Below are 104,120 nucleotides of genomic sequence, written 5' to 3' on the forward strand. Positions count from 1 at the left end.
CGTGTAGTCGGCACCCTTTCCGTAAAGGATCATATCGCCTTCGGCAATCAGTTCGTCGGCAGAAACGGGCGTATTATCATCGACGAGCGAACAATGCGAGGGAATATCCCTGATCTGTGCCGATTTGAGATAGATAAAGATGTTTTCGTTGAGATTCTCCGCATCGAACGATACGGTGACCTTCGACGCCGCACGGCGGACCCATGCATGGAGCGACACGCTCGGCCGGTCTATCGTCACCAATTGCGGCTTGCCTTTGCCGTAGGCCGTGGACGGCTCCTCGGTAAAATACCCCGACATCTGGCAGTTTTTCGTCACGTCCTCCCCGATCCACTTCAACGGGATAGCCCGAAAGCTCTTCTCGGAACGGATGGCCTCGTCGTCGCTCAGATCGCCCATATTGGCCACGGCATAGATACGATAACGCCCGAAAGGCACTTCGCAGGAGAACTCCGCATGTTTGGTTTCGCGCTCCGTCTTGCTCTCTGAACGCGGCACATCGGTCAGCGTCAGTTCGCCGCCGGAAAAATACCGGCATCCGGCCATCACGCCGTTCTCCAGATACCACACGACGAAGATATCGTCGATCTTTCCGATGGCATCGCCTTTGGCGCTGCGCGTCTTTCCGAGCGAAGCGTCCCTCAGCGGACGGAACATCGCACCGAACGTAACGACGCTTTCGCCTTGTCCCGGCGAAGCGCCGTCCGCCAGCGGATCGTCCGCACATGCAGACAACCCGAACAGCGCCATCCCCGCCCAAAATATATAGAGAATAGTTCGATTCATTTTCTGCGTATTATTCGCCTCAGATACCGAATCCCGGCTCCAAGAGCACCTCATCGTACGGGACGACATCCACCTGCCACTCCACCGCCCCATTCCCGTACCGGGGGATGCGGGCGTTGACAACCACATGCGTATTGCGCGGCAACTGCGGCAACGAAGGGAACGCTTTGCGCTGTTCGATGCCATTGATCGAAAGGCTCGTCGCATACGGCTCCGCAGACTTTCCCTCCAGCAGATAGATCGCCGGCAATTCCACCGTTTTTCCGTGCGGCAGTGCGATGCCGGCATCGGAAATTGCGTCGTCGGCATAAACGAACGTATAGTAATCGGCCGGTACGGCATCGTACTGCACGATCTCCCGGATGCCGTCCTCATTGTCCGCGTATACGGTCCCGTGAGGCAGATAATACTCCCTGCGGGCCATCCGGTCTATGGCAAGCCCGGTCAGTACGAGCTTCCGCTCACTCTGATTCGTAATCCGATAGGTGAACTTCACCGCCGCGCGCGTCACGAAGAGTTCGAAACTGCAATCCGTCGCCCCGACCTCGATCTCGTGGCTCTCGTTCATGGGCAGCGCTCCGGAGAGCTGCGACGAATCGCCCTCCAAGCGAATGACCAGCGAGGCCAGCACGTCCGCAGGGAACGAATCGCCCACCCCTATCGCCGTAAGATATTCCGATAGCTTTCCGCCGGCCGATACCGGCGTCCCGTCCATCGTCTCGACCATGGTATTGCCTTCGTTCACGAAGAGATAGACCCGTTTTTTCTCGCGGCCTACGACTTTGAACCGTTCCTGCCGGTCGTACACCAACGCCACGGAGGGTTTGACGAAGCGGTTGGCCTCTACCGTTCCATCGGGCCGGACGACGATGATGCGCAACGTCTGCATCTTCTCGTCGTCATTCGCCGGAGCCGCATCCGAAGAAACCCGCGACCGGGGGATGGCGATATCGGACAATGCGACGTTCAGATCGAGATTCACCAGAAACGGCTGCTCTTCGGCAGATACGTCCGCACTCCGCCTGCATCCCGACGCCAGAAGCGCAAGACACACCCATACGACAACATATACCGATCGTCCCATTCCGTAAATTGCTCGTTACATCTCCGCATCGTTGATCCGCACCACCCAATCGTTCACGACGATCCGCGTATCGATCCACGAACCGTCGGGCCGCAGGAAGAAGAAGAGCACGAAGTCGCACTCCCGATCCAGGTACTCCTGATCGTCCATGTCGTCGTAACGATCGCTGCGCAGCATAAGCAGGTATCGCTTCAACGGCATGTCCACGACCGCCCCGCCGTCGGAATGCCGACGAACGACGAGCCGCGGAGCGCTCTTGGTCATCAGCCGCGAGGTGCTCAGCTCGGCATAGGCCACTCCCACGGCCTCGGGAACGACATTGTCGCCCACGATCGTCACGCCGGTCTGCGCCTGCCCCGTCTTCCACGGCGTGTAGGTCACCGTGCCGGCGGAGAGAAGATCATTGTCGGAACCGAACAGCGTATTGTCGTCGGTAATCTCGAAATCGAAATCATCGGGCGACAGCGTCCCGCCGTTCTCCTGTTGAAGTACGATGCGGATATTGTTCGTGTTCTTCATCATCCTGACAGTGCCTTCCGCATAGAGATCGGCGGTCGAAAGCGCCAGCGTGCCCCAATAGAGACCGTGCAGCCGTTTCCGATCGGGATTCGACAGACAATCGGCCTCCATCCGCACCCGCAGGTCGGAAAAACACGCTCCCCGCACAGGCACAGACATCATCGAGAACGAACGCCGCCCGCAGGCAAGACCTCCGTAAGCCACGAATCGGTAGGTCCCCGCTTCAAGGTCGAGGGTCATCCGGTAGTTCTCGTCGCGCAACTCATCTCCCGTGACCGTCCGCGTCGCAACGTAGCGGTCTTCATCGTCGAAAACCAGCAGCGTCAGACAGTCCACCTCCCGGGGGAAAGCGTTGGCATACGCCATGTTGTAATCGTAGACGAAACGCAACGACACACCATGAGGACACGGTTGAAGGTCCTCGTAGATGTTCTCGCACGCAGGCAAAGCGGCAATCATCAGCGCGGCGCCGAGCGCCGCACCGATGAACCGTAAAACCGGATTTCGTCTTTCGGTCCGCATTTTCAGAATTCGATCTCGTTCACACGAACCACCCACGGCAACACCTCGACGGATACCGAGATATAGACATCGCCGGTCTCGTCGGGATCTTTGGGATCGACGGGATCGGGATCGTTCTCCGAGAGACGGGGATGTCCGAGACGGTTGATCTTCGTCACGGCGAGTTTGTAGACGTTGTTACGCACGACGGCGAACTCCATGTCTCCCATCACGCCTGCATTGTCGTTGTTGTCGTGACGGTTCCAGTAGAAATAGTAGCAGTAGTAGCCCCAGTCGCCGTCGTCCTCACTGGACTGGTAGAGCGTGATGCCGTTTTTGGTCGCGGCCTTTTTGAACAGTTGAAGTGCATCGTCCGTCTTTTCTTTGTCGTTCCACTCATGCCACAGATAGTTGGGACTATCCACATCCTGTCCTTCGCCTTCGTGGGCACCTTTGCCGAACACCGCTTCGTAGAAACTGTTGGTCGTAACGATCGTGCCGTCCTCCAACGTCGCAGCCTTCAATGCCGCCTTAGCCACATTGGGCCAACGCAGATAGAGATTGCCGCCGAACGTGTAGAGAATGGGATCGGTATTGGTGTTGTGACCGAGCTCCAGCGAGGCATCACTCATATCGTAGTCGAGCACTTTGGCCAGTGCTGCGATCTGCTCGTCGGTCGAGTTCCGCGCAGCATCCGTAGGCACCATCCGGCCTTTGAATACGACTCCCGTCGACAGGCCGGCGGTCATACGCTTGGTTTCGTTCACCGTATTCTCAGTCACATAACGCCAGATTTTGTACGATGTAGAGCCATCGCCCGTGTAATTGTCGTCCTCCTTATCCGTACCCAGCACCTCTGCGATCGACGAGGTGTACCACTGCTCGCGGGCTACCGGATCGATGACGCCGTCACCGCTCTCGGTGCCCACACGGAACAACGGGAAATTGTAAGCCGACAGACCCGGCGCTTTCGTAGCGTAGTCTACATCGACGACATAGTTGCCCGGCGTCGTTCCCCACGGAATCTCAGGACGGCAAACGCCGCCCTCTATGGAACCGGCATCGGTAACGCGGCGGAAATAGTAGAACTTGTTGCTCATGTTGACCAACGCCATGCGATTGAGCTCGATATCGACGATGTCGACGGGGTTCGTCGCATCGTCGGTCAGCTTCGCGGCAACCACATGATACTTATTACCGCCCAGCTCGCTGCCGTCGCGGAAGTCGAAGCGTGCCACCGAACGCTCGACACGCACGGGACCGTTGTTTTCGAGGCGGTCGCCGCTGGAAGTCGAAGAGTTGATCGAGAAATCGAGGGGCTTGGAAGCCGACGAATAGTCATCCCACTCTTTGAGCGTGCGGGGCAGCATCTTCGTGGCGATGGTGGCATTGGTCATCAGCATCGCGCCGGGAGCCCAGATTGACGTGTTCTTATTGTCGGTTTCCTTGTCGGTTTCCGACACCTCGCAAACCTTGTCGATCCACGACGTATCGCCGAGAGCGAAGCCGCTCTGACTGTCGTCCGAGGTTCTGAAACTCGTCAGCAGATCGTCGGTATAGTTGCAGATGACGAAGACGTTGACCCGCTGATCGGAGAGAGGATTGTTGTTATAATAAGCGGCCAGTGCGGTCTTCGAGAGTTTGGAGGTCGCCCTGACCGAAGTCTGCGACATTTCGAGACCGGTATCTACCGTACCGGAAGTGATGTAGCCGTTGTCGCTGGGACGGGCCAGTACGATAAGCATGCGATTGACCGTGTTCTCATGATCCTTGCCGATCTCGGTCTTACCGTCGCTTGCCGAAGAACCGTCTTCGGGATCGACGGTAGTGCTTCGCGTACCCTTGCCCGCAGTAGGCAGTGACACGGATACAGACACATAAACCTTGTCACCCGGATTAACCTCACTGCCGCCGCCGACAGTGTCCACAACGTCATCGTTGCTGCACCCCATTGCCATACCCACGGCGAAAAGGGCTGCTAAAAAATTGTTCAGAAGCTTCATTGCATATATGTATTAAGTGATCTATTTCGGTTCATTCGCCAACTCTCCGACCTGTCGCAAAGCCTCCTCCGCTTCAGCGATGCCGCGACCGCGGGCCTCCTCGAAGATTGCCGCCGCCGCATCGTACCTTTCCGACAGCGCCGCCAGCACGCCCCTGGCATAGAGCGCCTCGGCCCGATCGCCGGCTTTGGACAAATAGCGTTCCGCACGCTTCAAATCGCCGCGCATCATCGCCGTCGTGGCGGCATTGAGGTTGGCCGTCGGATCGTCGGGGAACATGCGCACGGCGATTTCGAACGTCTCGGCATACTCGTCACTGCCCGGCTCCATCTCCTGTGCGGCCATATACATCTCCTGCAAACTCAATTTCTGCGGCTGCGTCTTCAACAGACGCCGGATCTCGGCCACGTCGGTATAGGCGCGAACCTCGTACTTCACGGCATAGTCCGAATGACGCAACCCCGGGTAGACGTTTGCAAGCAGATAGGCGTATGCTTCGGGATAATTCTTTTTGATCCGCCACTCTTTCGCGTCGGGCGCCAGATCGCTGCGGATCACCGCAAGAATCGCCGTCCGGTCGGCAAGCCCCGATGTCTCGACAAAGCGTTCCAGGCCGGCCCAATCTTCCGGTTCGTAATCGGTTGTGAGCAGCGACTCGGGAAAATCGTATTGCCGCTGCACATACTCCCTGAGCGTCTGCGTACGCCCCTTCGCCAACCGTTCATTGTTGGCATACGTGCCTTCCGGCGAAGCGTAACCTTTGATCGTCACACCGATGATCTTAGTGTCGGCGTCGGCTTTGACGGCATCAATCGTGGCGAGAATCTTCCGCAACTCAACGGGGTTATTACGATAGGTGTCGTAGATTTCCGTGCGGTTGACCGGAAAATCAATGTTCGCGGAACCTTCCACCGTAAGGATTTTCGCCTCCGCTTCGGGACGGACATAGACCGGAACCGGAACAAAATACCGTTTCTCCGGTTCGAAACCGAGCGCCGTCAGCCGCTCATCGGCATCCGACAACGGAGCGCCACAGCAACCGCGCACCTGGCTCCTGGCGCTGAGCGTCGCCGTATTCATCCACGTTTCGTAAGGAATCACCGCCCGGTACTCGATCACCCCGATACACCCCTCACGGTAGAGTGTCGCATCGTCCGGCGTCAGGCCATTGCGCAAATGATGGTAATAGCGGTTACGGCCGGCGATCAGCACCGGCGGCAACGTTACAATCGCGTCACCCTGCGTCAGCGTCGGGGTCAGCAGCATCTCCAAATTGGTTTTAAGATCCAGCGCCGAAACATCGATGTCCATCGCTACGAACAACTTCTCGTCGGCACGCGACACGGCCAGATTCGATACAGTCACCCGACCGTCGAGGATCGGCTGCGCCTTCGTCGGCTGTTCCGCAAGCAAAAACGACAATCCGAAGAAAAGAATTTTCGAAATATTATTTGCCTTCATGACTGCATGAATTAAAAGGTATAGACCAGATTAACAGCCGCTTTGGTCGGCCCCACATAATGATGCGGCCGGTCTTCGGCGAGCTTTCGTCCGCATCTGGCGCACGGATAACTGTCGAATCGCGTATAGATCCATCCGACGCCCAACTCCGCTTCCAGATTCCAGTGCGTACCCAGAATCCATGCGTAGCCATAGGCGACGCCAGCACCGGTGAACCAGCCCTGATAGCGACGCTCCGAGATTTTCGAGAAATCGGTACCCAGAAACGAAATGCCGTTTTTCAGTCCACCTATATTATATTTACCGCCCAATATATGCATTCCCAGAAAATGTCCTGCAAATCGGTCGCAAAACCAATAGCGCGCTTCGGGCTGCACGAGCCAATGTTTCCACCTGCGTTCATGCGACAACGTCCAGCCGTTGTAGTTGCCCGACACGTCGAGTGTCCACCGCGGCGCCATTCCGACCTCCACGCCAAGGTTTACAGTGTAAAGAGCATCGTAAAGCAGATTGGTTTTAACCGCGACACGCTGCCCCTGTGCACAAACGCCGCAAAACGTCAGGCCCAGGAACAAGAGTCCTTTCATCAAATTTTTCATTTTCACAGCTGTTTCACATCCGATATTTCAATATAAACCTCTTTCATCACTCTTACGAATGAATTGAATCTTCGGCGGGAGTATATCGCAACCATGCCAGAATGCATTTATATACTCTGATATTTAGCCATACACCAAGCCGTCCCAAGTATTTCCCGGAACAATTCTCACTCTCGATAATCTGACGCTGATACTGGAAATACGAGTATGCTATGTATGGTTTCTTCCTAAGAAACCATATATGGCTGCACAAAAATATATTTTTTTGTTTAAAAGACCAAACAAAAAAAGCGCATTTTTCAAATAAAAAAATCCCCCCCCCTCGCAAAATCGCATATAGATCAACAACTTACACAACCATCCATATTTTTAGATTCTTCAAATAAATCTTTTATTCCGATGCCTCAGATCGGTCATTCTACGATGCACCAAAAAAGGATAATACCAAAATGTTTATCATAACATGGGCGTAGTATGCACCTATGGATAGATAATCGTTGCTTTAGTCGGAGCTGTGGTTTCTTAGGAAGAAATCATATTACCAACTCACCCCGCAGACGCTTTATAACCCCATCCCTCAGCACGATCGTCGGATTTTGGTACGGCAAACTAAAAAAATATGCCGCAAATATTTGCAGTTTTCAGAAAAAACGGTATCTTTGCACTCGCAATAACCGGAATGGTGCGTTAGTTCAGCTGGTTAGAATACGTGCCTGTCACGCACGGGGTCAGGGGTTCGAGTCCCCTACGCACCGCCAACCAACAGCAATCCCTGCTCCCCTATCGGAGCGGGGATTTTTTGTTATGCAACGGTTTTTACCCCTGCCGACTGAAACCTTCGACTGCAATTTTACGTATTGTACTATGATGAACTACGATTTCGATGAACTGATCCCGCGGCGGGGCACACACTCCGTGAAATGGGACGAACAGCCCGCACCGGACATACTGCCGATGTGGGTGGCAGATATGGATTTCAGGACGGCACCGGCTGTCATCGAGGCGCTTCGCCGCAGGGTCGAGCACGGTATTTTCGGCTATGCGAAGGTCCCGGAAAGCTACTATGCGGCAATCACGAGGTGGTTTTCCCGGCGCCACGGCTGGGCGCCGGAGCGCGAATGGATACATCCTGTGACCGGCGTGATCCCGGCCCTGGCGGCCATTCTCCGGGCACTGACCCGGCCGGGCGACAAAGTGCTGGTGCAGACTCCCGTCTACAACCATTTCTTCATCTCTGTCGCCAACAGCGGTTGTGAAGCCGCCGAATGTGAGCTGGTTTGCCGCGACAACACCTACACCATTGATTTCGAAGCCCTGGAACACACAGCAGCCGATCCGGACGTGAAGCTGATGCTGCTCTGCAACCCCCACAACCCCGCAGGGCGCGTCTGGACACCCGAAGAACTGCGGCGCATCGGAGAAATCTGCCTGCGCAACGACGTTTTCATCGTCGCCGACGAGATACACTGCGAACTCATCATGCCCGGCTTCCGCTATACGCCTTTCGCATCGCTTTCGGAGGAGTTTGCCCGGCACTCGGTCACCTGCACCTCCCCCAGCAAGGCTTTCAACCTCGCGGGATTGCAAGTCGCCAATATCTTCGCCGCGGATGGCTCGATCAGGGCGCGCATCGAGGAGGCGCTCGGCCGGAACGAAACGGGCGAGATCAGCCCCTTTGCCATCGACGCCCTCACGGCGGCTTACAACGAGGGGGCCGAATGGCTCGACGCGCTTAACGCCTATCTCCATGAAAACTACCTTTTCCTGCGGGACTACCTCACCCGGGAACTGCCCCGATACCCTGTGCTGCCCCTCGAGGGTACCTACCTGGCATGGATCGACTGCCGCGCCGCAGGCATGACCTCGGAGGCGCTTGCCGACCGGCTGCTCACGGAAGGACGTCTTTTCATCAACCCCGGGGCGATTTACGGCCCGGCAGGCGAAGGATTCATCCGTCTGAACATCGCCTGCCCGCGAACGCTGCTGATCGACGGCCTCGAACGACTGAAAAAAGCACTAACTCTATGATAATGAAAAGAACCGCACTTCTGCTGCTCCTCGCAGCCTGCTTTTCCATGCCGGTATTTGCCGGCGACGGCCCGCAGCCGATCAAACTGATCTCCTACAACCTGCGCAACAGCGGCGCCCGGGACGGCGACAACGCCTGGATGAAACGCCGCCATGCCACACCGCAGATGATCCGCCAGGAGGCACCCGACGTATTCGGCGTGCAGGAGGGACTGATCGACCAACTGCAATACATCGACACCGAATGTCCGCAGTACGCCCGCGTCGGCGTGGGACGCGACGACGGGTCCGAAGGCGGCGAAATCATGGCCGTTTACTACCTCCGCGACCGTTTCGAACTGGTGGACAGCGGCACGCTCTGGCTCAGCGAAACGCCCTCCGAAGTTTCGCGCGGCTGGGACGGCGCCTGCAACCGCACAATGACATGGGCCGAGTTGCGCGACAAGGCTTCGGGCAAGGAATTCTTCTATTTCAACACGCATCTCGACCACCGCGGCAAGATCGCCCGCGAAGAGTCGATAAAACTCATTGTCAACGAAATCCAGCGCATTGCGGGTCCGAAAGGCACGGCAGTTCTGGGCGGAGATTTCAACACTCCGGTCGACAGTCCGATCTTCAAACCACTGACCAAATACATGAAGTCAGTCCGCGACAAGGCTCCGGAAACGGACCACAAAGGGACCTTCAACGGATTCGGATCGGCTCCCGACACGATCGTGATCGACCACCTCTACTACCGGGGCAAGCTCAAATGCCTGACCTTCTCCACACTCGACGGCAACTACGGGGCACCTTTCATTTCGGACCACTACCCGATCGCCATGACCTTCACGCTGTAAGACAAAAAATCCCGGAGCGCCGAACTCCGGGATTTTTCATATCGTCCATACCCTACGCCTCAATCCCTGTGAGGGCTTTCAGCAGGTAGCCGATCAGGAAACTGATCCCCGCCACCGTAAAACTCAACACAGCCATTTCGGTAAACCGGCGACGGAAACTCTCGGCCCGCGCCACGGCATAATAGTAGTTGAACAGCGCAATAATCAGCAGCGCGGCGGCCAGCATGACGCCCAACGCCGCAAGGGCATTCGAAATCAGCACGAAAGGCATGACCAGCGCCACGACCGTCACAACATAAGCGATGCCGGTATAGATCGCCGCTTTGACCGGCCGCTTGCCGGGCTCCTTGTCCGATTTGGTCGACAAGTATTCCGACGAGGCCATCGAAAGGGCTGCCGCAATTCCCGTGATGCTGCCCGTCAGGGCGATCAGGCGCGAGTCTCCCAACGCCAGCGTGAAGCCCGCCAGCGCTCCCGTGAACTCCACCAGCGCGTCGTTCAGTCCCAGCACCACCGAACCCATGTAGGCCAGCCGCTCCTCATCGATCAGGCCGATCAACTCCTGTTCGTGACGCTCTTCGTCGCGGGCCATGCCGACAAAATCCTCCATATCGGGATAATTCGCATAGAGCCTGCCCGCATCCTTCTCGCCCAATTCCATCCGCCGCACGGCAAACGTCACGCCCAGCACACGCGCCAACAGCACGTAGAGCCAGGCTTTTCCCCGCGCGGGTCTCACGTCGCGTCCCGTGCGGGTCCGCAGCAGGGCGTAATGCCGTTTTTCATCCGCGGCAATGCGCAGCAGCACATCGCGGTTCGCAGGACCCTTCTCCACCTGCGAGAGTCTGCGATAGACTTCATAACTGGTCGCCTCGTCACGCTGGAGGGCCATCATGTTTTCCATTCTGATATCCATATATCGAATCATTTTACGGTCGCCGGCTGCGCAGGACAACCATCGTCACCGCCGCGACAATCAACAAAATACCTCCCGCCCCCTGCACCGTGAAGGGCTCGGCGAAGACGCATACACCGATCACCACGGCCGTCACCGGCTCCATAGCGCCGAAGATCGAGGTCAGCGTCGGCCCGATGCTTTTGATGGCCTGCACCAGCGCCATGTTCGACAGAGCGGTCGCGGGCAGGGCGATGCCGAGAATGCAGAGCCACGTACGGGGATCGGTCTCGAGACGGATGCCGCCCGTGAAGCACCCTCCGATGATGAAGAACAGCGCCCCGAAAGCCATCACATAACAGGTCAGCACCGTGGAATCGATCTCCACGGCCCGGCTCTTGCGCACGCCCACGATGTAGCCGCCATAGGCAACGACCGACACCACCGACGATACGATTCCCAGCGTCGTGTCCCCGCGCGTGAATCCGGCGTTGCCCTGCGAGAGCAGCACGGCCCCGACGATCGACAGGGCGATGGCAGCAAAGGTCCACACCGAACCGCGTTCGCGGAAGAAGCACATCATCACCAATGCCACGACCAGCGGATACATGAAATGGATCGTCGAGGCCATTCCGCTGGCGATATTCTGGTAGGCTATCACCAGGCTCAGCGACGTGGCGGCCCGGAAAATGCTCAGCAGGAACACCGTGCCCAGTTCGTGCCGGCCGAGGCGGAAGTTACACCCTGCCATCAGTCCGTAGGCGCCCAGACAGAGCGACGCCACGCCCCAGCGGTAAGTCAGCACCTCGAATGACGAATATCCCACGCCGATCAGCAGCAGGGTGAACAATGGAGCCAACCCGAAAGTCGACGACGAGAGAGCCGCCCAGAGAATTCCTTTGACGCGATTCATACGATTCCGTTTACGACCGCAAAAGTAAACAATATATCCGCATTCCGCACCGCCGGAGGGCAGAAAAGGGGCAGAAAAGCAGCCTCCGGGGCTGTTTTTGCACACAGCCTGCCCCGTACCGCCGGTGCACCCCGACGAAAATGTTTGGCAGAGCAGATTTTTATGTTACTTTTGTAGAATCAAATCCGCACACGCATGAAATGGTACGCCAAATTTCTCCCCGTCTATGAAAAGCCTTTCGCCGAAGCTCCCGCGGCAGCCGTCGCCGAGGTGCGCGCGAAACTGGCCGAACGGCAGTCGGACAAACCGCTGGTAACGGTCTCCGTCATCGCCTATAACGAGGAGCGGCGCCTGCTGGCGTGTCTCTGGTCGCTCGCCGAACAGCAATGCCGCTACCCGATGGAGATCATCGGCACCGACAACCTCTCGAAAGACCGCACGGCGGAGGTTTTCGAAGCCGTCGGCCTGCCGTGGAAGCGCGAGACGACACCCGGATGCGGGCATGCGCGGCTCTGCGGACTGGGCCGCGCCCGCGGCAAGTACCACATCAACATCGACGCCGACACGATGTACCCGCCGCGCTATGTCGAGACGATGGTCGACGCGCTGGAACGCCGGGACGTCGTGGCCGTCAGCTCGCTCTGGAGCTACATTCCCGACGCTTCGCACTCGGCTTTCGGACTCTGGTTCTACGAACTGGCCCGCGACACGCACCTGTGGCTCCAGTCGTTCAATCGGCCCGAACTGAGCGTCCGCGGACTGGTCTTCGCCTACAATACGGAGTTGGCCCGCAAGGTGGGCATCCGCACCGACATCATCCGCGGCGAGGACGGCTCGCTGGCCCTCGGGCTGAAACCCTACGGCCGCATCGCTTTCGTCCGCAAACGCCGGGCGCGCGCCGTGACGGGCTACGGCACGGTTTCGAAGGACGGGTCGCTGATGGACAGTTTCCGCGTGCGGGCCGTCAAAGCCCTGAAAGGTCTCGGCGGGATATTCTCCAAAAAATCGGAATACAAGGACGAAGAGGACAACCTGTTGAAATGAAAACTCCCGGCCGCATGGCCGGGAGTTTTCATTTCAGAAACGCTTGGTGTATCCGTGGCAATAGGGCTGCGTGCCCTTGCGGTCGTAATAATCCTGATGGTACTCCTCGGCAGGCCAGAAAGTCGTGGCCTGTGTAACCTCGGTCACGACATCGTAGCCCTTCGCGCGCAGTTCGGCAATCAGCTTTTCGGCCGTTTCGCGCTGAGCGGGCGTGGTGTAGAAAATTTCCGAACGGTACTGGTCACCGATATCGGGCCCCTGCCTGCCGACCTGCGTGGGGTCGTGAATCTCAAAAAACAACCGCGCCAGCTTCTCGTAGGAAACTTTCGCGGGATCGAACGTCACACGCACCGCTTCGGCATGCCCCGTGCGATGGCTGCACACCTCCTCATAGGTAGGATTCTCGGTATGGCCTCCGATATAACCGGACTCGACATCGAGCACCCCGGGCTCTTTCGAGAGCAGGTGCTCCACACCCCAGAAACAGCCTCCGGCGAAGATCGCCGTCTCGGTCTGCTCCTTTATGTCCGCAGGCACAAACTCCAGCGAAATGGAGTTGACACAGTGGCGCGTATTCTTGGGCGTGAATCCCTCGCCCGCAAAAACATGCCCCAGATGGGCTCCGCATTTGGCGCAGGTGATCTCCGTGCGCCGGCCGTCGGCATCCGGGGTCCGTTTCACGGCTCCGGGAATCTCGTCGTCGAAACTCGGCCAGCCGCATCCGGCGTCGAACTTGTCCGCCGAGCGGTACAACGGCGCCCCGCACTGGCGGCAGACGTAGGTCCCCGGCTCCTTGTGTTTGTAATAGCGGCCCGTGAAAGGCGCTTCAGTGCCCTTGTCGACGATCACCCGCTTCTCTTCCGGTGTCAACGGTTTCATATTCTGTGCATTTACGGCCCCGCACACGGCAAGGCAGATTATCAACCAAGTATTTCGCATACCGCCAAAAACCTCAAAAACTAAGCCATTCCGAAAACTTCGCCGCCTTTTAAAAACACTCGCCGAATCAGCGGCGTCTGATAGGCATAGGAGAAGAACTCGACGGATGACATAGGCTTCGTGATGAAGAAATTGGCGACTTTACCTAAAGTGATGCTTCCGTAGTCGCGGCTCAGCCCCATGGCATAGGCGCCGTTGAGCGTCGCGGCATTGATGGCCTCCGCAGGAGTCATCTTCATACGGATCGAGGCCAGCGAAACGACCATGCGCATATTGCCCGAGGGTGACGACCCGGGATTGTAGTCCGAAGCCAACGCCACGCCCAGCCCCGCACCGATCATCTCCCTGGCCGGGGGATAACTCATACCGAGAAAGAAAGCCGCACCGGGCAGCAGCGTCGGCATGGTCACCGCACCGTGCAGGGCCTCGATTTCCGCCGCGCCCATACGCTCGAGGTGGTCGACCGAAAGGGCGTCGTACTCCACTCCCACCTGCACACCGCCCGAGACGGCCAGTTCGTTGGCGTGAATCTTTCCCCGCAGGCCCAGCTTGCGCCCGACCCGGAGGATGCGGGCCGTCTCTTCGACGGTAAAAAATCCCTCATCGCAGAAAACATCGACGAAATCGGCCAGCCCTTCGGCCGCCACGGCCGGCAGCATCTCGTTGCAGATCAGGTCGACATACTCCCCCTGCCGGCCCCGGTAGGCCCGAGCCACGGCATGTGCCCCGAGGAACGTGGCGCGGACCTCCAGCGGCGACGTTTCGCGGATGCGGCGGATGACGCGCAACATCTTCAGCTCGTCCCCGGTCGAAAGCCCGTAGCCGCTTTTGATCTCCACGCACCCCGTACCCATCGCCGTAATTTCGCGCACACGCTCCATTGCCTGCGCATAGAGCTCATCTTCGGAGGTTTCGTGCAGCAGGTCGGCGGAATTGAGGATTCCCCCGCCCCGCCGGGCGATCTCCTCGTAGCTCAGGCCGTTGATCTTGTCCAGAAACTCCTGTTCACGGCTCCCGGCATAGACCAGGTGGGTATGCGAGTCGCAGAACGACGGAAAGAGCATGCCCTCTTCGGCATCAACCACCTGGTCGGCGGCGATCTCGCCCAGCTCGTCCATGCGCCCGTAAGCCGCAAAACGATCGTTGTCAACCAGCAGCCACGCATCGTCGAAGCATTCCAGCCGGTCCATCTCCGCACCGCAGACCCGGAGACGGCCCGTCGATTCGATGCCGACGATGCGGCCGATATTTTTCACCAGCAGCTTCATAGCGTATGCAGGAATTGGATCGAGGCTTCGATATGGGGATACATCACCTCGTCGTTGTCGATGAACGGCACCCGCTGCCGGTAGTCGGCCAACAAGCGTTCCAGCGCAGGCGACGTGCGTGCCGGGCGGCGGAACTCGATGGCCTGCGCAGCATTGAACAGTTCGATGGCCAGCACCCGTTCTGTGTTACAGACCACGCGCCAGAGCTTCGTCGCAGCGTTGGAACCCATGCTCACATGGTCCTCCTGCCCCTGCGACGAGGGGATCGAGTCGACCGACGCAGGCATGCAGAGTCCCTTGGACTGACTGACGATCGAGGCCGCAGTGTACTGCGGGATCATGAAGCCGCTGTTCAGTCCGGGATTCGCCACGAGGAATTTCGGCAGCTCGCGGGCTCCCGAAATCAACTTATAGGTGCGGCGTTCCGAAATATTGCCCAGCTCGGCCAGAGCTATGGCCAGAAAATCCATTGCGAGGGCGATCGGCTGGCCGTGGAAATTGCCCGCCGATACGACCATGTCCTCCTCGGGGAAAACCGTCGGATTGTCGGTCGTGGAGTTGATCTCGGTAGTCAGCACGCTCTCCACATAATCGATGGTGTCCTTCGAAGCCCCGTGCACCTGCGGCATGCAGCGGAACGAATAGGGGTCCTGCACATGCTTCTTTGCACGGGCGATCAGTTCGCTGCCCTCCAGCAAGCCGCGGATGGCGCGGGCCGTGGCCAATTGCCCCCGGTGGGCACGGATGAGATGCACCTCGTCGCAGAAAGGCTCGATACGCCCGTCGAAGGCGTCCAGCGCCAGCGCCCCGATCCTGTCGGCCCACTCGCTCAGCCGGCGGGCCCGGATCAGCGACCAGACACCGTAAGCACTCATGAACTGCGTGCCGTTCAGCAGGGCAAGTCCCTCTTTCGACTGCAGCCGGATCGGCTCCAGCCCCACCTCGGCCAATACGTCGGCCGCGGGGCGAACCTCGCCTTTATACTCCACCTCCCCGAGCCCCAGCAGCGGCAGGCTCATGTGGGCCAGCGGCGCAAGGTCGCCCGAAGCGCCCAGCGATCCCTGCTGGTAGACCACGGGCAGGATGTCGCGGTTGAAAAACTCCACGAGACGCTCGACCGTCGCCAGCTGCACGCCCGAATGGCCGTAGGAGAGCGACTGGATTTTCAGCAGCAGGATCAGCTTCACGATCTCCGAGGGCACGCGCTCTCCGGTGCCGCAGGCATGCGACATCACGAGGTTCTGCTGCAACCGCGACAGATCGTCGCGCCCCACCGAGATATCGCACAGCGACCCGAAACCGGTGGTGATGCCGTAGATCGGCCGCTCGGTGTTCTCCATCTTGCGGTCGAGGTACTCGCGGCAGCGGACAATGCGCTGCCGGGCATCGTCGCTCAGCGCGAGCAGCAGATGTCGTTCAATGATTTCGCGGACCCGGTCAATCGAAAGATGATCCGCTGTGATATGATGATGTTCCATTTGAAATAACCGTTTTTTAATCATTATCATTCAATGCATTGCGAATGACTTCATCGTCAGCGAAGCTGGGCAGCGTCACACGCAGTCCCGGCGTGCGCTCCATCTCGCGGCGAATGGCCTCGACGGCCCCCTCGTTGCGGGCCCAGCTGCGGCGGGCAATGCCGTTGTTGACATCCCACAGCAGCATTTCGCGGATATGGCGGTCGGACTCATCCGAACCGTCAATCACCATCCCGAAACCGCCGTTGATAACCTCGCCCCAGCCTACACCGCCGCCGTTGTGGATCGAGACCCACGTGGCGCCGCGGAAAGCATCGCCGATGACGTTCTGCACGGCCATGTCCGCCGTGAGGTTCGAACCGTCATAGATGTTCGAAGTCTCACGGTACGGCGAATCGGTGCCCGAAACGTCGTGATGGTCGCGTCCCAGCACCACGGGAGCCGTGATGCGCCCGTCGGCGATGGCCCGGTTGAACGCCTGCGCGATCTTCGTGCGGCCCTCGCAGTCGGCATAGAGAATGCGGGCCTGCGAACCCACGACGAGCTTGTTGCGCCCGGCCTCACGAATCCAATGGATGTTGTCGTCCAACTGGCCCCGGATATCGTCGGGTGCCGTCTTCCGGATCTCCTCCAGCACTTCGGCGGCCAGCCGGTCGGTCGTTTCGAGGTCCTCGGTGCGCCCCGAGGTGCAGACCCAGCGGAAAGGCCCGAACCCATAGTCGAAAAACATCGGCCCCATGATATCCTGCACATAGGAGGGATAGCGGAAGCGTCCGCCCTCGCCCGTCACCGCCGCCCCGGCCCGCGAGGCTTCCAGCAGGAAGGCATTGCCGTAGTCGAAGAAATACATCCCCCGGTCAGTCAGTTTGTTGATGGCATCCACCTGCCGCCGCAGCGACTCCTGCACACATTCGCGGAAACGCCCGGGCTCTTCGGCCATCATCTTGTTCGACGCCTCGTAGCTCAGCCCTACGGGATAGTAACCGCCCGCCCAGGGGTTGTGCAGCGAAGTTTGGTCCGAACCCAGATCGACCGGAATCTCTTCGGCGGCCAGCCGCTCCCAGAGGTCCACGACATTGCCCACATAGGCCAGCGACACGACCTCTTTCGCTTTGACAGCCTGACGAATACGAGGTATCAGCTCATCCAGCGCTTCATGCAGTTCGTCGACCCACCCCTGCTCGTAGCGCTTCCGCGCCGCTTTGGGGTTGATTTCGGCAACGACCGACACTACGCCCGAAATGTTGCCCGCCTTGGGCTGGGCGCCCGACATGCCGCCGAGACCCGACGTGACGAACAGCATCCCGCGGGTATCGGTGCGCCCCGCCGTGAAACGCTTGCGCGCGGCGTTCATCACCGTGATCGTCGTACCGTGGACGATACCCTGCGGACCGATATACATATACGACCCGGCGGTCATCTGTCCGTACTGCGACACCCCGAGGGCATTCATCCGCTCCCAGTCGTCAGGCGACGAGTAGTTGGGAATCACCATGCCGTTCGTCACCACCACACGCGGAGCATCGGGGCTCGACGGAAACAACCCCAGCGGGTGTCCCGAGTACATCACCAACGTCTGACGGTCGGTCATTTCCGACAAATACTGCATCGCCAGCCGGTACTGCGCCCAGTTCTGGAACACCGCACCGTTGCCTCCGTAGGTAATCAGTTCGTGGGGATGCTGGGCCACCCGCGGGTCGAGGTTATTCTGGATCATCAGCATGATGGCCGCAGCCTGCCGGCACCGGGCGGGATATTCGTCAATCGGCCGCGCATGCATCTCGTAATCGGGACGCAGGCGGTACATATAGATACGCCCGTAGCGGCGCAGTTCCTCGGCAAACTCTTTCGCCAACGCGGCGTGGTGTTTGGCGGGGAAGTAGCGCAGGGCATTTTTCAGGGCCAGCGCCCTCTCCTCCTCCGTGAGTATCTCCTTGCGCCTGGGGGCATGATTGACCTGTTTGTCGTAAGGTTTCGCAGCGGGAAGCCGGTCGGGAATACCTGCACGGATGTCGTTCTGGAATTCTTCGCGTGTCATATCATCCTATTTTCTGTTCGACAATTTTCAAAACCTCCGCTTCGAGGCGTTCGGCCTCGGCGGCCAGCGCATTCGCTTCGGCGACAAGCGCATCGGCTTTCACCCGGTCCTTCAGCCCCGCGGCGTTAATCTTCACATTGAGACAGGCTCCCAGCACGGCGCTGCGGGCCGCCAAAGCCCCCACACCTGCGTCGGAAACCGAATTGGGATTGCCCTCCGAAGCCATGGCGCGCACGATCGGGAAAACCCGCGACGCGGCCTTCATCGTCCGCAGGGGAACCTCCGTGGCATAGAGCGTCGCCTCCTGCAAAGCCGCGCTGCGGGCGGCTTTCTCCTCATCGGTGGACTTGGGCATCGCGAAGACCGCCATGATGCGGTTGAACGCCGCGGTGTCCTCGTCCACGAGGTGCAGAAGTTCGCTCAGCACCGACTGCCCCTGCTCGGCCCAGTCGGAAAACTCCTCCCAGCGGTCGTCCCACCCCGCCTTGTGCGACGAAAGGTTGGCGACCATCGTTCCGAGGGCCGCACCCAGCGCACCCATGTAGGCCGCGATCGAGCCGCCGCCCGGAGCGGGCGATTCGCTCGCCGTCTCCCCGGCGAACGCTTTACAGGTCATATCGATAAGGCGTTTTTCCTGAACTTCCGCTTTAAGCAGGTATTCGATGACTTTTTCGGCGGGATCGAAGGGTTTCAGATCGTCGAGCCCCATCGACTTCACGGCGATACGGACGATCTCCTCCTCCGAAATACCCGTAGAACGCCGCTGCTTCCTCAAAAAGTATTTGCCGGCCTCGATCAGCGCCCGCTTCGGGACCAGCCCCACGATCTCGGTGCCCGTGACACGCACACCACGGGCGTCGGCCTTGCGGCACACCTCGTCGAAAGCCACATGCAGGGGCGTTACGGCGATGTCGGTAATATTCATCGAAACCTGCGCAATGCCGTACTCCTCGATAAACCAGCCGATAGCTTTCGTGGCCTTCAGCGTGCCGGGCTGCATCAGGGGATTTCCGGCGGCGTCCTTCACCACCTTGCCCACGGGAGAGCCGCCCTCGCGGACGGGACGCCCCTTCTCGCGCACATCGAAGGCGATGGCGTTGGCGCGGCGCGTGGAGGTAGTGTTCAGGTTGAAATTCACGGCGATCAGGAAATCGCGGGCCCCGACGGCCGTGGCGCCTGTACGGGCGACACTCTCGTCAAAAGGCCGGGCCCCGAAATCGGGTGCGGACTCCCTGTGTGCCAGCTTCTCGGGCAGGGCCTCGTACTCTCCGGCACGGCAGACGGCGAGATTTTTCCGTTCGGGGGTAAAGGCGGCGGCCTCGTAACAGTAGGTCGGAATGCGCAGCTCGGCGACGATTCGTTCGGCCAACCCACGGGCCAGCGCGGCGCACTCCTCGAGCGTAACGCCGGCAATCGGGATCAGCGGCAATACGTCGGTGGCTCCCATACGGGGATGCGCGCCCTTGTGTCGGCGCATGTCGATCAGTTCGGCGGCACGCTTCACCCCTGCGAAAGCGGCCTCCACGACCGCTTCAGGGTCGCCGACGAAAGTGACGACCGTGCGGTTGGTCGCTTCGCCGGGGTCCACGTCCAGCAACTTCACGCCCCCGGACGCCTCGATGGCCGCGGTGATCTGTCCGATCACGTTCCTGTCGCGTCCCTCGCTGAAATTGGGGACGCACTCGATGATGCGATTTGTCATAAAATCATTGCTTTGGAGTTCTTATACTTCAAAGGTAACAAACATTCCGAATTTTTCCGATAAAACTGTAACAAAAAAGACCCGTTTCACCAAAAAACAGAAAGGGTCCGGTGCGATGCACCGGGCCCTTGGTTGCAGCCGGAAGAGACGTGTCCGCGTGGGACTACGGTCCGAAAGGGATCACCTGCCGATCGTCAGCACCACCCCGCCCGTGCACCAGAAACCCGGCAGGCGGAGGCCGCCGATGTCGCAGTAACGGGCGTCGGTGATATTCGTGGCATCGACATAGAGGCGGCAGATGCCTTTTTCCCACGACAGACGCCCGTCGAGCAGAAAATAGGGCTTGTAATCGCGCACCTCGCTGACGGAGGAGTCGCCAGGCCGGGGATAATCGGTATAACTGCCGTTGCGGTCGTAGACCGAACCGGTCAGCACCAGCGACATCCTTCGCAGGAAACACACCTCGACGGACAAGGCCGCTTTGTGGCGCATGAAATCCATGGCGCTCTTGGCCACGATATCCGCATTCCTGTCGGTCGTGATGTAGCCGTAAGAGAGCGCGGCACGACGCAGGAAGCCCTCCGGAGCGGCATAGCCGCCCGAAAGCTCGACGCCATAGGTATCGAGGCGGCTCGACTGCTCCGAATGCCATTTGCCGTCCATATCCTCGCGCCACACCCAATCGATGATGTCGCGTCCGGCCCGGTAGTAGACCTGCGCCGAAACATTCCAGCGACGCTTTAAGTAATCCGCTCCAAGACGATAGGTAACAGCATGTTCCGGCACTAAATCGAGGTTGTTGATCTGAGCCGGCGAGGTGTAGTAGAGGTCCGTGAAGGTCGGCAGGCGCATCGACTGCCACACTCCTGCCCCGACACGCAGCCCCTCGGCGGGCGTCCATCCGGCCGAGAGGCTCCACAAGGCCGAAGTGCCGTAGGGCGTAAGGCTGACACCCGCCGAAGCGGCCATGTCGAAACGTCGCCACGCCTTCGCATGCCGCAGCCAGAGATTGCCCGTATGGCGCGCCTTGGCGTGGGTGTAGTGCCCTTCGGGAACTGCGAGTTTTTCGCCCAGATTCGTGCTGTAAATGTGGTTGAAAGCCCAGTCGGCGCCCAGCGAGGTTTTACCCGCCGCCCAGTCGCAGTCGGCCCACGCCTTTGCACCCGCATTATCGGTGTTATGACGGTTCATCGGCGTACCGCGCGTCCAGTCGTAGCGGTCGAAGTTCTTGCGGTAACTCGCGGCAGTCCCCAGCGAGAAGCGCCCCGCAGATTTGATCCACCGCAGCGATGCCAGCGCCGTCGCGGTGTGTTCCCATTGATCGGGATTGTAAGCCGCATAGAAGCCGTTGGAGCCGAAATCGCGGTCCTGCCACCCGGCTTGCAGGTCGAAGAACCCGGCCCGGCCGCCGTCGCAGGTCACCCGCACGAAAGCATTGTAATTGGAGAAATCGGTGTTGTGCCGGTAGCCGTCGCTGCGACGGCAGGACGCCGCCCCGAGCACCGAAAAACGGCCCGAGGTCACCGCTCCCGAAAGGTTGGCACAGACATAGCCGTACTGGCCGCCCGAGCCTTCGAAGCGCAGATACGTGGGCCGCAAGGGCGCGGTGCGAATATTCACCGCCCCGGCATAGGCGCCGACGCCCGGCACGCCGTCGATCAGTTCGACGGACGAGATGCAATCGAGATCGACGGGCAGCGCGTGGGACTGGTGCCCGGTGCGGGCATCGGTAAAATCGATGCCGTTGAGAAGGACCATGGTCTGGTCGAAAGAGCCTCCCCGGATGAAGATGTCGGCCTGCGTCCCCTTGCCTCCGCGTTCGCGGACATCGACCGAAGGTGCGAGGCGCAGGGCGGCTTCCAGCGTATGGACAGGCGCCTGGGCCTGGGCTTTCCGGTCGAAAAGCGGGGTGTGCGACTGGGCGTTGCGCGCGGGAGCCGTCTGGCTCGCCGTGATGCCGACCTCCCGTATCCTCCATGTTTTGAGGACAGCGGCCGTATCGGCATTCTGCGCGGACGCACCTTGCGTCGCAAGCAGCAGGATCGACATCCCGGCAGAGAGAACCCCGATGGTCACGTAGCGGCGGAGACTCGCAAAGACCGACCAGCCCTTGCGGTTCCAGCGCTTGAAGCAGGGATACTGCTTTGCTTGGATGTTTTCCATGTGTTTGAAATTTGAGTTGATAAAAAACAACGGTCTGAACCGGGTCCGGCTGCAAGCCCCCGGGTTCAGACCGCAGGTATCAGATGCCTGTTTTGCAGGCGAATCTTAGTTGAACAGCGCCTCGACCGTCTCCACCACGTTCGCGGGATCGGGTTCGAGCGGGAAGACATGGCTCGGCTTGAGGTACCAGAGCTCCTTACCCTCCTTAAAATGCTCCTCGCCGCCGCCCGTGATGTTGAGCATGACGGTGGCGTCCTTTTCGATCCTCCCGGCGGCAACGGCGTTGATGAGCGATGCCGTGGCGACGCCAGCCGCCGAATAGATGTCGACGCCCTCGAGGTCGTGGAAGAGTTTCCGGGCCTTGCGGGCCATGGCGTTCGTAGCCACGAAGAAATCACCTCCGGTAGCCTTCAGCGCGTCGTAGAGTCCGCCGGCAATGGCATAGGGCGGACGGCGGTTCGACAGCACCTTCGCGTCGATGATCTCCGCGTCGCGGCGCGCCTTGTCGGCGTCGTAAGGCAGCATCTTGCGCGAATCGGCCCGCCAGGCGTCGTACATCGGAACGAACGGCGCGTTCTGCGACACCATGATCTTCATGGTGTTCGAGCCGAAGCGGCCGTCCTCGATCAGGCGCATGTTGGCCTCCCAGGCGGCAATGGCTCCCGTACCGCTGCCCACGGCCTGGAAATAGTAGTCGGGAATACGGCCGATGGTCGTCACGGCCGAGAGGACCGTGCAGGCCATTCCGTCGCGGCGTGCGATGTTCTTGGCCCCGCCTTCGGCATAGAAGCCCGGGCCTTTCAGCGCCAGGTCGCTCAGGTAGATGGCGTCGAAATAATCGCCCCCCTTATCGCACGAAATGAGCTTCACGCAAGGATTCAGCGGCTCGTCGAACCACAGCGCGTCGATATTGTCGAAGGGAACCGACAGCAGCAGTTTGATATTGTTGTCGGAGCAGACCTTGGCGAAAGCACGGGCCGTATTTCCTGCCGAGGCTACGACCAGCACACGCTGTTCGTCGGCAGCGGCACGACCGCAGACCGAGTAGGCCTCGGTCTCCTTGAACGAGCAGGTGGTCATCGTGGCCCCGATAGCCGGATAGTAACCGTTGAAGGTGATCCAGAGGTTTTTCAGTCCGAGATGCTCGGCCAGTCCCTTGCTCTTGTAGGTCACGGGAGCCGAGGAACCTTTGAGGATGCGCCGCACGGGCAGCCAGTCCGCAAAGCGGTAAAGGCCCCAGTCGGCGGGTTTCACGTCGAGCTGCTTGCTGGCATACCTGGCGCGGATGAGCGACGGCTCCTTGTACTGCGGGTCGGTGAGCATCCAACCGGTATCTTCGAATTGACGCCCCGTGGCGACGCACTCCAAAGTGTAAGGTGTAGGTGTAAAATCTTTCATTTATCGGTGTTTGTATTGTTTACGACATGCGGTTCCTGAAATCTTCGTAGCCGAACTCGCGGATGATGTCCGTGCGACCGTCGCGGCGCGCAATGACGATCGCGGGATGCTGAACGCCGTTGAACATCGTGGTTTTGACCATCGTGTAGTGGATCATGTCCTCGAAGACGATGCGCTCCCCCACTTTCAGGTCGTGGTCGAAAGCCCAGTCGCCGTAAAAATCGCCTGCAAGGCAGCTCGTGCCGCCCATGCGCCAGCGTTTCTCCCCATCGGCAGGATCGTGCGCCCCGACGATGGCCGGTTTGTAGGGCATTTCGAGGCAGTCGGGCATGTGGCAGGCAAACGACACGTCGAGCATGGCCGTATGCACCCCGCCGTTCTCGACGATATCCTCGACGGTCGATATCAGGTAGCCCGTGCGCCATGTGAAAGCGCTGCCGGGTTCGAGGATCAGCCGCAGGTGCGGATGCCGGGCTTTGAAATCTTTCAGAACGGCGATCAGTTCGTCGCAGTCGTACCACGAAGCGGTCATCAGGTGGCCGCCTCCCATATTGAGCCACTTTATTTGATCGAGGCAATGTCCGAAATGCCGCTCGACGGCTTCCAGCGCTTTTCGCAGATGTTCCGGGCGCGATTCGCAGAGAACGTGGAAATGCAGCCCCTCGACGCCCGCCGGAAGTCCTCCAAACGCCGCCAGCTGTTCGGCTGTGACGCCCAGCCGCGAGCCGGGTACGCACGGGTTGTAGAGGTCGGTCTCGACGGGCGAATACTGCGGATTGATCCGCAGGCCGCACGAAAGGCCGCTGATAAGCGCCCGCTGGCCGAAGCGTTCGAACTGGGAGACGGAATTGAAGGTGATATGATCGCTGCAACGCAGTATCTCGTCGATATTGCGGTCCGTGTAGGTCGGAGCGTAAGTGTGGGCGGGCTTTCCGAACTCCTCGAAGACGAGACGCGCTTCGGCTGCGGAACTCGCAGTCGCACCGTCGGAGTGCTGCGCCAGTTCGGGAAAGATGCTCCACATGGCGCATGCCTTCAGGGCCACAATAATTTCGGCGCCCGATTCCCGGCGCACGCGGTCGACAGTCGCCAGATTCCGGTCCAGCAGTTCCTCGTCGAGAACGTAGCACGGCGAAGGCATTTTCAGAAAGTCAATCATCGAATCGTTTTTAATAAAAACAGTTGCAAAAATAGCAAAAACCTCTTGAAAACCATGCTGCGCGGAATTGCTTTTCGGGAAAATACGCATTTATACTTAGCTTGACGCAGTGCCGGACTTTCGATCAGTGCGATACAGCGGTCATACATCATAAAAATCCCCGAACAGGAGTACTCTAGTACATCCCATTCGGGGATTTAAAGAATGCGGCAGGCGCCTCGCAGCAATCGGAACCTACACCTCCAGGTTCACATCGAACAACTCGTGCCACGGAAGCCCCTGCTCGCCCAGCTCGGCGAGGAACGGATCGGGATCGAACTCCTCGACGTTGAACACGCCGGCGCCGCGCCACAGCCCCTTGGCCCACATCGAGGCTCCCAAAGCTGCCGGGACGCCCGTCGTGAACGATACGGCCTGCGTGCCGGTCTGGCGAAACGCCTCCTCGTGGTCGCAGTTGTTATAAATATAGTACGTGCGCTCCTTGCCGTCCTTGACGCCCTTGATGCGGCAGCCGATCGAGGTCTGTCCGTGGTAGTTGGCGCCCAGCGACTTGGGATCGGGAAGCACCGCTTTGAGGAACTGGATGGGTACGATCTCGACGCCGTTGTAGATGATCGGGTCGATACGCGCCATACCGATATTTTGGATCACGCGCAGGTGCGTCAGGTACTCCTGCCCGAAGGTCATCCAAAAGCGCGCCCGGCGAATCGTGGGATAGTTTTTCACCAACGATTCCAACTCCTCGTGGTAGATGACATACGATTCGCGCTCACCGATGCCCGGATAATTGAGCGGCCGGTGAATCTCGTGCGGTTCGGTTACAACCCACTGCCCGTTCTCGTAGTAACGGCCTTTCTGAGTCACCTCGCGGATGTTGATCTCGGGGTTGAAGTTCGTGGCGAAAGCCATGCCGTGGTTGCCGGCGTTGCAATCGACAATGTCGAGGTAGTGAATCTCGTCGAAATGATGCTTGGCGGCATAGGCCGTGAAGATGGCCGTAACGCCCGGGTCGAAGCCGCAGCCGAGGATCGCCGTGAGACCTGCGGCTTTGAAGCGGTCCTGATAGGCCCACTGCCACGAGTACTCGAAATGCGCCTCGTCCTTGGGCTCGTAATTCGCCGTATCGAGGTAGTTGCAGCCGCACTCGAGGCAGGCGTCCATGATCGTGAGGTCCTGGTACGGCAGCGCGACGTTGACCACAATGTCGGGTCGGAACGAGCGGAAGAGTTCGCAGAGCTGCGGCACGTTGTCGGCATCGACCTCGGCGGTCTTCACCCGATTGCCGCCGATGGCGGCCGCCACGGCATCGCATTTGGATTTGGTGCGGCTGGCCAGCATCACATCCGTAAATACGGGATTGGCAGCGATCTTTTGGGTTACCACGGTTCCGACGCCTCCCGCACCGATAATCAGCGCTTTACACATAGAGTTATTTGATTTTTAAAGTTAATTTCGCGTTAACGCCTACAAAAATATCTTTTTATTTCGGCAAATCAAAATCAACGCCGTATTTTTCACGACCCGGCGAAGCGAAAAACAAAAAAGCAGGTTTTACACAAATTTTGCAGGTCAGGTGTTGCAAATTAAAAATAATTCCGTACATTTGCACCACCAAAACGGAAGCGATTCCTATTGGCACACGGAGATTCCGTAGCTCAGCTGGTAGAGCACAACACTTTTAATGTTGGGGTCCTGGGTTCGAGCCCCAGCGGGATCACAAAACGAGAAAACGAGGCACTTTTGTAAGTGCCTCGTTTTTTGTTGTATATCCGCAATCGAGGCTGTTGTTCAAACAGTTACCCCACTCCTCAAGTCCACATAAGTCTTCGTCCGGCAGGCGCCGGGAGGCGAAAAGCGACATTCAAAGCCGCTTATTCGTAACCAAAGTGTAACCACAGGCTCCGCAAAGTGTAACCTGTCCGCGAATGACTTCCGCGCGTCTTTCATTTGTCTTTATTTATTTGTTTATCAAAAAGTTGCAAGAACTAATTTTGTATAACCAAATAAGCAAAACAATGGGAAAAAGTACGTTCAACATCATTTATGTCATCCAGAAAGGCAAGGCGAAGGCCGACGGTTCGGCCCCGGTGGTCGCCCGAATCACGGTCAACGGCGAGAAAAGTCACTTTGCAACACGCATTTACGTCGACCCCGCCTGCTGGCTGCCGAAGGAGTACCGCACGACAGGTATGACGCGCGAAGAGCGGAAAGTCAACGAAGCCCTGGACGAACTGCGGGTGCTCATCAAACAACGGTACGACGAGATGCTCCGCCGCGCGGAGGCCATCACAGCCGGAAAACTCAAGAATGCCATCACGGGACTTGACGAAAAAGCGATGAAGCTGCTCGACCTGTGTGACCGGTTTATCGAAGATTACAAGGGGCTGGTAGAGGCCAAAGTGTACGGTCGGAAGACACTCACCCGCTACGTTTCAACCCGCAACCGTCTGTCGAAATTCATCACCGAACGATATCGTTTACAGGATATTCCGCTGTCTGACATCAACCCCAAGTTCGCCAAAGATTTCGATCTCTGGCTCCGCACCACAAAGCGGCTGGCCAACAACACATCGATGAAGTTTATCCGGCGTCTGAAGCCCATCTATCACATGGCGGTGACGAACGGCTGGGTGCAGAGCGACCCGCTGGCGCGGTGCGGATTCGGATGGAGAAGGTCGACCGTGGCTACCTTACGACCGAGAAGCTGAAGCGTCTTCAGGACAAGAAGTTCAGCAATAAACGGCTGGAGCTGATACGCGACCTGTTTCTGTTCTCCTGCTACACGGGTTCGGGTATGCCGATCTGAAACTCCTGTCATCGGACATGCTCCGCCGCTGGCCCAACGGGAATATGTGGATTGACACCGAGCGCATCAAAACCCACGTGGATGTGCACGTGAGGCTGTTGGATGTTCCGCTGATGCTGATCCGTAAATACGAGGGGCAGGCGAAAGACGGTCTGCTGTTCCCCGTCCCCTCGAACCAGAAAATCAACGAATACCTCAAGGAGGTCGCCACGCTCTGCGGAATCGACAAGGCCGTCACCTCGCACATGGCCCGTCATACCTTCGCCACGACCGTCACGTTGGCCAATGGCGTGCCCATCGAAACCGTCAGCAAAATGCTGGGGCATACCAATATTCGGACGACGCAGATTTATGCCCGCATCATCGACCAGAAAATCAACACCGACATGGAGATGCTGGCGCAGAAGCTCAACAATAAGATGAATCAAGTGGGGACAACAATCTAAAATTCAAAGCTATGGAATTGCAAATTATACAGGAGAAGATTTACGAGATACGCGGCGTGCGGGTGATGCTGGATTTTGATCTGGCAGAAATGTATCAGGTGGAAACAAAGGTGCTCAAGCAGTCTGTCCGCCGAAATATAGAGCGATTTGAAGGTGATGATTTTATGTTCGAATTAACAGCCGAAGAATATAACTCTCTGAAAGCCAGTTTGAGGTCACAAATTGTGACCTCAAACAAGGGAGGTGTCCGCTATATGCCTTTTGCATTTACAGAAATGGGCGTGGCGATGCTTTCGAGTGTTTTGCGCAGTGAGATTGCCATTCGGATCAACCGGGACATTATGCGTGCTTTTGTAGCCGTGCGTAACTATATTCTTGCGAAGGCATCGGATTCGGTTGAATTGGCCCTGCTTCGAGAGCGTGTTCTGAAATTAGAACAGACGACAACCGACGCGCTGGAGGGAGTCAATGATCTATCAGAAGATATGCGGCAGGAGATAGAAACAATATACGAGGCGATCGGGGCTTTGTCTGTCAAGTTGCCGAAAGCCGTCGGCACGCCTCGGAAGATAGGATTCAAATAGTCTTGACTTTAACTTAGCCGCAGAGAGATAAAAACAGTTGGCTACAAATTGTAGCCAACTGAAAAGACTGTTCGCCCACGACAAATAGCAAGTAACATTTGGCTGTGAACTGTACGAATAATTCATGCAATTGAGAACTACCATCTATCTGCGACAAAGTATCCGGTCTGTCGCAGAAACGACCTCTACCTTTACTGCAAAGCAAAAGGCAGGTGGCGGTATTTGGACTGAAATATTGAGCAGAGCTTCGCAGCAAATACAAGAGCGTCCTTTGGCGGGTTGAAATCGCTGAACGGGGCTACGAGGGTACTGCGGAGGAGATGTCGTTTGATGGCAACAACCCGCTTACCATTACATGGGAGAAGCGCGGGGATGAGTTCCATGTCCCGGTCAAGGCATCGGAGGCCACGATCAATATTCTGTGCCGCGAGAACTTTCATTACCTCTCGCTCTTTACCTCTGATCCCCGGCAGTTCCGGGTTTCTGTTTTCCGCAACCGCCAGCTCTATTGGCGGGGGGGGGTATGTGACGGCCGATCTCTACTCCGAGAATTTCACTGCACCGCCCTATCAGGTCAGCATCAAGGCCGTCGACGGATTCAATCTGCTGTCGAGCATTCCGTTACGCGATCTGATGGGCATCGGCATCACCGGGCATTGTTCGTTGTGGGCATTGCTCTCGGCCTGCATAGACCTGCTGGAGTTGGAGGTCGATGTAGCCGATTGGATGGACTTGTATGCCGAGGGAATGCGGGACGATCAATCCCCGCTCCGGCAGACCTATATCGACCTTGCACGGCTCTACTTCGTCTATGAGAATCCGACCTACCAGGATGTGTTGGAGCTTTGTCTGCGGCCGTTTGCGGGGCAGATTTTCCAGAGCAACGGAACGTTGCATATTCGTCGGGCGGTGTCGCTCTACCAGACCTCGCGTCCGATGAGTTTTTACCGGGTCGGTACAGAATATCCTATTGGCCGAATCATCACGGGAGGCGGTCTGCGGCTGGTGATCCATCCCGGAACACAGGTCGTGACCTCTGCCGCGCGGGAGCGCGTGGAGGATATGTGGGACGGTGATCTGCACGTGATGGGCGAATCGGTCATGGATATTGTTCCCGCCCTTCGGAAAGTCGAGGTTGGCGTCAAGAACAAGAGCTTAAGCAATCTGATCGACTACTTCGAATTTTACGATCTCGACTCCTAGGGTGATCCGCACACCTTCCTCTCCCTGCGCAATGCCACCGAGTTGTATTTCAGCGGCAATGACGACTATCAGAGCGAGGTGATCCGCACAAAGGGATTTCCGGTCGAGCAATGCAACTATCCGCCGACGCTGGAGTACAGCGTTCAATCCTACAGTAGTGAATGGAATGTTGGAGTAAGGCCGAATTCGGTCAACTCCGTTATAGTTACAATACGTTACGGCATCCGCATCGTTGGCGAGAAAGCGACATGGAGTCTTGCCGATACGGGAGGGTACAGGGAGAACATGAGATTGTAAGCGAGATCAAAGTTAATTCCGAGGAGAATAAGAAGATCGAAATGCAGGGCATTCCCTGCGACGGCAAGTGGCAGTTCTGGTTCCGGCAGACATTAAAAGGTAAAGTAACCTCGTATGGCAACGGCGGCCGCTCGTCCGGTTATCATGAGGGCTGTGCCTTTCGGAAGATGACGCTGACGATGGATGCCGACGACATCTACGACAAGGGTCTGAAATACGAGTCGCTGGTCAATCCGGCCAATAATGTCGACATGAGTGTCCAGCTCCCGATCTGCGACATCCCGGCCATCCCGAACGATCATCTGCTGTATGCGCTCTATTTTTTGAATGGGCAGAACAAACCTACACGCCTCTGGCATACCAAAGGCCGCACCGATTACGACACGCTGGTCGGTCATATCGTGCAGGGGGCACTGCGGTTCAAGCAGCTTCCCAGCCGCCGGATCACGGACGAGATCTTCACAGGCCAGCATGTGGATATGAATTCGATCATGTAGGACGAGAAGTTCCTGCATGCGGAGTTCTCGGTGAACTCCATTGAGCTGAACGCGCTGGACGACTCCTACAACAGCGAGCTGGTCGAGATGCCGGGGCTGATCCGCACGGAGTACCCGTCCGAAGGCGACGACTGCATCGTCGCGGCCGAGCTTTCGTTCACGGTCGCCGCGATTGTCCGCTGTCAGAATCTGCTGTTCCTGCTCTCACCGGATCGCCGGGTGTATGCCTTCGATGCGGCAACAAAGCGTGTGCGGGAGATTTATCGGTACAGCTTGTCCTTTGATATCTATCCGGCTGATAATGGATTTGCGATTGTCGACGGAGCTGCGCTCTATCTGTTAGACTTCCGGGGTACTGTCAAGCAAATGTACTACCTCGAAAAACCGAATAATGGCCTCTCGACCTATATGGACGGATATTTCTATGTTCTGAAAGAGAGCATCTACTATCCGATGGGGCCGCGCTCGACACGAGCCTCTGAACCCATTATATCCCATTATCTCTTTCGGCCGGAATTCAAATATGAGAATGAGAATCCATCACAAGGTTCTGGCAGCCGTGGATCGGGTGTCGGCGGGACAATCATGTCTGGAGATATTCTCCGGATGCTCCGCACGGAGAATGCCATCGTGGTAAACACCTCGAAGATGGCTTACCTGCATGACAAGCGATTCCACAAACCTTGCTATATGCAGGCTCTTGATGCGAGTTCTCGGATCGTGACCATTTCAGACAACTTTATCGGGCTGAATCTTGACGACCAGTTTCTTATCTACCGCCGTGACGCGATTACCGAGCGCACGTTGATCCACCGCGCAGGCCGCTGTACCGATTATGCAGACCACACCATGAGGAGTTCGCCCATTGCTATAACGATGGAATCTATGTGTGGAATATCCATAACAACTCCACTACGAAGGTGGAGAATATCGCGGGACTTGGGCAGACGATTCAGGGGCTGTTCTTCATCCTCGGCAACCTGTATATCGTGCGCGACAATACCATTTATAAATACATCCCATAGCCTATGGAAACAATCAGCATCATCCTGAATTTTCTGCTGGCCAGCGGCCTTGCCGGAAGGCTCCTGTTCTTTCGTTCGAAGCGGCGCAAGGAGGAGGCCGAGGCAGACTCGGCCGAGATCGACAACACAGAGAAGATCGTCAGCATGCAGTCGGAACACATCACACGGCTGGACGGCCGCGTCGAGAAGCTCGAAGAGAAGGTCGACAAGTTAGAGATCATCATCGAACACAAGGATGTCGAGATCGACCGCAATCACACCATCATCCGGCAGGCATACAAATGCCCGACACCCGCAGATCAATGTCCGGTGTTGATCAAACGCTCCAAAATGGACAAGGGCAGAAAGGAGGCGAAAAATGAGTAGAGGGCTCTCCAACTGCAATCCCGGCAATATCCGACAGTCAAAAACCCGCTATCAGGGCGAGGTCGTTCCGTCACGGGATAAGGCATTCAAACAGTTTCAGACGATGGCATGGGGCTACCGGGCCATGTTCGTGCTGTTAGATTCTTACTACCGGAATGGCTACACGACGATTCGCAAAATCATCGTCCGTTATGCCCCGCCCATCAAAAACCACACCGAGAACTACATCCGCTGGGTGTGCGAATGGTCGGGGATCGGGGCTGACACCCCGCTGAACCCACAGCGCGGGGAGTTGATGCTCCCTGTTGTCGCGGCGATGAGCCGTGTGGAGAACGGCATCCCGGCCGTGCTTGCAGATGTGCAGGCCGGATGGAATCTATACCTAACTCATAAACCCTAACCGCCATGTCACGCCGCATTGCCGATCTGTTGGTCAAGATCGGAGCAGACTCCTATGAATTCCAGCAAAAAGCCCAACAGGTCGAGAAGAGCCTCGACGGGCTGTCGAAGAAGGTCACCTCTGTCGGCAAGGAGCTGTCGCTCAAGTTGACAGCCCCGCTTGCGGCATTGGGCGGGGTGTCGCTCCATCTGGCCGATGTGCAGGCCAAAGTCGAGGCGAAGGTTCAGCAGGCATTGAAAACGACCAATAATGCCGTTGGACTCAACTTCAAACAGCTCACCGACTACGCCTCGCAGTTGCAAGGTAAGACGATCTTCGGCGATGAGAAGATCCTCAATGACTCGACGGCACGCCTGCTTTCCTTCACCAATATCACGGGTGAGAATTTCAAACGCACGCAAGCTCTCGCGCTCGATCTGGCGACCGTGCTGGAGATGGACTTGGGGTCTGCGTCGATGCAGTTGGGCAAAGCCTTGAGCGACCCGGCGACGAAGCTCTCTTCGCTGGCCAGAGCAGGTATTGTTTTCTCGGAGGAGCAGAAAAAGGTCATCAAGAAGATGGCCGAGACCGGGCAAATTGCCAAAGCGCAAGCGATGATCCTCGACGAGTTGGAGAAGAAGTTTGGCGGTCAGGCAGCAAAGGTCGGCCTCGGCCCGATCCAGCAGTTGAAAAATGCGTGGGGCGATTTTCTGGAGCAAATCGGCGCGGCGATCATGCCCTTTGCTGTGAAAGTTGCGGGTGCGCTCTCGACGGTTGTCGCGGCTTTGCAGTCGATGTCGCCCGAAATGAAGCGGGTGATTGTCATTGTGGCTGGCATAGTCGCCGCCATCGGCCCGCTTACGTTAGGTGTGGGCGGTATGATCCGGCTTCTGCCGCTGTTGGCGACGGGGCTTACGGCTCTGCTCTCTCCTGTGGGTTTGGTTGTCGCGGCCCTCATTGCATTGGGTGCGGCGTTCGCCTATGCCCGAATTCAGAAGCAGAAGATGGTCGACGATCTGGCCGAGAAAAAGTCACTCGAAGAACTGCAAGCGGAGCTTGATGCCAACACCGCAAAACAGCGGCAGATAAAAGACTGCACCACCAAATGGCGGGTTGTTCCGAATGCGATAACCGCAGGCTTCACCTTTCAGAAGCGACCTGACGAGGCTTCGCTCAAACCGCTGCGCAAGGAGCAGGAACTGCTCACGGCGGCCATTCAAAAGAAGCCGGAAGCTTTGGCGGCCGAGGCGCGGGCGCAAGAGGAGGCTAACCGCGTGACTGCGGAAGCAGACTGAGAAACTGATGCGGTCAATGACGGCCGCAACAGCAACAGTCCTCCGGGTTAATCGGCAAGCTCACGACGCAGATCGAAGCCCTCGAAAAGAAGAAACTCCTGCCCGATGCGACGATTGAGGATATTGCAGCCGCGAATGCCGAAATTGCACGGTTGAAGGTGCAGTTGACCGACCTGCAAAACATCATGCCGGAAAAGCTGAACCGCAAACCGCTGGATTCGATTATTCCGGCTGGCATGGAGATCAAGCTCCCGGAGTGGAAAATTAAAGCTCCGGATCTGAAGCCAATCGCCGCACAGATGCAGCTACAGATGAAGGCAATCCACGAATCGGTGCGGAATGGCATCTATGGCTGGGCCGACAACACCAGCTCATTCCTGTCCGAAAATCTGATGGGAACGGAGCAATTGGTGACCGACTATACCGAAGCATTAACCGCGAAAGGTTGGAAGTTCTCGGAGGCCCTCGACCATGTTTCGCAGACGATCCGGCAGGTGACGGAAGGTTTCCAAAACTCGGTCAATCAGTTTCTGACCGACGGCATCGCGGCCACGGCTGAGGCTCTGGGCCAGATGATTGCCGGAGATTTGGGATTCGACGGACTGCTCAAGGCCATTCTCAAGCAGTTCGCAAACTTCCTGAAGCAGATCGGTACGCAGTTGATTGAATTCGGCATCATGATTATCGCGTTCAAATCAGCTTTGAAGTCCGTGCTGTGGAATCCGCGGGCCGCTATCGCCATCGGCGCGGCGATGGTGCTGGCGGCTGGCGTGATGACCTCCCTTATATATAAAAATGCGGAGAAGAGCGTCCCAAAGCTGGCAAAGGGCGGGCTGGCCTATGGCCCGACCTATGCGATGGTCGGCGACAACCCCAATTCATCCGTCAACCCGGAGGTGATCGCACCGCTCTCGCGTCTGCAAGCCATTCTCCCCGCTGGCGATAGTTCGCAGAACTTACAAATAACCCTTGGCGGTCAACTGACTGCCAAGGGTCGGGATTTGGACTATATTCTCGGAAAAGAGAACTTTAAGATTGATGTGCTGGGTGGGTAGATCATAGATTATGTACTGGCCAAAGTGTTTCGATTTTAGTGTAATTATCCATTAGAAGAAATTTTTCTCGTCCAATAGCATCTTTTAATTCTTGTGGGAACTGAGCCATGTCTTTGTAATTTTCAAGCACTATGAATTCGATATCATTGTAGTCAAATGTTAAATCATGAGGTATTCGCCATTCTCGCTCATGAGTGTAATCACATAGTGGAAATGTAGTTTGTTCTTTTTGTTTTTGAGATGCATATTTTGGCCAGAACGGCGTCACAAAAGTCATTGCATTACCACTCCATTGTTGATGATCGAAATAATCTGCTCTGACATAATAAGCAGGGCCTCCACCTGCTACAATATATAAATTTCTTGTTAAATCCAATTCCATATGATGAGTATTGTTTAGTATGTTCAACTAAACTGGTCCAAGGACATTCTGTTAAGCATACGGCTTTTTTCCCAGACCAAGGAAGAACAGAAGCTATAATTTTTTTCTCTCGAAGAATATTCTCAAGTCTTTTTATAGCTGGAGTGCGCATATATTCATTGGTTGGATTGCCATCATTTTTATATCCTTTCGGGAATTTATTAGATGTAAAATGCGCTAAATAAAAAGAAACGTCAGGTCTGCTCATAATTTTTTCAAGTTTTATCAACGACATTGTTTCTATAAATGTAGCAATAATAAATTTACTTTCACTTAATATAAAAAAAGGATGAAAAATAACAAAAAGACCATTGTCCATTAGAGATAACTATGATTGACTTGGCGAAAATAAAATAGCCCTCGGCGGTCAGTTGACTGCCAAGGGTTAGATTTGATCTATATTCTGAAAAAAGAGAACTTTAGGATTGATGTGTTGGCTGGGCAATATTATTTTGTCAAAATTTCAGCCTCACCATATTTGCCGTTCTCGCTATATAAACCAAGTTTTCCATCACGTTGTATTATAAAATATTCACCGTGATTATTATCATAATCGATCCTGGTTTCTTCATCTATCAAACTTGATTTGACATCTTCAATAGATTCTCCTCCAGCGCTATATATAGTTTTCATTTTTTCAATTTGATTTGCATCTTTAAAATAAATCACCGTGAAGCCGAATTTCTCGGTACTCCATCGACCTATAATGGTCATATCAGCAAGATCCTCTTTATTATGCTCATCTTGTTCCTGTGTAAATCCCAGAATTGAAATTTCGAGGTCTGGATCAAAATGCGAAGTTGCCCAAGTGCCGGGAGTGTTTGGTAACTCGTAAAAAATATAAAATCTCTTTTGGCGAGGTTTGCTCTTAAAAACTTCATCTGCTAATGTTGCTAACTGCTCTACAGATAACTTTTCACTAATATTGATAACCAGTTGATTCTTATCTAATACAGGATTACTATTATCTTCAGCCACAGAATATGTAAAACTGTCAGGCAGCGGCTCTTTTTTATATTTCCCTTCGGCACATGATATAGCCAACATCATTAAGATGCTATACAATAATATTTTCAGTTGCATATTAAAAAAGTTAGGTGACATTATTTTGAATAAAGATAGTCATAATTTGGTTAAGTTCATCGCCAAGATTGAAAAACATATAGACTGGTCGAATGAAGATGGCAAACTTGCAGACCCCAAAACAGCCTAATAAGCAGCTAAGGCTATTTTTAGTCTATGATTCTCAGCAACGTGAATGCTAAGATCGATAAGCTTAATGCCTGATTTTACTCGTAGCATTAATATACTCCCGACACACACGGGCCACAATATCTCGGAGTGATCTCAATTTCGCAAGGCAGTTCTGATAATCCTTTTCATAGACCTTAAAGGTCGGCAGATTTCGGGAATACCGAAGATAATACAACAACTGACCATACCACATTCTATTGTTGTTCTGTGCCGGATTGAAGGACTCGGCCAAAAGCCATGAAAAATGGCGGACTCTGAAGTAGCTGTATTCGAGATGCGAGCATCGTATGACATCGCCATAAAATACAGATTCTATGGCCTTAAACAACATGTCTGCGGTGTAAAACAGATTTAAGGCGGCCATCCGGGGTTGGCCGTCCTTCCATGCAGACTCGGCTCTATTCAGAAAAACTTCGGCGAAGTCAGCGAAATACTCATAGGCCGCTTGGTGCAATGCCGGATTATACGGCTGCCGCTCTATGGGGTAATGGCATTTTTTATTATCATAGACAAGGATACCTTCGTTGCAAATTGAAATAAAAAAGCAGTTGCCTTTCGAACAGTTGCTTTTTAAGGACGACAGAGAACAGGAGTGCAGGAATATGTTTTCTTCTTTGCGATTTGGGCGGCAGAAAGCGGCGTCCAGAATTTCCGTGATTTTGAAGGTGTTGATCCAGCATTCCTGCTGGCTCACAAGCAGTAATTCGTATCCGCCCAAAACACTCCTCATAGATCCATTGGCGTATTTCCCGAACAATATGATAAGGTCAACCTCCGCATGCCTGCGGATGATTCCGACAATGCGCTTGAGCTCCTGCCGGTTGATTTCGGGGATATCGGCTATGGTGGTTCGTTCCGCCTGGTTCATGCTGGGGAGATTATTTAGATATTTTATTCTCGTACATGATTAATCGGCGGTTGCACACCAGACTGATGATCTTTTTCATTTTTTCGACATACGCGATATCTGTCGTGACGGTATGCGGCGAGACCGTGAAGTTGTAATCAAAGCGGGCGGCATCCAGATAGTTCCTCAACCGTGGAATTGTGCTCATTGCCGTGTATTGCCCGGAGTCGAACATGACCATCAAATCCGCCGAGAGTGTCCGCAGGCTGACATAAAGCTCCTCGATATTCTCACTGTCGGTTTCGAAGTGGTAAAATACGAAGAAGAGCGTTCTGAAATACAGCAGGGCGGCTTGTGCGCACAGAAAGGCGGCCCTGCGGAAATCGCAGGTGATGGTGGCCTCTCCCGCATTTTCCAACAGTTGATTGCCCAGTCCGTAGATATGCAAGAAATAATACAATGCATCGTTCCGCGCCGCGCCGAAGTCACAGCAGGTCTGCGTCGGAACTCGGTATCGTTTATGGCAGTACAGCACCGTGCCTTCCGTTTTGGCAAGATGGAAAACGGGCGAATGGGTGTGCGACGCGATGAATTTTTGGTGTAGATATAAGGGTTGATATAACCTATCCCGCGATGCTTGGGCGGCATTTTGAGTTTGAGATACCGCCTTGCCGCCTGCTCTCCGGTCAGGTGAATCTCATCGGTAATGATCAGCAGGTCGTAGGCGGCAATATCGCTGTGGGGAGTTCCTCCGGCAAGTGAGCCAAAGAGGATGACGGCTTCGGGGCGATAAACCGAACTTCGGAGGATGTCAACTATATGCTGAGCCTCCCGCGTATCATACAGAGTTGACTCTACTGTCTGCTGGCTTACGGCCGCTGGATTCATGACGATTTCGACCGACTGCTCCAGTCCCGTGTTATTTATATTTTCCATTTTTTTTCGATTAATTACAGGTAATACATATACGATCCTTGCTGTGGGCAAAGACACAAAAATCAGTAATAGAATGACTTGTAAAAAATGGTTAATCGGGAGGATGGGAGTAGACAGAGTCTGGATTGTTGCAGGGCAGGAACTGCCCGCATGCCGGCTCATGGCCAATCAGCATCGTGATGCCGATAAAATATTGCGTTCGCATAAAAATAAAAAAAGCGCAGCTGCGAACACAATATTTTGCTTTTGGAAGCTCAAAAAAGGTGTCACTCGCGGGCCGCTAAACCCCAATGACTCTGTACATACGTTAGTATGTACTTTTTTGAGAATCATCACAAAAGCTGTTTCTTATTATATTCGCACTGCAAACATAAGAAAATATTTCTTATATCCGCTTAATTATTCGACATTAATCGAATGATTCTCAATGCGAAAGATCACTTTGTAATGAATCTCAATCTATGTTTCGGAGTATTAGCAAATTGCCGTTCTGAATATCTTGTCGTCAACAAAGATATGAAGAATTTTTGAAAGCTGATTTTGCCCCAAAGAGACATTGTATCCGCTGTGATCGCCTGCGGCTGTCTATTTTCACAGCGACAAGTGAAATCAGATGGACGAAATTCGCATAAAAGACCTGCCGAGCGCGAAGGGGCAACTGGATAGATTCGATCAGTTCGAGTTTATTGTCGATATTCCGGCGGCCGAGGCGTCGCTGAAGGTGTCGGGAGCCGATATCAAAGGGGTAATGTCGCCCAAACAACATACTCACGCAGTTGCTGAGGTGACGGGGCTTGCGGGTGAGTTGGAGAAGAAGTTAGACCGAAAGGGCGGCACGGTTACGGGCGACCTTGCCGTAATGGGAACCGCCTATATGCGCAGTCTGCGGCTGGAGGAGTTTCTGGAGGTCCCTGAATTTCAATACAACCGCGTCGAAACCATTGTCGGCGACCGATGGTCGGCTCCGGGCGGCGGAATCGTTGAACGAGTATCCGACGACAAGCGGTCGCTGGTCGTCAAATTAGAGGAGGGCGAAATCGGGACGCTCCGCGAGAACGATCTCTGCATGGGTGTGTTCCTCAACGCGGCGATGGACGAGCCGGAAGGCAACACGGAAGATACGGACGACAGTTTCGACAATCGCACCTATGCGGGTTTTACGACCTGTTATTTCCGGCTGACGAAGTGTCTGGACCGGGCGCGGTACTCGGAATGGGAGTATGAACTGCGCGAGGGGTATCCCTGCCGTCCGCAGGCGGCGATGAGCATTGTGGCTTTTGGCAATACGACCGATAAGGCTCGACAGAGTTCGCACTACGAGACGCGCACCTATCAGCGATTTTTAGTGGGGATGGACTCATGGGAGATTGGCTTGGAAAATATCGCCACGCAGTTCGGACAGTTAGACAATCTGATTGCGCATGGCCTCAACATGAAGGGCTATTCGGCCTATCTGAAAAATATCTATCTGCAGGGCTATCTCTCCGACCGTCTGGGCGATAGCTGGTTCGACTCGGCTTCAGGCAATCTTCAGCTTTATAATCGAGCGACGGGTTGCGGATTGAGTTTCCGAGATGGTATCTTGCGGTTTGGCCGGATAAATCCGGCAAAGCCAGATGCGGGGACGGACTTGGAAGGTCTGCTCCGGAGCGTGGCCGATACGCTCGAAACGCTGTCGCGCATCAATTCGGATGAATATGTATCTCCCGTCAAAAAGTCGTTTCTGCGGGAACGGTTGCAGGATATTCGAATGGAATACGAGCAGCTTCGGGCGAATGCTCAGTTTTGCATCAGTACATTGGGAGTTCTCATGGTGAATGGGAAGATTCGAATGGTAAATGGTCGTCAGCGCAATGTTCGTGTATTGATTGGCGAGTGGACTCCTTACGAGGAGGCGTATCTGGCCACTGTCGCCGCATTGGAGAAATACACGCAGGTAGCCCCGGAGTTTATCCCCACGGGCGAAGATTTCGGCCGTATCGAAGCCTACTACGCGTCCCGGCGGCAGATTGCCGAGGTGCTCGACAAAGCGTCGAAGTCCGGCGGGAGTGAATTGGAGTACCTGAGGCAGAATTTCAAAGATATAACCACGAATTAGGCATCCTCTGGCGGTATCGATATCCACTCGTAGGTCATGCCGCCTTCGAGCAGCAACGGGAGGTGAGCCTTATGCAGTCCGATGGATTAGGCGAGCAGATCCTTTTTCAATCGCTCGTATGCCTCCGGCTTGAGTGTCGAGAGGTATTTGAACACTCCGGACATATTGCCGCCTTGATTGAAGAACATCTCGCCGTACTGCTGCGCCGAGACGGAGAGCGCGAGGTTGTCGCGGTGGACGGCAATCGGACTTTTGCCCTTGTAGCCGTTGGTCGAGAGGCCCTTCAGGTGGATCATGTCGTCAGCGGGGAGTATCTCGCCGCTATCCAGCCGGTAGAACAGTTCTTCGTTATCGGTCAGCACAGGCTCGACCTTCGCCGGATAGTAATATTTGAGCCTCAACGGGCGATATTGCTTATCCCGGTAGATCCGCGCATAGTCGTTTCCCCACAGCGAGCAGAAGATCATCAGAAAATGCATCAGGTCGAAGCGGGTGGAAAAGCTGTTCGGCGTTTGGAGTATCCCGCCCGAAGGGTGGCCCTTCTGTCGCTCCCGCCCATGATCGGTTGGCGGTACAGGTGGATCGGCAGAATGCCGACGGTTTCCGAGAGGATCCGCACGCAGGCCCAAACTGCGGTCAGCGCCAGCGAGGACTCCTGAGTGATGGCCGGGCTGCTGGTCTTGTCGGCAGTCAACGCTTTATTGACCGCGTTCTCAAACTCGTCGGAGAGTATCCGGCTCTCGTCCCGTGGTATCCTGTTTGTTCTTTCGGCAAACATAAGATGCGGATAAACTGTAGTCATGAGACAATATCCCTGTTTCAGATACGCTCCAGCGGCGTCATCTCAAAGTCGGTGTCCGAGGTCATGATCTCGAACTCTACCTTCTACAAGCTTTGGGAAACCCTCATAATTATCAAGCAGAAGCTACACTCATTCTTTTTGAACATAGCTGATAAATGATGTTTCTGCTTTACTTAAAAATCGTCAGATTTTGTGGATGTATTAGCAACTGTATGTCTATCTCCTACTATATTAACTCGTTAAGACTATCCTCAAATTCATTCATTTTTACTTGGCTATTAAAGAACGGCATCCCCCAAACAATATATTTTTGATCCTTCCAAAGTTGCTCTAATTGATGTTCTTCCTTTAATGAAAGCAAGAACTTTTCTTTCCATTCATCTCGTAGTATAAGATGCTGTCCTTTGGGCTCAATGAAGATTTGGTAATGAACTGCTTCTCCTGAATTATGATTTAGAAGAAATAAAACGAAATCGGGTTCTAAGGGTCTGCCATCTTCAAAATTGTATATTTTGAAGAATCTCTCGTTTCTCACAAGATATATTTCATCGTATTGGAGTTTGAGATTTTCATACACCTTATCGATGTATTTTATCAATAATTTTTCTTCGGATGTGCCAAAACAATCATCGAATACATACCAGTTTTTGCTGCTTAAATCCAAGTAATAGTTAGTCTCTGCCGGATTGATCATAGACCGGCCAAATTCTGCGTCACCGTTTTCATTCAGAGAAAAGTTTAAAACTTTATCCTTAATGCGGTCTTTGAGCATATACGGTTTAAACTCTTTACTTCCTTTAAACTCTATTCTATCTGAGGCTAATATTGGAGCAATCTCTTCCAATACTTTTATAGAAGCTTCTAATTTTTCCTCTTGTGATAGATTCTTAATTTGCTGCGGCAAACCAGAAATATCTAATTTGACTTTACCTAAATAATCATTAGAGGTAATAAATTCAGTAACAGAATTCAAGTTAGGCAGTAAGGTTTTGAGATTTGAAAATTGGTAAAACTCCAATCTATTCAGGGCTTTACGAATAATATTCTCTCCGAAATCTGCTAATTTGTATTCTTTCTCTTTCCTTTCTATCAGGGCCGCTTCAGTATCACTGAAAACCACACTTGATTTAGAGTAACCCGTTTTTAAATTAACTTTGTGCGTTTGCTCTATTATACTCGATTTGAGGCTGAAAATATCCTCACGATTATATTTCTTTTGCTCATTGAGAAAGATAAATCCTACCTTGTAGAAAGGTGTATCTTTAAACTCCGGCTTAAGTTTAAGGGGGCGCTCAATGGTTTGTTTTGCTTTGATACCGATTTCTACGAGCGCAGTATTTAACTCTTGAATATACTTAGGATTATATGCACTGTGATAATATAGTTCTTCGCAAATTCGCAGTTCGTTGGTAGTGTCATCATCGAATTTTCGACCAAAGTAAGGTTGGTCTTCGGTTATTTGAAAAGGACAATATCTTGCGCCTCGACCAATTAATTGAGCTTCGGCCATTGTCGTTTTCCCCGGCTTCCCGGCTTTTGCATCACGAGTATCGTATAAGCGGACAATATCAAACAGATTTAATACATCCCAGCCTTCATTCAGTTTATCTACCGCAAAAACGGCCCGGTACTCGTTGGACTCGTTTTCTAATGAGTTTACTGCTAATTGCTTTTGCTCACTTTCATCTTTGCTATTTACCGAAATCAATTTCTCTTCAGAAAAATCTTCTTTTAATTCGGTTATAAGATTATCTAAAGTAATATGATTGGCGTCTAAATATTGAAAGACTCTCTCGATTACTTCATCGGGCTTGGACTGTTTTATTTTTTCTAATTGAGAAACTTTCAGGTTTTTGATGCCATTTTTAAATTCCTCGAAAAACGACCGGCTTTCATTGATCGTTTTCGATTTGAAGAGAATAACCGGCTTGATGAGCTTTTTGTGTTTTTGGAATATCTTACGCCTATACTGGCTTAACAAGACCCCTTGCAAGGCCCTGTCAAATTGAGAGATATCGGCTTGGAGTACTTTTACTTCTTTGGAATAACCGTCTTTCCGGAATTGCTTTAATGGATAATCAAAAATTAGCTTGTCGTTGTATTTTTTGGCGATCTCCGGCAGCGCTAAATCGACGGTAGCGGTGAACTCTAATAAGATATTATCGCGATTCGCATTGAAAATGCGGTTCACGGTTCCTTCCCAGCTGATAATTTCTTCGGCCTCTTCAGCACTCAATTCCCCTTTCTTCGTTTCTGCATTGATATGGTGGGCTTCATCGGAAATGAGAACTATTTTTTTATCTTCAAAATCATCGTAAGTAAGACTGTTTTCTTTAGGGGTATTAAGTCTTGTATGAAGTCCTTGTATGGTAGAGAAAACAATATTAATATCGTCCTGATTAGCTGTCTGAAAGTTCTCTACTTCCTTTATGTTGATTTGTTTGTCGCCAATAGTTACCGTTTCAGAAAAGAGATATTTTGATGATCCGGTATTGAAAAAATTATCCTTGGTTTTTTCAATGATGTTGGTGCTATTCACGAAGAACAGAAAGTTACGGTAGCCTTGCTGGTATAAGTACACGATAAGCCCGGCCATGACAAGCGTTTTTCCGCTACCGGTGGCCATATGATAAAGCAACTGGGTGGGAACACCTCTGGGGCGGTCATGGTATTCGGTCCAAAAATAAACAAACCGGCCAAAAGCTTCCTGCTGGTATGGGCGTTGCCCGTAACCATTTTTCAAATTGGAATATATGTATCCGGGAACTCGATTCCTGTAAAAATCGGGCCCACCAAATTTCAATGCCGCACTGAGTGTGTCATTTAACGTCTGTAACATACTGTCATACTTCTTTAAGTACAGGAACAAGCGAGCTTAATTCTTGTAATTGAGCGATTGTGACATCCCATTTTGGATAATGTACTGGTCTGTTCTTTAAAATGGTCCCTTTTGCATGAAATTGGGCATTTTGCATGAACTCAATTTTGGTCATCCAACCAACAATATATAAAGTTCGTTTACCATTATTTGTTGTGTGCATTTTTGAAAAGACATAAATATCTGCAGGTCTTGGTATTTGCTCCTGTGTCACTTCGCATCGCCAATCGTCTTGGGGTATATAAAATACCTCTTGAGTTTTAACATCAATGACCTGATTATTGCAACCTGAAAAATCACCATGATCAGGAGTATTCCCAATCTCCTCGCCTAAATATTCTATTTCAATCTCATTTTGCCGACACCACTCCTTAAAAGCAAACTCCCCAATATATCCAATTGCTATCTTCTCTATTCGTTGTTTATCATCTAGACGTATGTCTCGCTTATATTCTGTTTTAATACGGATTTCAGCTCTTCTGTTCGCTTCAGCCCAGCTTTCTGCAGAACATGCCCATTTAAAAGCATTTACAAACGACGCCATTATTTTATAATTTGATTGTAAAAATTATGATTTTGCTTGATAGTTTCAGAGGTAAGGCCAAAATCCGTATCTGCGATTTCAGAATAATTAACATACAAATTATTCAAATCGAAACATTCCAATAGAAATTGATAACAATCTTCAAACGACACCTCATCAAATGCATTCTCAAATGCTTCTATATGTTTTCGCTCTATTCTATAACTTAGGAAAGACGAGTTTCTGAACATAGCGTATATTCGCCACAAATCCTCCTTTGTTTTGGCAGTGGTTAATGCCGATAATGCAAATTTCTTATTTTCCAATAATTCTATATAAACAAAAGAACTGCATTTTTTCAGCCTTTCTTTTGCAATATCTATCGTGTTATCCATTTGCTCGATCGTAATATATCTCCTACCCAGAGAAGATGCCACATATGCTGTACTTGCACTTCCTCCGAAAAAGTCCATCACGATGTCGTTCTCATTGGAAGTGGCTTTAATAATCCGTTCCAATAATTTAAATGGCTTTTCGGTATTGTATCCTGTTCTTTTTAAACCATCAACTTTGAACCGTGAAGTTACTGCAAACTCCCACCAATCTTCGGGAATTTTGCCTTTATTGGTGTACCCTTCACTGACATTTTTATTCATTTCCCCATTAAATCCACCGGAATGTACTTCAGATTCCACCCTAATATCATCGCTATTAAAAATCCAGCTATCACCCTTACCATACCAAAGTATATTATCATGTTTACGACTGAATTGTCGCATTCCTGGGGATCCAGGGCCTGTATAACACCATATAATCTCATTAATGAAATGTTCTCGACCAAAAATCTCATCCATTAATATTTTACAATAATGAGCTTCATTATGATCTAAATGGACAAATATAGAACCATCCGGCGCTAAGAGTTCTTTTGCGATCTCCAGGCGGTTTTTCATAAATGTCAACCATGTAGAATGGGTAAATTTGTCGTTATAGGAGAAAGTGTCGTTACCTGTATTGAAAGGAGGATCAACATAGATTAATCGAACTTTATTCGCATATACTTTTTTTAAACTATGCAACGCCAGCAAATTATTACCCCGAATTAATAGGTTATTCAATCCATTGAATGTGTTTATTTTCTCCGTCTTGTCTTTATTATAAAATTCAACATGTCCAATAGCTTTGGGCTGTAGAAGTCTATCTATCTGGTCTGGAGCCAATGTCTCGTTCCAAAATAATTCATCTCTTTTGGCATCCTCTTTAGTTTGCCCTCCTTCAAGAACACAATCTTTATAGGGCCATGCCAAGACCACTTCGTTGCCGCCGGAGATAAATTCATCGTCATCTAATAATCCAACCTTATTTTTGAAAGCAGTGTAACTGTCGGGTAAAAATGCTTTGTTGCTGACAAATTTTTGAAATCTAATCTTATCGAAAACTTGCACTTTGTTTACCTCTTGGAAGAAGTGTTTTTTTATGCTCGCATGGGAAAGCAGCATTCCTATTAATGTGGGATCGAGTTGTAATGCCAATTCGATAATCTTGTTCTTAAGTAACTTCCCTTCTACAACTAACCTTTCATCGTGCTTCAGTAGACTTGTCAATTCGGTCAAAAGATTTTGCATATATTTTTATTTTTTTAGTTCATAAATAACCATGGCCATCTGCATAAATTCCGACGTAATCGTTTTGCCATTTTATTTTTGTCTTTTAATAATTTCAAACTAAAAATATGTAGTTACCGCAAACTCAAACTGATCAATGAATATCTGCTTAAAGACTGATATGTTATTTTGCTCATAGAAAACCAGCATTGCTTTTTTGTATTCCACTGAGTCAATTGTACGAAAAGAGATTGGGCAGTAATAATTTGCCATAAGTTCGGCATTACTTACTATACGAGCCGTCCGCTTATTTCCATCGTTGAACGGCTGGATGTAAGATATCAACACAAGCAGCAGAAGAGCCTTTTCAAATATATCTTCGCGGCGATTCACCAGATCGCAAACATCATCCAATGCCTCTCGGATCTGAAATTCATTATCCAACGGCCGATAATTCGTACCTGTAATACCTATACGCCTGGTGCGGATGTTCCTGTCCGCATCTAAATCATGTATCAGTATGCCGTGTATGTTCTCAATTTTCGCTACGCTCAGCGGCTGGAGATAATTCGGATTCTCGATCAGATAATCCAATGCCTCTTTGTGGTTGAGAAGCATAGTGGCTTCTCCCAGCGACTTGCCGGATGCTGTTTCTTTCTCCAACAGCAATCGCTCTGTTTCCAGCAATGAATATGTGTTTCCTTCGATCTGCGAGGACTTCCAACTCAAATCCACCGCCAAACGTTCCATTTCCTTTTTATATTGCGCCGGGGTCAGTTTGGCCACATTTTCCCGAAACTGCTGTTGCAGCCCGATAAGTTTCTCATGCTCACGTTTGGTAAACAACGGGGCATCTTTCAGAATGCCGAGTAGCTCAAAATTAAAATGATCTATAATTTTACGCTGGTCAATCTCTTTTTTGAAATACATTTCAACGTCTATTGGCGCTAGCATATCATAGGTCGGCGAGACAAAATATCGTGTTCCTTTATTCTGCCCCTCGACTGAGAGCTTGTTATCTGCGACCAGTAAAGCGAGATCCCGTCGTAAGGTTGCCGGCGAAATATTCAGTCCAAGCCCTGTTATTATATCGGATGAAGATACTCCTGGATGCTCCCGAACATACTGAATAATACTGTCTGTTCTTCCGTTTTTCATGCTGATAAATTTTTATCGCTCACAAATATATGAAAGACTGTTTAAAGATCACCTCTTTTGAGCGATATTTTAGAAGTTTAATGAGCGATATTTTTATTGGCCAACCCTTTTGCTTCTTTTTCAGCCGCCTGTCCAGTACCTTTCTAAAGGAGTCAAATTCGGAGTACCGTCGACGGCCTGTTACCTGAATGTGGAAATTCTCCAGCCGTTCGTAAGCCTCCATCTGCGAGGGATACAGGTCTTGCATTTCGAAGTAGTAATCCGCGAAACCGTCAGCAGAGAGCAACTTCTGCATGGCCGGATCGATGTGGAGAATAGCCGACAGCTCCGACTCGATCTTCTCGCGCCGGGCCACCTTATGCGGGGCATCACATAGCCGCACCTTAGGCTATCTTTCCGTTTCCTCATTACAACAGTCTAAGCATTCCCCGGTCGTTGTACGGGTTGGATTCGTTTTTCGCCTGATCGGTCAGCCACTCACCGAGGACCATGATCGAGGCGACGATGCTGTCGATCTTCTGCATCGACTTGCGCTTGTCCAGTTTGATATTGCCTGCCGGATCGGTCTGCACCACCGTTGATGCCAGCATCCACCTCAATACCGGATTCCCGAAGTGTTCCAGTTCTCCGGTCAGCACAAGTGCCTCGAATTGTTTGGTCGGAGCCGACATCGAGCCGAACCCCTGCCCAAACGGAGAGAATTCCATCCCCTCGTTTTGCAGGTCTATGATCGTCTACGAGGCGTTCCAGCGGTCGTAAGAGATGGATTTCAGGTTGTAGCCGGCGGTTACGCGGAGGATATCAGCCTTCACGAAGTCATAATCCACCACGTTGCCGGGCGTGACGGTCACATACCCCTCGGCCACCCACTTGTCGTAATTGATATTTTCCTTCTTTACCTTCTCCAACGTCTTGTCTTCCGGAATCCAGAAGAACGGCAGGAGCTGGAAGCGGTCGTTTTCATGGAAGAGCAGCACGAATGCGGTCACATCGCCCACGTTCGACAGGTCGAGTCCACCCCAACAGTCACAACCCCGCAGGCTGACCGGATCCGTCTGGCCAACGCAACGCATCCATGCATCGTCGAATATCCATGTCAGTTCGGCATCCACCCACAGGTTGACGTTCTTAGTCATCACGTTGCGCACAGCCTCCGGACTTGCCCCTCCGCGTAACCAATTGCGTCACGGCAACGTCCATCGGCAAATCTGTTGTATAACCTGTGTGTGACCTGCGGTAATTTTGAGGGCATTAATTAGGGTATAAACGAAGAGGGATAATCCGCCAAAAGCCCCTGTAGCCCATATATAGCACGGATTTGGAGGTAAACCCCAGACGGATCACTTTTGATTCCAGCTGAATCACAAAAGATTCCAGCGGGATCACGGAAAGAAGCGGCAGTCACACGATTGCCGCTTTTTTTGTCTTTATACCCGGTTTGTACTATCTTTGCTTCAATTAACGGAAACGAACCATGGCAGACAACTATCTGGAACGGAAAATGGAGGAATACCGGGCCCGGACGACAGCGGGACAAGGCAGCCGCAGACCCCTGGCGACGCTCGGCCGACTGTTGCTGAAAAACCGCAGCCACCGCGGCTACGACGCGAATTTCATCGTCCGCGAGGACCAGCTCCGGCGCATCATCGCAGTAAATGCCAAAATCCCCTCGGCGCGGAATCAGCAGGTATTGCGGTTCCGTCCCGTATTGTCCGGCGAAGCGCAGAAAGTACTGGAGCACATCCGTCTCGGAGGGGCCCTGCCCCACCTGCACCTCCCCCTGCCGGGCACCGAGCCCAATGCCTTCATCATCATCTGTTCGACCGCAGCGGAAGACCGTTACGTCGACATCGACCTCGGCATATCGGCTCAGAGCATGCTGCTGCAGGCGGCGGAGATCGGGCTGAACGGCATCTGCATCGGAGCTTTCGACAAGGAGCGCATCCGGCAGGAGTTCGGGCTGGAATGGGAGCCGCTGCTGATCCTCGCCATCGGCCGGGGCATCGAAAAGATCGAACTGGTGCCGATCGGCGCAGACGGCGAACGCGCCTACTACCGTGAAAACGATACGCACTACGTCCCCAAGGTCCGCCCGGAGGATTTGACCATCAAATAATGGAAACGACCGACACGCTATACATTCGCAACATGGTGTGCGACCGTTGCCGGATGGTCGTGCGGGAGTTGTTCGCCGAGCTGGGAATCGAGCCCCTTTCGGTCGAACTGGGCGTGGTGCGCACCGCGGTTGCGGTGGAAGATGAACAGCGGAAGCGGCTGGACGCACGGCTGCGGGAATTGGGGTTCGAGCTCATCGACGAACCCCGGCAGCAGATCGTCGAACGGGTGAAAGCCGAAATAATCCGGCTGGTGCACCGCGACAACGGGGCCCTGCGGGTCAACCTCTCCGACCGGCTGACTGAAGCCACGCACCATGAATACAGCCAGATCAGCAAACTCTTCTCCGAAACGACCGGAACCACCGTCGAAAAATACTTCATCGCCCAGAAAATCGAGCGGGTGAAAGAGTTGCTGACCTACGGCGAGCTGTCGCTCGGCGAGATCGCCGACCTGATGAACTATTCGAGCGCCGCCCACCTCAGCGCGCAGTTCAAAAGCCTGACGGGAATGACCCCGACCCGCTTTCGGGAACAGGCCGCGGGGCATCGGAAACCCCTCGACAAAGTATAACGGCCAAATCTTGTAAATCTATTCCATAATTCTGTAACGGCCCTGCGGCCCCGCGGCGTTACCTTTGCAATGAAGCAAAAAGGTAACGGAACCATGGAAAATCACAGCATCAAACAGACCTTTCCGGTCGCCGGCATGAGTTGTGCGGCGTGCGCGGCGAAGGTGGACAAAGTCCTGAACCGTGTTCCGGGCGTAAGCCGGGCTGCGGTGAATTTCGCGGCGGCGACCGTTCTGGTGGAATACGACGCCGCGCAGTGCTCACCCGCCGCACTGCGGGAAGCCATGCGGCAGGCCGGGTACGACCTGATCGTCGGGGCCGGGGATGCCGCCCGGGAAGCGGAAAAGGCCGCCGGAGAACGCTACCGCACGCTGAAACGCCGCACGGCGTGGGCCATAGCCCTGTCGGTGCCGGTAGTCGTTGTGGGGATGTTCGGGATGGGGATGCCCTATGCCGACGAATTCATGTGGCTGCTGTCGACCCCGGTGGTATTCGTACTGGGGCGTGATTTTTTCATCAATGCCTGGCGGCAGCTCCGCCGCGGCTCGGCCAACATGGACATGCTGGTTGCCGGAAGCACCGGAGTAGCCTATCTTTTCAGCGTGGCGAACATGCTCTTTCCCGGATTCTGGGAAACCCGGGGCATTCATCCCCACGTCTATTTCGAGGCGGCGAGCGTCATCATCGCCTTCATCCTGCTGGGGCGCCTGCTCGAAGCCCGCGCCCGCGACCACACCTCGGAGGCCATCCGCAAACTGATGGGACTGCAACCCGCAACCGTGGTCCGTATCGGTGCGGACGGACAGCAGCACGAAACTGCGGTCGGCGAGATACGCCCCGGCGACCTGCTCCTCGCACGTCCGGGCGAACGGATCGCCGTAGACGGAACGGTAGCCGAGGGCAGTTCGTATGTCGACGAAAGCATGCTCACCGGAGAACCCGTCCCGGCGGCCAAAGGTCCCGGCGACGCGGTGTTCGCCGGAACCGTCAACCAACGGGGAAGTTTCCGCTTCACGGCCGCAAAGGTCGGCGGCGAGACCCTTTTGGCACAGATCATCCGGCTGGTGCAAGAGGCGCAGGGCAGCAAAGCCCCGGTGCAGAAGCTCGTGGACCGCATTGCGGGCATCTTCGTGCCCGTGATTATCGGCATCGCCCTCGTCGCGTTCGCGACATGGATGCTGTTCGATCCGGAGAACGGGTTCTCGCACGGCCTGCTGGCGTTGGTCACGGTGCTCATTATCGCCTGCCCCTGCGCCCTGGGGCTGGCGACGCCCACAGCCATCATGGCCGGAATCGGCAAAGGGGCCGAGAACGGCATCCTGATAAAAGATGCCGAGAGTCTTGAAACGGCCGTGAAAGTGGATGTCGTAGTATTGGACAAGACCGGGACGCTGACCGAAGGGCGCCCCGAGGTGACGGACCTCGTATGGGCCGGGGACGACGATTCGCACCGGAATATACTCTGCGCCCTCGAAAAACGCTCGGAGCACCCGCTGGCCGAGGCCGTCACCGCGCATCTCGGCGCATGCGCCCCGGTGGCAGTCGAAGGCTTCGAAAGCATCACCGGAAAAGGCGTAAGCGGCACAGTCGGCGGCGTCAGCTACTACGTCGGAAACGAAACCCTGATGCACGAACACGGCATCGCCATCGACGACAAGCTCCGCACGGCAGCAGAGCAAATGGACGGGGAGGCCAAGACCGTCATCCGGTTCGCCGACGGGGAGCGGGTGCTGGCCGTAGCGGGTATCACCGACCGGCTGAAAGAACATTCGGCGGAGGCTGTCCGGGAGTTGCGCGAACAGGGCATCGCGGTCTGGATGCTCACGGGCGACGGCGAGGCGGCGGCCCGCGAAACGGCCCGCAGGGCGGGCATCGACAACTCCCGCGCAGGGGTGCTCCCCCACCAAAAGGCCGAATTTATCGAAGCGCTTCAGGCCGAAGGCCATACGGTGGCCATGGCGGGCGACGGCATCAACGACAGCGCGGCGCTGGCCCGTGCCGACCTCGGGATCGCCATGGGGCGCGGCAGCGATATTGCGATGGAGGCGGCCCCGGTGACGATCATCTCGTCGGAGCTCACGAAGATCGCCGAGGCCATCCGCCTCTCGCGGCTCACGGTGCGCACCATTCGACAAAACCTCTTCTGGGCGTTCATCTACAACCTGATCGGCGTGCCCGTGGCCGCCGGTGCGCTCTACCCGCTGCTGGGGGTCCAGCTCGACCCCATGATCGCGGGGGCGGCAATGGCGATGAGCAGCGTCAGCGTGGTGGCCAACAGCCTGCGCCTGAAACGCGCGAAACTGCACAAGGAAAAAACCAATAAAAAACAACGGATTATGAAAAAGTACCAAGTGGAAGGCATGATGTGCAACCATTGCCGCATGCACGTAGAGAAAGCGCTCAACAGTCTCGAAGGCGTATCGGCGTCGGTGACGCTCGATCCGCCGGCGGCCGAGGTCCGGTTCACGGGCCGCACGTACTCCGACGAGGAGTTGCAGCGGGCTGTCGCCGAAGCCGGCGACTACCGATTGAGGGCCCTGTAAGGCACTTCCGGAAACAAACGATGGCGCAAAGGTGCGGAAATCCCGAAATTATCCGTATCTTCGCGCCATCACCAATAATTACTGCGATGAGAATACAACAATAAACGGGTCGGGTTCAGTCAGACCGACGCCGTATCCGCTCGGAACGAAACATCGGTTTAACCGGTCTTCACGCAAGACCCCCATTTATTGTGTATCTATGCATATCATCGTCAGTGATCTCTCCTATCACTATACCAACCGGCAGTCGCTTTTCGAAGCGATCCGATTTTCCGTGCCGCCGGGCGGAAAGGCAGCCGTCGTCGGCAACAACGGAACGGGAAAATCCACGCTCCTGAAACTGCTCGCGGGCGAACTCACACCCGCGTCGGGCAGCGTCGCCTGCGCCGCACGCCCCTATTATGTCCCCCAACAGCCCGATCTGGCCGGATTGAGCGTCGCCGGGGCGCTGGGCGTCGCCGAAAAACGTGCGGCCCTGCACGCCATCTGCGCCGGAAGCACCGACCCGGCCCATTACGACGCCCTGGGCGACGATTGGGACATCGAATCGAAATGCCGTGCGGCGCTCGACGGCTGGGGACTGCATCACGTCGGTCCGGATAGCCCGGCCGACGCCCTGAGCGGCGGGGAGAAAACCAAGCTCCTGTTGGCGGGAGCGACGCTCTGCCAGCCCGAGATACTCCTGCTGGACGAGCCGACCAACCACCTCGACGAGGCGGGGCGGCGGCAGCTCTACGCCTTCGTCCGCGACACGCGGGCTACCGTAGTGGTCGTGAGCCACGACATCACGCTTTTGAACCTGCTGGAAACGATCTACGAACTCTCGCCGCTGGGACTGAAACGCTACGGCGGAAATTACGATTTCTACCGTCAGCAGAAACAAATCGAACGGCAGGCCCTCGAACAACACCTCGACGCCGCGCAGAGTGCTCTGAAACTGGCCCGCAGGCGGGCGCAGGAGGTCCGCGAACGGCAGGAAAAACGGGTTGCGCAAGGCGAGAAAAATAAGGACCAGGCGCCGCGCATTCTGCGCAAGGGACTGAAGGACAGCGGCGAGCGGACAGCCTCGCGGCTCCGGGACCAACACGCCGAGATCATCGGCCGCGACCGCGAAAAGATCGCCGGACTGCGCGCCATGCAGCAGCGCGAATGCCTGTTGCGAATAGATTTCGACGATGCACAGCTCCACGACGGCAAGCTGCTGGCGGAGTTCCGGGGCGTCAATTTCGCCTACCCCGGAGGCACGCCGCTCTGGGAAGGACCACTCGACGCGACGATTCGCAGCGGGGAACGCATCCGCCTGCGGGGCGGCAACGGAACGGGCAAAACCACCCTCGTAAAACTGCTGACCGGGGAGTTGAAACCCACCGAGGGAGAAATCCGCCGGAACGGGTTTTCCTATGTCTGTCTCGATCAGGAATACAGCCGCCTCGACACTCCGGCGACCGTGCTGGAAGCCGCGCAGGCGTGCAACCGCAACCATCTGGAAGATCACGAACTGAAAATGCGGCTCCACCGGGCGCTGTTTCCCGCGGAGACGTGGGACAAGGCGTGCGACACGCTCAGCGGCGGCGAACGGATGCGGCTGAGCCTCTGCTGCCTGATGATCGAGAACCACGTGCCGGACCTCTTCATCCTCGACGAGCCGACGAACAACCTCGACCTGCAGAGCCTCGGCATCCTGACCGACACGATCCGCAGCTACCGGGGCACGGTGCTGCTGATCTCCCACGACAGCCGTTTCGCCGAGGAGGTCGGCATCACGAGGACGATCGCGCTGTAAACGACACGGGGCCGGTCATGCCGGCCCCGGTCGTCTTATGCGGAGATGGATTTCGGACGTTTCAGGTGCACCCGCACGGAGTTCACGAAAGCTCCGCCAAGGCCCTCGTCGTAGACGATCCGGTGTTTCCAGCGGTTAGCCCACCAGCGGCGGGTTTTGAACCACATGTTAGGCAGCAGTCCGGTCGGCTTCGGGACCGAAAATTCGGGTGAGAGAATCTCGTTCAGCACCCGCTCCTTCAGTTTCGGATCGACGGTAAACGGCGGAAGCAGGGAAGGATCGAGCCCCAGGTCTTCGACACAGATGGCATTAAGACACCCCAGGAAACGGTCCATATTCGCCTCGCGGGCCAGCGCATAAAGCTCCTCCCAGCCGATCTTACCGGCATTGCGTTCGATGAAGACATACCAGTCCAGCACGTGCCGGAGCCCGATGTTGACGGCGGCGAAATGCACCGCGGCATGGCGCAGCAGGAACAGCGCGTTGAAGGGCCCCGAAGGCAGTCCGACCGGCACGCCCCCGAGTTCGACGGACTCCCCGGGCTGCGCCGCGAAGCGTTTGAGCGGCTGTTCGATCCGACGATTGGAACTATGGGTCTCGTTGTTGACGAGATCGTAATGGTTTTCGACCATAATGCCGTCGAAAAGAAAGGTCGTATGGTGCTCCTTGTCCTCGTCGATCCGCAGGCCCAGCTCGCGGGCAACGACCCGGTCGGCCTCGGGCTGACGCCCGTACAACCAGATGTCGATGTCCCCGAACGGACGGTGCGACGGAACGGGATAGGAAAGGCTCAGTCCGTAACCTTTGAGGAGCATCATCGGAAAGCCGTGTTTGTGGTAGAATGCCGCGAGGCGCGTGACGGCCGCCTCGTGACGGCGGTAGCGTTTCTCGATCTGCTCGACGTTGAAAGCCCACTCCAGCAGCAATGCCCGCGGCGGACGCAGCTCGCCGGGCAACATCTGCAATCCATCCCAAGCCACCGCCAAGACGCCCTGCACCGACGAGCGGCGGTAAATCTCGCCCCAGCATGCTTCGTCGCATCGTGCGAAAAGCGCCGTATCTTCCATCTTCCCGTGCAGCGTCGCCCGCAGCAGGGCGAACAAGCCGTTGGTCGCCGTATTCTTCATAGTCAAAATAAATTGTTGGTAAAGATAGCGATACTTTACAAAAAATCAGGCCCGGGATACCGGAAATTCGCAAAAAAGCCGTACCTTCGACTGAAATTTCCCCGTGCGGAAACCGCAGGGAGGTATCAACACACAACGATATGAAAGGCATTGTCTTGGCGGGAGGCTCGGGAACGCGCCTCTATCCGATAACCAAAGGGGTCAGCAAACAACTGCTCCCTATTTATGACAAACCGATGGTCTATTACCCGCTGTCGGCGCTGATGCTCGCCGGCATCCGCGACATACTCGTCATCTCGACCCCCGCCGACCTGCCGGCTTTCCGCCGCCTGCTGGGCGACGGCTCGGATTACGGCGTACGGTTCTCCTATGCCGAACAGCCCTCGCCCGACGGACTGGCGCAGGCGTTCCTGATCGGCGAGGAGTTCATCGGCGGCGACTCGGTATGTCTGGTGCTGGGCGACAACATCTTCCACGGCTCGGGCTTCACGGGAATGCTCCGGGAAGCCGTGCGGACGGCTGAAGAAGAACAGAAAGCGACGATCTTCGGCTACCGCGTCGAGGACCCCGAGCGTTACGGCGTGGCGGAATTCGACGCCGCAGGCAACTGCCTCTCGATCGAGGAGAAGCCCGCGCATCCGAAATCCAATTACGCCGTCGTGGGTCTCTATTTCTACCCCAACAAAGTGGTCCGGGTGGCCAAATCGATCAAACCCTCGGCACGCGGCGAACTGGAGATCACTTCGGTAAACCAGGCGTTCCTCGGCGACGGGGAGTTGAAAGTGCAGACCCTTCAACGGGGTTTCGCATGGCTCGATACGGGCACGCACGACTCGCTGGCCGAAGCCTCGATCTTCGTGGAGGTGATCGAGAAGCGTCAGGGACTCAAAATCGCCTGCCTCGAAGGCATCGCCTACCGCAACGGCTGGATCACGGCCGGCAAGGTCCGCGAACTGGCTGCGCCGATGCTTAAAAACCAGTACGGGCAATACCTGCTCAAACTCATCGACGAACACAAATGAAAATATACCGAACCGACATCGAAGGGGTGCTGATCCTCGAACCCGACCTGTTCGGCGACGCCCGGGGCTATTTCTTCGAGAGCTTCTCCCGGCAGCGTTTCGAAGAGGCCGCAGGCGCGGTGGACTTCGTGCAGGACAACGAATCGAAATCCCGCTACGGCGTAGTCCGGGGGCTTCATTTCCAGCGCGGAGAAGCCGCGCAGGCCAAGCTGGTGCGCGTAGTCTCGGGCACGGTGCTCGACGTGGCGGTAGACATCCGCCGCGGATCGCCCACCTTCGGGCGGCACGTCGCCGCGGAGCTCTCGGGCGAGAACCACCGCCAACTGTTCATCCCCCGCGGATTCGCCCACGGATTCGCCGTGCTGAGCGACGAAGCCGTGTTCCAGTACAAATGCGACAACTACTATGCCCCCGCGAGCGAGGACGGCATCGCCTGGGACGACCCCGCGCTGGGTATCGACTGGCGGCTTCCGGCCGACGCCGTCGTGCTCTCGGAGAAGGACCGCCGCCGTCCGACGCTGGCCGAAGCCGGAAAACTGTTTGAATACCGAAAACCATGAACATATTAGTAACGGGCGCCAACGGACAGTTGGGCTGCGAAATGCAGCGTTTGGGCGCCGTATCGCCCAACAATTACATCTTCACCGACGTGGCGGAACTCGACGTCACCGACGCCGTGGCCGTCCTCCGGGCCGCGGAGCAGACCCGCGCCGAAGCGATCGTCAACTGCGCGGCCTACACCAATGTGGAGCGCGCCGAGGAGGACGAGGCGACGGCCGACCGCCTGAACCGCCTCGCCCCTGCGAACCTCGCGGCGGCGGCAGCCGCCACGGGAGCCACGCTGATCCACATTTCGACCGACTACGTCTTCGACGGAACAGCCCACACACCCTACACCGAGCAGGCCCCGACAGCGCCGCTGGGCGTCTACGGACGCACGAAGCTCGCCGGGGAACAGGCCGTCGAGGCATCGGGATGCAGTTACCTGATCCTGCGCACGGCATGGCTCTATTCGGCATTCGGGAACAATTTTCTGAAAACGATGCTGCGGCTGACGGCCGAACGGGAGTCGCTGAACGTGGTCTTCGACCAGATCGGAACTCCGACCTATGCCGGGGACCTCGCGCTGGGGATCTTCTCGGTGATCGAGGGCCAACAGTTCCGCGGCCACGAGGGGCTTTACCACTTCTCGAACGAGGGCGTCTCGTCCTGGTACGACTTCGCCGTGGAGATCGCCGCGGCGGCCGGGCACGACAAATGCCGCATCGAGCCGTGCCACACGGCCGAATATCCGTCCAAGGCCCCCCGCCCGGCCTATTCGGTCCTCGACAAGAGCAAATTCAAAACGACGTTCGGCATCGAAATTCCCCACTGGCGGGAGTCGATGCTCTACTGTCTGAAAACAATGCAAGCATGAAACGCACCATCCTCATAACCGGCGGCGCCGGATTCATCGGCTCGCACGTCGTGCGGCTGTTCGTCACGAAATACCCCGACTACCGGATCGTCAACCTCGACCTGCTGACCTATGCGGGCAACCTCGCCAACCTCCGCGACATCGAGAACGCCCCCAACTACACCTTCGTCCGGGGCGACATCTGCGACTACGACGCCATGCGCGCGCTGTTCGCGGAATACGCCGTCGACGGGGTGATCCACCTCGCGGCCGAGAGCCACGTGGACCGCTCGATCCGCGATCCGTTCACCTTCGCGCGCACCAACGTCATGGGGACGCTCACGCTCCTGCAGGCCGCGAAGGAGGTCTGGGGAGGCGCCTGGGAGGGCAAACGGTTCTACCACATCTCGACCGACGAGGTGTATGGAGCTCTGCCGCTCGGCGGCGGACTCTTCACCGAGACCACGCGCTACGATCCCCACAGCCCCTATTCGGCGTCGAAGGCGTCGTCGGACCATTTCGTAAGGGCTTTTCACGACACCTACGGGCTTCCCGCTGTGGTCACCAACTGTTCGAACAACTACGGGCCCTACCAATTTCCCGAGAAGCTCATCCCGCTGTTCATCAACAACATCCGTCACAACAAGCCGCTGCCGGTCTACGGCCGGGGCGAAAACGTCCGCGACTGGCTCTATGTCGAGGACCATGCCCGGGCCATCGACACGATCTTCCACCGGGGCCGCGACGGCGAGACCTACAACATCGGGGGATTCAACGAATGGCGCAACATCGACCTCATACGGGTTGTCATCCGGGTCACCGACCGCCTGCTGGGGCGTCCCGAGGGGACTTCGGAGAAGCTCATCACCTACGTCACCGACCGTGCGGGACACGACCTGCGCTACGCCATCGACTCGCGCAAGCTCAAAGAAGAACTCGGATGGGAACCCTCGCTGCAGTTCGAGGAGGGCATCGAAAAGACCGTCCGCTGGTATCTCGACAACCAGCCGTGGATGGACAATATCACCTCCGGGGAATACGAAAAATATTACGAAGAGATGTACCGGCTTTAGAAGCCGGATTTAGGGGCGACGGTGGCTTCGGAACGCTTTCCATCCTCTTCTGCGCCGTTCCTGTCATTGCGAAGCATCGCAGATGCCGTGGCAATCCGATCGGGAATCGAGACGCTGCAGATCCAGCGTGGATTGCCGCGTCGGACATGCGTCCTCCTCGCAATGACACGACTTATCGGACCCGCCCCGGCCCGGTTTTAACGTTCACCTCTCCTGCTGATTTCGGCGAACGCCGCCCGCACATAGGCCGCCAGGTCGGCGGGTGCGAGTTTGAGCTGCAGGCCGCGGACCCCGGCGCTGATATAAATAAAGGGGTGTTCGGAAGCCGATGCGTGGATATAGGTCGGAAAGGCTTTCTTCATGCCGATCGGCGAACAGCCTCCGCGGATGTAGCCCGTGACGGGCAGCAGCTCCTTCATCGGAATCAGGTCGACCTTCTTGTTGCCCGAGACTTTCGCCGCGGCTTTCAGATCGACCTCGTGGTCGCCCGGCACGACGCAGACGAAACAGCCCGTGCGGTCGCCTCTCAGCACGAGGGTTTTGAAGACGCAGGCGATCTCCTCGCCCAGTTGTTCGGCGACGTGCGTGGCAGCGAGGTGCTCCTCGTCCACCTGATAAGGTATCAGTTCATAGGCGATCTTCGCACGGTCGAGCAACCGCGCGGCATTTGTCTTTTCAACCTTCCCGTGTGCCATATTGTTCCTTTTATCGGCTAATTTGCCGCAAAGGTAATTCAAATTACCCGAATGTGTACATTTTTGCTACATTTGCCGCGGTATGACGCAAAGGACGATTATCACGTTTCTGCTCGGAATTCTCTGGGCGGCAGGAGCCTCGGCACAGACCACACGTGTCCGCGGGCAGGTGACCGACGCCGCCGACGGAAAGCCGCTGCAATTCGTCAGCGTCGTATTCCCCGGCACCACGACGGGCATCATCACCGACGAACAGGGCATTTACGCCCTCGAGACCCGCGACACGGTCAGCCGCGTGCAGGCCTCGATGGTCGGTTACGCCACGCAAACCCGCCCGGTGACACCCGGGACCTTCAATCACGTGGATTTCGCCCTCGAAACCGTGGAGTTCGGCATCGGACAGGTGGTCATCACTCCCGGCGAGAATCCCGCGCATCCGATCCTCGACGGCGTGATCCGCAACAAGCCGCAGAACGACCCCGACCGGTACGATACGTACAGTTGCCGCACCTATACCAAAATGGAACTCGACCTGACGAACATCAGGCCGCAGTTCCGAAGCAAGCGTCTGCAACGCAATTTCGGTTTCGTATTCGATTACGTCGACACCTCGGCGCTCACGGGACAGGCCTACCTGCCGGCGATGATTTCCGAATCGACGGCCGACCTCTACCGCAGCCGCCGTCCGGAGTTCAAACGCGAGGTGATCCGCGCCAGCCGCGTCTCGGGCGTCGAGGACAGCTTCGCCGTGGCCCAGTTCACGGGCGGCATGCACGGCGACGTGAATTTCTACGACAATTTCATCGACATCTTCAACGTGCGCTTCGCCAGCCCGCTGGCCGACGGAGGCCGCGCCTTCTACAACTATTTCCTGGTGGACAGCATCACGCTCGGAGGCCGCAAGACCTACAAGATCCGCTTCCACCCCAAACGCCTCACAACCCCGGTACTCGACGGCGAAGTCAACATCGACTCGGCGACCTACGCCCTGCAGTCGGCGTCGGCGCGCATGCCCAAAGGCGTCAACGTCAACTGGATCAAACACATGATGCTCGAGAACGAAAACCGACAGACCGACGACGGCTGCTGGTTCCGCAGCCGCGACCGCGTGTCGGCGGAGTTCTCCATCTCGGAGGCCGACTCGTCGAAACTCACCTCGTTCATCGGCACGCGCGAGGTGGCTTACAGCGACGTGCGGATCGGCGAACCGATCCCCGATGAAGTTCTGCGCATGGACAACAACGTCGTGGTCCGCGACGAACAGCCCGCCCGGCACGACGAAGCCTACTGGGAACGGATACGCCCCTACGCACTGAGCGAAAAGGAGAAGGGCATCTATTCGATGGTCGACTCGGTGCAGCACGTGCCCTTGTACCGCAACATCTACACGTTCATCAACACGGTGATCGTCGGCTACTGGAACACGAAATACATCGGCATCGGTCCCTACTACAAACTCGCCAGCTTCAACAAGCTCGAGGGTTTCCGCATGCAGTTGGGAGGGCGCACGACCACCAACGTCAGCCGCACGGTGCGCATCGGGGGCTACGTAGCCTACGGCACGCGCGACGAGGACGTGAAAGGCGGCGGAAGCATCGAACTGGCCTTCAACCGCCGGCTGACGCGCAAGCTGACCCTCTCGGCCCGGCACGACGTGATGCAGCTTGGCGCCGGACAGAACGCCCTCACGGAGAGCAATATCCTCTCGTCGATCCTCTCGCGCGGCGACCAGCGGCTCTCGATGGTCAACCGCGGCGAAGCGGTCTACGAGCACGAGTGGTGCCACGGCGTGAGCTCGTTTGCCGGCGCGCGCATGCAGCGCATCTTCGCCAACCGCTATGTCCCGATGCTGAGGCCCGACGGCACGCCGGTCAACTCGGTATCGGACGCCGCGGTAAGCGTCGGCCTGCGCCTCTCGAAAAACGAAACGGTCTACCGCATGCCTTTCGACAAACAGTCGATGGGCTCGGTCTACCCCATTCTGACGCTCGGATTCACGGCAGGCATTCCCGATGCGCTGTCGGGCAGTCACGAATACTACCGCCTCGACGCCGGCATCCGCTACCGGCCAGAACTGCCGCCGCTGGGCTATTCGGACATCACGGTGCAGGGCGGCCGCGTCTTCGGCAAGGTCCCTTACCTGCTGCTGAAACTCCACGAGGGCAACGGCACCTATTTTTACGATCCCTACGCCTTTTCGTGCATGAATTTCTACGAGTTCGCCTCGGACGCCTGGGTGGCGTGGTTCTGGGAGCACCATTTCAACGGCATCCTGCTGGGACGCCTGCCACTCATCAAAAAGCTCAAATGGCGCGAGGTGTTGGTCTGCAAAGGGGTCTGGGGCACGCTGTCGAGAGAGAACAACGGCTCGCTGGCCGGGACGCAGGCCGACCTGCTGTTCCCCGTGGGCATGACCTCCGTATCGGACCCTTACGTCGAAATGGGATTCGGCGTGGAGAACATCTTCAAACTCTTCCGTGTGGACTGCATCTGGCGGCTCACCCACCGCGCCCCCACGCCCGGGCAGGAGGTGCAGAATTTCGCCGTCAACCTCAGCCTGCGGCTCAAATTCTGAACCGCAGCCAATCCGATTTTGGAACCGTCAGGCTTTTTTTCTACCTTTGCGTTGCCAAAACAAAAACAACGATGAAAAAAGCAGCCCTGTTCGATATGGACGGTACGCTGGTGGACAACTCCCCGGTGCATGTCCGTGCCTTTGAGATATTCTGCGCCCGTTACGGCGTCACCGACTGGAAAGCGAAACTCGCCGACAGTTTCGGCATGGGCAACGACGACATCATGCGTGCAGTCATGCCCGCAGAGATCATTCGCGAAAAGGGCCTCGCGGCGCTTGCCGAGGAGAAGGAGGCCATCTACCGCGAAATCTACGCCCCCGACATCCATCCCGTCGAAGGACTCGTCGAACTGCTCGAACGGCTCCGCGCAGCGGGTGTCCGTTGTGCCGTGGGTTCGTCGGGCTGCAAGGCCAACGTCGATTTCGTGCTCGAAAAGTGCGCCATCAGCCCCTATTTCGACGCGAAGGTCTCGGGCGACATGGTCACGCGCTGCAAACCCGACCCGGAAATCTATCTCACAGCGGCCGCCGCGCTGGGCATCGTCCCTGCCGACTGCGTGGTCTTCGAGGACGCCAAGGCCGGCTTCGAATCGGCCAAACGGGCGGGTGCGGGCCGTATCGTGGCCCTGACGACCACCCTGCCGCGCGAGGCGCTGGAGCGCGAAACCCCTGCCGACGTAATCGTCAACAACTTCGCCGAACTGACCGACCTCGGCGCCCTGCTGGCTTAGTGCACCATGTTCAAAGGAATCGCCACCATTCTGCTGCTCGTCGTTTCCAACGCCTTCATGACGCTGGCGTGGTACGGACATATCGCCTTCAAATCCAAGCTCGAACGCTTCGGGATTCTCGCCATCGTCCTGCTGAGCTGGGGCATCGCACTGTTTGAATACTGTTTCCAGGTCCCGGCCAACCGCATCGGAAGCGCCGAATTCGGCGGTCCGTTCTCGATCTGGGAGCTGAAAGTGATCCAGGAGGTCGTGTCGCTCTCGGTCTTCACCGTCTTCGCACTGGTCTTCATGAAATCCGACACCCTGCGCTGGAACCACCTCGCAGGGTTCCTATGCCTGATCCTGGCCGTCTATTTCATTTTCCGCAAATAGCGCCAGTTCTTCGGCCTTCCCGCCGCGGATTAGCGGCAGGGCCCGGCGGATCGTCTCCGCAGGCCACTCCCACCATTTTATCGCAAGCAGGCTTTCGACCGTCGCCGGGTCGAAGCGGTATTTGATGACCCTGGCCGGAACGCCTCCAACGATGGCATAGGGTGGCACGTCGCGCGTCACGACGGCCCGCGAAGCCACAATAGCCCCGTCACCGATCGTAACGCCCGCCATCACAACCGCTTCGTAACCGATCCACACGTCGTTGCCGACGACGATGTCGCCCCGGTTGTCCCACGCCGAAGCCACCTCCGACTTGTCGATGCCCCACTCCTCGCCCCAGAAAATCGGGAACGGATAGGTGGACAGCGAATCGAGCGTATGGTTGGCGCTGTTGAACAGGAACCGCGCGCCGCAGGCCAGCGAGCAGAATTTCCCGATGACCAGCCGGTCGCCGTTCACCGGATAGTGATACAGCACGTTGTTGCGTTCGAAATCGACGGGATCGGCCGCGAAATCGTTGTAGATCGTCCACTCCCCCACCTCGATATTCGGATCGCTGACGACCTCTTTCAGATAGACCGTCTGCCGGTCCCCCTCGCGGGGATATATCTTATTTTTCATCTCTTTTCAATTCTATGTTGGGTAAAAAGCCCGTGATAACGCCCAGCAGGGGCAGCAGCGTGCTGACCCGGAAAATAAATTCGATGCTCGTCCGGTCGGCCAGCCACCCGAAGAAGGCCGAGCCGAGGCCGCCCAGTCCGAACATCAACCCGAAGAAGACCCCGGCGATCATGCCGACCTTGCCGGGCATCAGGTCGGTGGCATAGACCAGAATGGCCGAGAAGGCCGACGAGATGACCAGTCCGATGATGACGGCCAGCACGATGGTCCCGGTCAGGCCGGCATAGGGAAGCATCAGCGTGAAGGGCGCCGCACCGAGGATCGAGCCCCAGATCACGTATTTACGTCCGATGCGGTCGCCGACCGGCCCGCCGATGAAGGTCCCCGCCGCCGAAGCCGCGAGGAAAGCGAAAAGCGCATACTGCGCTCCCTGCACCGACATCGAGAATTTGTCCATCAGGAAAAAGGTGAAATAGTTGGTCATCGAGGCGATGTAGAAATACTTCGAGAAGACCAGCACGCCCAGGATAATGAGCGCATTCCGAATTTTACGTTTCGAGAGTCCGGGTCCCGTGGTATCCGCCGCAACGGCGGGCCTGCGGGCCGCCAAAGCCAGTTGCCGTTTGTACCAGTTCCCGATCTTTACGAGGATGAAGATGGCCAGCAGCGCGGCCAGTGCGAACCAACCGATCGAAGCCTGCCCGAACGGAATCACGATCAGCGCGGCCAACAGGGGCCCCATGGCGCTTCCGGCATTGCCGCCGACCTGAAAGATCGACTGCGCCAGCCCTTTGCGACCTCCCGAGGCGAGCTGGGCCACGCGCGAGGATTCGGGATGGAAGACCGACGAACCGCAGCCGATCAGTCCGACCGACACCAGAATCAGGGCGAAGCCGGGAGCGGCGGCGAGCGCAAGCAGTCCGCACAGCGTGAAACACATCCCCGCGGCCAGCGAATAGGGCCGCGGATGGAGATCGGCCAGCCGCCCGGCGACAGGCTGCAGAAGCGACGAGGTTAGTTGGAAAACCAGTGTGATGAGGCCGATCTGGGCAAACGTGAAGCCAAATTTCTCCTTAAGGAGCGGGTAGACCGCCGGAATGACGGACTGCATCATGTCATTGAGCAGATGGGTGGCGCAGACCATCAGCAGGATCGGATAGACCGTCCTGCCCGCCCGGTTCATTTCCCGCGGTCTTTTCTCCATATCTGATACGAATTCACGAAGTTCTGCCAGACAATATACGCCGTGGGGGCGATCGACGAAATGGGGTTCAGGAACGACTGCGCCATCCACACCGCCAGCACCGTATTTTTCTGCCCGAGCGACTGCCCGCCTGCGGCGGGATCGCCGTAACGGCGGCCCAGCATGCGCCCCACTTTGAATTGTACGAGACATATCACCAGCGCGGCGAACGCCAGCCACAGCTCCGTGGAGAGCGACGCGTCGTGCAGGTCGATGATGAAGGCCGTCGTGCGGCCGATAATCACCAACAGCGACGCCAGCCACATGTAGAACGAAATCTGACTGTGATCCCCGACCCACTGCGCCGCCTTCGGAAATACGAAGCGGCAGAACTGCGCCGCAGCGAAAGGCATCACCAGCAACGGCGCGATGCGGGCCAAAATCTGCGTGAAAGTGCACATCCCGGTTCCCGTGAAGGTGAGGATCACCGGGGCCAGCAGGGCGATCGCCATGTTGCACAGCAGGCTGTAAGTGGCCATCGTGGCGACATTGGCTCCCAACATGCCGCCGATCACCACCGCAGCCATCGCCACGGGAGCCAGCACGCAGATCATCGCCCCCTGCGCCACGATGTCGTTCAGGGGCAGCAGCAGGAGGTAGACCCCGATACAGACCACTGCCTGAAACAGCAACAGCCAGACATGCAGCATCGAGGGCTTCATCTGCCTGGGTTTCACGCGGCAAAAGGTGACGAAGAGCATCAGGAAGATCAGCGTCGGGGTGATCATCTGGTGCGTCCACGCTTCGAGCGCCGAGATCGGACGGCACAGCAACGCCCCGACCACCATGGCCGCCGGCATGGCGACTGTCTTCACATTGCGGTGCAGGTGTTCCAGCAGGCGCATCTTACGACAGCAACTCCTTCACCTTAGCCGAAATATCCTTGCCGTCGGCGCGGCCCGCGAGCTTCTTCGAAGCCACACCCATCACTTTGCCCATCTCCTTCATCGACGTGGCGCCGACTTCGGCGATCACGGCTTTCACCTCGGCGGTCAGTTCCTCCGGGGTCAGCTGTTTGGGCAGAAACTCCTGGTAAACGGCTACCTGAGCCAACTCCTCCGAAGCCAGGTCCGCACGGTTCTGCTCGGTGAAGATCGCCGCCGAATCGGCGCCCTGCTTGGCGAGTTTCGAGATGATTTTCAGCACGTCGGCATCGGGCAGTTCGGCGATCTCCGGACCTGCGGTCTTGGCTTCGATGATATATTTCTTGGCATTGCGCAGTGCGCTCAGGCGCACCGTATCCTTGGCCTTCATGGCCTCCATGATCCCTTTCGAAATCTGCTGTTCCAGCGACATAACACTCTAATTTTAAGTTAACTATACCGTTTATTTAATATTTTCATTCAATAAGAATCGCAGGGCGTCGCGCATCATCCGGTCGCGCTCCGTGTGGCTGAGGATCGACTCGAACGGAAATCCCACGACGAAGGTCCTCCCTTCGGCCTCGCAGGCCACACCCGCCGTGCGGCCGCTCTCGACGTAACGCATCACGGCAAAAGCCCCCTCGCCCACGGGTTTCAGCGCATCGGGCGACTCGACAATGTAGCGGTCGGGCCGGTATTCGTCGTTGAAGCGGTATTCGCCGCGCGAAAAGTCCTTGTGTGCCGTCATGACCCGCACCCGCCCGCGCTCGGCGGCCCGCCCGGTGTCGAGCGCACAGTGCAGGACCTCTTCGGCAAATGCGCGCCCCGCATCCGGAGCCTCCTCCGCCCAAAGGTCCGAAACCACATAGGCCCCCGAAGCGAACAGCGCTCCCCCGTCGGCCAGATAACGCCGCAGGGCGCTCTGCAATTCGGGCGAGAAGGTGGCAAACGCCGGCTCCTGCACCCCGCGGCCGATCGTCGTCGTGCGCTGCTTGCCGAGGATCAGGTCAACGGCCGGATATTGTTCGAGCGCCGCCTCGCCACGCTCCACGGCCTTCAGCGAAGCCGAACAGAAGGAGTACCCCGCCGCCGCCACGGAACGCCCGTGCAGGGCCGGATAGTCGAATGTGTTGCCGCCGATCACGTCGGTCTCGAAATCGCACCCGCAGGCCCCGAGAGCGATGCTGTCCACATTGCAGCGGGCCTGCGCCAAATCGAAGACATGCTGGGCCCCGACGAACGAGATGTCCTGACGGTCGGGAACCCCGCCGTCGATCTCCATGCGGAAGCCCGCGAGCGAATCGCTGCGCTCGCTCAGCGGGGCACTCACACGGTCGAATCCGTTGACGATTAGCACACGGCCCTTTTCGTCCGCCACGCGGCATGCCGAGAGCGTTTCGCTCGGGAAGCTCTCACCGCCCTCGTTCACAGCCGTCACCCGGTAACTGTAAATATGGCCCGGCTTCTGCTCGACGATCAGATAGGGTTTGTCGACCGGACGGCCGTTGTCGAACCCTCCTTCGTCCACACGCGTATAGACCACATAACCCGTCGGCGCAGCGCTCTTTTCCAGCGGGTCCATCACCGGACTCCACGACAGCGCGACGTTGTCGGCCGCCGTAAATTCTGCGGAGAACGCCTCGACGGGCAACGGCTGCACCACATAAGGTAATCCGTATTGCGAACTGATATACTGCAAGATGCCTTTATAGACGGCGCGGCTCACGAGGAATTTGAAACGCGGGTCGCTGCCCAGACGCATGTCGGCGAAATTCTGGTGCGAGAGCAGCTCCAGCAGCATTGTCGGAACGCCCGGCACCCGTGCTTCGTAATAGGCGCGGTTCCACAGCCCGCGGCGCTGCCAGCCGGGTTCGAACGTGCGGCGGATGTCCTCGACGACCTGCGTCTGCACAAGGTCCGTGAGGTCACGCGAACGGTAGCGGTCGGTGCCGCCTACGAATTTACCCCCGTTTTCGCGGGTGTAGCAGATGCCCAGCGTCCCGACGATCCCGTCGCCGTCGCGGACGCCCGCATCCGAGTGAAACGCCAGCGCCATGTCGACAGGTATGCCCAGCCCTACGGAGTCGGGCAGACGCTCCGAACCGCCCATCAGAGCGTTGACCCAATGTGCGCGCGACATATAGTCGTCCTTGTAATCGTCGGTATTGTTCTTCGGCGTGTAGACTTTCTCGGGAAAACCCGCCCACTGGAGCCAGTAGCGCGCGCCCTCGCAGAAGCGGGGATAGCCGCTGGTCTCCTCGATATACTCCGTGTCGGGCCGCCGGAGCGAGTCGCAGGGCGTGCGGGCGATGTTGCCGTAACCGCCGCCGATCTTTACGGCATCGGCCGAAACGATGCGTCCTGCCGTGCGCGAACGGTTCGAAAGGGTCACGATCTCCTGACGCCCCGGAGCAAGGGTGAAGCGCCCCAGATAAATCCACGTGCCGCCGCCCATCGTCTGGTTGACGGCATATTCCGTCTCGCCGCCGAGGTGGTGCACCGTATAATGCGCATCGTCAGCGCTTTCGGGCGTCGATTCGTAACTCACATAGACCGCATATTCACCCTGTTCGGGAATGTCGGCCCGCCAGACGGCACGGTCCGTCGCATCGCCCGCCACAGTCCGCGTGCGGCGCGTCGTACCCTCACGGAAAGGGTTTTCCCCCGTATGATAGACTTGCCGCAGGTGTGCGAAACCCGGACCGCCGAGTTCCCAACTCCCCGTCTCGGCATACTGCCCTGCGGCGTCGTTGTCGGCCAGCACCTCGAATTTCTGCACGTCGCGTTCGCGCGGCAGCATCACGCAGGCCCCGGCGTTTTCGAGCATCGGGACCAGGTATGGCAGCACGTAACTCTGCGTGTAGAGGTCCTCGCAGGTCTGCCACAGCATCGAACGCTGCCATTTCCAACGGTTTTCGGTCTGGTCGAAATAGCGTCCGTGGCTCTGCCAAAGGGCGATATGACGTCCCGAAAGTCCTTTCGACGGGGTCGCGGCAGCCGAGAGCCGTGCGACCAGCGGCCGCTCGGAGCGGTTGGTGAACGGCACGATCTGCCGTTTTGCAATCTGCTTCTTCAGCTGTGCGGCGTTGCGGTGGGCCAGCGGCACCAGTTCGCCGATCTCGCGCCGGTCGGTATAGAGCTCGATGCGGGCCTTGCGGAACTCCTGCGGCAGCAGTGCGCGCACCGAGTCACGCAAAGCCCGCACGTTGTCCTCGCGGAAAGGATAATAGGACAGCCCGATCGTGGCGTAAATCTGCACCCGGCTGCGCGAAGCCTTTATGGCCTCGATCCGCACGGTGGTCGGCTCGGCTTTCTGGTAGCCTCCCGTGATCTCGCGGGAGACGATGCGCGACAGCGTCCGGGCGATCTCGGTACGAGTGGCCGTACCGACCTCGGCGGCGGATAGCCCACCTAAAGTAAAAATTGAAACAAGCAGGTATAAAATTCTATTTTTCATGTCGTTCAGCAAGTATTAACATCCCGAGCATCGTAAACGCGGCATTATAAATCAACAACTCGAATCCGATCCGGTAGTCCCATGCCTCGCGGGCCCACCACTGCACCAGCGCACTCAGCACGGGAGCCGCGACGGCGATAAACGGAATCCAGCGGTCACGGACCTTGCGGCGCGTGAGCATGCCGAAAGCAAACATGCCCAAAATCGGACCGTAAGTATAGCTGGCGACCTTATAGACCAGGTTGATGACGCTGTCGTCGGCCCAGTATTCGAAAGCCAGGATCACGGCGGCCATGCCCAGCGCCATCAGGATATGAACCCCTTTGCGGAGGCGCGTAAGACGCTCCTCGCCGTAGCGTTTCGTGCCCTCGAGGATATCGACCGTGAAGGAGGTCGTCAGGGCTGTGAGGGCCGACCCGGCAGCTGAATAAGTGCTCGAGATAAGTCCCACAACAAACAGGATTCCAACAACAAGCGGAAGTCCCCCATCGACAGCGACCAGCGAAAAGACCTGATCGCTCTTGGCGGGAGGCGTCATGCCGCTGCGCTCCATGTAGAGGTATAACAGCACGCCCAGCACCAGAAAGAGGAAGATGACGAAAATCTGGCTTACTGCCGTCAGCACAATATTCTTCTGCGAGTCGCGCGGCGTGGCGCAACTCAGGTTGCGCTGCATCATATCCTGATCGAGCCCTGTCATGGCGACCAGCAGGACGATGCCCGCGGCGAACATCTTCCAGAAATAGCGGTCCGAAGCGGGATCGTCGAAGAAAAAGATCTGCGACATCGGCGAGGCGGAGACCTCACGGGCCGTATCGGCGAACGAGAGGCCAAGGCCCTGCATGATGAAGACGATCGACAGCAGGAGGCTCGCCACGAGACAGACGGTTTTGAGCGTATCGGTCCAGATCAGCGACTTCACGCCGCCCTGCTGGGTATAGAGCCACACGAAAAACATCGTTATCAGGGCATTGGCCCAGAACGGAATGCCATAATGCGAAAAGACCAGCAGTTGCATCACGGCGCAGACGACATAGACCCGCAGCGCAGCCCCCAACATCTTCGAAATGAAGAAAAACCACGCCCCGGTGCGGTGCGAGGCGACACCGAAGCGGTCATCGAGGTATTCGTAGAGCGAAACCACCCGCAGGCGGTAGAACGTGGGAATCAGCACGAAAGCCACGATGAGCTGCCCCACCGTGAAGCCCGCTACCATCTGCATATAGGAGAACGAATCGACGGCGACGGAGCCCGGGACGGAGATGAACGTGACGCCCGACATCGCGGCGCCGATCATGGCGAAAGCCGCCATATACCACGGTGTACGGCGGTTGCCGGTAAAGAACCCGGCGTTGTCGGCACGGCGGCCCGAAGCCCACGCGACGGCGAACAGGACGGCTATATAGCCCAAGACGGTGGCAATGACGGCTGCGGGTGTCATGATTACGGATTTAGACAACAAAGATAGAAAAAAGAACGGACGGTGCCAAAACCGAAATGCGCCCAATCCGCCAAAACAGACCCGATCCTAAAAAGCCGTTACTCCGGAACGGCAAAAGGTCGTATATTTTATTGAAAAATTGAAAAAAAGCCCTATTTTTGCTTTCAATATCCTAACATAAATTCTGACAGATATGGCTTTTTTTAAAGAATTCAAAGAGTTTGCCCTCAAAGGCAACGTGATGGACATGGCCGTCGGCGTCATCATCGGCGGCGCGTTCGGCAAGATCGTATCGTCGCTCGTGAACGACATCCTCATGCCCCCGATCGGCGCACTGCTCGGAAACACCGACTTTTCGCAGCTTCGCATCGACATCTCGAAGGTGCGCGACATCACGTCGAGCGCCGTGCAGTCCGTGGAAGGCATGGTAACCAAAGGCGACGCCGCGCAGGCTGCAGCCGCCGCAGAGCCGATCTACTGGAACTACGGCGCATTCATCCAGCAATGTGTGGATTTTACGATCCTGGCACTCTGCGTGTTCCTGATGGTCAAACTGATGAACCGCCTGATGAAGAAGAAAGAGGAGGCTCCGGCGCCCGCTCCCGAACCGCCCGCACCGACTAAGGAGGAACTGCTGCTTACGGAAATCCGCGACCTGCTCAAAGAGCAGAAAAAATAGGCGCAAGGCTCAACCCTGCGGCGATCCGGCTCCCTCGGGGAGCCGGATTTTTTCGGTACATTCGGGCTCATTCAAAATCAAATGAAACACAAAATCGAAAGAAAATATTGTTTTACGGCGGGAATTTATTATTTTTGCGAAACACAAACCCTTAAAAACGAAACCCAACCATGAACAGGGAACTCAGAACGGCAGGGCTCGGCCTGCTGGCAGTTGCCGCCGCGGGATGCACTCCGAAGCAGGAGACGCGCCCCAACATCATCCTGATACTGGCCGACGACATGGGCGCCGAATGTCTCGGATGCTACGGAGGCACCAGTTACAGGACACCGCATCTCGATGCGCTGGCCGAACGGGCCATCCGTTACGAAAACATGCACGCGACACCGCTCAGCACTCCGTCGCGCGTGCAGTTGATGACGGGTGTTTACAACGACCGCAACTACGTCAATTTCGGTTACATGAACGACGACGAGCACACGTTCGCCCATCTGGCCCGACAGGCCGGCTATTCGACGGCCGTGGTGGGAAAATGGCAGCTCGGACGGTCGCGCGAGATGGTCGGCAAACTCGGATTCGACGAGTGGTGCCTCACCCAGCTGCAAATCTACAAGGAACTGGCCGGAGAGCGGGCGACGGACCGTTACGCATTCTCCTACGTCGACGACAACGGCCATTACGAATTCAGCTACTATGCGCCGGACGATTTCCAGCGTTACGCCTTCGAATACATCGACCGGCAGACCGAAGCCGGCAAACCCTTCCTGCTCTACTATCCCACCCCGCTGGTACATACGCCGCACGTCGCCACGCCCGATTCGGAGTGCTGGACCGACGATCCGGACACACGGTTCAGGAAAGACACCCGCCATTTTCCGGATATGGTCGCCTATCTCGACAAGCAGGTCGGACAGTTGGTGGCGAAACTCGAAGAACGCGGCATCTGGGACAATACGATCCTGATTTTCGTCGGCGACAACGGCACCTGTCACATCATCACGTCGCAAACGGAAGACGGACGGCAAATAGCGGGCGGAAAGGGCTCTCCGACGGTTTACGGAACGCATGTCCCCCTGCTGATCGCATGGGGCGACAAGTACCGCGGAGGACGGGTCAGCGACCGTCTGGTGGACCTGACGGACTTCATGCCGACGATAGCCGACGCCATGGGGATCGAGATTCCCGAGGAGTGGGGCGCGGAAGGCATATCGCTCTACCCGGAGCTCTGCGGGCAGGAGCCGCTCGAAAGGGAGTTCTCGCTGTTGCACTTCAACCCGCTGTGGCCCCATATGGCCTATCCGCGGGCTGCACGGTGCGCCTACGACAAGGAGTACAAATATTACTGGGACGGAAGGTTCTACCACTACGCCGAAGACCCGCTGGAAGAGCATCCCCTCGACATTGCAGCCTGCCCGCCCGAGGTGCAGGCCCTCCACGCACGGCTGAAAGCCCGGGTCGACGAACTGCCGGGATGGTATCCGGACAAGCCCGGGGCGCCGCGCCACGGCGACTACAAGAGTTTCTACGACGCCAAACCGAAGCAGTGACGCAAAAAGTCCGGCCTACTGGTCGGACTTTTTGTCCGGGGCATATTCCTGCAAAACGTAGGTCGTGAAGATCGGGAAGAACATCATGCCCAGCGACGGCAGCAGCACGCAGAAGACCTTGCCAATGGCCGTGACGGGGAAGATCTCGGCACCGACGGTCGTGACGTTCATCCACGCCCACCAGAGCGCATTGCCGAAGCCGTGGAGCTTGGGGTTGACAAGCACCTCGTAGTCATAGAAGACGAGGCCCGAGATATAGGTAAAGACCACCACGGTGAAAATATAGGCGACGAACACCCGCCGTATCTTGTTGCCGCGGACCAGCCACCGCACGATGATAACCATGGCCAGGAAAGCCCGCAGCAGCGGAACGAGTCCCACAAGGATGGCCCAGTCGTGGGTCATGTGCACACCGCTCCACGCGAGGATGTTCAGGTAGGGAACCGACAGGAGCAGAAACAGCAAATTGCGTCGAAAAAAGCGGGCACGGTGTTCGGCAGCGGTCCAGCGAACGAAGAAATCGCACAGGAAGACAAGGCAGACAATGAACTGAATGGTCAGGTAAGTGCCCGACATATGGACATGGTCGCCGGCGATGATCTCCCACGAAATGGCAGCGAGGAGCACCAGGCCTGCGGCGACTTTGACGGCGCCGAGCGTATTGGCAAGGTCAGCGCGGGCGGTATCGGTAAGGAACATACGTTTGTAATTTTCACGCAGTAGGTTCAAAATCAATGCCACAGCCCCTCTCGATGAATTTTTCCAGCGATTTTTTGCCCAAAGATTTTGCACGATTAAAAATTTCTATTACCTTTGCACTCGCTTTCAGCAATGGCGGGTTAGCTCAGCTGGTTAGAGCGCATGATTCATAATCATGAGGTCCCGAGTTCAAGTCTCGGACCCGCTACGAAAGGGGTCGATATCGAAAGATATCGGCCCTTTTTGCATTCATGACATAAAACATCGTATATTTGACACTTGTATAACCCGATACAGCCACGACAATGAAAACAATCGGAAAAGTCTGCTTGGGTGCAGCCGCAGGGCTCGCACTGGCGGGATGCTCGCAGGGATTCAGCGCTGCCGAACGGGAAACGATCCGCTCCGGCGGGGAGGGTATCATGCGCGTCCTGACGGTTGACGACCGCAGCGACTCGCTGACGCTGCGCCGCAAATCGGCCCCGATGGTCGAGGGCATGGAGCGTGCGGACGACTACGAAACGCTCCGCCGCCGGATGCTCGCCACGGTACAGGACCCGGAGAACACCGGTGTAGGAATAGCCGCCCCGCAGGTGGGAATCCTGCGGCGGATGATCGCCGTACAGCGGTTCGACAAGCCGGGAGAACCTTTCGAAATCTACCTGAACCCGAAGATCGTCGAATACTCCGCGGAAACAGCCCCGGGACGCGAGGGATGCCTCTCGATCCCCGACCGTTCCGGCGAGGTGAAGCGCGCGCAGCGGATCACGCTGCGCTACCGCGACGAACAGTTCGCCGAGCGGCTGGAACGCATCAGCGGCTTCACGGCCGTCATTTTCCAGCACGAGATCGACCACCTCGACGGCATTCTCTACACCGACCGGATGGAGAGAGAACTCCGTCAGGAGGAATAGCGCCGGCTCAGATCAGTTCGCGGAGGTGTTTGAGGTTGCTCTTGGCCGTGGCGACAACCTCGTCGGTACGGCCCGAGAGGATCAGTTTGGTCATGGCCAGCGCAAAGCCCTTCATCTGCCCGAATTCCACCTTCGGAGGCATTACCAGCGCATTGGGATCGGTCTGGACACTCACGAGGACCGGCCCCGGGGTGTCGAAAGCCTTCAACAGCGTAGCTTCCGCCTGCGCAGGATCGTCGACCGAAAATCCCGTGATGCCCATGGCCCGGGCGATGGCTTCGAAGTCGGGATTGCACATATCGGTTTGACAATCGGGAAGCCCCGCAACCTCCATTTCGAGCTTCACCATACCCAGCGAACGGTTGTTGAAGACCACGATCTTCACCGGCAGCCGATATTCCACGATCGTCGCCAGATCGCCCAACAGCATCGAAAGACCGCCGTCGCCGCACAGCGCCACGACCTCCTGTCCGGGACGTGCCAGAGCCGCGCCGATAGCCATCGGAAGGGCATTGGCCATCGAGCCGTGGTTGAACGACCCGAGCATCCGGCGACGTCCCGTGGCGTGGAGATAACGGGCGCCCCAGACACAGCACATGCCCGTATCGACCGTAAAGATCGCGTCGTCGGAAGCCAGCCGGTCGATCAGCGTCGCCACATATTCGGGCGCGAGGTTGCCCACACTTCCCGGCTTCGAAGCTACGGCGACCATGTCGTCGCACAGTTCCCGGTATATTTTAAGCTGACGGTCGAGGAACGACCGGTCGGTGTGCTCCTTCAACATCGGGAGCAATGCCTGCAGGGTGTCTTTCACATCTCCGGCCAGCCCCAGCTCGACGCGGGCCCGGCGACCGATACGCTCGGGACGGATGTCCACCTGCGCAATGCGGCACTCCTGCGGCAGGAACGACTCATAGGGAAAATCGGTGCCCAGCAGGATCAGCAGGTCCGATTCGTGCATGCTGCCATAAGCCGACGGAAGCCCCAGCAAGCCCGTCATGCCGATTTCAAAGGGATTGTCGTACTGCACCTCCATCTTGGATTTGAAACTGTAAGCCACGGGGGCTTTCAGCAGGCTTGCCAACTGCACTACCTCGTCGTGGGCCTCGCGGGCGCCGATGCCGCAGAAGAGCGTGATACGCTCGGCCGAGGCGATCATCCCGGCCAACTGGCGGAGCTCGCCGTCCTGCGGGCGGAAAATGCTGTGCGACGGCAACGGACCCGGAGCCCCGGGACTCTCGGCACAGGGACACGCGGCCACGTCGCCCGGAAGCCCTATCACGGCGACCTCGCGTTTGTGAAGGGCGTGCTGCAGGGCGGCAGGCAGCATCCGTGCGAACTGTACGGGCGTAACGGCCATCTGATTATAACCGCTGCAATCGTCGAAAAGGCGGATCGGACTGGTCTCCTGGAAATAGCCCGTGCCGAATTGGTCCGAAGGGCAGGTCGAGGCGATGGCCAGCACGGAGCAATTGCTCCGGTGGGCGTCGTAAAGTCCGTTTATCAGGTGTACGTGTCCCGGGCCGCTGCTGCCCGCGCAGCAGGCGAGTCCGTTGAGTTCGGCTTCGGCGGCGGCCGCAAAGGCCCCGCTCTCTTCGTGTCGCATGTGTATCCACCGGACGGTTCCGGCACGGCGCACGGCATCGTTGACTTCGTTCAGGCTGTCGCCCGTAACCGCATAAATGTGGCGGATACCCGCGCTGCAGATCGTTTCGACCAGCTGGTCGGCTACTTTCTTTCCCATAATATTTGGATTTTCAAATGTTTGCATCACCCCCGGAAGCGTCCAAGATCAATACCAAAGTTACCGAAAAAAAGTTCCGCCCGCAACGCGTTCGGGCGCTGCGGACGGAAAAGTACGCGGAAAGAATGTTACTGACTATTCGATCTCTATCAGGACGGCGTCGGTGGCGACCGTCTCGCCCGGAGCGACGAGAATCTGTTTTACCTTACCGGCAAAATCGGTCGCAATGGCATTCTCCATCTTCATCGCCTCGAGGATCAGGACCTCCTGTCCGGCTTTCACCTCATCCCCTATCTGAACCTTGATCTCAATCACACGGCCCGGCAGCGGAGCCGTCACGGTGTTACCCGTGATCGAGACCTTCGCCTCTTCGGTGTGCTTCTCCTCGGCTTTGACGACGGGTTCGGCGGGTTTCGAAGCCTCATAGGCCTTCACTTTCATGTCGGTGAGGAACGTCTTGGCCACGAGCGGGAACAATTCGAGCAGCAGCACCTCCTTCTCGTTGGCCGCGAGCTTCACGCCGCCGGCCTCGGGCAGTTCGGGATTGGGCTGCATCTGGTATTTCGAGGTGTCGTAGGGAGTCTCCTCGCGGACACCGCAAATCTTAAAACGGAATTCGGGATCGATCTTCACCGGCGTCTTGCCATACTCGCCCTTGACCAGTCCCACGAACTGCGACGACTTGTTGGTGTACATCGGACGTCCGGCCTTCTCGTCGAGGGCGCAGTTGACGGCCTGGGCACCCACGATCTGCGAGGTCGGGGTCACCAGCGGCGGCAGGCCCGCGGCCAGGCGCACCGTCGGAATCAGCTCCATGGCGCGGGGCAGAATCTCCTCGGCCTTGAGCTGTTTGAGCTGGGCGACCATGTTCGAATACATGCCTCCGGGGATTTCAGCCTTCTGGACCAGCTCGTTGGGAGCCGGGAAGCCGAAATAGGCTTCGATCCTGCGGCAGGCGTCGAGCGTGGCATCCTCGTCGTCACGCTGGGCGGCGGCAATGGCCTTGTCGAACAGCGCGTCGATCTCGTCGGGCAGCGTGTCGGTCAGCGGATTGAATGCTTTGGGTTCGGGTTTCTCGACACCGAACACCGACTGATTGAGCTCCTTGCGGATATCGCGCAGCTGGGTGTTGATCTTGGCGACGGCCTCCATGTTGACACCCGTCTCGATGCCCAGTTTCTTGCAGAAAACGTGGATCAGCTCGATGGCCGGAGCACCGGTGCCTTCAGCGAAATACCAGCAGTTTGTATCCACGACATCGACCCCGGCGATAATGGCCGAGAGCACCGAGGCCAGTCCGTAACCCGGCGTGCAGTGGGTGTGGAAATCGACGGGAATCGAAAGGTTCTTTTTAAACAGCCGCACGAGCGTGGCGACACGGCGCGGCGGGATGAGTCCCGACATATCTTTAATGGTAATCATGTCGGCGCCCAGCGCGGCCATCTGCTTGGCCTTGTCGAGGAAATAAGCGTCGGTGAAGACCGGCTTGGGATTCGACTTGCCCGTCAATTTGGCCCAAAAGCCCAACTCGGGATATTTCGGATCGACGGTGTAGCAGACCGCGCAATCGGCGATGCCGCCGTACTGTTTGACGTATTTCACGGTCGACTTCACGTTGTCCACATCGTTCAGAGCGTCGAAGATACGCATGATTCCCAAACCGCTCTGGATCGAATTGCGGCAGAAGCCGTCGATGATTTCGTCCGTATAGGGCGAGTAGCCGAACAGGTTGCGGCCCCGCGAAAGCGCCGTAAGTTTCGAGACATTGCCCACCGCCTTGTAGATCGTTTCGAGACGCGTCCAGGGGTTCTCGTTGAGGTAACGCATCACCGAGTCGGGCACAGCGCCTCCCCAGACCTCCATCGCATAGAAGTTGGCATCTTTGTAGAACGGCAGGCAGCGGTCGATCTGCTCCTGGTTCATACGCGTTGCAAAGGACGACTGCTGGCCGTCGCGCAACGTAAGGTCTCTGATTTTGAGATTTCTCGCCATTTTTGTACTATTGATTTAAGGGTTCTTTGGCACAAATCTATTGTTATTTCAATAACAAAGGTAATAAACCCTTATGAATATACAACTATTTTCCGGGAAATTTTCAGCGAAATCGACACGTTTGCTTACTTATTGTGACGAAAAGTCCGGAAAACCGCCTCAGTGTTCCGAACCGTCGTCCGGAACGAACAGTTCGCGGTCGGGTTTGCCGTCGAGATACCTGCGTTTGAAAAGGTTGACGCAGAAGACGAACATCGCCAGCATCAGCGGCCCGAAGATGACGCCCATGAACCCGAAAAGCGACAAGCCGATAAAAACCCCGAAGATGGTGATGAGCGGATGCGTGTCGGCCATCTTCTTCTGCATGACCATACGCACGAGGTTGTCTACCTGCGTAATCACCAGCCCGCCGTACATCGCCAACCCGATCCCCTGCCCCCAGTCACCGTCGAGCCCCATATAAACGGCGAGCGGCAGCCACACGAGAGCAGTGCCTACGATCGGAAGGATTGTCGAAAAACAGGTCAGCACACCCCAGAACAACGGTGCGGAGACCCCGAAAACCAGGTAGCCGACATAGGCTACGATGCCCTGAGAGACGGCCAGCAACGGAATGACGATGGCGTTCGAACGGACGATCATGTGGATTTCGCGCATCACGTTGCGCGCCATGCGGCGGTTGAAAGGCAGGAGCTCCCGGCAGTAGGTCTCCATGCGCAGGCCGCCGATGAGCATGAAATAGAGCACGAACAACAGCACGACGATATTGACGCCGAAGTCGAAAAGGCCGCCGACGATCCACTGCCCCATCCGGGGAATGAAGGCCATAAGCGACTGGACGTTGCTCTTCTGGAGCATGTCGTAGCCCGTCTTTTCGCGGATCAGCCCGGCAACGTGTTTCACGGGCGTCAGAATCGAGTCGGGATCGAGCGCGGCGCCCTGGATTTTGTCGACGACCATCCAGACAATCAAACTGATCGGGATCAGGAAGAACAGCACGGCCTCGCCCAGCAGCAGCGAGGCGGCGAGGCTCCGTCTCCACCGCCGCCGCTCGCACAGGAACCACATCTGCCGACGCAGCAGCACGTAGATCGTGACGGCTCCCAGCAGACCTCCCAGAAAGGGCGTCAGCTCGACGAAGATCGTCACGCCCAGCCCCACGATCAGGACGAAAAGCGAGTAATGCCAATATTTCTCACGGGTCGAAAGCATACCCCGCCCCAGCGCAAGTAACGTGCCGCAGGCTTCCGAAGCCGATTCTGCAAATTGTTGAAATATTGCAAAATAAAAACGCATGTTCTGTTGCGGCTCAAAAATATTTGATTTATATTTGCGTCGTGGAAATTATGGTTGGCATTGTCCATATATCGGCTCATCGTAAATCCGGGTACCATCGGAACATGGTTCCCTTTTGGCGAAAGCGGAGGTATATGCAAGAATAGAAATACGAGGGATATTCCTGTGAAAGGGAATGTCCCTCATGCTTTTACAATATAGTTAAATTCCGGGTCCCGCAATGGAAACGAGCGAAACAGAATTACCTTTGCGATGAACAAAAAATGCATATTTTAACCCAATTTTTCAATTAAATTTCTAAGTGTATGAAGAAACTTTTTCTACTCATGCTCACGATTTTCGCCTATTGCGCAGTGAATGCGCAGGTGACGACGTCGGGAATGAACGGTACGGTAGTCGACCAGAACGGACAGCCGCTCGTCGGCGCCACGGTCATTGCCGTCCACACCCCTTCGGGTACGCAGTACGGTGCCGTGACCGACAAGAACGGTAACTACAACCTGCAAGGCCTGCGCACGGGCGGTCCGTATTCGGTGACCTTCTCGTTCGTAGGCTACCAGTCGGTCGAGTTCCCGGGACTGATGCTGTCGCTGGGCCAGACCCTCAAACGCGACGCGTTCTTAAAGGACAGCCAGGAGCTCGAGGCCGTGGTCATCAAAGCCGACGGCCGGAACAGCTCGATGAATGTCAACCGTGCGGGTGCCATCACCAGCATCTCCAACGAGCAGATCGAGCTGATGCCTACGGTGAACCGCAGCATGAACGACATCATGAAACTCACGCCGCAGGCTTCGTCTACCACGTCGGGTCTGGCTATCGGCGGCGGTAACTACCGTCAGTCGTATGTGACGGTCGACGGTGCCGCGTTCAACAACATGTTCGGTATCGGCGGCAACCTTCCCGCAGGCGGCTCGCCCATCTCGCTCGACGCTCTGGAACAGGTTTCGGTATCGGTAACCCCCTTCGACGTACGCCAGAGCGGCTTCACGGGCGGTGCCATCAACGCCGTCACCAAGTCGGGTACCAACGACCTGAAAGTATCGGCATACCTCTATTCCAAGAGCGACCAGCTCCAGGGCGACAAGTACGACGGAGGCAAACTGTCGCTGAGCGAAATGCGTGACAACACGCTCGGATTCAGCATCGGCGCCCCGATCATCAAAAACAAGCTCTTCGTCTTCGCCAACTTCGAGCGCGAATGGAACACCACCCCGGGCACGTCGCGTCTGGCGCGCACCAGCGACAGCCAGGATTTCGGCGGCAACACACAGTACAACCGTCCGACAACCACAAAACTCGACGAGATGAGCAAGTTCCTGATCGACACCTACGGCTATAACCCCGGTGCTTATCAGGACTATTCGGTAAAGACGCCCGGCTACAAGCTTATGGCCCGTGTGGACTGGAACATCAACCGCAACCACGCGCTCAACGTACGCTTCAGCCGAACCCAAAACAAATATTCGGCGGCCCCGTCGTCGTCGATCTCACCGTTCGAAGCCGGAAAAGTATACGACAAGGATACCTATGGTCGTCTCTCGAACTACGCCATGTATTTCGAAAACTCGCGCTACTACCAGGAGCAGAACTTCACGTCGGTAGCCGCCGAACTGAACTCGCGTTTCCTCGACAGCCGTCTGACCAACACGCTGCGTTACACCTACTCGCATCAGTATGAGCCGCGCAGTTATGACGGCGGCATCTTCCCGACGGTGGACATTCTGGAACCCGCTCTCATCTCCGACAACAAGAGCGTCAGCGCCTTGTACGCTTCGTTCGGTCTCGATCCCTTCACCGAAGGTAACCTGCGTGAAGTATCGACGCATATCGTGACCGATGAGATCGGCTACACGATCGGTAAAAACCGACTGGTGGCAGGTCTGCAGTTCGAGCACAATTTCACAACCAATGGATACCAGCAGGGCGGCGCAGGTTATTATGTTTACGAAAGTTGGGACGATTTCAAAAACAACAAAAAACCGCTGGCGTTCCGTATTGCCCACGGCAACAACGACGGGCTGGAGCAAGCATATCCTTCGTTCACCCACATGCAGTACTCGATTTACCTGCAGGATGAGATCAGTTTCAGTGACCGTTTCAAGGCAACCGTCGGTGTGCGTTTCGAAGTTCCGGTCTATCCGTCGATCGCAGACAACGAGAACAAGGAGTTCACGGAGAAGTTCGCCGACTACGGCGGCTACAAGACCTCTGACATGCCCAAGGCACGTCTGTCGGTAGCTCCCCGCGTGGGTTTCAACTGGGACATGACCGGCGAGCGCAAGTATATCCTCCGCGGTGGTACGGGAATTTTCACCGGCCGCCTGCCGTTCGTATGGCTCGTATCGGTTGCCGGAAATAGTAACTGCATCCAAAACGGTCTGACGCTTTACAAAAGCGATGTCGGTGAAAACGGGATGCCTTCGTTCCACACCAACGTCAGCGACATGCTGAAAGACGTATATGGCGGAGCCTATCAGAAGCAAGACCTGCCGGCCAACGCATCGCCGACCATCCTGGACAAAAAACTCAAGATGCCTTCGACTTGGAAGAGTTCGCTGGCGCTGGACCTGAAACTGCCGGGCGATGTCAACCTCAATATCGAGGGTATCTACAACAAGGATATAAATTCCGTGACCGTGAAAAAACTCGGCATGGTCGAGAAAGAGGGCGGCATCCAGCTTCCGGGCGAACCTGAGGCACGTACGTATTGGGTAAGCCAAGGTATCAAGAACAGCGAGCCGAAGCCCAAAGATATCAACCCCTATTTGATCACCAACACAGACGATGTAGACGGTTACTATGCTTCGATCTCGGCACAGGTGTCGAAAACCTGGGGCTTCGGTCTTTCGGTGATGGCTGCCTACACCTATTCGAGCGCCAAGAACGTGATCGACGGTATCGGCGACCAGGTAACCTCGGCATTCAGCACCAACACGTTCAACAAGAATGGTTCGAACGTGCCCGAAACCGGTTTTGCATCCTACGTATCGCCCCATCGTATCCTCCTCAATGTAGGTTACCGCCTTGCCAACAAAAACGGCGCCTCGAATTTCGGTCTCTACTACGAGGCAAGTCAACTCGGTTACATCGGCAACTACTCCTACTCACGCTACTCTTACACGATGTATGTGCAGAGCGGCAACTACCAGAATGCCGTAACGAACGATCGCGGCGCTGTGAATCTGCTCTACATCCCGACCCGCTCGGAACTCGACGGCATGCCGTTTACGTCAGACGAGAACAAAGAGGCGTTCTGGAACTTTATCCAGAAGGACAGCTATCTTTCCGACCACGTCGGTGAATACTCCAAGCGTGGAGGGGCTGTGATGCCGTGGTATCACACGCTGAATTTCCGCTTCTCGCAGGATTTCTATGTCAACGTCAAAGGCAAGCGCAACACGATCTCCCTCGGCCTCGATGTCACCAACCTGGCCAATATGCTCAACCGCAACTGGGGTAACATCAAGCGCATGAACACCAGTTCGATCCTGGCATGGGACGGCACCAATTACACATTCACCGCACCCAAATGGTCGAAATACGCCAGCACGGTATCGACCTGGTCGGCGATGTTCAGCATCCGCTACACCTTCAACTAATCCTTCGGGATCGTATAATATAAGGAGGGCAGGTTTTCACCTGCCCTCCTTTATTTATAGATTAAATTACAGCAACCGGCTCCGCAGGGCGTCGCACGCGGCCTCGGGATCGCGGTGATCGAAAACGAAACCGTGGATGCCGAGAGCGGCAGCGGCCTCGATATTGGCTTCGCGGTCGTCGATGAACAGCGTTTCCGATGGCGTCAGGCCATAGCGTTCGAGCAGGATTTCGTAGATGCGCGGTTCGGGCTTCACGGTGTGCTCCTCGCATGAAACGACCTCACCGTCGAAAAGCCCGTAGACGGGGAAACGGCGCAGGAAGTCAATGAACTCGCGCGACATGTTCGAAAGCACATAGAGCTTATACCCCGCCGCTTTCAGGTCGCCGATGAGCCGTTCGGTGGGTTTCACGGGTTCCTGCAGGTCGATGGCCAACTGGAGGATGGCGGAGCAGGCCTCCACGGACCGTCCGGTCATTTCGCTGACGGTGACGGTCACCTCGTCCAGCGTCGAGGTGCCGCGGTCGTACTCCTCCCAGAAGAACGGCATCCGCGGGGCGCGGAGGAAGCTGAAAAATTCGATCAGTTCGGGAGTACACTTGCTTTTATCGCGGGCGAACAGCACGCCGCCCAGGTCGAAAACGATGTTTTTCATGCCGTAAAGATACGAAAAAACCGGATGAGCGCAAAAACCGATCAAAACGCTTCGGTAAAACGTTCCGGCCAAGAAAAATGTCGTTGCGACGCCGAAAACAATTAAAATCCCGGTTGGTGCGGGATTTGCAGGGGCTCCGGAAAACCTTATCGCTATGAATCACGGTATAAGCATTCTTTTCCGGGCCATCCCGCTCGCAATGGCCGCCTTCTGTTTCGCATACGGAGCCTATATCTTCTCGGCCGGGACCGATACGGCGCGTCTCACGGCAGGTCCCGTGGTTTTCTACCTCGGGGCGATCTGCATCGCGCTCTACTGCACCGCGGCGACGATCATCCGGCAGATCATCGGCACCTACACCGCCGCCGCGAAGTACCTCTTCCCGGCAATCGGCTATACATTCGCCGTGCTGACGCTCGTCAGCGGCGCCTTCATCATCTCGTCGCAGTGGACCGGGGCGCTGGTCACCGGACACGTCGTCTGCGGACTGGGACTCATCACGACCTGCGTGGCCACGGCGGCCACCTCGTCGACCCGTTTCAGCCTGATCCCTAAAAACTCCGCCGACGACACCTTTTCGATAAACCCTGCGGGATTCACCCGGGCACAGTCGTCGCTGCTGATCTTCATCGTCTCGGCCGTCGCCGTCGTCGCCTGGATCTGGTGCATCCTGCTCTACGTGTTCGGAACGCTCCCGGCACACATCGTCGCAGGCAGCGTGATGTTCGGCATCGCCTGCGTCTGCACGTCGCTCATCGCGCTGGTCGCCAGCATCGCCCGGCAGGCCCGCGGCAGCTATACGATGACCGAAAAGCGCAAATGGATGAGTCTCGTGCTGACGATGGGCGCGCTGGCCTTCGTGCTGGGACTGATCCTGATCTTCGTCTTCTGGGGTGAGACGATCAATTTCGTGGGATTCGTGCTGATCGGACTGGCGCTGATCTGCTGGAGCATTTCGAGCAAGGTGATCCTGCTGGCAAAGATCTGGCATGCCGATTTCCCGCTGGCCAACCGCATCCCGATCATCCCCGTACTGACGGCCCTGACGTGTCTTTTCCTCGCGGCGTTCCTCTACGAAGGGGCTTTCTTCCACGCTAAATTTTTCGTCCCGGCGCGCGTACTGTCGGGCTTCGGAGCCATCTGCTTCACGCTCTACTCCATCGTCTCGATCCTCGAGAGCGGAGCCGGCAAAAAAGCATAGCCCGACATAATAACATAACGGCCAAGAAGTTAAAGCCTAACAGCCGGCATCTTTTCACGATGCCGGCTGCTTTTTTACGATTTTGTCACAGGAAAGTATTCCGTCTTTGTGAAAAACTTTCTTATCTTTGAACCGCAGGCCGGCGCACGGCACGCTCGCAAACCCGAACAAACGCCCATGAAATTCACTTTCGGCAGACAGCAAAACGACAGCGAATTGATCTCCGCGATCATTCGGGGCGATGTCGGCGCCTATGAACAGCTCTTCGTGCGCTACTACCCCACGCTCCTGCATTTCATTCGCGGCATGCTCAAAGACGACCACATGTCCGAGGACATCGCCCAGAATATCTTTATGAAGCTCTGGATACACCGCGAAAAGCTCGACAGCACGCAGTCGGTCAAAAACTACCTGTTCGTACTGGCCAAGCACGAAATATACAACATTTTCAAAGCCAAGCGCACCACCATGCTCTCGCTGCTGCCCCAGCTCAGCGACCGCGACGTAGCGGACCGCGGGGCCTCGGCCGAAGAGCAGTACAATTACATGGAACTGAACGCGCTGCTGATGCAGGGCATCTCGAAAATGCCGCCCCAGCGGCAGCTGATTTTCCGCATGAGCCGTTACGAGCACCTCTCCAACCGCGAGATCGCCGAACGGCTGGGGCTCTCGGTACGCACCGTCGACAAGCACATCGAACTGGCGCTGAAAGACCTCCACAGCACCCTCTGTTGATTTTTCCGTTTTTTTTCGATTTTTTTGCAGTTCCGGTTACGCAATCGGGACCGTTCGGTTGTTCTTTATACAGCAGGATGACCGGAGGAAGGCTCCGCATCCGGCGGCGAACAGAGAAAAAGGACCTATGACCAAGTTAAACGAATATTTCGACAATGAACTCTCCGCGCAGGAGCAGCTCGAAGTCCAGATGTGGCTCGCCGAACACGGGGATAACCCGGATTCGGAGGCACAATTGGCCGAGCTTTTCGACAGCCTGCACGTTGACGACGACGCAGCGGCCCGTGCGGCTTTCGGACACGTCGCCCACCGGCTCGGGATCGCCGGAGGACAGCAGTCCGCACCCTCGCGCCGTGCGCATATCGTCACCTGGAGCCAGCGTATCGCCGCTGTGCTCGTCGTTCCGCTCCTGTGCGCCGTCTGGCTTCTCTACGCCGACCGCAAGCCGGAGGTGGAATGGCTCGAGCAACAGATTCCGTACGGTGAAACTGCCTCCCTGACACTCCCCGACGGCACGCAGCTACACCTGAACTCCGGCAGCCGCATCACCTATCCGTCGGCTTTCACGGGCAAAGAGCGCCGCATCTTCGTCGAGGGCGAACTGTTCGCCGACGTGGCGAAAAATCCCCGCCAACCTTTCGTCATCCAGTCGGGCGAAGTCGGCATCCGCGTTCTGGGAACCCGGTTCAACTTCAAATCCTACGCGAATACCGACTGTATCGAGGTGCTGCTGGTCGAAGGCTCCGTCCGGTTCGACATCAACACGCAAACGCGCAAACAACAGTTGATGATGAAGCCCGGCGACATGGTGCAGTACGACCGCGCCACGGGTGACATCGACTTCACGACGTTCCAGCCCGAACATTTCAAATCCTTCGCCGACGACCGGGCCATCCATTTCTTCAACCTGCGCATGCGCGACATCGCCTCGGACCTCGAACGGCTGTTCGGCACGCACATCGTCATCCTCGACGAAGCGCTCGCCCAGGCCCGCTATTTCGCCTATTTCACCAACAACGAAAATCTGGACCAGATACTTTCAGCCATCAATTCCGATCACAAAATGCAAATCCTGCGCCGCGACGGAGTCATCTACCTCTCGTCGAACCGATCCCGTTGAATTTCTTTCCCCGAAAACAAACCTGACACATAAACCCGAAATGCCTATGAGAGACTGACCGACCCTCCCACCGCTTTCCTTTTTCTGTTCCTTTTCTGTGACCCGCCCGGATGCCACTGACCCCGGCATGCCCGCCTTTAACTCGAACCTAAAATAAACCTATCATGGGAAACGACTACAATCGTCGGGGAACTCGCTTTGCGAGACTCCTCTACCTGGTTATTCTCTGTATGTTACTCAGCCCTGCCGCGGTGTTCGCCCAGGCGAAGAGAATCAACCTCGAATTGAAGAACGTAACCGTTCAGGAGGCCATAGCCACGCTGAACCGTACGGAAAATTACTCCATCATCGTCAGTTCGGACGAGGTGGACCTCACCAAACGCATCTCCGTTTCGGCCAAAAACGCCACCATCCGCGAAGTCCTCGACCAGGTATTCGCCGGGCAGGAGGTGACCTGCACCATCGACGGACACCGCATCTCCGTCACCAAAAAACAACCCGCGGCAGCGTCCAAACCGACTGCCGCACCGAACTCCGTGCACGGACGGGTGACCGATGTCAAAGGACAGCCGATCATCGCCGCCACGGTGGCCGTCGAGGGCACCCAGAAAGGTACGCTGACGGGTGTGGACGGCGATTTCGAACTGACGGACATAAAGTTCCCCGCCAGGCTCAACGTATCCTACCTGGGTTATATCTCCCAGATCGTAGAGGTTAAGGGGGGGGGAAATTCACCGCTTGAGATCGTCCTGAAAGAGTCGGACAACCTGATGGACGAGGTGGTCGTCGTGGGCTACGGCACGCAGCGGCGGGCCAACCTCTCGGGCGCCGTGGCGACCATCAGCGGCAAGGATCTCAACGCCCGTCCGGTGGTCTCGGCCGCCAACGCCCTGCAGGGCGCCGACCCTTCGGTGAACATCACCTTCGGAACGGGTTCTCCCGAATCGTCCTACGCCATCAACATCCGCGGCTCGATCTCGCTCAACAGCGGTTCGCCGCTCGTGCTGGCCGACGGCGTGGAGGTGAGCCTCAGCCAGATCAACCCCAACGACATCGAATCGGTGTCGGTGCTCAAAGACGCCTCGTCGTGCGCCATCTACGGCGCCAAGGCGTCGGCCGGCGTGGTGCTCATCACCACCAAGGCGGGCAAGAAGGGCGACCGTGCGCGCGTCTCCTACAACGGCCGCTTCGGCTGGGCCAGCAACACCACCTCGACCGATTTCATCGACACGGGTTACGACCACGTGCGCATCGTCAACCAGTTCATGAACGACTCGTCGGACGGCACGATGAACATCTTCCGCTACACTGAGGAGAACGGCGGCCTGCAAAAGCTCTACGACCGCCGCAACGACCGCACGGAGCATCCCGACCGTCCGTGGGTCGAGGTGGGCGACGACGGCAAGTACTACTATTACGGCAATTTCGACTGGTACGGCTATTTCTACAACCGCGTGCGTTCGCAGCAGGAGCACAACCTCTCGCTCTCGGGCGGAACCGACAAGGTGACCTACTACGCCAGCGGCCGCTTCTACCAGCAGTACGGCATGTTCAACATCAACAAGGACAAGTACACCGACTACGCCTTCCGCACCAAGGTTTCGGCCCAGATGACCCCGTGGCTGAAATACTCGAACAACATCAGCTTCGACACCTCGGGCTACAAATACGGCGGCCACTCCGACTACGAGGGTACGATCAACGCCCTGCAATCGAACATCTGCGCCGCATTCGTCCCCTACAACCCCGACGGCTCGATCGTGCAGTACGTCAACCAGCTGGGCAAGAACTCCCCGATCGGCGCCGGACGCGGCGGGCAGATGACTGCCGACCGTTCGAAGAACTCGAAGGAGAACCGCTACCTGACGCTCTCGAACCAATTCGACATCACGATCGCCAAGAAACTCGTACTGACGGCGGCCTATGACTACCGCCAGCGCGACCGGCTCTACAAATACCGCAACAACACGTTCGAATACTCGCGTCAGGAGGGTGTCATGGAGACCTTCACCTCGGGATCGGTCGAGAACTCCTACCGCGAAGTGCACTACGGCTACAAGGGCCACAACGTCAACATCTACGGCACCTACGAGAACTCGTGGGGCGGCCACCACTTCAAAGCCACCGCCGGCGGCCAGTACGAGGATTACCGCTCCACGTCGCTCGACGTGAAGCAGACCGACCTGTCGAGCGACAACATCGACTCGTTCACCGTGGCGACGGGTCCCATCACCCTCTCGCAGTCGATCTCGGCCTACCGCACGCTGGGATTCTTCGGCCGCGTGAACTACGACTACGAGGGGCGTTACATCTTCGAGGCGAGCGCCCGCGGCGACGGTTCGTCACGCTTCGAGCCCGACCACCGCTGGGGATTCTTCCCCTCGGCATCGGCCGCATGGCGCATCAGCGAGGAGTCGTTCTTCGAACCCGTGCGGGACGTGATGAACAACCTCAAACTGCGGCTCTCGGTGGGCAGCCTGGGCAACCAGCAGGTCTCCAACTACGCCTACATTGAGCAGATCAGCACCGACAACCAGATGAGCTACACCTTCGACGGACTGGAAAAGGCCTATTACGCCAACGTCTCCGACCCGCTGTCGTCGGGGCTCACGTGGGAGACCGTGACCACCTACGATGTGGGCCTCGACATGGGCCTGCTGAACGGCCGGCTCAATTTCACGGGCGACTACTACATCCGCGACACGAAGGACATGCTCACCACCTCGCTCACCCTGCCCGACGTCTTCGGCGCCAAGACCCCGAAGGCCAACTGCGCCAACCTGCGCACCAAAGGCTGGGAGATCACCCTGAGCTGGCAGGACGAGTTCCAACTGGCCGGCAGCCCCTTCTCCTACAACATATCGGCCTCGGTGGGCGACTACATCACCAAGATCACCAAATACCACAACCCCGACCGGCTAATCTCGGACCACTACGTAGGCAAGACGCTGGGTGAAATCTGGGGTTATCACGTCGAAGGGCTGTTCAAGACCGACCGCGAAGCCGCCGAATACCAGGCCACGATCGACGACAAGGCGGTCAACAACCGCGTATACCAGTGCAAGGGCCCCGCCGGCAACTACCTGCGCGCGGGCGACGTGCGCTTCGCCGATCTCGACGGCGACAACGTCATCTCCGAAGGTTCGGGCACGGTGGACGATCCGGGCGACAAGCGCATCATCGGCAACTCGCTGCCGCGTTACAACTACTCGTTCCGCGTGGGATTCAACTGGATGGGCTTCGACGTGTCGGCCTTCTTCCAGGGCATCGGACGCCGCGACTGGTATCCGGCCGCCGGACAAGCATCCTACGATTTCTGGGGCCCCTACGCGTTCCCGCCCACCTCGTTCATCCACAAGGATTTCTATGCGGACTGCTGGTCGGAGGACAACCGCAACGCCTACTTTCCCCGTCCGCGCGGCTACAACGCCTATGCGGGAGGCTCGCTGGGCGAGAAAAACGACCGCTACCTCCAGAACCTCGCCTACCTGCGCCTGAAAAACCTCACGATCGGTTACACCGTGCCGCAGAAACTCACGCGCAAGATCGGCATCGACCGCGCCCGCGTCTATTTCTCGGGCGAAAACCTCTGCTACTGGTCGCCGCTGAAAAGGCACAACAAGACCATCGACCCCGAGCTGGCCGGATCGGGCAGCACGAACAAAGCCGATTCCGGAACGGGATACGCCTATCCCAAGACCCTCTCGGTAGGCGTCGACATCAGCTTCTAACGCATAAAGAGAACGACAGATGAAAACACTGCACAAAATATTGGCAACCCTGCTGCTGGGCGCCGCCTGCTCGGGCTGCGACCTGACCCTCATACCCGAAGATACGGTCACTCCGCAAACCTACTTCCAGTCGGAAGTGGACCTCCGCCTGTGGACCAATCAGTTCTACACGCTGCTCGACTCCCCCGACAGCGCCTCGGGGCTCAACGCCGACGACATGGTGGACAAGAGCATGGGCGACGTGATCTCGGGAACCCGCATGGCCTCCGACGAGAGCGGCTGGACCTGGACCTCCCTGCGCAAAATCAACTACTACCTGCAAAATTCCCACAACTGCACCGACGAGGCAGCCCGCACCAAATACGACGGCGTGGCCTACTTCTTCCGCGCCTATTTCTACTACGTGAAGGTGCGCCGCTACGGCGACGTGCCCTGGTACGACACGGTGATCGGCTCCGCAGAGGAGGACCTGCTGAAAAAGCCCCGCGAGGACCGCGGCGTCATCATGGACCACGTGATGTCCGATCTCGACGACGCGATCGACATGCTCCCGCGCGACAAGGACGTAGCCCGCGTGACCCGCTGGGCGGCGCTGGCCTTCAAATCGCGCGCCGCACTCTACGAAGGCACGTGGCGTAAGTACCGCGGCCTGCCCGACGCCGACAAATACCTCCAGCAGGCGGCCGACGCCGCAGCGACATTCATCGCCGAGAGCGGGTACTCGCTCTACAAGGAGGGAGCGGAGCCTTACCGCGACCTCTTTTGCAGCGACGACGCCAAACAGAACGAGGTCATCCTCGCCCGTCTCTACAATTTCGAAGGGCTGAACCTTTCCCACAGCGTACAGTTCAACATCCGCAATGCGGCGGCTGGTTTCACCCGCCGTTTCATGAACCACTACCTGATGGCCGACGGCTCGCGTTTCACCGAAAAGACAGGACACGAAACGATGTTCTACACCGAGGAGACCGCAGGCCGCGATCCGCGCATGGCGCAGACCGTACTCTGCCCGGGATACGTCGCCAAGGGCGAAAGTTCGGCCACGCCGAACGACATGACCTCGATGACGGGTTACGAGCCGATCAAATTCGTCTCGACGGCCGCCCACAGCGGCGCCTCGAAAGGCACGGCGGACTGGCCGCTGCTGCGCACGGCGGAGGTCTATCTCAACTATGCCGAAGCCAAGGCCGAGCTGGGTACGCTGACGCAGGACGACCTGACCGTTTCGATCGACAAGATCCGTGAACGCGCCGGCATGGGCGGACTCGACATGGAGGCCGCCAACGCCGATCCCGATCCGTTCCTCCTGGCCTGCTACCCCAATGTCACGAAGAGCGCCAACACGGGCGTGATCCTCGAAATCCGCCGCGAGCGCACCGTGGAGATGGTCATGGAAGGCCTGCGCATGTGGGACATGTTCCGCTGGAAGGAGGGTGCGCAGATGGTCAACGAGACGGCACCCTACTACGGCATCTATTTCCCCGGTCCGGGTCTTTACGACATGGACGGCGACGGCAAAAACGATCTGGAACTCTACGCCGCGCAGCAGACCAGCACCCCGGCCGACGGGCTGACGGTGCTGAAAATCGGTTCGGACATCGTCCTCTCCGAAGCCGCCGACAACCGCGGCTACGTCGTGGCATGGAGCGCCCTGAAATACACCTGGAACGAAGAACGCGACTACCTGTGGCCCATTCCGGCCGACCAGCGCGTACTGACGGGCGGCCTGCTGACCCAGAATCCCGGATGGACCGACAGCACCAATTTCGACTGATGCTTACTGCAACCCGATAAAAACAAACGGCAATGAAACGAACCATGATAACAACGCTTTTGGCATCGGTCCTCCTCTTCGCGGGCGGGTGCAGCGACAACTTCGACGACTCCGCGCTGTGGAAAGGCGTCGACGAGATATACAACCAACTCACCGAACTCGAAAAACAGGCCGACGAACTCAACGGCCAGGTGCGGCTGCTCGCGTCCGTCGTCAACGGCGGGGTCATAACCTCGATCACGCAGGACGCCGAGGGTAACGATGTCGTCCGCTTCAAAGGCGCCGACAACGTCGAACACAGCGTCACCGTCGCCACGAAGGACGACGTGACCACGGCGCCGATCCTCGGCACGAAGGAGGATGGCGGCGTGCTCTACTGGACGACCACCGCCGGAGGCAAAACCGACTTTCTGAAAGACACCGACGGGGCCAAAATACCCGTCGCCGGACGTACGCCCGAAGTGGCCGTCGACAAGGAGGGCTACTGGACCGTCAACGGCCGGCGGCTGACCGACGCGGCGGGCAGCCCGCTGAAAGCCGAAGGCAAGGAGCGATCGCTCATCACGGGCATCTCGCGCGATGCCAACGGCAACGCCGTCTTCACGCTGGGCGACGGCTCGACGGTGTCGGCTCCGGTCTTCGACGCCTTCAACATCGTCCTCAAAGTCGGCGACACCGTACTCGGGGACGAATACGTCGTCGAGGACGCCTCGCAGCCGCTCACGATCGGCTACGAAATCACGGGCGAGAAGGCCGGCGAAACGATCCTCAGAATCATGCGCGCCGAAAAGCTCACGGCCACGGCCGACACCGCCGCCGGAACCATCGCCGTCGCCTTCGGCAATGCGTTCGAGGAGGGCAGCTTCGCCGTGATGCTCTGCGACACGGAGGAGAACGTTCTGATCCGCGTCGTGCGCCTCGCGGCCAAAAGCGCGAAGCCCGAATACTACGGCATCAAAACCGCCGAGGATCTGCGCAAATTCGCCGAGGCCGTCAATTCCGGACGCAGTTACGACCGCTACCGCGACGAGAGCGGCGACGTGGTGCTGCTGGGCGACATCGACATGACGGGCACGACGGAATGGACGCCGATCGGCACGGCTGAAAATCCCTTCACGGGCAAATTCGACGGCAAAGGTTATGCCCTCAAAAACATCGACTGGACGGCCGACGCCGCGAAATCGACGGCACACGGCCTGTTCGGCGTGCTGAACCGGGCCACCGTCCGGAACCTCACGGTCGGCGCTGCGGGCGACAAGCTCACCGTCCGGGGAACTGCCGGAGCCGGTACGGCCGTAGCGGGTGTGGCGGCGTTCGCCACGGAATCGGTGATCGAAAGCGTGACCAACAACGTCTCGATCTCGTTCGAGGCCGAAGACCCCGCCGGAACGCTGGTCATGCTCGCGGGAATCGCCGGGCAGATGACCGGAACGACCATCGGCGGCACCTCCGCCGCGGTGAAGTGCGCCAACAACGGCGACATCACCACGGGTCCCATCGCCAACACCGCCAACGGCGGTACGGGCATGCAGGTCGGAGGCATCTGCGCCTACATCAAATCGGCGGAGAACAACCTCATCGGCTACTGCACCAACAACGGACGGGTGAACGCACCTTCGGGACGCGGCGGCGGACTGGCCGGAACCTTCGAGAAGGGAACCATCGCCAACTCGCTGAACAACGGGCTCGTCGAGGACGATGCCGCCGGGCAGTACGCCGGGCAGAAGGACAAATACGGCATCAAACGCATGGGCGGTCTGGTCGGCGGTTCGACCACGACGGGCTGCGTCATCGAGAACTGCAACAACCTCGGCAACGTCATCACCCATCTGGGATGCCGCACGGGCGGTTTCTCGGGCCACAACCTCGGCACGATCCGCAACTGCAAGAACACCGGAGCCATTATCGGCAACGTGACCGTCGACGGCACCAACCTGCACGGTCCCGGCTGGGCCTGCGGCTACAACCAGAGCGCATCGCTCATCAAAGGCTGCATCGGAAACGGCTTCGTCGGCGACTACGACACCTACAAGGACGCTCCGACGACGGCCCCCGCGGCCATGCACACCACGGCCGTCTGCCACAAGCAGTCGAACTACGACACCGAGGAGAACACCGTGGACTGGTCGCTGCCGGCCTACTACGACTGGGAACTCAAACAGAGCGTCCAGCTTCACCCGGGCGTAAAATACACCTACTACGAATTCACCAACCTGCCGCGCAAGATGCACGTGCTGGAACTCGACCTGACGAACGACGCCGTGGAGATCTCGACCTCGATGGCCGACGACATCGTGCCCAACCCCAACGGTAACAACAACAGCAACAACGGCAAGAACATCCGCGAAACCCTCTCGGAGAACTGCGCCCGCAAGCGTGCCGAAGGACAGGAGATCCTCGCCGGCTTCAACACCGGGTTCTTCAACTCGCACGACGGATTCCCCCGCGGCCTGCACATCGAGGAGGGACGCCCCGACTTCGTCAACAACAAGACCGTGCGCACGTCGCTGACCAACCATGCCAACGCCTTCACCGTCTTCAAAGACCGCACGGCAAGCTGCGGCAAGAAGGTCTTCACGGGCAAGATCGAGGTCGGCGGCGCCGAGTACGAATACTACTCGATCAACGACACGATCCTGCGCCAGGGCAGCGTCTCGCAGGAGGCCAACCTCTACACCGCACGTTACAAGAAGACACCCCACCCCGGAACCCCGTCGCTGACCAACCCGCTGCTCAAAAAAGCGCTCTACGTCGTTGCGAAGAACACCTCGGGGAACCCCATGACGGTCAACGACGGCTGGTTCGAAGCCACCGTGACACGCATCGACGACGGCCGCACGACGCCGCTCGCCGAAGCTCCCTACCTCACGACTCTCGACGAATGGGCCGTGCAGCTCACCGGAGCCACCGCCGAAGCGTTCGCCGCGAAACTCTCCGTGGGTTCGACGCTCCGCATCCGCGCCGACGTGGCGGTGGACGGCGTTACGAAACCCATCGTCACGCAGAACTCGACGATGTACCACCTGCTGGCCGACGGCGTGGACAAGAACCTCTCCTCGTCGGTCTACGACCCGATGACCTATGTGGGTGTGGACCAGGCCGGAACGAAAGTCCACTTCTTCGTCATCGACGGCCGTCAGGACTGGGTTTCGATGGGCGTGAAGTTCTACGAAATGGTCCGCATCGCCCAGAAATTCGGCTGCTGGAACGTAACCCGTTTCGACGGCGGCGGCTCGACGACCCTGTGGCTCTACACCGACGGTGCGGGCAAGGTGGTCAACAAGCCCTCCGACTCGAAAGGCGAACGCAGCTGCATGAACTATATGCATGTGCGGATCAAACAGTAACCCTTAAACCGAGAGAACAATGAGAAAGTTATTGAACATCATACTGCTTACCGCCGGTTTCGTCCTCCTCTGGGGATGCGACGAGTACGACGACGGGGAGCTGCGGAAAAACATCGACGCCATCGAGCAGGAGCTTACGGCGGCCGAAAAGCGCGTCGCGGAACTCAACGACGAGATGAACTCGCTCACGGCGCTCGTCAACAGCAGCTTCATCTCCTACCTCAAACAGGACGACAAAGGCAATTACGTCGTCTGCTACCGCAATCACGGCGGCGAGACGAAGACCGTCACCCTCGCCACGCAGAACGACGTGGTGACCGCCCCGATCGTCGGGGCCGGGGAGTTCTCCGACGGAAAACTCTACTGGCGCACGACCGCGGACAACGGCGAGACCTATGAATGGCTACTGGACACCGCGGGCGAGATGATGCCCGTGGGCGGCGTGCCCCCCACAATGGGCATCGACGCCGAGGGTTTCTGGACGGTCAACGGCGAACGGTTCACAGGCAAGGACGGCAAACCCGTGCTGGCCGACGACGTGAGCAACACGCTGTTCCAAAAGGTCGAGACCGACGAGGAGAGCGGCAGGGTCCGCTTCACGCTCGCCGACGGCAGTTCGTTCGAAATTCCGGTTTTCGAGGCCCTGAGCATTACGTTCGACGCCGCCCCCGTGACGGCCATCCCCGACCGTTCGGCTCCGGCTTACATCAAATACACCGTGTCGGGCACCGAAGCCGAAGAGGCGTATGTGGACTACTTCACGGCCTGGAACGTGACGGTCGAAATCGACAAGTACACCCGCACGATCTCGGTGAAACTGGACGAGGGAGCCGAAGAGGGCAACACGGTTATCCTGGTTTCGGCAGGGGGCAACACCGTGCTCAAACCCCTCTTCTTCACCTACGGAACGGCCCAGATCGCACCCCCGACGTGGGACCCGCAGTTCGGAACCGGAACCGAGGTGGCGCTCGAAGGCGAATTCACGGAGTTCGACATCAAAGTGTCGGCCGACATCGCATACGACGTAACGATCGCCGAGGAGTGCCGGTCGTGGCTCAAACCCGCCCCTGCGACGCGCGCACCGATGGTCACCACGACCCACTCGTTCGTGGCCGACTACTATGAGAACGACAGCGGCGCCGATCGCAAGGGTTCGATCACCTTCTCGAACCGTCCCTACGGCGTAACCGTAACGCTCGGCGTGCGCCAGTCGCCCGTCATTCCCGACACTCCGACCGACCCGGGCATCGCAACGGGCGCCGACCTGGTGGCATTCGCCAAAGCGGTCAACGCGGGCGGCAGCACGAGCCGCTGGGAGAACGCCTCGGGCGAAGTGGTGCTGCTCAACGACATCGACCTGTCGGGACTTCCCGAATGGACTCCGATCGGAGCGGGCAAAGCCACGGGAACGCCCTCGTACAATACGCTGGTCAACCCGTTCACGGGCGTATTCAACGGCCAGGGCTTCACGATCAGCGGCATTCAGTGGACCTTCGACGCCGAAAGCGAGGCGACCCACCTCCACGGTCTGTTCGGTGCGCTGAAGGGCGCCACGGTCAAGAACCTCAAGCTGGGCGCCGCGGGCGACCAAATCACCGTCACGGGCGCCAGTCCGAACGTCGTGGCCGTCGGCGCGCTGACAGGATATGCCGAAGGTTCGACGATCACCAACGTCACCAACTACGTCTCGGTGATCCTCACGGGCGACAACCCCGACGCGACGCTGATGATGCTCGCCGGCATTGCCGGATGCGCCAAATCCACGGTCATCGGCGGCGAAACGAAGGCCGACGCCGTCATCAACAACGGCGACGTGAAGACCGGCCGCATCACCAACACGGCCAACGGCGGTACGGGCATGAACGTCGGCGGAATCTGCGCCTTCACGCTCGGCGGAGGCATCAAGATCAACTACTGCACCAACAACGGCGAAGTGAGCGCCCCGACGGGACGCGGCGGCGGACTGGTCGGCACGCTGGGCGGCCCGACGAGCGAAGAGAGCGGCACGGCGGTCAGCAACTCGGTCAACAACGGCACGGTGCAGGACGACGCCGTGGGCCAGTACGGCGGCAGCAAGGACTACTACAACTACAAGCGCATGGGCGGTCTGGTGGGCGGAACGGTGACGAACAACAACCTCCGCATCGAGTACTGCACCAACAACGGCAACGTTTTCTCGCAACTGGGATGCCGCACGGGCGGTTTCGTGGGCCACAACCAGGCCACGATCGTCGGCTGCGTGAACAAGGGCACGATCCTGGCCAACATCACCTACGACGCCGGAGCGCCGCAGCACGGTCCCGGATGGGCCTGCGGTTACAGCGCCAAAGGGCTCGTGACGCAGTGCGCCAAGGGCGGCCGTGTCGGCGAATGGGATGCACACAAGGAAAATCCGAGCGGCGCTCCCGAAGCCACGAACGACAACGCCCTGTGTTACCGCAACAGCGAATACTTCGATCCGTCGCAGAACTACTAACGCTTAATCCAGACATTCATGAAACGATTCCTATATTTCTTGCTTCTGACGGCGGCAACCCTCGCCGCCGGATGCGGCGACTACGACGATTCGGAACTCGGCGGCCGCCTCGACGGCATCAGGGAGCGCATCGCAAAGCTCCAGAGCCGCATCACGTCGCTCAACGACCAGCTCGCCGACCTGAGCGAGCTGACCTCTGGCAACGTCATCACCGCAATGACGCAGGACTCCGAAGGCAACTACGTCATTACCTACAAGGACAACAAGAACGAGGAGAAGAGCGTCGTGCTGGCCACCGTCGACCAGATGCTCAACGTTCCGCTGCTGGGCGTGGAGCCCGATCCGGACAGCGGCCTCTACTACTGGACGGTGACGGCCGACGGCCAGACCGCCCCGCTGCTGGACAAATCCGGCGAACGGGTTCCCGTGAGCGGCCACACCCCCGTGGTGTCGGTCGACGAACAGGGCTGCTGGACCGTCAACGGCGAGCGGCTGAACGACGCCGCAGGGCGTCCGATCGAGGCCAACGACGGCGAAAGCTGTCTGTTCCAGGGCATCGCCCGCGACGCCAACGGCAACCTGTCGCTGACGCTCGGCAACGGGGAGGTCGTCACGCTGCCCATTCAGCAGGTGCTCAACCTCACGCTCTCGACGGCGATCAATACCACGGTGGTCGATGCGTCCGCCCCGATGACGGTCAAATACACGCTGCACGGCGAACATGCCGCCGACGCGCTGGTCGGCATCGCCGCAGCCGAGGGCATCGAAGCCGCGCTCGACAAGGAACAGCAGCAGATCGTCGTCACGTTCCCGGCCGGATTCAGCGCGGGACACCTGATCGCAGTGGCCTACGACATGCTGGAACACACGGTGCTGCGCCCGGTCTTCTTCGCAAAGGCTACGAGCGACCGCATCGAGATCCGGACGGCCGCCGAACTGGTGCAGTTCGCCGCCGACGTCAACGCCGGCACGGGCGCACAACAGATGAACGCCGTACTGATGAACGACATCGACCTGAAGGACGTCGCCCGGTGGACGCCTATCGGTGACGCGACCTTCACGCTGGCCAGCAACGTACTCACGATCAGCGAAGAATGCTATCCCTTCACAGGCCGATTCGACGGGCAGGGCCACACGATCAGCAATTTCAGGATGGTGTGCGACAACGCAACCCCCAACCGCGCCTGGGGACTCTTCGGCGCGCTGGGCGCCGGAGCCGTCGTCGAAAACCTCGTCTTCGACGCCTCCTGCTCGCTGGAAGTCACGGCCTCGAAAGCCACCGACTGCGGCATTCTGGCCGGACTGGTCTACGACGCCACCGTACGCAACGTCACCAACGAAGCCCCGATGTCGTTCAACGGCTCGGCAGGCAACGTCCGGATGACGATGGGCATGATCGGACTCGCGTTCGCCAACGAAGGGGCCGAGATCGACCGCCTGACCAACGAGGCCGACCTCACAGCCGAAAGCGGCGGCAACACCAACAACAACGCAAACGGCGTGCAGATCGGCGGCATCTGCGGATTCAGCAGCAACCTCGCCGGCTCTACCAATGCCGTCGCATTCACCGGTTGCGTCAACCGCGGCAACCTCACCACCAAGGCCGCCCGAGCTTCGGGCATCGTCGCGGCAGCCAACCGCTACACCCATCTGACCGACTGCACCAACTACGGCAACAATTTCAACGAGTTCGCCACCGCAGGCGGCGCCCGCATCGGTGCCATCACCTGCATCACAGGACAGGGATGCAGACTCACCGGAGTCGTAAATCACGGCGATGTGATCTGCAAGAACGAAGGGGGCTGCGGCAGCATCGTCTGCCTGGTGAATCATGCCGACAATGAGTTCGTAGAGTGCGAGAACTACGGCCGCGTCATTTCCGACCGCGAGAACAACAAATACAAGGGCAGTTTCTTCGGGCAGTGCAACATGGCCGCCAAGTTCCGCGACTGCATCGCTCAGGGCGACGTGGGAACCTACAATAACGGCAATTACGTTATGGTCGGAATCAATGCCGACAACTACATGGACTACCTCGGGGCCCATAACACCGCGGCAGTCAACGTCACGCGGGAGAACATCCTCTACTACCCCGCCGGGTCGACCACTCCCGCCGAAGCGACTTTCAGCGTCGCTCCCGGATCGGTCGAACTGAACGCCCTGGGAACCAACGCCGCCGTCGTAAGCCTCTCGGCCGCCGACTACGACTGGACCGTAAGCACGGGCGGCAGCGAATGGGTGAAGATCACCGACCTGAACGACATGCCGCTCACAGCGGGCACGAAAAGCCCTTACGTCCAGCAAATCCGCATCACGGCCGACATGAACCCCCAAACCGAGCCGCGTCCCGCGACGGTCACCTTCACCTCCACGGACCAGACGCAGACGGCGACCGTTTCGGTCATGCAGGAAGCGGCGGGCCCGGCGTTCCCCAGCCAGTGGATCTTCTCGGCCTCGACCGTCGGACAGTACAACTCCTCGTGGAGCGCTTCGAACATGCTTCCGTCGACCTCGGGCAGCTCGGGTTACATCTCCGTCGTGCGCGGCGACGCCAATGCCGGACGGGAGTTCACCCGCACGGTCAGCTCCTACAAACCCTCCGTTTCGACGATGGTCGAGGGAGACTACTGGCTCTATACGCTGCCCGTAAAGCGGCTCGAAGCCGGCACGGCCGTGGAGTTCGACGCCACGATGGCCGGCGAAGCCAATTCGCCCAAATACTTCATCGTGGAGTATCTCGACGGAGGTGTCTGGAAGAGCGTCGAAGAGGACCTGCTCACCGCACCCGAGGACCCCTCGATCCGTTATTCCTACAAGTGCTCGGGCGTGGCCACAGGAACCAACTATCAGCACGCCAGCGTCATGCAGACCATCCGCTTCACCGACCCCGTCGAGGGTGCGGTGCAGATCCGCTGCCGCGCCGTAGGACGTTACACCTGCGCGGGAGGCACGCAGAACATCTCGGCGAGCAGTTCGGCGAGCCTGCTGCCGCCCTATGGGTTCTCAGGCTCCTATGTCCAGAACCTCGGCACGGCGGTCCCGGGCGACACGAAAAAGGTGCTCTGCCTCGGCAACTCGTTCTCCTATTACAGCAACCCGGCGTGGATGCTCAAAGAGATCGCCTGGAACGAAGGCCACTATCTCAATATTAAGGGTCATTTCAAAGGCTCGCAGAATTTCGGGCAACACCTGGGGCTGTCGTTCTCGACCGACGCCATCGACATCGGAGGCTACGACTACGCCTTCATCCAGGACCAGAGCCAAAATCCCGCGACCTACGGACGCGACGGCACGGCCTCGATCGCGGCCAACTGCACGGCGCTGGCGGACAAAATCCGGGCGAAATCGGCCTCCTGCAAAGTCATCCTCGAACAAACCTGGACCTTCTCAGCCGGCACTTACGGCGGATTCACCGACTTCGCAACCTTCGAAAGCTACAACGCCGCGGGCGCACGCGCCATGGCCGAAGCCGCCGGAACGTGGGTATCACCGATCGGCGTGGCGTTCCGTATCGTGCGCGAAGGCTCTTCGGGCATCAACCTCTACCACACCGACAACAAACACCAGTCGGTCTACGGCGCCTACCTGAAAGCCTGCGTCAACTACCTCGTGCTCTACGGGGAGGCGTTCGGCAGCTCGCCCGCCGACTGCGGCATCGAGGCCCCGAAAGCCGCCTACCTGCGCAGCGTCGCCGAACAGGTCGTACTGGGACATGAAAACGAATACCTAATCCAACGATAACCGATGATACGAACAATCAACAAACTGCTGATCCTCGCAGCGGCGGCTCTCTCGGGAGCCGCCTGCGGGGAGCAGGCCGGCGCGCCGGCTGCTGCGGACCGTGCTGCCGCCATCGTCGCCGAGATTCACAACCCCGCATCGAAAAAGGTGCTGGTCGCCTCGCACCGCGGCGACTGGCGCAACTACCCCGAAAACTCGATCCCGGCCATCGAATCGGTGATCCGCATGGGGGTCGACATCATGGAGCTGGACCTCAAACTGACCAAAGACAGCGTGCTGGTGCTCTGCCACGACCACACCATCGACCGCACCACCAACGGCAAAGGCCGCGTCCGCGACATCACTTACGACTCGATACGCCGCTGCAAGTTGCGCCGGGCCCACAACGTCATCACCGACAGCCTGCGGATGCCGACGCTGCGCGAAGCGCTGGAAGCCTGCAAGGACCGCATCGTGGTGAACGTCGACCAGGGTTACGAATACTACGACCTGGTACTGGCCGTCACCGAGGAACTGGGCGTCACGGAACAGATACTCATCAAAGGCAAGCGTGCGCCCGGAGTCGTGGCCGCGAAGTTCGCCGAACACCCCCGCAACATGATGTACATGCCCATCATCGACATCCTCAAACCCCAGGGCAAAGCGCTCTTCGCCGAATACCGCGAGGAAGGCATCGTGCCGCTGGCCTATGAAATCTGCTGGGACCGCCCGGCGCCCGAGGTCGAAACCTGCATGCGGGAGGTTGTCGCCGGCGGCTCGAAGCTGTGGGTCAACTCGCTCTGGGCGTCGCTCTGCGGCGGACTGGACGACGACAGGGCTTTCGAAGGCAACCCCGCCGCCGTCTACGGAAAACTCGTCGACATGGGCGCCACCATGATCCAGACCGACCGTCCCGAACTGCTGATCTCCTACCTCCGTGCGCGCGGACTGCACGATTAACCCCAAACAAATACCGACATGAAAAAATTACTGCTGCTGTTGCTGTGCGCCGGATTCCTCCACACCGGGCCCGTCTTCGGGTGGGGGCGCGAGGGGCATGAAACCATCGCCAAGATCGCCGAGCGCAACCTGACGAAGAAAGCGAAAAAACGCATCGAAAAATACCTCGGGGGACACTCCGTCGTCTATTACGCCAAGTGGATGGACGAATACCGCAAGACCCCCGAATACGCCTTCACCGACGGCTGGCACACGGCGCCCGTCGATGCCGGACTCCGCTATGCCGACGAGCTGCTGAACCCGAAACGGGGCAACGCCGTCTACGGACTGGAACTGGCCGTCGAAAACCTGAAAAACTACCGCAGCCTCACCGATTCGGCCGTAGCCGTCAACCTCAAATACGTCATTCACCTGGTGGGCGACATGCACTGTCCGGCGCACATCAAATACACAACCCACGATATGAAATACGACGTGCTGTTCGAGGACAAATACCACAAGCCGCACAAATTCTACGTCCACAGCGTTTGGGACAACGAGATCATCACCACCACACGCATCTGGTCCGTCAGCGAATGGGCCGATGAACTCGACCGGGTTTCGAAGGCCGAACGGCAGGCCATCGCCGCCGGAACGCCCCGCGACTGGCTGCACGATGCTGCCGTATGCTGCGAGGTGCAGTTCGAATGGGCGAAACCCGACCAGCAGTTGGGGCAGGATTTCCTGAACAAGGCGCTGCCGCTGGTCGAAAGCCAGATCCAAAAGGCCGGATACCGGCTCGCCCGCATATTGAACGATCTTTTCGATTAAACGACGACGAATCCGAACCCCATGAGCCGCCTCACCGATTTCTACCGCATCAGCCCTCCCGCCCCCGGGCGCGAGATGGACGACGACGCCCGCTCGAAGTACTACCGTCGTCTGCGCCTGCAGGCCTTCGTCGCCGCAACGCTCGGATACAGCCTCTACTACGTCTGCCGCACGAGTCTCAACGTCATGAAGAAGCCCATCCT

Annotated in this window: 81 protein-coding genes, 3 tRNA genes and 2 pseudogenes (1 of these 86 only partly in view); 45 read left to right on the forward strand and 41 right to left on the reverse strand. The window is 57.3% G+C overall.

What is annotated here, in order from left to right; all coding sequences use genetic code 11:
- The 6 genes in view from BLU78_RS02060 to BLU78_RS02085 are tightly spaced (at most 21 nt apart) and all read right to left on the reverse strand, a layout consistent with a single transcriptional unit that may run on beyond the window.
- Nucleotides 1-786: the 5' portion of a DUF4906 domain-containing protein gene (locus BLU78_RS02060; RefSeq protein WP_231290727.1), read on the reverse strand. 2,049 nt of this gene lie to the left of the window's left edge; the window shows 786 of its 2,835 coding nt (coding positions 1-786); its start codon is at nt 784-786; its stop codon lies off the left edge, out of view.
- A 19-nt stretch (nt 787-805) separates the two neighbouring features.
- On the reverse strand, nt 806-1,870 hold the full coding sequence (locus tag BLU78_RS02065; RefSeq protein WP_026020603.1) for a hypothetical protein: 1,065 nt from the start codon (nt 1,868-1,870) through the stop codon (nt 806-808).
- Nucleotides 1,871-1,885: 15 nt separating this feature from the next.
- Complete coding sequence (locus BLU78_RS02070) at nt 1,886-2,911, reverse strand: FimB/Mfa2 family fimbrial subunit (RefSeq protein WP_010259826.1); 1,026 nt, start codon at nt 2,909-2,911, stop codon at nt 1,886-1,888.
- Nucleotides 2,912-2,913: 2 nt separating this feature from the next.
- Nucleotides 2,914-4,893, reverse strand: coding sequence for an Mfa1 family fimbria major subunit (locus BLU78_RS02075; protein ID WP_010259829.1), 1,980 nt, complete (start codon nt 4,891-4,893; stop codon nt 2,914-2,916).
- 21 nt (nt 4,894-4,914) lie between these two features.
- The gene (locus BLU78_RS02080; RefSeq protein WP_010259832.1) at nt 4,915-6,354 is read right to left on the reverse strand and encodes a DUF3868 domain-containing protein; all 1,440 of its coding nucleotides are present in this window, start codon (nt 6,352-6,354) and stop codon (nt 4,915-4,917) included.
- An 11-nt stretch (nt 6,355-6,365) separates the two neighbouring features.
- Nucleotides 6,366-6,953 carry a DUF3575 domain-containing protein gene (locus BLU78_RS02085; RefSeq protein ID WP_010259835.1) on the reverse strand — a complete coding sequence of 196 codons (588 nt, stop codon included), beginning with the start codon at nt 6,951-6,953 and terminating at the stop codon, nt 6,366-6,368.
- A 681-nt stretch (nt 6,954-7,634) separates the two neighbouring features.
- Between BLU78_RS02085 and BLU78_RS02090 the strand changes: the two genes are divergently transcribed.
- From BLU78_RS02090 to BLU78_RS02100, 3 genes are all read left to right on the forward strand, one after another.
- Nucleotides 7,635-7,711, forward strand: a tRNA-Asp gene (locus tag BLU78_RS02090).
- 106 nt (nt 7,712-7,817) lie between these two features.
- On the forward strand, nt 7,818-8,981 hold the full coding sequence (locus BLU78_RS02095) for a MalY/PatB family protein (protein WP_010259853.1): 1,164 nt from the start codon (nt 7,818-7,820) through the stop codon (nt 8,979-8,981).
- A gap of 2 nt (nt 8,982-8,983) precedes the next feature.
- On the forward strand, nt 8,984-9,820 hold the full coding sequence (locus tag BLU78_RS02100; RefSeq protein ID WP_026020606.1) for an endonuclease/exonuclease/phosphatase family protein: 837 nt from the start codon (nt 8,984-8,986) through the stop codon (nt 9,818-9,820).
- A 52-nt stretch (nt 9,821-9,872) separates the two neighbouring features.
- On the opposite strand, the gene BLU78_RS02105 is transcribed toward BLU78_RS02100, so the two are convergent.
- Together BLU78_RS02105 and BLU78_RS02110 are read right to left on the reverse strand one after the other, a co-directional pair.
- Nucleotides 9,873-10,736, reverse strand: coding sequence for a VIT1/CCC1 transporter family protein (locus BLU78_RS02105; RefSeq protein ID WP_026020607.1), 864 nt, complete (start codon nt 10,734-10,736; stop codon nt 9,873-9,875).
- 13 nt (nt 10,737-10,749) lie between these two features.
- A complete protein-coding gene (locus BLU78_RS02110) occupies nt 10,750-11,628 on the reverse strand; it encodes a DMT family transporter (RefSeq protein ID WP_010259861.1) in 879 nt (292 codons plus the stop codon).
- Nucleotides 11,629-11,823: 195 nt separating this feature from the next.
- Here BLU78_RS02110 and BLU78_RS02115 point away from each other — a divergent pair, with 195 nt between their 5' ends.
- Complete coding sequence (locus BLU78_RS02115; RefSeq protein WP_010259864.1) at nt 11,824-12,672, forward strand: glycosyltransferase family 2 protein; 849 nt, start codon at nt 11,824-11,826, stop codon at nt 12,670-12,672.
- A 33-nt stretch (nt 12,673-12,705) separates the two neighbouring features.
- Here BLU78_RS02115 and BLU78_RS02120 read toward each other — a convergent pair whose 3' ends face one another.
- From BLU78_RS02120 to BLU78_RS02160, 9 genes are all read right to left on the reverse strand, one after another.
- Entirely contained in the window at nt 12,706-13,551 is an 846-nt protein-coding gene (locus tag BLU78_RS02120; RefSeq protein WP_010259865.1) for a bifunctional methionine sulfoxide reductase B/A protein, read from the reverse strand.
- An 80-nt stretch (nt 13,552-13,631) separates the two neighbouring features.
- A complete protein-coding gene (gene hutI / locus BLU78_RS02125; RefSeq protein WP_010259867.1) occupies nt 13,632-14,879 on the reverse strand; it encodes an imidazolonepropionase in 1,248 nt (415 codons plus the stop codon).
- On the reverse strand, nt 14,876-16,357 hold the full coding sequence (gene hutH / locus BLU78_RS02130; protein ID WP_010259868.1) for a histidine ammonia-lyase: 1,482 nt from the start codon (nt 16,355-16,357) through the stop codon (nt 14,876-14,878). Before hutH ends, hutI begins: the two co-directional genes overlap by 4 nt.
- Nucleotides 16,358-16,373: 16 nt before the next feature.
- Complete coding sequence (locus BLU78_RS02135; protein ID WP_010259869.1) at nt 16,374-18,395, reverse strand: urocanate hydratase; 2,022 nt, start codon at nt 18,393-18,395, stop codon at nt 16,374-16,376.
- Nucleotide 18,396: 1 nt separating this feature from the next.
- Nucleotides 18,397-20,097 carry a glutamate formimidoyltransferase gene (ftcD, locus tag BLU78_RS02140; RefSeq protein ID WP_010259870.1) on the reverse strand — a complete coding sequence of 567 codons (1,701 nt, stop codon included), beginning with the start codon at nt 20,095-20,097 and terminating at the stop codon, nt 18,397-18,399.
- A gap of 180 nt (nt 20,098-20,277) precedes the next feature.
- Nucleotides 20,278-22,260, reverse strand: a complete 1,983-nt coding sequence (locus BLU78_RS02145) for a TonB-dependent receptor (protein WP_010259871.1) — start codon at nt 22,258-22,260, stop codon at nt 20,278-20,280.
- Nucleotides 22,261-22,365: 105 nt separating this feature from the next.
- Nucleotides 22,366-23,658 (reverse strand): cysteate synthase, encoded by a 1,293-nt coding sequence (locus tag BLU78_RS02150; RefSeq protein ID WP_026020608.1) that lies wholly within the window; start codon nt 23,656-23,658, stop codon nt 22,366-22,368.
- 19 nt (nt 23,659-23,677) lie between these two features.
- On the reverse strand, nt 23,678-24,817 hold the full coding sequence (nspC, locus tag BLU78_RS02155; protein WP_010259874.1) for a carboxynorspermidine decarboxylase: 1,140 nt from the start codon (nt 24,815-24,817) through the stop codon (nt 23,678-23,680).
- 234 nt (nt 24,818-25,051) lie between these two features.
- Nucleotides 25,052-26,242, reverse strand: coding sequence for a saccharopine dehydrogenase family protein (locus tag BLU78_RS02160; protein WP_010259875.1), 1,191 nt, complete (start codon nt 26,240-26,242; stop codon nt 25,052-25,054).
- A gap of 219 nt (nt 26,243-26,461) precedes the next feature.
- Here BLU78_RS02160 and BLU78_RS02165 point away from each other — a divergent pair.
- The 12 genes from BLU78_RS02165 (at nt 26,462) to BLU78_RS02225 (ending at nt 34,770) form a co-directional block, all read left to right on the forward strand.
- Nucleotides 26,462-26,534, forward strand: a tRNA-Lys gene (locus BLU78_RS02165).
- Between the two features lie 298 nt (nt 26,535-26,832).
- A complete protein-coding gene (locus tag BLU78_RS02170) occupies nt 26,833-27,525 on the forward strand; it encodes a phage integrase SAM-like domain and Arm DNA-binding domain-containing protein (protein ID WP_010259877.1) in 693 nt (230 codons plus the stop codon).
- Nucleotides 27,483-27,623 (forward strand): integrase, encoded by a 141-nt coding sequence (locus BLU78_RS02175; RefSeq protein ID WP_010259879.1) that lies wholly within the window; start codon nt 27,483-27,485, stop codon nt 27,621-27,623. The genes BLU78_RS02170 and BLU78_RS02175 overlap by 43 nt, the downstream gene beginning before the upstream one ends.
- Before the next feature lie 17 nt (nt 27,624-27,640).
- Entirely contained in the window at nt 27,641-28,069 is a 429-nt protein-coding gene (locus tag BLU78_RS02180; protein WP_010259881.1) for a site-specific integrase, read from the forward strand.
- Nucleotides 28,070-28,080: 11 nt separating this feature from the next.
- On the forward strand, nt 28,081-28,653 hold the full coding sequence (locus BLU78_RS02185) for an ORF6N domain-containing protein (protein WP_010259884.1): 573 nt from the start codon (nt 28,081-28,083) through the stop codon (nt 28,651-28,653).
- A 663-nt stretch (nt 28,654-29,316) separates the two neighbouring features.
- On the forward strand, nt 29,317-29,856 hold the full coding sequence (locus BLU78_RS02195; protein WP_244886492.1) for a hypothetical protein: 540 nt from the start codon (nt 29,317-29,319) through the stop codon (nt 29,854-29,856).
- A 248-nt stretch (nt 29,857-30,104) separates the two neighbouring features.
- Entirely contained in the window at nt 30,105-30,650 is a 546-nt protein-coding gene (locus tag BLU78_RS02200; RefSeq protein ID WP_231290728.1) for a hypothetical protein, read from the forward strand.
- Nucleotides 30,651-30,680: 30 nt separating this feature from the next.
- Nucleotides 30,681-31,703: a hypothetical protein gene (locus tag BLU78_RS02205; protein WP_020692419.1), complete on the forward strand. Its 1,023-nt coding sequence runs from the start codon at nt 30,681-30,683 to the stop codon at nt 31,701-31,703.
- Nucleotides 31,679-32,041, forward strand: a complete 363-nt coding sequence (locus tag BLU78_RS02210) for a hypothetical protein (RefSeq protein WP_010259894.1) — start codon at nt 31,679-31,681, stop codon at nt 32,039-32,041. Before BLU78_RS02205 ends, BLU78_RS02210 begins: the two co-directional genes overlap by 25 nt.
- Nucleotides 32,034-32,441 (forward strand): hypothetical protein, encoded by a 408-nt coding sequence (locus BLU78_RS02215; RefSeq protein ID WP_010259897.1) that lies wholly within the window; start codon nt 32,034-32,036, stop codon nt 32,439-32,441. The genes BLU78_RS02210 and BLU78_RS02215 overlap by 8 nt, the downstream gene beginning before the upstream one ends.
- A gap of 5 nt (nt 32,442-32,446) precedes the next feature.
- Nucleotides 32,447-33,715 carry a phage tail tape measure protein gene (locus BLU78_RS02220; protein WP_010259900.1) on the forward strand — a complete coding sequence of 423 codons (1,269 nt, stop codon included), beginning with the start codon at nt 32,447-32,449 and terminating at the stop codon, nt 33,713-33,715.
- A gap of 152 nt (nt 33,716-33,867) precedes the next feature.
- Nucleotides 33,868-34,770, forward strand: coding sequence for a hypothetical protein (locus BLU78_RS02225; protein WP_010259902.1), 903 nt, complete (start codon nt 33,868-33,870; stop codon nt 34,768-34,770).
- A 1-nt stretch (nt 34,771) separates the two neighbouring features.
- Here the strand turns inward: BLU78_RS02225 and BLU78_RS14185 are convergent, their stop codons facing one another.
- The 4 genes from BLU78_RS14185 to BLU78_RS02240 form a co-directional block, all read right to left on the reverse strand.
- On the reverse strand, nt 34,772-35,152 hold the full coding sequence (locus tag BLU78_RS14185; RefSeq protein WP_231290729.1) for a hypothetical protein: 381 nt from the start codon (nt 35,150-35,152) through the stop codon (nt 34,772-34,774).
- A gap of 486 nt (nt 35,153-35,638) precedes the next feature.
- Nucleotides 35,639-36,274 (reverse strand): hypothetical protein, encoded by a 636-nt coding sequence (locus BLU78_RS02230; protein ID WP_010259905.1) that lies wholly within the window; start codon nt 36,272-36,274, stop codon nt 35,639-35,641.
- 193 nt (nt 36,275-36,467) lie between these two features.
- On the reverse strand, nt 36,468-37,313 hold the full coding sequence (locus BLU78_RS02235; protein WP_010259910.1) for a hypothetical protein: 846 nt from the start codon (nt 37,311-37,313) through the stop codon (nt 36,468-36,470).
- Between the two features lie 10 nt (nt 37,314-37,323).
- Complete coding sequence (locus BLU78_RS02240; RefSeq protein ID WP_010259912.1) at nt 37,324-37,827, reverse strand: hypothetical protein; 504 nt, start codon at nt 37,825-37,827, stop codon at nt 37,324-37,326.
- A 504-nt stretch (nt 37,828-38,331) separates the two neighbouring features.
- Here BLU78_RS02240 and BLU78_RS13920 point away from each other — a divergent pair.
- Together BLU78_RS13920 and BLU78_RS02245 are read left to right on the forward strand one after the other, a co-directional pair.
- Entirely contained in the window at nt 38,332-38,649 is a 318-nt protein-coding gene (locus tag BLU78_RS13920) for a hypothetical protein (protein ID WP_143029333.1), read from the forward strand.
- 192 nt (nt 38,650-38,841) lie between these two features.
- Nucleotides 38,842-40,326, forward strand: coding sequence for a hypothetical protein (locus tag BLU78_RS02245; protein ID WP_010259916.1), 1,485 nt, complete (start codon nt 38,842-38,844; stop codon nt 40,324-40,326).
- A gap of 86 nt (nt 40,327-40,412) precedes the next feature.
- On the opposite strand, the gene BLU78_RS02250 is transcribed toward BLU78_RS02245, so the two are convergent.
- From BLU78_RS02250 to BLU78_RS14190, 7 genes and pseudogenes are all read right to left on the reverse strand, one after another.
- Nucleotides 40,413-40,847, reverse strand: coding sequence for a phage portal protein (locus tag BLU78_RS02250; RefSeq protein WP_074711980.1), 435 nt, complete (start codon nt 40,845-40,847; stop codon nt 40,413-40,415).
- A complete protein-coding gene (locus BLU78_RS14075) occupies nt 40,805-41,104 on the reverse strand; it encodes an HK97 family portal protein (protein ID WP_010259922.1) in 300 nt (99 codons plus the stop codon). The genes BLU78_RS02250 and BLU78_RS14075 overlap by 43 nt, the downstream gene beginning before the upstream one ends.
- A gap of 250 nt (nt 41,105-41,354) precedes the next feature.
- Nucleotides 41,355-43,967, reverse strand: coding sequence for a DEAD/DEAH box helicase family protein (locus BLU78_RS02260; protein WP_026020609.1), 2,613 nt, complete (start codon nt 43,965-43,967; stop codon nt 41,355-41,357).
- Between the two features lie 4 nt (nt 43,968-43,971).
- A complete protein-coding gene (locus BLU78_RS13925) occupies nt 43,972-44,550 on the reverse strand; it encodes a hypothetical protein (RefSeq protein ID WP_143029334.1) in 579 nt (192 codons plus the stop codon).
- Nucleotides 44,550-46,154: a DNA methyltransferase gene (locus BLU78_RS02265; protein ID WP_010259930.1), complete on the reverse strand. Its 1,605-nt coding sequence runs from the start codon at nt 46,152-46,154 to the stop codon at nt 44,550-44,552. Before BLU78_RS02265 ends, BLU78_RS13925 begins: the two co-directional genes overlap by 1 nt.
- A 99-nt stretch (nt 46,155-46,253) precedes the next feature.
- Nucleotides 46,254-47,291: a Fic family protein gene (locus tag BLU78_RS02270; protein ID WP_010259933.1), complete on the reverse strand. Its 1,038-nt coding sequence runs from the start codon at nt 47,289-47,291 to the stop codon at nt 46,254-46,256.
- 407 nt (nt 47,292-47,698) lie between these two features.
- A pseudogene (locus BLU78_RS14190) lies at nt 47,699-48,427 on the reverse strand (terminase TerL endonuclease subunit).
- A 338-nt stretch (nt 48,428-48,765) separates the two neighbouring features.
- Between BLU78_RS14190 and BLU78_RS02290 the strand changes: the two are divergent.
- From BLU78_RS02290 to BLU78_RS02305, 4 genes are all read left to right on the forward strand, one after another.
- Nucleotides 48,766-49,407, forward strand: coding sequence for a nitroreductase family protein (locus BLU78_RS02290; RefSeq protein WP_010259945.1), 642 nt, complete (start codon nt 48,766-48,768; stop codon nt 49,405-49,407).
- Nucleotides 49,407-49,979 carry a helix-turn-helix domain-containing protein gene (locus BLU78_RS02295; RefSeq protein ID WP_010259949.1) on the forward strand — a complete coding sequence of 191 codons (573 nt, stop codon included), beginning with the start codon at nt 49,407-49,409 and terminating at the stop codon, nt 49,977-49,979. Before BLU78_RS02290 ends, BLU78_RS02295 begins: the two co-directional genes overlap by 1 nt.
- Before the next feature lie 93 nt (nt 49,980-50,072).
- Nucleotides 50,073-52,520 (forward strand): heavy metal translocating P-type ATPase, encoded by a 2,448-nt coding sequence (locus BLU78_RS02300; RefSeq protein WP_010259952.1) that lies wholly within the window; start codon nt 50,073-50,075, stop codon nt 52,518-52,520.
- A gap of 199 nt (nt 52,521-52,719) precedes the next feature.
- Entirely contained in the window at nt 52,720-54,303 is a 1,584-nt protein-coding gene (locus BLU78_RS02305) for an ABC-F family ATP-binding cassette domain-containing protein (protein WP_010259955.1), read from the forward strand.
- 35 nt (nt 54,304-54,338) lie between these two features.
- On the opposite strand, the gene BLU78_RS02310 is transcribed toward BLU78_RS02305, so the two are convergent.
- Nucleotides 54,339-55,430, reverse strand: a complete 1,092-nt coding sequence (locus BLU78_RS02310; RefSeq protein WP_010259957.1) for a nucleotidyltransferase domain-containing protein — start codon at nt 55,428-55,430, stop codon at nt 54,339-54,341.
- 140 nt (nt 55,431-55,570) lie between these two features.
- On the opposite strand from BLU78_RS02310, the gene rfbA reads away from it, so the two are divergent.
- The 4 genes from rfbA to rfbB are packed head-to-tail and all read left to right on the forward strand — an operon-like array spanning nt 55,571 to nt 58,921.
- A complete protein-coding gene (rfbA, locus tag BLU78_RS02315; RefSeq protein WP_010259960.1) occupies nt 55,571-56,452 on the forward strand; it encodes a glucose-1-phosphate thymidylyltransferase RfbA in 882 nt (293 codons plus the stop codon).
- Nucleotides 56,449-57,012, forward strand: a complete 564-nt coding sequence (gene rfbC, locus BLU78_RS02320) for a dTDP-4-dehydrorhamnose 3,5-epimerase (RefSeq protein ID WP_010259961.1) — start codon at nt 56,449-56,451, stop codon at nt 57,010-57,012. Before rfbA ends, rfbC begins: the two co-directional genes overlap by 4 nt.
- On the forward strand, nt 57,009-57,869 hold the full coding sequence (gene rfbD / locus BLU78_RS02325) for a dTDP-4-dehydrorhamnose reductase (RefSeq protein ID WP_010259964.1): 861 nt from the start codon (nt 57,009-57,011) through the stop codon (nt 57,867-57,869). Before rfbC ends, rfbD begins: the two co-directional genes overlap by 4 nt.
- On the forward strand, nt 57,866-58,921 hold the full coding sequence (gene rfbB / locus BLU78_RS02330) for a dTDP-glucose 4,6-dehydratase (protein ID WP_010259969.1): 1,056 nt from the start codon (nt 57,866-57,868) through the stop codon (nt 58,919-58,921). The genes rfbD and rfbB overlap by 4 nt, the downstream gene beginning before the upstream one ends.
- 197 nt (nt 58,922-59,118) lie before the next feature.
- On the opposite strand, the gene ybaK is transcribed toward rfbB, so the two are convergent.
- The gene (gene ybaK / locus BLU78_RS02335; protein WP_026020611.1) at nt 59,119-59,616 is read right to left on the reverse strand and encodes a Cys-tRNA(Pro) deacylase; all 498 of its coding nucleotides are present in this window, start codon (nt 59,614-59,616) and stop codon (nt 59,119-59,121) included.
- An 82-nt stretch (nt 59,617-59,698) separates the two neighbouring features.
- On the opposite strand from ybaK, the gene BLU78_RS02340 reads away from it, so the two are divergent.
- From BLU78_RS02340 to BLU78_RS02350, 3 genes are all read left to right on the forward strand, one after another.
- A complete protein-coding gene (locus BLU78_RS02340; RefSeq protein ID WP_010259973.1) occupies nt 59,699-62,191 on the forward strand; it encodes a DUF5686 and carboxypeptidase-like regulatory domain-containing protein in 2,493 nt (830 codons plus the stop codon).
- Between the two features lie 71 nt (nt 62,192-62,262).
- The gene (locus BLU78_RS02345; protein WP_010259975.1) at nt 62,263-62,922 is read left to right on the forward strand and encodes an HAD family hydrolase; all 660 of its coding nucleotides are present in this window, start codon (nt 62,263-62,265) and stop codon (nt 62,920-62,922) included.
- A 6-nt stretch (nt 62,923-62,928) separates the two neighbouring features.
- Nucleotides 62,929-63,294, forward strand: a complete 366-nt coding sequence (locus BLU78_RS02350) for a DMT family protein (protein ID WP_010259977.1) — start codon at nt 62,929-62,931, stop codon at nt 63,292-63,294.
- Here the strand turns inward: BLU78_RS02350 and BLU78_RS02355 are convergent.
- From BLU78_RS02355 to BLU78_RS02380, 6 genes are read right to left on the reverse strand one after another with little or no spacing between them, the layout of a single operon-like run.
- On the reverse strand, nt 63,253-63,915 hold the full coding sequence (locus tag BLU78_RS02355) for a CatB-related O-acetyltransferase (protein ID WP_010259980.1): 663 nt from the start codon (nt 63,913-63,915) through the stop codon (nt 63,253-63,255). The two genes, BLU78_RS02350 and BLU78_RS02355, sit on opposite strands and share 42 nt — an antisense overlap.
- Nucleotides 63,905-65,098 carry an MFS transporter gene (locus BLU78_RS02360; protein WP_010259983.1) on the reverse strand — a complete coding sequence of 398 codons (1,194 nt, stop codon included), beginning with the start codon at nt 65,096-65,098 and terminating at the stop codon, nt 63,905-63,907. Before BLU78_RS02360 ends, BLU78_RS02355 begins: the two co-directional genes overlap by 11 nt.
- Complete coding sequence (locus BLU78_RS02365) at nt 65,095-66,003, reverse strand: transporter (RefSeq protein ID WP_010259986.1); 909 nt, start codon at nt 66,001-66,003, stop codon at nt 65,095-65,097. Before BLU78_RS02365 ends, BLU78_RS02360 begins: the two co-directional genes overlap by 4 nt.
- A gap of 1 nt (nt 66,004) precedes the next feature.
- The gene (locus BLU78_RS02370; protein WP_010259989.1) at nt 66,005-66,454 is read right to left on the reverse strand and encodes a GatB/YqeY domain-containing protein; all 450 of its coding nucleotides are present in this window, start codon (nt 66,452-66,454) and stop codon (nt 66,005-66,007) included.
- Between the two features lie 30 nt (nt 66,455-66,484).
- Nucleotides 66,485-69,478, reverse strand: coding sequence for a golvesin C-terminal-like domain-containing protein (locus BLU78_RS02375; RefSeq protein WP_010259991.1), 2,994 nt, complete (start codon nt 69,476-69,478; stop codon nt 66,485-66,487).
- Nucleotides 69,468-70,919, reverse strand: coding sequence for a sodium:solute symporter (locus BLU78_RS02380; RefSeq protein WP_010259995.1), 1,452 nt, complete (start codon nt 70,917-70,919; stop codon nt 69,468-69,470). The genes BLU78_RS02375 and BLU78_RS02380 overlap by 11 nt, the downstream gene beginning before the upstream one ends.
- Nucleotides 70,920-71,112: 193 nt before the next feature.
- On the opposite strand from BLU78_RS02380, the gene mscL reads away from it, so the two are divergent.
- Nucleotides 71,113-71,598, forward strand: coding sequence for a large-conductance mechanosensitive channel protein MscL (gene mscL / locus BLU78_RS02385; protein ID WP_010259998.1), 486 nt, complete (start codon nt 71,113-71,115; stop codon nt 71,596-71,598).
- 170 nt (nt 71,599-71,768) lie between these two features.
- On the forward strand, nt 71,769-73,145 hold the full coding sequence (locus tag BLU78_RS02390; protein ID WP_010260001.1) for a sulfatase family protein: 1,377 nt from the start codon (nt 71,769-71,771) through the stop codon (nt 73,143-73,145).
- A 15-nt stretch (nt 73,146-73,160) separates the two neighbouring features.
- Here the strand turns inward: BLU78_RS02390 and BLU78_RS02395 are convergent, their stop codons facing one another.
- The gene (locus tag BLU78_RS02395; RefSeq protein WP_010260004.1) at nt 73,161-73,844 is read right to left on the reverse strand and encodes a potassium channel family protein; all 684 of its coding nucleotides are present in this window, start codon (nt 73,842-73,844) and stop codon (nt 73,161-73,163) included.
- Nucleotides 73,845-73,978: 134 nt separating this feature from the next.
- Here BLU78_RS02395 and BLU78_RS02400 point away from each other — a divergent pair.
- Both BLU78_RS02400 and def read left to right on the forward strand, forming a co-directional pair.
- Nucleotides 73,979-74,052: transfer RNA gene (locus BLU78_RS02400), tRNA-Met, on the forward strand.
- Between the two features lie 97 nt (nt 74,053-74,149).
- The gene (def, locus tag BLU78_RS02405; RefSeq protein WP_026020613.1) at nt 74,150-74,758 is read left to right on the forward strand and encodes a peptide deformylase; all 609 of its coding nucleotides are present in this window, start codon (nt 74,150-74,152) and stop codon (nt 74,756-74,758) included.
- A 7-nt stretch (nt 74,759-74,765) separates the two neighbouring features.
- On the opposite strand, the gene BLU78_RS02410 is transcribed toward def, so the two are convergent.
- The 3 genes from BLU78_RS02410 to BLU78_RS02420 all read right to left on the reverse strand — a co-directional run bounded on the left by BLU78_RS02410 (nt 74,766) and on the right by BLU78_RS02420 (nt 79,706).
- Complete coding sequence (locus BLU78_RS02410; protein WP_010260010.1) at nt 74,766-76,502, reverse strand: ubiquinone-dependent pyruvate dehydrogenase; 1,737 nt, start codon at nt 76,500-76,502, stop codon at nt 74,766-74,768.
- A gap of 135 nt (nt 76,503-76,637) precedes the next feature.
- Nucleotides 76,638-78,494 carry a biotin/lipoyl-containing protein gene (locus BLU78_RS02415; RefSeq protein WP_026020614.1) on the reverse strand — a complete coding sequence of 619 codons (1,857 nt, stop codon included), beginning with the start codon at nt 78,492-78,494 and terminating at the stop codon, nt 76,638-76,640.
- Between the two features lie 159 nt (nt 78,495-78,653).
- Nucleotides 78,654-79,706 (reverse strand): AI-2E family transporter, encoded by a 1,053-nt coding sequence (locus BLU78_RS02420; protein WP_020692393.1) that lies wholly within the window; start codon nt 79,704-79,706, stop codon nt 78,654-78,656.
- Between the two features lie 389 nt (nt 79,707-80,095).
- Between BLU78_RS02420 and BLU78_RS02425 the strand changes: the two genes are divergently transcribed.
- Nucleotides 80,096-83,389 carry a TonB-dependent receptor gene (locus BLU78_RS02425; protein WP_044106186.1) on the forward strand — a complete coding sequence of 1,098 codons (3,294 nt, stop codon included), beginning with the start codon at nt 80,096-80,098 and terminating at the stop codon, nt 83,387-83,389.
- Between the two features lie 66 nt (nt 83,390-83,455).
- Here the strand turns inward: BLU78_RS02425 and BLU78_RS02430 are convergent, their stop codons facing one another.
- Complete coding sequence (locus BLU78_RS02430) at nt 83,456-84,043, reverse strand: HAD family hydrolase (RefSeq protein ID WP_026020616.1); 588 nt, start codon at nt 84,041-84,043, stop codon at nt 83,456-83,458.
- 154 nt (nt 84,044-84,197) lie between these two features.
- On the opposite strand from BLU78_RS02430, the gene BLU78_RS02435 reads away from it, so the two are divergent.
- The 11 genes and pseudogenes from BLU78_RS02435 to BLU78_RS02485 form a co-directional block, all read left to right on the forward strand.
- A complete protein-coding gene (locus tag BLU78_RS02435; RefSeq protein WP_010260027.1) occupies nt 84,198-85,244 on the forward strand; it encodes a DUF2776 family protein in 1,047 nt (348 codons plus the stop codon).
- 177 nt (nt 85,245-85,421) lie between these two features.
- Nucleotides 85,422-85,979, forward strand: a complete 558-nt coding sequence (locus tag BLU78_RS02440; protein WP_010260030.1) for an RNA polymerase sigma-70 factor — start codon at nt 85,422-85,424, stop codon at nt 85,977-85,979.
- Nucleotides 85,980-86,106: 127 nt separating this feature from the next.
- A complete protein-coding gene (locus BLU78_RS02445) occupies nt 86,107-87,099 on the forward strand; it encodes a FecR family protein (RefSeq protein ID WP_010260033.1) in 993 nt (330 codons plus the stop codon).
- 230 nt (nt 87,100-87,329) lie between these two features.
- Entirely contained in the window at nt 87,330-90,830 is a 3,501-nt protein-coding gene (locus tag BLU78_RS02450) for a TonB-dependent receptor (RefSeq protein ID WP_176791117.1), read from the forward strand.
- A gap of 19 nt (nt 90,831-90,849) precedes the next feature.
- Complete coding sequence (locus BLU78_RS02455) at nt 90,850-92,604, forward strand: RagB/SusD family nutrient uptake outer membrane protein (RefSeq protein ID WP_010260039.1); 1,755 nt, start codon at nt 90,850-90,852, stop codon at nt 92,602-92,604.
- Between the two features lie 32 nt (nt 92,605-92,636).
- On the forward strand, nt 92,637-95,951 hold the full coding sequence (locus BLU78_RS02460) for a phosphodiester glycosidase family protein (protein ID WP_083355382.1): 3,315 nt from the start codon (nt 92,637-92,639) through the stop codon (nt 95,949-95,951).
- Nucleotides 95,952-95,970: 19 nt separating this feature from the next.
- Complete coding sequence (locus BLU78_RS02465; protein ID WP_231290734.1) at nt 95,971-98,427, forward strand: PL29 family lyase N-terminal domain-containing protein; 2,457 nt, start codon at nt 95,971-95,973, stop codon at nt 98,425-98,427.
- 18 nt (nt 98,428-98,445) lie between these two features.
- On the forward strand, nt 98,446-102,168 hold the full coding sequence (locus BLU78_RS02470) for a BACON domain-containing protein (RefSeq protein WP_026020617.1): 3,723 nt from the start codon (nt 98,446-98,448) through the stop codon (nt 102,166-102,168).
- Between the two features lie 3 nt (nt 102,169-102,171).
- Complete coding sequence (locus tag BLU78_RS02475) at nt 102,172-103,107, forward strand: glycerophosphodiester phosphodiesterase family protein (protein ID WP_010260051.1); 936 nt, start codon at nt 102,172-102,174, stop codon at nt 103,105-103,107.
- An 18-nt stretch (nt 103,108-103,125) separates the two neighbouring features.
- Nucleotides 103,126-103,917, forward strand: a complete 792-nt coding sequence (locus BLU78_RS02480; RefSeq protein ID WP_010260054.1) for a S1/P1 nuclease — start codon at nt 103,126-103,128, stop codon at nt 103,915-103,917.
- A 21-nt stretch (nt 103,918-103,938) separates the two neighbouring features.
- Nucleotides 103,939-104,120, forward strand: a pseudogene (locus tag BLU78_RS02485) (MFS transporter); the annotation flags it as partial.

Source organism: Alistipes timonensis JC136, assembly GCF_900107675.1.
In the GTDB taxonomy this organism is placed as follows: Bacteria; Bacteroidota; Bacteroidia; order Bacteroidales; family Rikenellaceae; genus Alistipes; species Alistipes timonensis.

Coding starts and splice junctions, on each gene's coding strand:
- rfbC (WP_010259961.1), top strand. CDS start 56,449: ATGAAAATATACCGAACCGACATCGAAGGGGTGCTGATCCTCGAACCC.
- BLU78_RS02120 (WP_010259865.1), bottom strand. CDS start 13,551: ATGAAACCGTTGACACCGGAAGAGAAGCGGGTGATCGTCGACAAGGGC.
- BLU78_RS02105 (WP_026020607.1), bottom strand. CDS start 10,736: ATGGATATCAGAATGGAAAACATGATGGCCCTCCAGCGTGACGAGGCG.
- BLU78_RS02480 (WP_010260054.1), top strand. CDS start 103,126: ATGAAAAAATTACTGCTGCTGTTGCTGTGCGCCGGATTCCTCCACACC.
- BLU78_RS02260 (WP_026020609.1), bottom strand. CDS start 43,967: ATGTTACAGACGTTAAATGACACACTCAGTGCGGCATTGAAATTTGGT.
- BLU78_RS02220 (WP_010259900.1), top strand. CDS start 32,447: ATGTCACGCCGCATTGCCGATCTGTTGGTCAAGATCGGAGCAGACTCC.
- BLU78_RS02355 (WP_010259980.1), bottom strand. CDS start 63,915: ATGAAAAATAAGATATATCCCCGCGAGGGGGACCGGCAGACGGTCTAT.
- BLU78_RS02415 (WP_026020614.1), bottom strand. CDS start 78,494: ATGGCGAGAAATCTCAAAATCAGAGACCTTACGTTGCGCGACGGCCAG.
- BLU78_RS02345 (WP_010259975.1), top strand. CDS start 62,263: ATGAAAAAAGCAGCCCTGTTCGATATGGACGGTACGCTGGTGGACAAC.
- BLU78_RS02110 (WP_010259861.1), bottom strand. CDS start 11,628: ATGAATCGCGTCAAAGGAATTCTCTGGGCGGCTCTCTCGTCGTCGACT.
- BLU78_RS02170 (WP_010259877.1), top strand. CDS start 26,833: ATGGGAAAAAGTACGTTCAACATCATTTATGTCATCCAGAAAGGCAAG.
- BLU78_RS02410 (WP_010260010.1), bottom strand. CDS start 76,502: ATGGGAAAGAAAGTAGCCGACCAGCTGGTCGAAACGATCTGCAGCGCG.
- BLU78_RS02370 (WP_010259989.1), bottom strand. CDS start 66,454: ATGTCGCTGGAACAGCAGATTTCGAAAGGGATCATGGAGGCCATGAAG.
- BLU78_RS02290 (WP_010259945.1), top strand. CDS start 48,766: ATGGCAGACAACTATCTGGAACGGAAAATGGAGGAATACCGGGCCCGG.
- BLU78_RS14075 (WP_010259922.1), bottom strand. CDS start 41,104: ATGTTTGCCGAAAGAACAAACAGGATACCACGGGACGAGAGCCGGATA.
- BLU78_RS02375 (WP_010259991.1), bottom strand. CDS start 69,478: ATGAAAAATAGAATTTTATACCTGCTTGTTTCAATTTTTACTTTAGGT.
- BLU78_RS02115 (WP_010259864.1), top strand. CDS start 11,824: ATGAAATGGTACGCCAAATTTCTCCCCGTCTATGAAAAGCCTTTCGCC.
- rfbA (WP_010259960.1), top strand. CDS start 55,571: ATGAAAGGCATTGTCTTGGCGGGAGGCTCGGGAACGCGCCTCTATCCG.
- BLU78_RS02390 (WP_010260001.1), top strand. CDS start 71,769: ATGAACAGGGAACTCAGAACGGCAGGGCTCGGCCTGCTGGCAGTTGCC.
- BLU78_RS02380 (WP_010259995.1), bottom strand. CDS start 70,919: ATGACACCCGCAGCCGTCATTGCCACCGTCTTGGGCTATATAGCCGTC.
- BLU78_RS02450 (WP_176791117.1), top strand. CDS start 87,330: ATGTTACTCAGCCCTGCCGCGGTGTTCGCCCAGGCGAAGAGAATCAAC.
- BLU78_RS02455 (WP_010260039.1), top strand. CDS start 90,850: ATGAAAACACTGCACAAAATATTGGCAACCCTGCTGCTGGGCGCCGCC.
- hutH (WP_010259868.1), bottom strand. CDS start 16,357: ATGGAACATCATCATATCACAGCGGATCATCTTTCGATTGACCGGGTC.
- BLU78_RS02095 (WP_010259853.1), top strand. CDS start 7,818: ATGATGAACTACGATTTCGATGAACTGATCCCGCGGCGGGGCACACAC.
- BLU78_RS02160 (WP_010259875.1), bottom strand. CDS start 26,242: ATGTGTAAAGCGCTGATTATCGGTGCGGGAGGCGTCGGAACCGTGGTA.
- BLU78_RS02065 (WP_026020603.1), bottom strand. CDS start 1,870: ATGGGACGATCGGTATATGTTGTCGTATGGGTGTGTCTTGCGCTTCTG.
- mscL (WP_010259998.1), top strand. CDS start 71,113: ATGGCTTTTTTTAAAGAATTCAAAGAGTTTGCCCTCAAAGGCAACGTG.
- BLU78_RS02350 (WP_010259977.1), top strand. CDS start 62,929: ATGTTCAAAGGAATCGCCACCATTCTGCTGCTCGTCGTTTCCAACGCC.
- BLU78_RS02475 (WP_010260051.1), top strand. CDS start 102,172: ATGATACGAACAATCAACAAACTGCTGATCCTCGCAGCGGCGGCTCTC.
- BLU78_RS02235 (WP_010259910.1), bottom strand. CDS start 37,313: ATGAACCAGGCGGAACGAACCACCATAGCCGATATCCCCGAAATCAAC.
- BLU78_RS14185 (WP_231290729.1), bottom strand. CDS start 35,152: ATGGAATTGGATTTAACAAGAAATTTATATATTGTAGCAGGTGGAGGC.
- BLU78_RS02215 (WP_010259897.1), top strand. CDS start 32,034: ATGAGTAGAGGGCTCTCCAACTGCAATCCCGGCAATATCCGACAGTCA.
- BLU78_RS02210 (WP_010259894.1), top strand. CDS start 31,679: ATGGAAACAATCAGCATCATCCTGAATTTTCTGCTGGCCAGCGGCCTT.
- BLU78_RS02420 (WP_020692393.1), bottom strand. CDS start 79,706: ATGCTTTCGACCCGTGAGAAATATTGGCATTACTCGCTTTTCGTCCTG.
- BLU78_RS13920 (WP_143029333.1), top strand. CDS start 38,332: ATGGGAGTAGACAGAGTCTGGATTGTTGCAGGGCAGGAACTGCCCGCA.
- rfbB (WP_010259969.1), top strand. CDS start 57,866: ATGAAACGCACCATCCTCATAACCGGCGGCGCCGGATTCATCGGCTCG.
- BLU78_RS02145 (WP_010259871.1), bottom strand. CDS start 22,260: ATGGAAAACATCCAAGCAAAGCAGTATCCCTGCTTCAAGCGCTGGAAC.
- BLU78_RS02365 (WP_010259986.1), bottom strand. CDS start 66,003: ATGCGCCTGCTGGAACACCTGCACCGCAATGTGAAGACAGTCGCCATG.
- BLU78_RS02180 (WP_010259881.1), top strand. CDS start 27,641: ATGCTCCGCCGCTGGCCCAACGGGAATATGTGGATTGACACCGAGCGC.
- BLU78_RS02135 (WP_010259869.1), bottom strand. CDS start 18,395: ATGACACGCGAAGAATTCCAGAACGACATCCGTGCAGGTATTCCCGAC.
- BLU78_RS02080 (WP_010259832.1), bottom strand. CDS start 6,354: ATGAAGGCAAATAATATTTCGAAAATTCTTTTCTTCGGATTGTCGTTT.
- BLU78_RS02360 (WP_010259983.1), bottom strand. CDS start 65,098: ATGAACCGGGCGGGCAGGACGGTCTATCCGATCCTGCTGATGGTCTGC.
- BLU78_RS02245 (WP_010259916.1), top strand. CDS start 38,842: ATGGACGAAATTCGCATAAAAGACCTGCCGAGCGCGAAGGGGCAACTG.
- BLU78_RS02270 (WP_010259933.1), bottom strand. CDS start 47,291: ATGAAAAACGGAAGAACAGACAGTATTATTCAGTATGTTCGGGAGCAT.
- BLU78_RS02395 (WP_010260004.1), bottom strand. CDS start 73,844: ATGTTCCTTACCGATACCGCCCGCGCTGACCTTGCCAATACGCTCGGC.
- BLU78_RS02075 (WP_010259829.1), bottom strand. CDS start 4,893: ATGAAGCTTCTGAACAATTTTTTAGCAGCCCTTTTCGCCGTGGGTATG.
- BLU78_RS02230 (WP_010259905.1), bottom strand. CDS start 36,274: ATGCAACTGAAAATATTATTGTATAGCATCTTAATGATGTTGGCTATA.
- BLU78_RS02460 (WP_083355382.1), top strand. CDS start 92,637: ATGAAACGAACCATGATAACAACGCTTTTGGCATCGGTCCTCCTCTTC.
- ybaK (WP_026020611.1), bottom strand. CDS start 59,616: ATGGCACACGGGAAGGTTGAAAAGACAAATGCCGCGCGGTTGCTCGAC.
- BLU78_RS02340 (WP_010259973.1), top strand. CDS start 59,699: ATGACGCAAAGGACGATTATCACGTTTCTGCTCGGAATTCTCTGGGCG.
- BLU78_RS02305 (WP_010259955.1), top strand. CDS start 52,720: ATGCATATCATCGTCAGTGATCTCTCCTATCACTATACCAACCGGCAG.
- BLU78_RS02465 (WP_231290734.1), top strand. CDS start 95,971: ATGAGAAAGTTATTGAACATCATACTGCTTACCGCCGGTTTCGTCCTC.
- BLU78_RS02185 (WP_010259884.1), top strand. CDS start 28,081: ATGGAATTGCAAATTATACAGGAGAAGATTTACGAGATACGCGGCGTG.
- BLU78_RS02310 (WP_010259957.1), bottom strand. CDS start 55,430: ATGAAGAATACGGCGACCAACGGCTTGTTCGCCCTGCTGCGGGCGACG.
- BLU78_RS02300 (WP_010259952.1), top strand. CDS start 50,073: ATGGAAAATCACAGCATCAAACAGACCTTTCCGGTCGCCGGCATGAGT.
- BLU78_RS02100 (WP_026020606.1), top strand. CDS start 8,984: ATGAAAAGAACCGCACTTCTGCTGCTCCTCGCAGCCTGCTTTTCCATG.
- BLU78_RS02445 (WP_010260033.1), top strand. CDS start 86,107: ATGACCAAGTTAAACGAATATTTCGACAATGAACTCTCCGCGCAGGAG.
- BLU78_RS13925 (WP_143029334.1), bottom strand. CDS start 44,550: ATGGCGTCGTTTGTAAATGCTTTTAAATGGGCATGTTCTGCAGAAAGC.
- BLU78_RS02200 (WP_231290728.1), top strand. CDS start 30,105: ATGGAGTCTTGCCGATACGGGAGGGTACAGGGAGAACATGAGATTGTA.
- BLU78_RS02150 (WP_026020608.1), bottom strand. CDS start 23,658: ATGAAAGATTTTACACCTACACCTTACACTTTGGAGTGCGTCGCCACG.
- BLU78_RS02085 (WP_010259835.1), bottom strand. CDS start 6,953: ATGAAAAATTTGATGAAAGGACTCTTGTTCCTGGGCCTGACGTTTTGC.
- BLU78_RS02435 (WP_010260027.1), top strand. CDS start 84,198: ATGAATCACGGTATAAGCATTCTTTTCCGGGCCATCCCGCTCGCAATG.
- BLU78_RS02175 (WP_010259879.1), top strand. CDS start 27,483: ATGGAGAAGGTCGACCGTGGCTACCTTACGACCGAGAAGCTGAAGCGT.
- BLU78_RS02265 (WP_010259930.1), bottom strand. CDS start 46,154: ATGCAAAATCTTTTGACCGAATTGACAAGTCTACTGAAGCACGATGAA.
- nspC (WP_010259874.1), bottom strand. CDS start 24,817: ATGATTGACTTTCTGAAAATGCCTTCGCCGTGCTACGTTCTCGACGAG.
- BLU78_RS02425 (WP_044106186.1), top strand. CDS start 80,096: ATGAAGAAACTTTTTCTACTCATGCTCACGATTTTCGCCTATTGCGCA.
- BLU78_RS02070 (WP_010259826.1), bottom strand. CDS start 2,911: ATGCGGACCGAAAGACGAAATCCGGTTTTACGGTTCATCGGTGCGGCG.
- BLU78_RS02470 (WP_026020617.1), top strand. CDS start 98,446: ATGAAACGATTCCTATATTTCTTGCTTCTGACGGCGGCAACCCTCGCC.
- hutI (WP_010259867.1), bottom strand. CDS start 14,879: ATGAAGCTGCTGGTGAAAAATATCGGCCGCATCGTCGGCATCGAATCG.
- BLU78_RS02440 (WP_010260030.1), top strand. CDS start 85,422: ATGAAATTCACTTTCGGCAGACAGCAAAACGACAGCGAATTGATCTCC.
- def (WP_026020613.1), top strand. CDS start 74,150: ATGAAAACAATCGGAAAAGTCTGCTTGGGTGCAGCCGCAGGGCTCGCA.
- rfbD (WP_010259964.1), top strand. CDS start 57,009: ATGAACATATTAGTAACGGGCGCCAACGGACAGTTGGGCTGCGAAATG.
- BLU78_RS02430 (WP_026020616.1), bottom strand. CDS start 84,043: ATGAAAAACATCGTTTTCGACCTGGGCGGCGTGCTGTTCGCCCGCGAT.
- BLU78_RS02295 (WP_010259949.1), top strand. CDS start 49,407: ATGGAAACGACCGACACGCTATACATTCGCAACATGGTGTGCGACCGT.
- ftcD (WP_010259870.1), bottom strand. CDS start 20,097: ATGACAAATCGCATCATCGAGTGCGTCCCCAATTTCAGCGAGGGACGC.